General features: G+C 55.8%; 97 protein-coding genes and 1 tRNA gene (1 of these 98 running past the window's edge). 35 read left to right on the top strand and 63 right to left on the bottom strand.

What is annotated here, in order from left to right:
- From F0155_RS03965 to F0155_RS03945, 5 genes are all read right to left on the bottom strand, one after another.
- A protein-coding gene (locus F0155_RS03965) for an AsmA family protein (RefSeq protein WP_150523178.1) crosses the window boundary here: on the bottom strand, positions 1-2496 show its 5' portion. Its footprint begins 366 nt before the window's first position; 2496 of the gene's 2862 nt are visible here — the first part of the coding sequence; its start codon is at positions 2494-2496; the stop codon falls past the left edge of the window.
- Between the two features lie 147 nt (positions 2497-2643).
- The gene (locus tag F0155_RS03960) at positions 2644-3792 is read right to left on the bottom strand and encodes a DUF1513 domain-containing protein (RefSeq protein ID WP_150523177.1); all 1149 of its coding nucleotides are present in this window, start codon (positions 3790-3792) and stop codon (positions 2644-2646) included.
- Positions 3782-4861, bottom strand: a complete 1080-nt coding sequence (locus F0155_RS03955; RefSeq protein ID WP_150523176.1) for an imelysin family protein — start codon at positions 4859-4861, stop codon at positions 3782-3784. The genes F0155_RS03960 and F0155_RS03955 overlap by 11 nt, the downstream gene beginning before the upstream one ends.
- 1 nt (position 4862) lies before the next feature.
- Positions 4863-6356: a di-heme oxidoreductase family protein gene (locus F0155_RS03950; RefSeq protein WP_425299911.1), complete on the bottom strand. Its 1494-nt coding sequence runs from the start codon at positions 6354-6356 to the stop codon at positions 4863-4865.
- A 128-nt stretch (positions 6357-6484) separates the two neighbouring features.
- Complete coding sequence (locus F0155_RS03945) at positions 6485-7753, bottom strand: imelysin family protein (RefSeq protein WP_150523175.1); 1269 nt, start codon at positions 7751-7753, stop codon at positions 6485-6487.
- A 382-nt stretch (positions 7754-8135) separates the two neighbouring features.
- Between F0155_RS03945 and F0155_RS03940 the strand changes: the two genes are divergently transcribed.
- Both F0155_RS03940 and F0155_RS03935 read left to right on the top strand, forming a co-directional pair.
- Positions 8136-8603: a tellurite resistance TerB family protein gene (locus F0155_RS03940; protein WP_150523174.1), complete on the top strand. Its 468-nt coding sequence runs from the start codon at positions 8136-8138 to the stop codon at positions 8601-8603.
- Positions 8604-8678: 75 nt separating this feature from the next.
- Positions 8679-9419 carry a glutamine amidotransferase gene (locus tag F0155_RS03935; RefSeq protein WP_150523173.1) on the top strand — a complete coding sequence of 247 codons (741 nt, stop codon included), beginning with the start codon at positions 8679-8681 and terminating at the stop codon, positions 9417-9419.
- A 29-nt stretch (positions 9420-9448) separates the two neighbouring features.
- Here F0155_RS03935 and F0155_RS03930 read toward each other — a convergent pair whose 3' ends face one another.
- The 3 genes from F0155_RS03930 to F0155_RS03920 all read right to left on the bottom strand — a co-directional run bounded on the left by F0155_RS03930 (position 9449) and on the right by F0155_RS03920 (position 14537).
- Positions 9449-10042: a cytochrome P460 family protein gene (locus F0155_RS03930; RefSeq protein ID WP_150523172.1), complete on the bottom strand. Its 594-nt coding sequence runs from the start codon at positions 10040-10042 to the stop codon at positions 9449-9451.
- Positions 10043-10236: 194 nt separating this feature from the next.
- Positions 10237-13680, bottom strand: coding sequence for a pyruvate carboxylase (pyc, locus tag F0155_RS03925; RefSeq protein WP_150523171.1), 3444 nt, complete (start codon positions 13678-13680; stop codon positions 10237-10239).
- 134 nt (positions 13681-13814) lie between these two features.
- On the bottom strand, positions 13815-14537 hold the full coding sequence (locus F0155_RS03920; RefSeq protein WP_150523170.1) for a helix-turn-helix transcriptional regulator: 723 nt from the start codon (positions 14535-14537) through the stop codon (positions 13815-13817).
- 580 nt (positions 14538-15117) lie between these two features.
- Here F0155_RS03920 and F0155_RS03915 point away from each other — a divergent pair.
- The 5 genes from F0155_RS03915 (at position 15118) to F0155_RS03895 (ending at position 21180) form a co-directional block, all read left to right on the top strand.
- Entirely contained in the window at positions 15118-18126 is a 3009-nt protein-coding gene (locus F0155_RS03915; RefSeq protein WP_150523169.1) for a helicase-related protein, read from the top strand.
- A complete protein-coding gene (locus F0155_RS03910; protein ID WP_150523168.1) occupies positions 18123-18533 on the top strand; it encodes an RNA-binding S4 domain-containing protein in 411 nt (136 codons plus the stop codon). Before F0155_RS03915 ends, F0155_RS03910 begins: the two co-directional genes overlap by 4 nt.
- A 213-nt stretch (positions 18534-18746) precedes the next feature.
- Positions 18747-19079 (top strand): ferredoxin FdxA, encoded by a 333-nt coding sequence (gene fdxA, locus F0155_RS03905; protein ID WP_150523367.1) that lies wholly within the window; start codon positions 18747-18749, stop codon positions 19077-19079.
- A 435-nt stretch (positions 19080-19514) separates the two neighbouring features.
- Positions 19515-20102, top strand: a complete 588-nt coding sequence (locus tag F0155_RS03900) for a CarD family transcriptional regulator (protein ID WP_150523167.1) — start codon at positions 19515-19517, stop codon at positions 20100-20102.
- Between the two features lie 202 nt (positions 20103-20304).
- Positions 20305-21180 carry an RNA polymerase factor sigma-32 gene (locus F0155_RS03895; RefSeq protein ID WP_150523166.1) on the top strand — a complete coding sequence of 292 codons (876 nt, stop codon included), beginning with the start codon at positions 20305-20307 and terminating at the stop codon, positions 21178-21180.
- A gap of 183 nt (positions 21181-21363) precedes the next feature.
- Here the strand turns inward: F0155_RS03895 and F0155_RS03890 are convergent, their stop codons facing one another.
- Together F0155_RS03890 and F0155_RS03885 are read right to left on the bottom strand one after the other, a co-directional pair.
- Positions 21364-22851: a M48 family metalloprotease gene (locus F0155_RS03890; protein ID WP_208999118.1), complete on the bottom strand. Its 1488-nt coding sequence runs from the start codon at positions 22849-22851 to the stop codon at positions 21364-21366.
- Between the two features lie 17 nt (positions 22852-22868).
- Positions 22869-23594: a hypothetical protein gene (locus F0155_RS03885; protein ID WP_150523165.1), complete on the bottom strand. Its 726-nt coding sequence runs from the start codon at positions 23592-23594 to the stop codon at positions 22869-22871.
- 465 nt (positions 23595-24059) lie between these two features.
- On the opposite strand from F0155_RS03885, the gene F0155_RS03880 reads away from it, so the two are divergent.
- Positions 24060-24136, top strand: a tRNA-Arg gene (locus tag F0155_RS03880).
- Here F0155_RS03880 and F0155_RS03875 read toward each other — a convergent pair.
- From F0155_RS03875 to F0155_RS03860, 4 genes are all read right to left on the bottom strand, one after another.
- A complete protein-coding gene (locus F0155_RS03875) occupies positions 24137-25225 on the bottom strand; it encodes a tyrosine-type recombinase/integrase (protein ID WP_161599752.1) in 1089 nt (362 codons plus the stop codon).
- Positions 25209-25421, bottom strand: a complete 213-nt coding sequence (locus F0155_RS03870; RefSeq protein WP_150523163.1) for a transcription factor iiib subunit — start codon at positions 25419-25421, stop codon at positions 25209-25211. The genes F0155_RS03875 and F0155_RS03870 overlap by 17 nt, the downstream gene beginning before the upstream one ends.
- A gap of 35 nt (positions 25422-25456) precedes the next feature.
- The gene (locus F0155_RS03865) at positions 25457-26044 is read right to left on the bottom strand and encodes a MerR family transcriptional regulator (RefSeq protein WP_150523365.1); all 588 of its coding nucleotides are present in this window, start codon (positions 26042-26044) and stop codon (positions 25457-25459) included.
- Positions 26045-26135: 91 nt separating this feature from the next.
- The gene (locus F0155_RS03860; protein WP_150523162.1) at positions 26136-26612 is read right to left on the bottom strand and encodes a MarR family winged helix-turn-helix transcriptional regulator; all 477 of its coding nucleotides are present in this window, start codon (positions 26610-26612) and stop codon (positions 26136-26138) included.
- A gap of 83 nt (positions 26613-26695) precedes the next feature.
- Here F0155_RS03860 and F0155_RS03855 point away from each other — a divergent pair, with 83 nt between their 5' ends.
- The 3 genes from F0155_RS03855 to F0155_RS03845 are packed head-to-tail and all read left to right on the top strand — an operon-like array spanning position 26696 to position 31458.
- Positions 26696-28471 (top strand): N-acetylglutaminylglutamine amidotransferase, encoded by a 1776-nt coding sequence (locus tag F0155_RS03855; RefSeq protein ID WP_150523161.1) that lies wholly within the window; start codon positions 26696-26698, stop codon positions 28469-28471.
- Between the two features lie 3 nt (positions 28472-28474).
- Positions 28475-30250: an N-acetylglutaminylglutamine synthetase gene (ngg, locus tag F0155_RS03850; protein WP_150523160.1), complete on the top strand. Its 1776-nt coding sequence runs from the start codon at positions 28475-28477 to the stop codon at positions 30248-30250.
- A 5-nt stretch (positions 30251-30255) separates the two neighbouring features.
- Positions 30256-31458 (top strand): osmoprotectant NAGGN system M42 family peptidase, encoded by a 1203-nt coding sequence (locus F0155_RS03845; protein ID WP_150523159.1) that lies wholly within the window; start codon positions 30256-30258, stop codon positions 31456-31458.
- 12 nt (positions 31459-31470) lie between these two features.
- On the opposite strand, the gene F0155_RS03840 is transcribed toward F0155_RS03845, so the two are convergent.
- The 5 genes from F0155_RS03840 to F0155_RS03820 form a co-directional block, all read right to left on the bottom strand.
- On the bottom strand, positions 31471-32232 hold the full coding sequence (locus F0155_RS03840; protein WP_150523158.1) for a FadR/GntR family transcriptional regulator: 762 nt from the start codon (positions 32230-32232) through the stop codon (positions 31471-31473).
- A 32-nt stretch (positions 32233-32264) separates the two neighbouring features.
- The gene (locus F0155_RS03835; protein ID WP_150523157.1) at positions 32265-33269 is read right to left on the bottom strand and encodes an ABC transporter ATP-binding protein; all 1005 of its coding nucleotides are present in this window, start codon (positions 33267-33269) and stop codon (positions 32265-32267) included.
- On the bottom strand, positions 33253-35205 hold the full coding sequence (locus F0155_RS03830; protein ID WP_150523156.1) for a dipeptide/oligopeptide/nickel ABC transporter permease/ATP-binding protein: 1953 nt from the start codon (positions 35203-35205) through the stop codon (positions 33253-33255). Before F0155_RS03830 ends, F0155_RS03835 begins: the two co-directional genes overlap by 17 nt.
- Complete coding sequence (locus tag F0155_RS03825; RefSeq protein WP_150523155.1) at positions 35205-36149, bottom strand: ABC transporter permease; 945 nt, start codon at positions 36147-36149, stop codon at positions 35205-35207. Before F0155_RS03825 ends, F0155_RS03830 begins: the two co-directional genes overlap by 1 nt.
- Positions 36150-36224: 75 nt before the next feature.
- Complete coding sequence (locus F0155_RS03820; RefSeq protein WP_150523154.1) at positions 36225-37790, bottom strand: ABC transporter substrate-binding protein; 1566 nt, start codon at positions 37788-37790, stop codon at positions 36225-36227.
- A gap of 142 nt (positions 37791-37932) precedes the next feature.
- Here F0155_RS03820 and F0155_RS03815 point away from each other — a divergent pair, with 142 nt between their 5' ends.
- Positions 37933-39174, top strand: a complete 1242-nt coding sequence (locus F0155_RS03815) for a Zn-dependent hydrolase (RefSeq protein ID WP_150523153.1) — start codon at positions 37933-37935, stop codon at positions 39172-39174.
- Between the two features lie 27 nt (positions 39175-39201).
- Here F0155_RS03815 and F0155_RS03810 read toward each other — a convergent pair whose 3' ends face one another.
- The 9 genes from F0155_RS03810 to F0155_RS03770 all read right to left on the bottom strand — a co-directional run bounded on the left by F0155_RS03810 (position 39202) and on the right by F0155_RS03770 (position 49771).
- Entirely contained in the window at positions 39202-39969 is a 768-nt protein-coding gene (locus tag F0155_RS03810; RefSeq protein WP_150523152.1) for an SDR family NAD(P)-dependent oxidoreductase, read from the bottom strand.
- 13 nt (positions 39970-39982) lie between these two features.
- Positions 39983-40873, bottom strand: a complete 891-nt coding sequence (locus tag F0155_RS03805) for a 2-oxo acid dehydrogenase subunit E2 (protein WP_150523151.1) — start codon at positions 40871-40873, stop codon at positions 39983-39985.
- Between the two features lie 12 nt (positions 40874-40885).
- Positions 40886-42331, bottom strand: a complete 1446-nt coding sequence (locus tag F0155_RS03800; RefSeq protein WP_208999117.1) for an NAD-dependent succinate-semialdehyde dehydrogenase — start codon at positions 42329-42331, stop codon at positions 40886-40888.
- 18 nt (positions 42332-42349) lie between these two features.
- A complete protein-coding gene (locus tag F0155_RS03795; RefSeq protein ID WP_150523150.1) occupies positions 42350-43651 on the bottom strand; it encodes a biotin/lipoyl-containing protein in 1302 nt (433 codons plus the stop codon).
- Positions 43641-44639 (bottom strand): alpha-ketoacid dehydrogenase subunit beta, encoded by a 999-nt coding sequence (locus tag F0155_RS03790; protein ID WP_150523149.1) that lies wholly within the window; start codon positions 44637-44639, stop codon positions 43641-43643. Before F0155_RS03790 ends, F0155_RS03795 begins: the two co-directional genes overlap by 11 nt.
- Entirely contained in the window at positions 44636-45655 is a 1020-nt protein-coding gene (locus tag F0155_RS03785) for a thiamine pyrophosphate-dependent dehydrogenase E1 component subunit alpha (RefSeq protein WP_150523148.1), read from the bottom strand. The genes F0155_RS03790 and F0155_RS03785 overlap by 4 nt, the downstream gene beginning before the upstream one ends.
- 61 nt (positions 45656-45716) lie before the next feature.
- Positions 45717-47015 carry a M24 family metallopeptidase gene (locus tag F0155_RS03780; protein ID WP_150523147.1) on the bottom strand — a complete coding sequence of 433 codons (1299 nt, stop codon included), beginning with the start codon at positions 47013-47015 and terminating at the stop codon, positions 45717-45719.
- Between the two features lie 104 nt (positions 47016-47119).
- Positions 47120-47929 carry an SDR family NAD(P)-dependent oxidoreductase gene (locus tag F0155_RS03775; protein ID WP_150523146.1) on the bottom strand — a complete coding sequence of 270 codons (810 nt, stop codon included), beginning with the start codon at positions 47927-47929 and terminating at the stop codon, positions 47120-47122.
- A gap of 12 nt (positions 47930-47941) precedes the next feature.
- Positions 47942-49771 carry an ABC transporter substrate-binding protein gene (locus F0155_RS03770; RefSeq protein ID WP_150523145.1) on the bottom strand — a complete coding sequence of 610 codons (1830 nt, stop codon included), beginning with the start codon at positions 49769-49771 and terminating at the stop codon, positions 47942-47944.
- A 217-nt stretch (positions 49772-49988) separates the two neighbouring features.
- Here F0155_RS03770 and F0155_RS03765 point away from each other — a divergent pair, with 217 nt between their 5' ends.
- The 7 genes from F0155_RS03765 (at position 49989) to F0155_RS03735 (ending at position 57004) form a co-directional block, all read left to right on the top strand.
- A complete protein-coding gene (locus F0155_RS03765; protein ID WP_150523144.1) occupies positions 49989-50951 on the top strand; it encodes a sugar ABC transporter substrate-binding protein in 963 nt (320 codons plus the stop codon).
- A 66-nt stretch (positions 50952-51017) separates the two neighbouring features.
- Complete coding sequence (locus tag F0155_RS03760; protein WP_150523143.1) at positions 51018-51815, top strand: SDR family oxidoreductase; 798 nt, start codon at positions 51018-51020, stop codon at positions 51813-51815.
- A gap of 89 nt (positions 51816-51904) precedes the next feature.
- On the top strand, positions 51905-52879 hold the full coding sequence (locus F0155_RS03755; protein WP_150523142.1) for an ABC transporter permease: 975 nt from the start codon (positions 51905-51907) through the stop codon (positions 52877-52879).
- Positions 52880-52890: 11 nt separating this feature from the next.
- Positions 52891-53892: an ABC transporter permease gene (locus F0155_RS03750; RefSeq protein WP_150523141.1), complete on the top strand. Its 1002-nt coding sequence runs from the start codon at positions 52891-52893 to the stop codon at positions 53890-53892.
- The gene (locus F0155_RS03745) at positions 53889-55400 is read left to right on the top strand and encodes a sugar ABC transporter ATP-binding protein (protein WP_150523140.1); all 1512 of its coding nucleotides are present in this window, start codon (positions 53889-53891) and stop codon (positions 55398-55400) included. The genes F0155_RS03750 and F0155_RS03745 overlap by 4 nt, the downstream gene beginning before the upstream one ends.
- Positions 55401-56294 carry an NAD(P)-dependent oxidoreductase gene (locus tag F0155_RS03740; RefSeq protein WP_150523139.1) on the top strand — a complete coding sequence of 298 codons (894 nt, stop codon included), beginning with the start codon at positions 55401-55403 and terminating at the stop codon, positions 56292-56294. It abuts the gene before it with no gap.
- Positions 56291-57004, top strand: coding sequence for a ThuA domain-containing protein (locus F0155_RS03735; protein ID WP_150523138.1), 714 nt, complete (start codon positions 56291-56293; stop codon positions 57002-57004). The genes F0155_RS03740 and F0155_RS03735 overlap by 4 nt, the downstream gene beginning before the upstream one ends.
- A gap of 511 nt (positions 57005-57515) precedes the next feature.
- Here F0155_RS03735 and F0155_RS03730 read toward each other — a convergent pair.
- From F0155_RS03730 to F0155_RS03670, 13 genes are all read right to left on the bottom strand, one after another.
- Positions 57516-58316 (bottom strand): helix-turn-helix domain-containing protein, encoded by an 801-nt coding sequence (locus F0155_RS03730; protein ID WP_150523137.1) that lies wholly within the window; start codon positions 58314-58316, stop codon positions 57516-57518.
- Positions 58317-59022: 706 nt separating this feature from the next.
- Complete coding sequence (locus tag F0155_RS03725) at positions 59023-59280, bottom strand: hypothetical protein (RefSeq protein WP_150523136.1); 258 nt, start codon at positions 59278-59280, stop codon at positions 59023-59025.
- A 29-nt stretch (positions 59281-59309) separates the two neighbouring features.
- Positions 59310-60239 carry a DUF5655 domain-containing protein gene (locus F0155_RS03720; protein WP_150523135.1) on the bottom strand — a complete coding sequence of 310 codons (930 nt, stop codon included), beginning with the start codon at positions 60237-60239 and terminating at the stop codon, positions 59310-59312.
- A complete protein-coding gene (locus F0155_RS03715; protein WP_150523134.1) occupies positions 60236-63319 on the bottom strand; it encodes a type I restriction endonuclease subunit R in 3084 nt (1027 codons plus the stop codon). The genes F0155_RS03720 and F0155_RS03715 overlap by 4 nt, the downstream gene beginning before the upstream one ends.
- Before the next feature lie 124 nt (positions 63320-63443).
- Positions 63444-63992, bottom strand: coding sequence for a hypothetical protein (locus tag F0155_RS03710; RefSeq protein WP_204934386.1), 549 nt, complete (start codon positions 63990-63992; stop codon positions 63444-63446).
- A gap of 59 nt (positions 63993-64051) precedes the next feature.
- Positions 64052-65227 carry a restriction endonuclease subunit S gene (locus F0155_RS23355; RefSeq protein ID WP_161599751.1) on the bottom strand — a complete coding sequence of 392 codons (1176 nt, stop codon included), beginning with the start codon at positions 65225-65227 and terminating at the stop codon, positions 64052-64054.
- Positions 65224-67410 carry a type I restriction-modification system subunit M gene (locus F0155_RS23875; protein WP_150523132.1) on the bottom strand — a complete coding sequence of 729 codons (2187 nt, stop codon included), beginning with the start codon at positions 67408-67410 and terminating at the stop codon, positions 65224-65226. Before F0155_RS23875 ends, F0155_RS23355 begins: the two co-directional genes overlap by 4 nt.
- Before the next feature lie 146 nt (positions 67411-67556).
- Complete coding sequence (locus F0155_RS03695) at positions 67557-68567, bottom strand: hypothetical protein (protein ID WP_150523131.1); 1011 nt, start codon at positions 68565-68567, stop codon at positions 67557-67559.
- 87 nt (positions 68568-68654) lie between these two features.
- Complete coding sequence (locus F0155_RS23780) at positions 68655-70796, bottom strand: DUF6371 domain-containing protein (RefSeq protein WP_208999116.1); 2142 nt, start codon at positions 70794-70796, stop codon at positions 68655-68657.
- Complete coding sequence (locus tag F0155_RS03685; RefSeq protein WP_150523130.1) at positions 70786-71100, bottom strand: hypothetical protein; 315 nt, start codon at positions 71098-71100, stop codon at positions 70786-70788. Before F0155_RS03685 ends, F0155_RS23780 begins: the two co-directional genes overlap by 11 nt.
- A 216-nt stretch (positions 71101-71316) precedes the next feature.
- Positions 71317-71538, bottom strand: a complete 222-nt coding sequence (locus tag F0155_RS03680) for a helix-turn-helix transcriptional regulator (RefSeq protein ID WP_150523129.1) — start codon at positions 71536-71538, stop codon at positions 71317-71319.
- A 169-nt stretch (positions 71539-71707) separates the two neighbouring features.
- Positions 71708-72934 (bottom strand): hypothetical protein, encoded by a 1227-nt coding sequence (locus F0155_RS03675; protein ID WP_150523128.1) that lies wholly within the window; start codon positions 72932-72934, stop codon positions 71708-71710.
- Positions 72935-73049: 115 nt separating this feature from the next.
- Complete coding sequence (locus tag F0155_RS03670; RefSeq protein ID WP_150523127.1) at positions 73050-74363, bottom strand: tyrosine-type recombinase/integrase; 1314 nt, start codon at positions 74361-74363, stop codon at positions 73050-73052.
- Positions 74364-75012: 649 nt separating this feature from the next.
- Between F0155_RS03670 and F0155_RS03665 the strand changes: the two genes are divergently transcribed.
- The 4 genes from F0155_RS03665 to F0155_RS03650 are packed head-to-tail and all read left to right on the top strand — an operon-like array spanning position 75013 to position 79627.
- Positions 75013-75465: a c-type cytochrome gene (locus F0155_RS03665; protein ID WP_150523126.1), complete on the top strand. Its 453-nt coding sequence runs from the start codon at positions 75013-75015 to the stop codon at positions 75463-75465.
- Positions 75466-75490: 25 nt separating this feature from the next.
- Positions 75491-76861, top strand: coding sequence for a cbb3-type cytochrome c oxidase subunit I (locus tag F0155_RS03660; RefSeq protein ID WP_150523125.1), 1371 nt, complete (start codon positions 75491-75493; stop codon positions 76859-76861).
- Positions 76862-76866: 5 nt separating this feature from the next.
- Positions 76867-77676 carry a CbbQ/NirQ/NorQ/GpvN family protein gene (locus tag F0155_RS03655; RefSeq protein WP_150523124.1) on the top strand — a complete coding sequence of 270 codons (810 nt, stop codon included), beginning with the start codon at positions 76867-76869 and terminating at the stop codon, positions 77674-77676.
- A 10-nt stretch (positions 77677-77686) separates the two neighbouring features.
- Positions 77687-79627, top strand: coding sequence for a nitric oxide reductase activation protein NorD (locus F0155_RS03650; protein ID WP_150523123.1), 1941 nt, complete (start codon positions 77687-77689; stop codon positions 79625-79627).
- Between the two features lie 80 nt (positions 79628-79707).
- Here the strand turns inward: F0155_RS03650 and F0155_RS03645 are convergent, their stop codons facing one another.
- Both F0155_RS03645 and F0155_RS03640 read right to left on the bottom strand, forming a co-directional pair.
- Positions 79708-80265 carry a DUF4202 domain-containing protein gene (locus F0155_RS03645; RefSeq protein ID WP_150523122.1) on the bottom strand — a complete coding sequence of 186 codons (558 nt, stop codon included), beginning with the start codon at positions 80263-80265 and terminating at the stop codon, positions 79708-79710.
- Positions 80265-80972: a Crp/Fnr family transcriptional regulator gene (locus F0155_RS03640; protein ID WP_150523121.1), complete on the bottom strand. Its 708-nt coding sequence runs from the start codon at positions 80970-80972 to the stop codon at positions 80265-80267. Before F0155_RS03640 ends, F0155_RS03645 begins: the two co-directional genes overlap by 1 nt.
- Positions 80973-81154: 182 nt before the next feature.
- On the opposite strand from F0155_RS03640, the gene hemA reads away from it, so the two are divergent.
- From hemA to F0155_RS03590, 10 genes are all read left to right on the top strand, one after another.
- Positions 81155-82378, top strand: coding sequence for a 5-aminolevulinate synthase (hemA, locus tag F0155_RS03635; protein ID WP_150523120.1), 1224 nt, complete (start codon positions 81155-81157; stop codon positions 82376-82378).
- A 161-nt stretch (positions 82379-82539) separates the two neighbouring features.
- The gene (locus F0155_RS03630) at positions 82540-82923 is read left to right on the top strand and encodes a c-type cytochrome (RefSeq protein ID WP_150523119.1); all 384 of its coding nucleotides are present in this window, start codon (positions 82540-82542) and stop codon (positions 82921-82923) included.
- Positions 82924-83105: 182 nt separating this feature from the next.
- The gene (locus tag F0155_RS03625; protein ID WP_150523118.1) at positions 83106-84332 is read left to right on the top strand and encodes an NnrS family protein; all 1227 of its coding nucleotides are present in this window, start codon (positions 83106-83108) and stop codon (positions 84330-84332) included.
- Positions 84333-84462: 130 nt separating this feature from the next.
- Positions 84463-86679, top strand: a complete 2217-nt coding sequence (locus F0155_RS03620) for a NosR/NirI family protein (RefSeq protein ID WP_208999115.1) — start codon at positions 84463-84465, stop codon at positions 86677-86679.
- A gap of 27 nt (positions 86680-86706) precedes the next feature.
- Entirely contained in the window at positions 86707-88617 is a 1911-nt protein-coding gene (nosZ, locus tag F0155_RS03615) for a TAT-dependent nitrous-oxide reductase (RefSeq protein ID WP_150523117.1), read from the top strand.
- Between the two features lie 2 nt (positions 88618-88619).
- A complete protein-coding gene (locus F0155_RS03610) occupies positions 88620-89903 on the top strand; it encodes a nitrous oxide reductase family maturation protein NosD (protein ID WP_150523116.1) in 1284 nt (427 codons plus the stop codon).
- The gene (locus tag F0155_RS03605; RefSeq protein ID WP_150523115.1) at positions 89900-90805 is read left to right on the top strand and encodes an ATP-binding cassette domain-containing protein; all 906 of its coding nucleotides are present in this window, start codon (positions 89900-89902) and stop codon (positions 90803-90805) included. The genes F0155_RS03610 and F0155_RS03605 overlap by 4 nt, the downstream gene beginning before the upstream one ends.
- Positions 90806-90808: 3 nt before the next feature.
- Positions 90809-91639, top strand: coding sequence for an ABC transporter permease (locus tag F0155_RS03600; RefSeq protein WP_150523114.1), 831 nt, complete (start codon positions 90809-90811; stop codon positions 91637-91639).
- Positions 91636-92181, top strand: coding sequence for a nitrous oxide reductase accessory protein NosL (locus F0155_RS03595; RefSeq protein WP_150523113.1), 546 nt, complete (start codon positions 91636-91638; stop codon positions 92179-92181). Before F0155_RS03600 ends, F0155_RS03595 begins: the two co-directional genes overlap by 4 nt.
- A 92-nt stretch (positions 92182-92273) precedes the next feature.
- On the top strand, positions 92274-93194 hold the full coding sequence (locus F0155_RS03590; protein ID WP_161599750.1) for an FAD:protein FMN transferase: 921 nt from the start codon (positions 92274-92276) through the stop codon (positions 93192-93194).
- 6 nt (positions 93195-93200) lie between these two features.
- Here the strand turns inward: F0155_RS03590 and F0155_RS03585 are convergent, their stop codons facing one another.
- From F0155_RS03585 to F0155_RS03535, 11 genes are all read right to left on the bottom strand, one after another.
- Positions 93201-93452 (bottom strand): hypothetical protein, encoded by a 252-nt coding sequence (locus tag F0155_RS03585; protein WP_150523111.1) that lies wholly within the window; start codon positions 93450-93452, stop codon positions 93201-93203.
- Positions 93449-94192 (bottom strand): sirohydrochlorin chelatase, encoded by a 744-nt coding sequence (locus F0155_RS03580; RefSeq protein WP_161599749.1) that lies wholly within the window; start codon positions 94190-94192, stop codon positions 93449-93451. The genes F0155_RS03585 and F0155_RS03580 overlap by 4 nt, the downstream gene beginning before the upstream one ends.
- Positions 94149-95696, bottom strand: a complete 1548-nt coding sequence (locus F0155_RS03575) for a nitrite reductase (RefSeq protein ID WP_150523109.1) — start codon at positions 95694-95696, stop codon at positions 94149-94151. Before F0155_RS03575 ends, F0155_RS03580 begins: the two co-directional genes overlap by 44 nt.
- Positions 95671-96891: a heme d1 biosynthesis radical SAM protein NirJ gene (nirJ, locus tag F0155_RS03570; RefSeq protein ID WP_150523108.1), complete on the bottom strand. Its 1221-nt coding sequence runs from the start codon at positions 96889-96891 to the stop codon at positions 95671-95673. The genes F0155_RS03575 and nirJ overlap by 26 nt, the downstream gene beginning before the upstream one ends.
- A gap of 3 nt (positions 96892-96894) precedes the next feature.
- Positions 96895-97383: a siroheme decarboxylase subunit beta gene (gene ahbB, locus F0155_RS03565; protein WP_150523107.1), complete on the bottom strand. Its 489-nt coding sequence runs from the start codon at positions 97381-97383 to the stop codon at positions 96895-96897.
- The gene (locus F0155_RS03560; protein ID WP_150523106.1) at positions 97380-97835 is read right to left on the bottom strand and encodes an Lrp/AsnC family transcriptional regulator; all 456 of its coding nucleotides are present in this window, start codon (positions 97833-97835) and stop codon (positions 97380-97382) included. The genes ahbB (F0155_RS03565) and F0155_RS03560 overlap by 4 nt, the downstream gene beginning before the upstream one ends.
- On the bottom strand, positions 97832-98821 hold the full coding sequence (gene ahbB, locus F0155_RS03555) for a siroheme decarboxylase subunit beta (RefSeq protein WP_150523105.1): 990 nt from the start codon (positions 98819-98821) through the stop codon (positions 97832-97834). Before ahbB (F0155_RS03555) ends, F0155_RS03560 begins: the two co-directional genes overlap by 4 nt.
- A gap of 3 nt (positions 98822-98824) precedes the next feature.
- Complete coding sequence (locus F0155_RS03550; RefSeq protein ID WP_150523104.1) at positions 98825-99973, bottom strand: cytochrome D1 domain-containing protein; 1149 nt, start codon at positions 99971-99973, stop codon at positions 98825-98827.
- A complete protein-coding gene (locus F0155_RS03545; protein WP_150523103.1) occupies positions 99970-100287 on the bottom strand; it encodes a c-type cytochrome in 318 nt (105 codons plus the stop codon). The genes F0155_RS03550 and F0155_RS03545 overlap by 4 nt, the downstream gene beginning before the upstream one ends.
- On the bottom strand, positions 100280-101083 hold the full coding sequence (cobA, locus tag F0155_RS03540; RefSeq protein ID WP_150523102.1) for a uroporphyrinogen-III C-methyltransferase: 804 nt from the start codon (positions 101081-101083) through the stop codon (positions 100280-100282). The genes F0155_RS03545 and cobA overlap by 8 nt, the downstream gene beginning before the upstream one ends.
- Before the next feature lie 68 nt (positions 101084-101151).
- Positions 101152-102906 carry a cytochrome D1 domain-containing protein gene (locus F0155_RS03535; protein ID WP_280176992.1) on the bottom strand — a complete coding sequence of 585 codons (1755 nt, stop codon included), beginning with the start codon at positions 102904-102906 and terminating at the stop codon, positions 101152-101154.
- A gap of 92 nt (positions 102907-102998) precedes the next feature.
- Here F0155_RS03535 and F0155_RS23350 point away from each other — a divergent pair, with 92 nt between their 5' ends.
- Positions 102999-103148, top strand: coding sequence for a hypothetical protein (locus F0155_RS23350; protein ID WP_161599748.1), 150 nt, complete (start codon positions 102999-103001; stop codon positions 103146-103148).
- A gap of 59 nt (positions 103149-103207) precedes the next feature.
- Here F0155_RS23350 and F0155_RS03530 read toward each other — a convergent pair whose 3' ends face one another.
- The 6 genes from F0155_RS03530 to F0155_RS03505 all read right to left on the bottom strand — a co-directional run bounded on the left by F0155_RS03530 (position 103208) and on the right by F0155_RS03505 (position 110082).
- On the bottom strand, positions 103208-103555 hold the full coding sequence (locus F0155_RS03530) for a RidA family protein (RefSeq protein WP_150523101.1): 348 nt from the start codon (positions 103553-103555) through the stop codon (positions 103208-103210).
- 23 nt (positions 103556-103578) lie between these two features.
- Positions 103579-104292 (bottom strand): DUF3726 domain-containing protein, encoded by a 714-nt coding sequence (locus tag F0155_RS03525; RefSeq protein WP_150523100.1) that lies wholly within the window; start codon positions 104290-104292, stop codon positions 103579-103581.
- Positions 104270-105970: a hypothetical protein gene (locus F0155_RS03520; protein ID WP_208999114.1), complete on the bottom strand. Its 1701-nt coding sequence runs from the start codon at positions 105968-105970 to the stop codon at positions 104270-104272. Before F0155_RS03520 ends, F0155_RS03525 begins: the two co-directional genes overlap by 23 nt.
- A 72-nt stretch (positions 105971-106042) precedes the next feature.
- The gene (locus F0155_RS03515) at positions 106043-107590 is read right to left on the bottom strand and encodes a BCCT family transporter (RefSeq protein WP_150523099.1); all 1548 of its coding nucleotides are present in this window, start codon (positions 107588-107590) and stop codon (positions 106043-106045) included.
- 24 nt (positions 107591-107614) lie between these two features.
- Complete coding sequence (locus F0155_RS03510) at positions 107615-108634, bottom strand: membrane dipeptidase (protein ID WP_150523098.1); 1020 nt, start codon at positions 108632-108634, stop codon at positions 107615-107617.
- Positions 108631-110082: an aldehyde dehydrogenase family protein gene (locus F0155_RS03505; protein ID WP_150523097.1), complete on the bottom strand. Its 1452-nt coding sequence runs from the start codon at positions 110080-110082 to the stop codon at positions 108631-108633. Before F0155_RS03505 ends, F0155_RS03510 begins: the two co-directional genes overlap by 4 nt.
- A 90-nt stretch (positions 110083-110172) precedes the next feature.
- Between F0155_RS03505 and F0155_RS03500 the strand changes: the two genes are divergently transcribed.
- A complete protein-coding gene (locus F0155_RS03500) occupies positions 110173-111042 on the top strand; it encodes a LysR family transcriptional regulator (protein WP_150523096.1) in 870 nt (289 codons plus the stop codon).
- A gap of 184 nt (positions 111043-111226) precedes the next feature.
- On the opposite strand, the gene F0155_RS03495 is transcribed toward F0155_RS03500, so the two are convergent.
- The 3 genes from F0155_RS03495 to F0155_RS03485 form a co-directional block, all read right to left on the bottom strand.
- The gene (locus F0155_RS03495) at positions 111227-112780 is read right to left on the bottom strand and encodes a sensor histidine kinase (protein ID WP_150523095.1); all 1554 of its coding nucleotides are present in this window, start codon (positions 112778-112780) and stop codon (positions 111227-111229) included.
- Entirely contained in the window at positions 112780-113493 is a 714-nt protein-coding gene (locus tag F0155_RS03490; protein WP_192913754.1) for a response regulator transcription factor, read from the bottom strand. Before F0155_RS03490 ends, F0155_RS03495 begins: the two co-directional genes overlap by 1 nt.
- 36 nt (positions 113494-113529) lie before the next feature.
- The coding region (locus tag F0155_RS03485) for a VWA domain-containing protein (protein WP_150523093.1) at positions 113530-115343 on the bottom strand (1814 nt) is incomplete at its 5' end.

Raw genomic sequence — 115343 nt, 5'->3', positions numbered from 1 at the left:
AGCCGGGGCTTGACCGTCAAGGGTGGGAACAATCTGAGGCTCAATGCGCCAATCGAGGGTTTGCGCAGCCAGATTGGTCGTTCCGCCGCCGCTGACATTGATCAACGGCCCGGCAAGTTGCAGGTCCTGATTTGTGGCAAGGCCATTCTGAATCTGGAAACTCGCGCTTAAGGCACTGAAGTCTGTCTTTTCTGCCGGATTTTCCTGCCAGCCCAAGAGGGTCTCGACGGTCAGGCCACGTACCATGCGCGGAATGTTGATCCCGCGGATGGCGCCGTCGTGAAAGGCAAAACTGGCTGTGCCGTTCAATGCTTCGACGAGCGCTTTCTGGCTTTGCCCCCGCGTCGACACGTCGAGCGCGAGTGCGGTAGAGCCTTCCAGCCATTCAAAGTCCGCGGAATCCCGCAGGAACGGATAGGCACTTAGCCCCTTGAGTGAAAATTTGGCGGAGATTTCCGGAACGGAGGCCGCACCATTCAGTGTCACCGCTCCAGACCCGCTTCCATTATAGAGCTGCAGCTCGGCGAGCTGAGCATTGAGGACGCCACCCTTGATGGTGGCTGTCAGTCGGCTTTGGCCAATCTTGATTTTGTCCATGGTGATGGACTGGGTCGAGATATCGAAGTCGGCATCGACCGCGCGCAAGCCCGAAAAATCGATTGGGGCCGAACTCCAGTTCGAAGACGAGGCAGGAGCTGGTGCTCCCGATGGAGCAGGCGCGGTTCCTCCGCTGGCCTTGGGCGCAGCAGCAGCCTGTCCACCGCCTTGCATATACGGGTCAAGCGCCAGGTTGGAGAGGGCCAGACGCGCCTTGATCGACGGCCGGTCGCCCAGAAGCACCGTTCCGCTGCCGCGTCCCGAGGTGTCGTCAAGCATGAAGCTTGCTTCTTCGAACGAGACGGAGCGCTCGTTTACCGAGAACAGGCCGGACGCCATGAATTTCTGCAGGCCGTTTCCGGCCTCAACCGGTTGACCTATCCATGCGAGAAGGTTGCGGAGATTTGGCGTGTCAATTGTGACTGCGCCGTCAATAGCGCCGGAAGTGCTTGCCTGTCCATCGAAACCGAGGGCGACTTGCCGGTTCTTGATGTTGACTGCAACCGGAGCTGCAAGGCCTGCCAGAATTGGGGCAACGGACGCGTTACCGGTCACGGAGAAGCCTTCGTTTCTCCAGGAGAGGCCGCCCGTCAGGCGAATGGGGCTGTCGAGGCCGCTCACATCCACCCGCAGGGATAGGTCTCGGATCTCATCTGCAGCAGGATCATTGTTGAAGGAGGACGCAAGGCCAAGGCCCCCCACCCGTCCATCAGTGAGAGAGAGCGCGCCGTTGGCGTTTAGCGTCGACAGGATGGTTGGTGCATCAAGGCCCTGCATGCTGAAGGCGACATCTGCGCCAAGTAATCCGCTGGCAGGGCGTGTTTGACCGGCAAGGGCGAGAACCTCGGTGAGCGATGCGTTTTGAACAACAAGGCGTCCAGCCGTTTCCGGGATCTGGCTGCCGAGATTGACGTCAACCGATCCGTTGACTGCCATTTCGCCAAGGGCAATGACAAGATTGGTCAGGGAAACGGCAGCATCCGTGCCTTCAATGCGCCCCGAGAGGTCCAGTGCGCCGGGAATGGACGGCATCTGTGTGTCTGCTAGAGCGGCCAGTGCCTGCAAGCCGGGGGCCGATCCCTTCACAGCAAGGTCCACGCGCAGCGGCAAGATACCGGCATTGCCCTCAAGGCCTATCCTTGTTTCGTCGCTCGACAGATCGAGACGGATCGGGCGGATGTCCCCGGCAACCAGAGCAAGGGGGTTGTCGACATTTGCCTGAACCTCGAAGGGCTTGTCTTTGAAGCGGAACTTGCTGTCCAGTTCAACGAGGCCGTCGAGGTCGCTGGCTTTCAGAAGCAGGTTGAGGTTCGAAACGCGCACATCCGAGCCGGACCTGTGGTCACGATACTGCAGGGTGCCCTCGACGATTTCGACGCGGTCAATCCCGATGCGTTGCAGGATCGAGGTTGCGGCTGGTCCTTCACCGGCAGATGTTTCCGGCGTCGAAGATGGGGCATTTGCGGGCTCTGTCCGCGCCGTCTCCTGCGCTTCGACTTCCTGCATGAAGCCGCGGCGTGGCTCCCAGCTGGCAAGACCGCGTGGGCCGATATCCATCAGGATTGCCGGTTGGTCGAGGCGAATGCCCGTGACCTGAATCTCGCCGCCCAGAAGGCCGGCCCAGCCAAGTCCGATTTCGATGTCCCGAGCAGATGCGAATTCTATACCGTCTGCTCCGGCCTCTCCGGATATGCCAACGTCGCTTGCATGGAGGGAAAAGCCGGGAAACAGCGACAGGCTCACAGGTCCGTCGAGCCGCAATTGCCAGCCGAACCGGTTGTCGATTTCCGCAATCACCTGGTTCTTGATCACGTCCTTCGGCAGGAAGAACGGGATGATCAAGATGGCTGCGACAGCGAGGAAAAGGAGGCTCGCAAGCCCCAGCAAGATGCGCCGCATTTAGAACTCCCTCGTCCGAATCAGTGGACACTGGACTGCAATATTTGGCCGGACCGTAACGTCAAGGCACATTCATTGACAACCATGTCCTGAAACCGCGGCGAAATAAGGGAGACCCGTCAGTTTTTCGAATGACACCCCGTCCCGTCAGAGGGCCGTCATGTGATTGTCCCAGGATGTTCCAAGTGAGCGGGCCAGAACCAAAGGCGTGTCATCCGGCGCTTCGAGGAACGACATGCCGCCGAGACCGTCCGAAATCATGAAGCTTGAACGATCGATCGGGGCTACCCCGCAGGCATCGGGAATATTGGCAGAGCCGATGCACTGGCCATTGTCGGCATTCCAGAAGACCACCTTGCCAGCGCGGGGAGCGGACGTGGCAATGACGTCACCTGAAGAGTTTGCCGTAACCGAGCCGATATAGTTGGCCAACTGTCCGGTCAGGTTGTCAGGAAGTTCGCACAAGGTAATCGCTTGGTCCTGGGAGAAATGTGCGACCAGCGGAGGGGTGTCGGATTCCGCGCCTTCATGCTGGGCGCCGACCCAGCTTCGGCCCTTGGCGTCAATCGTCATGTGGCGAAGGGACAGTTGGTGGAGTGACGCTTCCAGCCGGTGTTGAATTGTCAGATCCCCGGTGGCGCAGTCGATGAAGGCAACAGAGGGCTGCATCGTATCGAGATTGAGTTTTTCGCGGGGCTGATCCGGATGGGTCAGGATGCCGCCATTAGCAACCACCAGCGATTTGCTATCGGGGCACAGCAGCACTTCATGGGGTCCGATCCCGCCGGTTTCGATTTCGCCGACGCGGCGCGCCGTGCGTCCTGAAACATCATAAACGCCCAGCAGTCCTCTGTTGCCGCCAAAATCATTCTCCACCGCATAGAGCAGTCGACCGTCCGCCGAAAACGTGCCGTGACCATAAAAATGCCGCCCGGCCTCCGAGGTAATAAGCTGGGGCTCGGCATTTTCAAACGGGCGAAGCACAAGCGCAAAGGTCCCCGGTCGTCTCGCGAAGGTTACCAGCGTCTGGCGGTCTGGCGAAACAGCGATGCCATGGCCACGATCTGGCAAGCCGACGCGGGCGTATTCTTGCCCGGCCTCGTCGAAAATGCCGACGGCATAGGACCCGCTGGCATCCATCAACGGGCTGGCGAAAAGGGGGATGTCGCTTGCTCCGCTGCCGAGAAGGACATTCGCGAAGCTCGCGGATGGACCTGCCAACCCGCCAAGCAGCGCTGCCCCGCCAAGTCCTGCAAGAAAGTTTCGGCGATCTACATGCAGGGGTTTAGTCGCCATCCAGCGCATTGAATCCAGCCGTAAGTTGGAGTGCTGCAGACAGTTCCTTGGTGAGCGTGGTGTTGATCGAGTCGATGGCAAGAACCAGCGCCGACAAGGTTTCAAATGCTCCCGATGTCTGGAATGTCTGACGAAGAGGTGGCGTGGTCTTGCTGACGAGGGCTACGGCATTTCGCAGTTCGAAATCGATCGATCCGGGAACCCAGCGATAATCGTCATCAAGCTCACCTTCAACCTGAAGAGATTTCAGTGCGCCCTGAACGCCGGAAAGGCTTGCAGCGATGTAGGTAAGGCCGTTGCCTGAACGCGAGAACGGCAGGCGGGAAGGTTTTGCTGCGTCCTTTCCCTTGCCGATCACGGGCAGGATATGCTGGTCCTTGAGAATGATGAGGGCTACCGGAAGGGCGTTGAACACCGTTTCCATCGCTTCCTGTCCGCTCTTGTGAACCGGGTTGGCATCGCCATGCTCCAGAAGGACCGATGAATACCCGGTCGGATCATCCCATGCGGTCTTGAGGTCGGCGGCGATCGCGGCAACGTTTCCGGCAATTGCCTTGGAATAAAGGCAGCGGATGTCCGCGTCCGGGGACGGCTGCCCAAGAGTGACGCCGGTATCCTGATCAAAGGCGATCAGTTCAAGAGCGGTCAGGCCTTGCAGGGCGACACTCTTGTCCTTGAGAGTTGCTGCCGTGATCGAACGGGCTTCATCGCTTGCAAGGAATTTGTTGATCTGGCGCTGGGCGATGCCGCGCGGGTCGGGAAGGAACGCGATGCGGTTCAGGCGATCTTCGTCAAGCATCGGCCCATAGCGCAGAAAGCTGACCTTGCCGAAAGCGGACGCAACCGCGCCCAAGGTTTCCGCAAACGCTGCCCTGTTTGCCTTTGAGGGATCATTGCAGACGTGGGAAACGGCATCGGGAAGGCGGTTTGCCTGCTGCTCAAAGGCCTTCATGGAGGGACGAATATAGTTGGAGATCAGTCCGTCCACATGCGGTGTGAAGTCGATCTGGGTCGCCCCGGCAGGAGAAAGGGCAAGACCGAGAAGGAATGCGGTCAGGAGCAGGCGCATGTCAGAGAGACTCCAGGAATGAAATCAGGGATTTGCGATCGTCAGGTTTCAGGTCGACCACCTTGTCCCGCGCGGACTGGGCTTCGCCGCCATGCCACAGCACGGCTTCAAGCAGATTGCGCGCGCGGCCATCATGCAGGAAACGGGTGTGGTTGTTAACGGTTTTCGTGAGGCCTATCCCCCATAGTGGTGGGGTGCGCCACTCCCGGCCATTTGCATCGCCGACAGGGCGGTCATCGGCCAGACCTTCACCCATGTCATGGAGGAGCAGGTCGGTATAGGGCCATATCAACTGGAAGCGGTGCGCCGGGTTGGGGGCTTGCCGACTGGTCACGAATTTTGGCTGATGGCAACTCGCACAGCCGATCTGGTGAAACAGGTCCTTGCCGCGTAAAACGGCAGGATCGTCGACGTTCCTACGCATCGGAACCGCAAGGTTCTCCGAGTAGAAGGTGACAAGGTCCATCACCGGATCGGGAGCCTCTGAGGGGCCAAGATTTGCCTGTTCGCCGTGCGGCATAGTGCGGCAAGAGGATTGTCGCTCGGTGCAATCGCCCCAGTTTTCTGGCTTGTCCGGCGTGCTGATGCCGATATCTCCTGAAAATGCTCCGGCGGTCTGTGCGCGAATAGACGGATTGGAGGCCTTCCAGCCGAAGCGACCGATTGCAATGTCGCCGGTTGCCGGATCGCGAACCAGGCTCAGTTTTCCCGAGATGCCGTCTCCATCCAGATCCTCAGGATCTGCAAGGGCCTCAAGGTCACCGGGATGAATGGCCTGCAGGAGCCCAAGACCGATCATCGGCGGAGCGACCCGAGGCGAGGTCATCGTATCGGGATGCATTGGTCCGAAACCGAGATCGCGGATGCGATAGACGGGTTTTTGCAAGACGGCAGTCTCACCGCCATTGAGAGGGATGACGATATTCTCCAGCTCAATGTCGAACTTCCCTTCCGCGAGAAGGCCTGTCACGGCAAAGGACTGAAACTGGCCGCCATAGGTGGGTTCGGGAATACGCAAAAGCGTGCGACTCGCGAGAGCCTTGCGGTCAGCTTCGTCTTGCGGAGGGATAGAGAGCCGCAAGAACAGGGAGACGGCGTCTTCTCCGGGCAAGGGTGGACGACCGCGCCCGTCTTTCAGGTGGCAACCCTGGCAGGACCGGGCGTTGAACAGCGGGCCCAGTCCGTCAGACGCCTTGGTTGAGGAAGGCGAAGAGGTCCAGAGCTTCTTGAACAGGCCGTTTCCGGCACGGAACTCCTGTTGTTCTTCAAAACTCAGGTTGGCGGTTGGATGGGAGAAGGCATCGCGATTGGCCCGCTTGCGGGACGTGCCAGCCCCTGCGGACATCGCCTCAAAGGCCTCGAGTTGGCTGAAATCGACAGCAGGCGACAGGATTTCGCCGACACGTTTGCGATCTTCAAGGGACAGGTCCGTGCGATGCGGCAGCGGCGCATCGGCGAAAACCGGCTGAATGAAAACACTTGCACAAAGGGCGATCAGCCCCAAGTGCGTTGCATGCAGGTTGGTGAGCACTTGTTTCGCATCCGGGCTTTAACGTGCCGCGTCCCTCCTTGCGGCCCGCAAGATGACGGTCGGCAGAGAGGTCTGCCGACCGGACTTGTGACTTACTGGAAAACCGAAGTCGGGTTGTCGAGGCTGTCGGAGCCTTCAAACGCGATGTCTTCCAGGCCGAGAACCTTCACGACACGTTCGATGGAGGTGGTCTGGTCGACAAGTGCATCGACGGCTGCCTGAATGACCGCATTGCCACTGTCATTGCCTTCGCCGATCAGCTGGTCATAAGCTTCGCCTGCCGCGACACGCGCGTTGATCGCCTCGAAGGCGGCAAGGGTTGCATCCAGCTTTGCCTTCATTTCCGCGGCAAGTGCCGGATTCTTGTCCTCGACCATGTGGGCGAGGGAGGCACCTTCGACGGAACGACCGAACTCGCTTTTGTAGGTGCCGAAATAGACGTTCCGGATGCCGACAACATCGTTGTAATGCGACATGTGCGTGTTGTCGGAGAAGCAGTCATGCTCTTCTTCAGGGTCATGCAGCATCAGGCCGAGCTTCATGCGTTCGCCAGCCAGTTCGCCATAGGACAGGGAGCCCATGCCGGTCAGGATGGTCGCAAGACCGCCGGCCTCGCCCTTGCCCGCCAGATCTTCGCGTGCTGCGCCGCCCGGAGCCCAGGCAACGACCATTTCCTCCAGATCGGACACCAGCAACTCTGTCGCGGCCTTCAGGTACTGGGCGCGGCGGTCGCAATTGCCGCCTGTGCAGTTCGCGGTGTCGAAATCAGTGGCCGGACGGTTCCCTGCGCCCGGCCCCGTGCCATTCAGATCCTGCCCCCAAAGCAGGAATTCAATGGCATGGTATCCGGTTGCCACATTTGCCTCGACCTCACCTGCTTCCTGCAGTGTGTCTTGCAGAAAGCTAGCGGTGATGACCGAGGCATCAATGGTTTCGCCACCCACTTTCAGAACCGGGTTGGCTATCACGTTGGCAATATAAAAATCGTTTTCCTCGGCTTCAGTGCCATAGGACGCGTCGACATAGTCGATCAGGCCTTCATCCAGCGGCCACGCATTAACCCGGCCTTCCCAATCGTCAACAATCGCGTTTCCAAAGCGGAATGCTTCTGTCTGCTGGTAGGGATTGCGGGCAGCCACCCATGCAGCGCGCGCAGCAGCCAAGGTGTCTGCGCTCGGGGTGGCGAGCAGGGCGTCGATGGATGCCTGAAGTTTCTTCGCGCTGTCCAGAGAATCTGAATAGGCCGCAAAGGCGATATCACCATAAGTTGAGAGCACGTCCTGAGGGCTGTCATGTGCGACGGCAGGGGAGACGAGCGTGGCGGCCGCGGTCGCCAGAAGGGCGATGCGAAGAGCTTTCATGAGGATGTTCCTTCAGGGTTTGCAAGGATCGAAAGAGAATGGTCCCGAGGACAAGAACCGGAAAAGGGGACCGTTAATCCGGCGGTTTCGCGGGATTCGGTTTCGTGCGGGCGGGAAACGGTATGGGATGTCATCGGGTAGGTGTAAACTTGAGTGAATGACGCAGGAATAAATTTCTGAGTTTATAAGTCAAGTTTTATTTTGATATAAATTCTGAACCGAATTATTGGCTCTGCAATTGGCACAAGTTGCAGCCTCGTTAGGCGAATGGGGAAAAATTGATGATTTAATTTATTTTGTCAGTATTTGTTCCAAGGGTACAATCGTGTGAAAGCTGGGGAAGGCTGCTCCAGCTGTAATCGATAACAAGCAGGGCGGGGGCATGCTTAAGGCTTTCAAGCACTTCATTCAGGAACTCACACTTGGCGAAAGTGATCGTATCGAATTCGCCGAAGATGACAAAAGGCTGGCCGCCGCTGCCTTGCTGTTTCACCTTGTCGATATTGATGGTGTTATCGAGGAGCGGGAAAGCAGAAAGCTTCGGGAAATTCTCAAGGACCACTTCCAGCTCAATGACGACGAAACAACCGAACTCATCAAGGCTGCCAAGCGCAAGGATGGCGAGGCGGTTGACCTTTACGGTTTCACATCGGTTCTCAAGCGCTCGACCGATGAACAGGAACGTCTCAACATTGTCGAGATGATGTGGGAAATCGTTTATGCAGATGGTCATGTCCACGAGTTTGAGGACAATACCATTTGGCGGGTAGCGGAATTGCTGGGTGTTTCGACCCGCGACCGCATGTTGTTGCGCCGAAAGGTTGCAAGCCACGCTCCCGAAGATGTCTGAACAGTTGAGACCGGCCCTTCTCTTGATTGGAGGGGGTCGATCTTTACAGAATTGTGACCCATATTCGACGCCATGATGTTTTCTCAGGCAAATGATCCGTCGCGCTCGCGTGTTCTCGTTGTTCTGCATCAGGAACATTCTTCTCCGGGACGTGTCGGCCAGGAGCTTGTCAGGCGCGGGTTTGCACTCGACATACGCAAGCCACGATTTGGTGATCGTTTGCCGGACACACTTCGCCATCATGCGGGTGCCGTGATTTTCGGCGGTCCGATGAGCGCAAATGACACGGATGCCTTCGTGAAGAAGGAGATCGACTGGATCAAGATTCCCCTTCGCGAGCAGAAACCGTTCTTCGGGATATGTCTCGGAGCACAGATGATGGTCAAGCAACTGGGGGGCACTGTTGCCGGACATCATGAAGGTCTCGTGGAGATCGGCTACTATCCGATCCATGCAACTCGATCCGGCCAGGGCATGATGGACTGGCCGGACAAGGTCTACCAATGGCACCGTGAGGGCTTCAGCCTGCCGAACGGCTGTGAACTTCTGGCCGAAGGCGGCGGGGCCTACCCCAATCAGGCTATCCGGTATGGTCCGTCAGCCTATGGAATCCAGTTTCACCCGGAACTGACCCACCAAATGATGGTGCGCTGGACAACGAAAGCGGCGGAGCGCATGACACTGCCAGGCGCCCAGCAGCGGCGCGATCATTTCGCGGGACGGTTCATTCACGATCGTTTCGTCCGCAGGTGGCTGGACGAATTCATGGACCTCTGGATTGGCACGGCGCCAAACCGAAAGACCATCACCGGTTAAACGCCGTCGAATAAGCTGTTTGCGCCCGACTATTGAATGCGAGCGTCTTCAGCCGGATATCCCAGTCCACCCTGTTGGCCATAGTTTTCTTGATGGCACTCGCTGCAAGCGGTGTAAACATTAACTGCTTGCGGTGCTCCATTGGCGGAGACCATTGTGTAATACCAGTCATCCGTCTTGGGAGATTTGCCCTTTTCGACCTTTTCCATAAGGAACAAAGGCCCTTTGGTTACTTTGCCTTTTCCATTAATGGAAAAGGATTCCTTGGCGATCTTGGTTCCCGCAGGAATATGGACGTCCTCATCCTTGTACTTCAAGTATTCCTCTGCTCCAATGTCGTTCACGTAAGTCACCAAGAAACGACCGCCGTGAAAACCTGGTGCAGCCGGGAACGCACTAGCGCGTGTCCAGGTGTTGTAATCCCTGACGAAAGCAGCATCGACCCAGCGCTTTTTGCCCTTTTGATAACCGGCATGCAAGCTGTCTTTCAGGCAGTCATAAACCGCCTGCGCTTCCGCCCCGGTCAACTCGTCCCCGGCTTTGGGCGCCGTGCAAGCAGCGTGAGCGGTACCGCTGGTTGCGGCAGCCAAGGCGACCCCGGCCAAGATGGTGGCAATTCTCATCAAACTCTCTCCCTTCGACGACTGAATCAGATCGACTATTCAAAAACCGGGAGAATTCCACAAATCACGAACTGCTTGACCAAACGTGATATTGCGCGATCAGATGGAATTTTTCTTTTCAAATGAAGCAGTTGTAAGCGTGTTCACGCATTCGTGTAGTATACTCAACTATCACTGATGCCCGCTCATACAGTCTAGCTTTCAAAAACCACCAGCAAGTCCTTTGCATCGATTTGGGAGCCTGGTGACACCAGAACTTCCTTGATCTTGCCGTCGCGATCCGCGTGGAGGGCAGTTTCCATCTTCATGGCCTCTATGGAGACGAGTACATCGCCGGACTTCACGTCCTGACCCGACTGAACGGCAACGGTGGAGATCACGCCCGGCATCGGGGCGCCGACATGTGCGGCATTGCCGTCTTCTGCCTTGCGCAGGGTTGCAGCTCCGGCTGCACCGTGAATGCGGTCTGGAACCTTGATGATACGCGGCTGACCGTTCAGCTCGAAGAACACCTTCTTCTCGCCCTTCTCGTCAGTCTCGCCCATGGCCTGACAGCGGATGACCAGTGTCTTTCCGGGCTCCAGATCAACCATGATCTCGTCTCCGACTTCCAGTCCGTAGAAATAGACCGGTGTCGGCAAAACCGAGGTCGGGCCGTATTTCTGCTGGGCCTTGTCAAAGTCGGTGAAGACCTTCGGGTACATCAGGTAGGCTGCGAGATCCGCGTCGTCGATTTCGCGATCGCAGGCGGTCTCGGCCTTCGTCCGTTCTTCATCCAGATCGGCGTCCTCAAGCAGTGAGCCGGGGCGAACAGTGATTGGCTCTGCGCCCTTGAGGACTTTGGCCTGCAGGGCTTTCGGCCATCCGCCCGGCGACTGGCCAAGGTCACCATGCAGCATTTTCACAACGCTGTCCGGGAAAGCGACATCCTTGTTCGGGTCTTCCACGTCGGCAACGGTGAGGTTCTGGCTGACCATCATCAACGCCATGTCGCCCACTACCTTGGAAGACGGGGTCACCTTGACGATATCGCCGAACATCATGTTGGCATCGGCATAGGCTTGAGCAACCTCGTGCCAGCGGGTTTCGAGCCCCAGCGAGCGTGCCTGTTCCTTGAGATTGGTGAACTGACCGCCCGGCATCTCGTGCAGGTAGACTTCAGACGCACCAAAACGAAGGTCGCTTTCAAACGCGCGGTACTTGGTGCGCACCGCTTCCCAGTAGAAGGAGATTTCGCGGATCGTCTTGCCGTCAAGCCCGGTGTCGCGCTCGCTGCCGCGCAGCGCTTCGACAATCGAGCCTAGGCAGGGCTGCGAGGTCAGGCCGGACAGGGCATCCATTGCCGCGTCGACTGCATCAACACCAGCGTCAACTGCCGCCAGAATGGTGGCCGCAGCAATACCGGAAGTATCGTGTGTGTGGAAGTGGATCGGCAGATCGGTTTCCTGCTTCAAGGTCTTGATCAGAACCCGTGCGGCTTCCGGCTTCAAGAGACCGGCCATGTCCTTCAAACCGAGTATATGGGCGCCGGCGGCTTCCAGTTCCTTTGCAAGGCCAATATAATATTTCAGGTCATATTTGGGGCGCGCACTGTCGAGGATGTCGCCAGTGTAGCACAGAACCCCTTCGCACAGCTTGCCGGATTCGTTCACCGCGTCCATGGAGACGCGCATGTTCTCCACCCAGTTAAGGCAGTCGAACACGCGGAAGAGGTCAACACCGTTTTCCGCAGCCTGTTTGACAAAGAACTTCACCACATTGTCGGGATAGTTGGTGTAGCCAACGCCGTTGGAGCCGCGCAGCAGCATCTGCAGGAGAATGTTCGGAGCCCGTTCGCGGATCTGGCGCAGGCGCTCCCACGGACATTCCGTCAGGAAGCGCATGGCGACGTCGAATGTGGCACCGCCCCAGCACTCCAGCGAAAAGAGCTCGGGCAGACCGCTTGCATAGGCGTCTGCGATGCGCACGATGTCGTGGCTGCGCATGCGGGTTGCCAGCAAGGACTGGTGGCCATCGCGCATGGTCGTGTCGGTTACGAGAACGCGCTTTTGTTCCTTCATCCAGCTGGCAAATCCGCGCGCACCGAGCTGATCCAGAAGCTGGCGGGTGCCGGTCGGCTTCTCGTCGCCAAAGAAGGGGATCTGCGGCTCGGGCGCGTCTGCGGGTGGGCGCACACGATCCCGGGTTTCCGGATGGCCGTTCACGGAGACATCGGCGATATAGGTCAAGAGCTTTGTGGCGCGATCCTGTCGCCGGGTCTGCGCAAACAGCGCAGGCGTCTCGTCGATGAAGCGTGTGGTGTAGTTATTGGCCCGGAAGTTCGGGTGATCGATGATGTTTTCCAAAAACACCAGATTGGTGGCAACGCCGCGGATGCGAAACTCGCGGAGCGCCCGGTCCATGCGGCGGCAAGCCTCCTCCGCGCTTGGCGCCCAGGCGGTCACCTTTTCCAGAAGCGGGTCATAGAAGCGGGTGATGACTGCGCCGGAATAGGCTGTGCCACCGTCAAGACGAATGCCGAAGCCGGTCGCGCCGCGATAGGCGGTGATGCGGCCATAATCGGGAATGAAGTTCTGCTCCGGGTCTTCGGTGGTGATGCGGCACTGCAGGGCATGACCGTTGAGGCGGATCCTTGCCTGTTCCGGTACGCCGCTTGCTTCGGTGCCGATCTTCTCGCCATTGGCGATCTGGATCTGTGCCTTGACGATGTCGATGCCTGTCACTTCCTCGGTGACGGTGTGCTCAACCTGAACACGTGGATTGACCTCGATGAAGTAGATTGCGCCGGTATCGGCGTCCATTAGGAACTCGATGGTTCCGGCGCCGCGGTAGTTGACCGCCTGACCGATCTTGAGGCCGTAGTTGCACAGCTCAACACGCTTGGCTTCATCCAGATAGGGGGCAGGAGCGCGTTCAACCACTTTCTGGTGCCGGCGCTGAATGGAGCAATCACGCTCATAAAGGTGAACCAGTCCGCCCTGTCCATCGCCAAGGATCTGCACTTCCACGTGGCGGGCGCGCTGAACCAGCTTCTCCAGATAGATTTCGTCCTTGCCGAAGGCAGCCTTTGCCTCACGCTTGGCCGCAATGACTTCCTTTTCAAGCGTTGCTTCATCAGGAAGGACGCGCATGCCGCGGCCACCGCCCCCCCAGGACGCCTTGAGCATCACCGGATAGCCGATCTGATTGGCTTGGCGCTTGATCTCCGTGATGTCGTCAGGAAGGGGATCAGTTGCAGGCATGACCGGAACGCCTGCCTGAATAGCAAGGTTTCGGGCAGCCACCTTGTTGCCAAGGCTGCGCATGGTTTCCGACTTCGGACCGATGAAGGTAATTCCGGCTGCCTCGCAGGCATCAACGAATTCCGGGCTTTCGGACAGGAGACCGTAGCCGGGGTGGATGGCGTCAGCGCCAGACAGCTTTGCGACGCGAATAATCTCGTCGATGGAGAGGTACGCCTCGATGGGGCCGAGACCCTTGCCGACCTGATAGGCCTCGTCCGCCTTGAACCGGTGCAGTGCCAGCTTGTCCTGTTCTGCGAAAATGGCGACTGTCTTCAGGCCCAGTTCGTTCGCGGCGCGAAACACCCGAATGGCGATTTCTGAACGGTTGGCGACAAGAATCTTGCGGATCGTCAAGTGAGTACTCCCCCGTTTGGCCAGGCTGAATTGCAGCTTGCGGGTGGAGTTCTACTTGGCAAATCGGCGGAAGGAAAGAGGTAGATCAGCAGAATCAGATAGTTACGGTTGTAACGGAATAGTCTTGAAACCTGTCATGCGATCAGACCCTTGCGGTAGGCGATCACGACCGCATGAGTCCGGTTCAGCGCATTGAGTTTTCTTGCGGCTTCTTTGAGGTACCAGTCTGCCGTGTGTCGCGAGATACCAAGGCGATCCGCAATTTCCGCGCTGGTCTTCCCCGCAGCCGTCCAGTGGAGGCACTCCAGCTCGCGGCAGGTCAGGTCCGATCTCTCTGACGGCTTTTCATCGGCGAGGTTTAAAAAGCGCTCGAATGCATAGATCCCTGCCAGATGTAGTGCCTTCATCTCCGATTGTTTGGTTTTGGCAACCCGGCCTCCAAGGGCCAGCGCCCCGGCAAGGCCCCGTCGTCCGAATATCGGGACAAATATCCCGTCAGGCATGTCGAAGGACCGTGCTTCGGCCAGTATCTGTTCGCCGCGCGGAGATATTCTGCCGTGCTTTCGAACTTCTCGCCAATGGAAGGGAGCCGTTGCCGTTCGAGCTCTTGCCACTACGGGGTCGTCAAGAATGTAGTTCTGCTGCTTGTAGCGCGTCTGCCATTCCCTTGCCCAGCTTGTCGCGAGCACGTTGGGGGCGAGGGTTGAATCGGCGTTCCTGAAACTGGCCAGAACGAAGGATGTGTAGCCGAAATCTTCGGTCAAACTTGCAAGCTCGCTTCCGGCGGCCTCGCGGCTGGTCTGTCTTGCAATCCGATTGGAAAATTCAAGCGCATGGACGGTGCGGTTGTTCATCATCAGGTAAATCGCATCTTTTTGAAAAGTCGCAGGCAACAACCAAGGCGTGTTTTTCTTGTCCCGAAATGGGGCGATTTCTTTACCTTGGCAACAATTTCAGGCTTTATAAAATAATCTGCAGGAACTGTATCTAGGCCGTTCGGCGTATGACAGAACCATATGTTGGAGGAACAGACGGGAAACCTGATTGAATCAGCGATTCGTGCGTTGTCTGTTCACCCTCCGTCCAGTTTCTTACTTTCTAAATTCGCTTCTGCAATCTCAGGTTTTGGGTATTTAAATGCTTGACTCGGAATCCGGCGCTCTGAGACCTCGATGGGGCAAGTGATTCAAAAGATTCAGGATTTCGTATGTGTGTTTGGGTCAGTCACAAAATGTCGTATGGAACGAAGCGTGAATCGGAAAGAGTCAGCGATTCGGTCGATGTTTGTTCCAGAGTCGTTCTTTTGCCTGACTTTTCATGCGATTTTGACGGGGCTCGCGCCAAATCAATCCACGACAGGCCCCATCTGGTGTGCTAGACACCCGCAGTCCATAACCAAAGCACTCAGGCACACTACAGTCTGGTCAATAACTGAGCATGTCCCTTCCACGCATAACGCAACTGCCCCCGGCTGCCAGGTCACGCACTGTCACAGCCGTCCTTGGGCCGACCAATACCGGCAAGACCCATTTGGCCATCGAGCGGATGCTTGGTCACAAGTCGGGTCTGATCGGTTTGCCGCTGCGCCTTCTGGCGCGCGAGGTCTACACCAAGGTTGCAGAGCGGGCCGGGGCTGATGCAGTTGCGCTGATTACGGGTGAGGAAAAGATCCTCCCCAAGGCACCGCGTTATTGGGTGTCGACCGTTGAAGCGATGCCGCTGGACCTTCAGACGGACTTTGTCGCCATCGACGAGGTGCAGCTCGCCGGAAATCTTGATCGCGGGCATATCTTTACCGACCGGGTCCTGAACCTGCGCGGGCAGTCGGAGACGCTCCTTCTTGGGGCCATGACGGTTCGCCCGCTTCTGGAAAAGCTGTTGCCGGGTCTGAATGTCATCACTCGGCCACGCATGTCTGTGCTCAGCTACGCCGGGTCAAAGAAAGTTTCGCGTCTGCCTGCCCGCTCGGCAATCGTGGCGTTCTCCTCGGACGAAGTTTACGGGATTGCCGAACTGATCCGCCGTCAGCGCGGCGGTGCGGCTGTGGTTCTCGGGTCGCTCAGTCCCCGCACGCGCAATGCGCAAGTGGAGCTCTTCCAAAATGGCGACGTCGAACATCTTGTTGCCACCGATGCCATCGGCATGGGGCTTAATCTGGATGTCGATCACATCGCCTTTGCCGGCGCTCGCAAATACGATGGTTACCAGTACCGCCAGCTGACCCCTTCTGAAATGGGACAGATTGCGGGGCGCGCCGGGCGGCATACCCGCGACGGCACTTTCGGGGTGACCGGGCGGGTGGATCCGCTGGACGACGAGCTGGTGGAACGGATCGAAAGCCATCAATTTGACGCATTGAAAGTGCTGCAATGGCGCAACAGTGCACTGGATTTCTCATCGATTTCCGCGTTGAAGCGGGCGCTTGACGTCGCTCCGAGGGAAGAAGGGCTTGCAAGAGCGCCCACAAGTGATGATGTAGCTGCGCTTGAACATTTGACCCGGGATCGGGACATTCAGGACATGGCAAAGGGTCGCCGCGAGGTCGAACTGCTTTGGGATGTCTGTCAGGTGCCGGACTACCGCAAGATTGCGCCCGCCAATCACGGCGAGCTTTTGAATTCGATTTTTGTCCATCTGATCCAGGATGGAAACATTGATGAGGACTGGTTTACCCGCCAATTGGCCTTCGCAGATCGTGTGGATGGTGATATCGACACTCTCGCAAACCGGATTGCGCATGTTCGTACCTGGACATTCGTTGCGAACCGGCAGGATTGGCTGGCTGATCCGGACCATTGGCAAGAGGTTACGCGGGGAATAGAAGACAGGTTGTCGGATGCCCTGCATGAACGACTGACCCAAAGGTTCGTCGACCGGCGAACCAGTGTATTGATGAGACGCTTGAGAGAGAACGCAATGCTGGAAGCGGAAATTACATCGGGCGGTGATGTGCTCGTTGAAGGTCAGCACATCGGAAACCTGCTTGGCTTCCGGTTTGCTCCAGACCCCGGGGCAGACGGTCCAGATGGCAAGGCTGTGCGGGCTGCTGCCCAAAAGGCGCTTGTGACGGAAATTGAAAACCGTGCGGACAGGTTGGCCCGGTCCGAAAACAGCGATTTCATCCTGACGTCGGACGGAAGCATCCGCTGGCGCGGCGAGGCGGTTGCCAAGCTGACGGCAAGCGATGACGTTCTCGTGCCCAATGTTCTTTTGCTGGCCGATGAGCAGTTGTCCGGTCCAACCCGCGAAAAAGTGCAGGAGCGCGTGGATCTCTGGGTGAAAGCCCAGGTCGAAACCCTCCTGAAGCCTCTGGCCGATCTGAAGTCCGGTGAGGGCCTCGATGGTCTCGCCCGTGGTGTGGCATTCCGGCTGGTGGAAAATCTCGGCATTCTGGAACGCCAGGAAGCTTCCGACGAGATTCGCCAGCTTGATCAGGACATGCGCGCTTCCCTGCGCAAGCACGGGGTGCGATTTGGCGCTTACACGATCTTTGTTCCAAGCCTGCTGAAACCGGCTCCGAGCCAGCTCATGGCTCAGCTCTGGGCTCTTAAGAACGACAATCTGGAAATGAACGGTCTGTCCGAGCTGCCACAGCTCAGTGCTTCTGGCCGGACCTCCATTCCGGTTGATACGACCATTTCGCCGTCGCTCTACAAGGTGGTCGGCTTCCGTGTATGCGGTGGCCGCGCTGTCCGCGTAGATATTCTGGAGCGCCTTGCTGATCTGATCCGGCCCCTGATTGCCTGGAAGCAGCTCGACAAGGACGTTGCTCCGCCGGAAGGCGCGATTGAGCAAGGTGGCGGGTTCACCGTAACTGTTGCCATGACATCGCTCCTGGGCTGTGCCGGCGACGATTTTGCCGAAGTCCTGAAGTCGCTTGGCTATCGGTTCGAAACCAAGGAAGTCCAGCGCCCGGTTGTCCGCAAGGATGATGAGGCTGCAGAAGCTTCTGCTCCGGCTGTGGAAGCGGCTCCCGCTGCTGAAACGTCTGGCGACAGTGCTGCTGGAGAAGAAATTGCGGCAGAGGCCGAAGTTTCCGAACCGCAGGTCGCTGTTGCCGAAGTTCCGGTTGCCGAGGCCCCCGTGGAGGCTGAGGCTGCAGCCGATCCGACTGGTGTGATCGAGGCAGCAGAAGGCGAAACCGAGACGGTTACGATCCAGATCTGGCGTCCGGGACGGCCAGATCGCCGTCCGCGCCCGCGTCAGGAAAACCGTCGGGGTGGCGACAATCGCAATGCCGGTGCTGGCCGTGGCGACAAGCGCGCTCATGGTGGCAAGGGACGTCCGGGCGGCAAGCCGCAGAAGGGGGGCAAGGGCGGCGGCGGATTTGGCGATGCGCCGCGCCGTGACCGCGCACCTGCCAAGGACAAGCCGATTGATCCGAATTCTCCGTTTGCTGCGCTGATGGCGCTCAAGGAGAACATGAACTCCAAGGATAAATCCTGAGCAGCCCGGCCGATCAGAAACAGCCCGCCGCCGATGGGGGGCTCCGAATAGACAAGTGGCTCTGGTACGCCAGAGTCACGAAATCCCGGTCGCTTGCACAAAAGCTTGCAATTGGCGGCCATGTTCGCCTCAACAAGGAAAAGATCTCTTCAGCCAGCAAGGTCGTGCGCATCGGCGATGTGCTGACCATCACGCTTGAACGCAAGATCCTTGTCTTGAAGGTGCAACAGCTCGGGACGCGCCGTGGTCCCTTCGTTGAGGCGCAGACCCTTTATGAGGACCTCTCACCAAAACCGGTTCCGCGGGAAGAGGGTGTAGAGGGTGTTGTGCCGCAGCGGGATTCAGGTGCGGGGCGGCCAACAAAGCGGGAAAGGCGACAAATGGACGCGTTCCGGAAGGTCGACTGAAACCGCTTTTCGCAAATCAGCTGTTTGATGGGTCTGTTTTTCTTGTTTCGCGGGCGCAACAGGCGGAGCAATGCTTGCGCCTTGCTGGCAAACGCGATACCTCAGTCGCCCTGAGATCAGGTGGTCGCAAAGGAACCGCCTGCAAGCATTCTGGACGAGCTTGTGCGTGGGGCTTTCTGCCCTGTCGAGCCGCTTGTAAACTTGAGGATCGAGATGACCTACGTCGTCACCGACAACTGCATCAAATGCAAGTACACGGATTGCGTGGAAGTGTGCCCGGTAGACTGTTTCTACGAAGGCGAAAACATGCTGGTCATCAATCCGGATGAGTGCATTGATTGTGGCGTATGCGAGCCGGAGTGCCCGGCCGAAGCCATCTTGCCGGATACAGAGCCGGGTCTGGAAAAGTGGATCGAGCTGAACGCCGAATATTCCGAGAAGTGGCCGAACATCACGGAGAAGAAGGACGAGCTTCCCGAGGCCAAGGAATTTGACGGCAAGAAGAACAAGCTAGAAAATTATTTCTCGCCGAATGGCCCGAAATAGGGTTCCTCAAGCTTCTGATAACGCAGCGTCAGGCGCCGGATTTGCAGGCGTCATGACGCGGTTGCATGGCTGTGCGGCTTTTTTCGCATGGCAACAATCGGTGTTGCAGCGAAGCAGCACGCTTTGAATATTGCCAAAGTTGTGTTATACACAGGGGATAGTCGCCCACAAACGAAATTTCCCCTGAGCGGAGGTTCTCAGCATCCTATGGCTGACCATACGGCAGAAAACTACTACCGTCTGAATCTCTTATGTCAATTTCAGGGTTTATAGTGGAACTCAACGGCTGACTACCCACTCGCGCCAGATTTCAACAGGCGTTCTCATTTTTGAGGATGCCCTGTTCGTTTCGCGCGTTGCAACAAGAACTTGGACCGGATGCGCCGGTCTGTTCCGGCAGCTCTAGCCGGTTACTGCGCAGGAGAAGACACGAGAATGGCAAGCACTACAAAAAAGACCGCGCAGCGTCAGGGGTTCAAGACGGGCGAGTTCATCGTCTATCCAGCTCACGGTGTTGGTCAGATCACTGCCATTGAAGAACAGAATGTCGCAGGACACACTCTGGAACTGCTCGTCATCGTCTTCGAGAAAGACAAGATGACGCTTCGTGTGCCGGTCGCAAAGATCGCGTCCGTTGGCATGCGCAAGCTTGGTGACCCAGATGCCGTCACCAAGGCGCTGGAGACCGTTCGCGGTCGTCCGCGCGTCAAGCGCACCATGTGGAGCCGTCGCGCGCAGGAATATGAGGCAAAGATCAATTCCGGCGATCTGATCGCGATTTCCGAGGTCGTGCGTGACCTGTATCGTTCGGACGCCCAGCCTGAGCAGTCCTATTCCGAGCGTCAGCTCTATGAAGCTGCCCTTGATCGCATGGCTCGTGAAATCGCAGCCGTGAACAAGTGCTCGGAAACCGAGGCAACCAAGCAGATCGAGCAGACCCTTGAAAAGTCTCCGAACCGTCCGAAGGCTCCGACCGCAGCTGATGCCGCCGGTGGTTCTGACGATCAGGAAGAAGCTGCCTGATCGTCTTCTGCTTCCATAAATTGAGAAGGGCCCGGATTTCCGGGCCCTTTTTCTTTGTGAGCTGGCTTTTCGCGTCAAACCTTGGGCAAAGTGCCATGGATGTTAAAGGGCTTGTTATCCTTGCGAAGGCAATAACTGGAGGCAAGTGATCCAGTTTCCCTGACTGTGCGTAGACTTCGCGATCAAACAGGGAGTATGGCCCATGTCTACTTCGAATATTGAACGCCGAGATCTCGTCAGGAAGGCCATGAAGGCCCCCTATCTGACCAGAGAGCAGGAACATGAGTTTGCCGTGCGCTGGCGTGATCAGCGTGATGAAAAGGCGCTGGAACAACTTTCCCTATCGCATACGCGTCTGGTTATTTCCGTTGCGTCCCGCTTCCGGAACTTCGGCTTGCCGCTAGGGGATCTGATCCAGGAGGGGCATGTCGGGCTTCTGGAAGCTGCTGCGCGATTTGAACCGGAACGCGAAGTCCGCTTCTCAACCTACGCGACCTGGTGGATCCGAGCATCCATTCAGGACTACATCCTGAGGAACTGGTCCATTGTCAGGGGGGGAACATCGTCCACTCAAAAGGCCCTGTTCTTCAATTTGCGTCGGTTGCGTGCGAAATTGTCCGGGAGCGGGCAGAACCTCGCCGACCATGAGGTCCACCGCAAGATTGCGGAGGCGATCGGTGTGAAGATTGACGACGTCGCGACCATGAATGCGCGTTTGTCAGGCCCGGATACCTCGCTCAACGCCCCGATGATTGATACGGACGGGTCCAGCGCGGATCGCCAGGATTTTCTCGTCTCCGATTCGCCGCTGCCGGATGAGATCGTTACGGAAAGCATCGACGGTGAACGCCGCCGGAAATGGCTGCGGTCGGCTCTTCGGGTTTTGAATGACCGGGAGTTGAAGATCGTAAAGGAACGCCGCCTGTCCGATGAAGGGGCGACACTGGAGTCTCTCGGGCAAACCCTCGGAATTTCCAAGGAACGTGTCCGCCAGATCGAGAACCGGGCCATGGAAAAGCTGAAGGCTGCTTTGATGGCTAATGGCGGTGCGTCGAGCATGGTCTCGGTTCATGCCTGACCGCTCGGCGGTTCAGCTGGTCAGTATCGCGGTTGATCGTGAGAAATTGAAAGGGTGGCTGTTGCCACCCTTTTTCCATCTAGACCACGGCGTGCATTCACCGAAACGTTCGACGCGCGCTAAATATTTGATTTGTCGCGTTTCCTGACGGCGAGCCGGGGTCAGCTTCTGTCTGGAAAAGCTCTAGTCGACAACCAGCTTTATCGCCGTCCCGGCCGGTATCGTTTGATTTCCGCTGAAGCCATTCAAGACGTTGAAGAAGTGGAGCCGACGCGACGAATCTACCCCGCGCATGCCGAGCGCCAGCTTTTGCGCCGTATCGCCTGCACGCGCTTCGACGATCTTGATCCGCAGCGGCTGGAGGCGAGCCCGCTCGGTAGGGCTCAGCTGCTGGAAGCTGGTGATGGTTTGCTGGAACTGGCTTTCAAAGGCGTTGTCAGGAGCACGGCTGGCAAAAATGAACCGGTATCCGGTTTGGCCAATCCGCAGGACCGCTATTCTGAACGACCAGCCTTGTGTGACTGCCGAACCAATGACGCCGGGAAGACCGTTAATGGTCGTCTCGCGGACGCTCTGTGGCAGCAAGCCATTGATCCAGCCAGAGTTCATATAGTCCTTGAGGTCTTCAAAATTGCTCAGATTTGCCCCGTCAAATCGCATGGCGGTTCCGGCGGCATTGCTGGCCAGCACGGCTTCCGGCGAGTTCTCCATGATGTAGCCGGACGGCACGGAGAAGCCGATCCCCAGCGATTTGTGCAGGAAGGTCCTGCCGCGGACAAAGCCTTCCGAAGGGTCATCTCCAAACAGCATGCCGTTCAAGGCAGAAAGATAGCGGCTCCGATCCCGTTCACCGATACCCGGCGAGCCAATCTCTCGTGCTGCCCGGGTTGCAATTGACAAGCGCTCGGGTGTCGAGGGATGGGAGGACAGGAAATCCGGTGCGCTTGGGGCATCCTCCTGAGCAGACTGATACTTTGCATAGGCGGCCATGGATTCCAGGAAGCGTGCGGCGGCATAGGGGTCAAACCCTGCCTTGGCCAGAGTTTTCACCCCGATTGCATCGGCTTCCAGTTCCTGAACCTGCGAAAAGCGCGCAAAGGACAATTGGGACGAGGCCATGGCGGCCTTGGCTTGTTCTGTATCGCGCACAACGTTGGTCAGGATTCTGTCGGCAAGTTCCCGCGCTTCTGCGCGCTGTTGCCGCTTGATCGCATGACTTGCGGTGACGTGCGCCATTTCGTGGGCAAGGACCGCAGCCAGTTCCGATGTGTCATTGGCAAGGGCGAGGAGGCCTCGGGTGACGTATAGATATCCGCCGGGCAGGGCAAAGGCGTTGATGGCTGGCGAATTGAGAATGGTGATGCGATAGCTTTGAGAGGGATCTTCAGAGGCTTCAACAAGTCGGCCAACGACACTTGCCACGGCTCGCTCAGCACCTGCTTCCTTGTAGACCCCGCCATAGGTTGCAACAACGCGCGGATGTTCACGCGCACCAATGTCAGCCGCCAGATTGGGACGCAGGGTGCCGGGAGCAACCGGACCGACATTCGGACCGTCGCCAAGAAGCTGGCAGCTGGTAAGAGCGCCCAGCAGTGCCACGGCAAGCAGGACGCGCAAGGACGTAAGCCCGCGTCGGGCCTGCCCAAAGTTGCCAGTTGCTGTTCCGCTCACCTTGTCGTCTTCCTTCCCTAAGGAATCCCCAATTGGGCCGGGTGCACAAGCTCGATCAGAGGTCCGTCATCCTCGATGACAAACCCGCGTATTTCGACCACGCGTCCTTCAAGGTCCTGCCAATCAAGACCCCGCCCCTTCAAATATTCGGAGAATGTGCCCTCACGTTTGGCTGAAATTGTGGCTGTGAGGTCCAGTTTCCAGAATGGGCCGAAATTCAGATAAATGGTTCGCGCAGTTTTTCCAAGGGAGAGAATGTGGCCGGTGGCAATTACATAGGAACCGGCTTTTTCCAGAATGGGAGTGGGATATGCCGTAGGGAAAGGTTTTAGGTCGCGCCAAACGCCCTTTTCAGCTGTTCGAGCCTCGAGCTCTGCCTCCAGAAGAAGCTGTGCGCAAGGCAGTGAGGCAAGGGTCGGCTTGAAGATCGCCTCGCCCTCCCGCAGCTGGCGAACCTGTTCCAGCTCCCCCTCTCCTCCGTGAGTGAGACCCCATGCGGGGATGATATCCCATCGATTGGCCGGACCTGCCGCAACGACGTCCAGATTGGCCTGTTGCGAAGTATCCTGACCGGAGGCAGCGAGAAGATCGGTCAATGCGTAGGTGGCTCCGTCTCCATCCTTATAGGCTAGACAGCAGGGGCTTGCGGCTTGCACGGCGCGCAAGGTTATCCGGTCTCCCAGGCATTTGTCCTGAGTACCGGCAAACACCCCTTGCGCAAAAAGGGGCACTGCCACCGTCATCAATGCGAGCCGCATTCGACGGGCAACGGCTGACTTTGATAAAATCGTGTGAAGCCGTAAAGCAATCTTGCTCAGAGAAGTTGCTGCATATTCCTCAAGCTTGGAAAGGGCTCGAAGGTACCAGCTCCGGACTTTTACGAAACCATCTCTTCCATCCAGCATTGCCCTCGCTATAAACGAATGTTCACAACAACGGGTTTCTTCCGCGAAGAGGAAGAAACTAATCTTTTGGGCGCGTAATCGGCGAAAAAAGCCTGCAATTTCAAACATCGCTACAAGATGTGACATGCGAAGCGTGTGAAAGCAAAAAATTCGGGAGGTATGGTTTCGTGCCGTGAAGACGTTCCCGCGAAACAAGGCAGCCTTCGCATCTTCGAGCGGGAGAAAACTGGCCGCATCCCAATACGTGAACATTCGCCCACCGGGGCTCGCACCATGCATCAAATCATGCTAATCGGTCGGAGGGGCCCCGTAGCTCAGCAGGATAGAGCATCAGATTCCTAATCTGAGGGTCACGCGTTCGAATCGCGTCGGGGTCACCACTACTTAGCATGGTTTTGCCTCTCCTGTTTTGCAGTTCGTTTTGCAGAATTTGTTTCTAGTACGTTCTCGAACTTGGCAATTGCTTTGTCCGCCATGGTTGATGTGCGGGCGAGATACTTGTCCAGAATGTCTTGAGCTCTCCGCAACGAGTGGCCAGTGATGGAAACGATCTCCCCAAGATTGCAACCCGCCTGAAACAGCATCGTCACCGTCGTGCCGCGAATGTCGTGGAAGTGGAGGTCTTCAATGCCTGCTTCCTTGCAGGTGTTTTCCCATTGGAGCGCGAAATAGCGCTTTTGAAATGCGCGACCTGTCTTGGTCGTGAGAATGAGCGTGGAGCGCTTCGGCAGGCTATCCAAGGTTTCTTTGAGGGCCTTGGTGCATTTGATGGTAACCAGCCGCCCCTTGAGCTTTCCGCGTCTCGTTTTGCCTTGATGAAGCGAGATGCGTTCGCCATCGTAGTTGTTCCAATTGAGCAGCAAGAGATCCCCGCGTCGTTGCCCGGTGTGCAGAGCGAGGACCATCGCCAGTTTCATCTCGGGGCTGGCAACGGCCATGAAAGCATCGACATGCTCTGGCAACCAGATCTTGTCGGAGCGGTCGCTTTGGTAGGCGCGCTCAAAACCATCCATGACATTGCGTTTGAGCGGACCATCCCGCGTTGCCCATGACAGGACGCGAGCAAGGACTGTGACTCGGTTGTCCGCCTCACGCGGTTTTTCTTCAGAAAACTGGTCATGCCATTTGATGACCGCCCGTCGAAATGCCTTGTCTTCCAAAGCGGGGTAGGGGCAAGTGCCGAACTGATCTTCCCAGAAGGTGAAGATGCGCTTGTATTCCGCCTTGGTGGACTCAGCCAGCCGCCGCCATTTGGCCGTTTGTTGAAACTCGCGGATCAGCCCGGCGAGTGTGCCTTTGTCCCTTTGGCGGGTCGGCGCTTCGGCTGCTGCTATTGAGGTCAGGAATTCGGGCGATCCAGGTAGACCTTGAAGGCGTTTGCCGGTGGCCCTGTGATAATAATAAGTCCGCACTTCGCCGGTGGCGAGTTTGCGCTTGATGGTATTGATACCCTTAAGATGTGTTCGCATGCTCCATCTCCCATTGTTCGAATGGTGATTTGGATGGCTGCTCATGGTCAGAGTTTTGAGGTCGGTCTTCGCCGATGATTTCAAGGCGGCCATCAGGGTGGGCAATCAGTCGTCCACACTTGAACCCGGAAGTCTTGATTGCCTTGAGATAGCTTGCGGTCTCGGAGGGGCGGATGGGTCGTTGTCGCTGTGCCATGTCTCGTTCCGTTCTATGGCAAGCAACACGATAAACTAAGGAAGCTTTGCCCTTTTTTTGTCTTTAAACAATTCGTCTCTCATAGCCCGAATTGCCTTTTCTTTTTCCGATTTCTGATCATCTGGCGTTCCATCAAACCGGATGTCATCAATTCCGTGCGCCACATAGGACGCAATGCGGGTCAGGGACACCTGAATGAAGGCTATCCGATCGCGTGCCCAATCATCCCCATAAGCGAACCGTTCATTGTCCTGCGGACTTGCGATGAGGCTTGCGAACAGCCCGTCTGCATCAAAAACAATTCTGCAGATGTATTCCTTGTTCAAGTTCTCAGCTGCCACCGTAAGCCAATCGCCAACCTTTGCTCCCGGCTTGTAGAACAACTGCGAAACGAGGTTTGGCGAGATGCCAAGCGCACTCATGTGCGCGATCATTGCTACCGCCATGATATCGAGCGCCGAATACAAACGCCGCCGCCCTTTGCCAACGCTGTCCTGACTGAGACGCAAGATCTCCCGGCTGGGGTCTGTCCAATTCTGGAGCGTTTTCGCGCTCACTCCCGTGATGCGAATTACGTCCGCCTGCGTGAATTCAGGCACCTCAATGTCAGAACTGTTACTCACAAGAAACAACCTCGCATGAGGTTCGGCTGCGGTCAATAGAAAAACTCACTTGAGGTTGTCATTTCCAGTGCATAAACGCCATATTCTTCTTTTACTCGGCAATGTTTGACGTTGTGAGAATGGCGGCTGCATCGAGTTTGTCGGCATTCAGCATTTCGGCGATTTGTTCGATGGACTGAAGCAGGGTCACGCGCTGCTCCACGGTGCATTCAGAGAACCTTTGTTCAAACTCTTCATGCAGCAATCCGGGCAGGTTGCTGACCATCTCGGCCCCTTTTCGGGTCAGGCGCGCATGCACGATCCTGCGGTCTGTTGTTGATCGATATCGCTCGATCAGCTGCTTTTCCTCAAGTTTGTCCAAAATGGTTACGACGGTGGCCGAACTGAGGTCTGCATTTTCCGAAAGCGCCTTTGTTGTGACCTCTCCAAGCTCTCTTATGCCTTGCAAAACAACGATTTGCGGAATGGTCAGGCCGGTTTTGCGGGAGACTTCCCGCGATCGCAGATCGATAGCACGCACGATGCGGCGGATGGCCTTGAAAACCTGCGGAGAGCTTGCGTCATTCATTATTTTAACTCTGATCATTTGAATTCTAATGATTAGATGCCTATACAAAGGCTCGTCAAGATCATTTTGGAGTTTATCATTACATGTGCGGCATTTGCGGCGAAGTCGTTTTCAATTCAGGCATGGCCAGCTCTTCCCGGGTCGATGCGATGGCACAGGCCATGGCAGCGCGCGGTCCCGACGCCATGGGCGTGACCATGCGCGGGCGTGTGGCTTTCGGTCATCGCCGCCTGAAAATCATCGACCTCAGCGACCGCGGTACGCAGCCCATGACGGACGTGGAAGCCGGTCTGAGCCTCGTTTTCAACGGATGCATTTATAACTATCAGGAAGTGCGGGCCGAGCTGATCCAGAAGGGGCATCGCTTCTTTTCGACAAGCGACACCGAGGTAATCTTGCGGGGATGGGCCGAGTGGGGCCGGGATTGCTTCTCCCGCTTCCATGGCATGTTCGCTGTTGCCATCCACGAGCATGACAGCGGACGGGTGCATCTTGCCCGCGACCGGTTCGGTATCAAGCCGCTTTATTTTAGCGAAGCAAACGGGAAATTGGCTTTCGCGTCCTCTCTGCCTGCTCTTTTGGCGGGAGGTGGAATTGATCGCGATATCGATCCGGTCGCATTGCATCACTATATGAGCTGGCACGCTGTGGTTCCTGCGCCGCGCACAATCCTGAAAGGCGTTCGCAAGCTGGCTGCAGCTACGGTGCGGACTATCGAGGTCGATGGTCGCCATAGCGACCATGTCTATTGGGCGCCGACCTTCGAAAAAGCTGCCGAAGATATGGCGCGCAGCGCCGATGATTGGCGCGACATGGTGCTGGATGGCTTGAGGACTGCAGTGCGCAGACGCATGGTTGCCGACGTTCCCGTTGGCGTTCTCTTGTCCGGCGGCGTTGATTCCAGCCTGATCGTCGGTCTTCTGGCCGAAGAGGGTCAAAAGGACCTTGCGACTTTCTCGATCGGTTTTGAGGAAGCGCATGGCGAGAAGGGAGATGAATTCCAGTATTCGGACCTGATTGCCGAACACTATGGAACCAACCACCACAAGATCTTCATTCCCCATTTTGAGCTGCAGGAGAACTTGCCAGGAGCCATTCGGGCGATGTCGGAACCGATGGTGTCCTATGACAATATCGGTTTCTACCTTTTGTCGCGGGAAGTCTCCAAACACATCAAGGTCGTGCAGTCGGGGCAGGGGGCCGACGAGGTGTTCGCCGGGTACCACTGGTATCCGGAGCTTGTTGGCTCAAATCAGCCGTCACTCGACTATCGCGCTGCGTTCTTTGATCGAACACAGGCCCAGATGGCGGAAGCGATCTCGCCAGATTATCTTTGCGAACGGGACGAAAGCCTCGCGTTTGTCGAAGGCCATTTTGCAGGGGCGCGGGCGCAAGACCCGGTCGACAAGGCGCTCAATCTCGACACCAATGTCATGCTGGTGGATGACCCGGTCAAAAGGGTCGACAATCATTCCATGGCCTGGGGACTGGAGGCCCGCGTTCCGTTTCTTGACCACGAACTCGTGGAGCTTGCAGGCCGCATTCCCGCACAGCACAAGCTTGCCCAGGGCGGCAAGGGTGTACTGAAGGAAGCGGCTCGTCTCGTGGTGCCCAGTGCCGTCATCGACAGGCCAAAGGGGTATTTCCCGGTTCCGGCTTTGAAATACATTCAGGGCAGTTATCTCGACATGGTCTGCGATACGTTGACGAATGAGGCAGCCCGTAGCCGTGGGCTCTTCAATCAGGCCTATCTCGACAAGCTGTTTGCCGATCCCACCCGCTACATCACCAAGCTGCGCGGATCAGAGCTCTGGCAAGTGGCGCTTCTGGAAATGTGGTTGCAGGCACAGGAGGTCTGATCCATGGCAGATCATGACCCACAACGCCCCAAACGCGCCTTTGACCATCGGCTCAAACGCATGCGTACCCATGGCATGAAGCCGCAGTATCGTGAAGATCGTGGGGAGTACAGACGCAATCAGGCGATCAACTGCGGTTGGGGGCGGCTCGTGTTCGCCAACACTTTCGACAAGGCTAAAGAGCTTGTTGAACTGTTGCGCGAGGAACGGCCGGATCAAAGGGACATTGCGTTCTATGTCCGCGATCCGCATGTTCTTGTGGGCTTGGCTCCGCAGGAGCTTTTTCTGGATCCCTCGCACACATATCGGCTGGACCTGTCGACCTATCGGGTGGCAAGGAGCAGACGAAAAGGCTTCACCATCCGCCGGCTGTCCTCCCGCAAGGATGCGGACGCGATCAACGAGCTTTATGCCAGCCGCGGCATGGTGCCGATTTCGCCAGACATCATGTGGTCCGAGCTGGACCCGCGCGAGATTTCGGTTCTTGTTGCGGAAGAAGACGAGACGGGCGCGATTGTCGGAACCGCCATGGGTGTCGACCACAATCGCGCGACGGACGGAACGGATGACGGGTCATCGCTCTGGTGCCTTGCCGTGTCCCCGCAGGCCCGGTTTCCGGGAATTGGCGAAGGGTTGGTCCGCCGCCTTGCCGAGATTTTCAAGGGGCGCGGTAATCCGTTCATGGACCTCTCGGTGCTGCATGACAATGATCTCGCCATACAGCTCTACGACAAGCTGGGCTTCAAGCGGGTGCCGTATTTTACCGTCAAGCGCAAGAACACCATCAACGAGGCGCTGTTTGCAGGGCCCGCGCTTGAGGAAAAGCTCAATCCTTACGCCACAATCATTGTCAACGAGGCACGGCGGCGCGGCATCTGGACGGAAATTCTTGATGCTGAGGGCGGTTTTTTCCGCCTGTCCTATGGCGGGCGCTCGGTTCGCTGCCGAGAGTCATTGAGCGAGTTCACCAGCGCGGTTGCCATGTCCATCTGCGATGACAAGGCCGCAACCCGTCGGGTAGTTCAACAGGCATCCATCAGTGTGCCCGACCAGATTGTCGCTGGAGATGCGCAAGAGGAGTTGGCCTTTCTCCAAAGACACGGATCAGTCGTCGTCAAGCCTGCCCGCGGCGAGCAGGGCAAGGGAATTGCCATTGGGCTGACAGATCCGGACAGTCTGTCGAGTGCTATTGAAATTGCTCGCGGTTTTTCAAACGACGTTCTGATTGAAGAATGTGTAGCCGGGTTCGACCTGAGACTGGTAGTGATCGACTTCAAGGTGGTGGCGACGGCAATTAGAAAACCGGCGGAGGTGATCGGGGATGGCACCAGCACCGTTGAAAGCCTGATCAAGTCTCAGTCTCGGCGCCGGGCCGCAGCAACGGGGGGCGAATCCACGATCGAGATCGATGATGAAGTTCACAGGTGCCTGGAAGGTGCCGGCCACGCTTTGACGAACGTTCTCGGCAAGGGAAAGACTTTGCAGGTTCGCCGAACAGCGAATTTGCATACGGGTGGAACCATCCACGATGTCACCGAGGAAACGCATCCAGCGCTTATCGAAGCTGCAATCCGCGCGGCGAGAGCGATCGATATTCCTGTGACCGGCATTGATCTGATGGTGGAGGATCACCGGAAATCTGACTACCACTTCATTGAAGCGAATGAGCGGCCGGGTTTGGCCAATCATGAACCGCAGCCGACTGCGGAACGCTTTGTCGACTTTCTGTTTCCCCTGTCGGTGCCGAAACCGGTCAGGGATATTGCCAACCGGATCTGAAAACCATGACACGTTTGACCATCGATCTCACTTACCTGTCACGCGTCCTGAAGGATCTGCTTCAAGTACCAAGCCCGACCGGTTTCACCGACGAGATCGTGCGGTGTGTGTCTTCAGAGCTTGAAGCGCTTGGCGTGTTTTACGAGATCACCCGACGCGGCGCGATCCGCGCACGGCTCGACGGCAAGTCGCCCAAACCGGCCCGCGCCTTTGTTTCCCATCTGGATACGTTGGGGGCGCAGGTGAAGGCGCTGAAGGACAATGGCCGTCTGGAACTCGTTCCGGTGGGCCACTGGTCTGCGCGATTTGCCGAAGGGGCTCGAACAACGATCTTTTCCGAAAGCGGAGCCTACACGGGCACAATCCTGCCCACCAAGGCCTCCGGGCATACCTATAACGATGGCATCGACACGCTGCCGGTCGGCTGGGACTATGTGGAACTGCGGGTCGATGCCTATTCGCGAGGAAAAGAAGACCTCAAGCGGCTTGGCATTGATGTGGGCGACATGGTTGCCATTGATCCGGCGCCGGAATTTCTGGAAAACGGCTTTATCGTCTCGCGTCATCTCGACAACAAGGCGGGTGTGGCGATCATGCTCGCCGCCCTGAAAGCCATGGTGGAAGAAGGGGTGAAGCCGGAGGTCGATATCTACTGGCTCTTCACGATTGCCGAAGAGACTGGCCATGGAGCGACCTCGGTGTTGACACCGGAGATCGCCTCTCTGGTCGCGATTGACAACGGGACCTCTGCGCCGGGGCAGAACTCCGAGGAGTTCGGTGTCACGATTGCAATGGCCGACCAGACAGGCCCATTCGACTATCACCTGACCCGCAAGATGGCCCAAATTTGCCGCGACAACGAGATTTCCTTCCAGAAAGATGTCTTTCGCTACTACCGCTCCGATGCTGCGGCAGCTGTGGAGGCGGGCGCGGATGTTCGAACGGCGCTGATCACGTTTGGCGTGGATGCCAGCCACGGCTATGAGCGCATTCACATGCATGCGCTTCGATCTGTGGCCGAACTGGTGACAGCCTACGCCCAAAGCGAGGTGACCATCAAGCGCGATGCCAGTGAGTATTCCAGCTTGAAGGGCTTCACGGTGCAGCCGATGGAAGATGCCGATCAGAAGCTCAATCCGGAAGTAGATGAACCAAGCGCCGAACCACTGCATGAGCCACTTGAGCATGACGCAACCGGCAAAGCCTGATTTGAACGCAGATTATTTTCCGGGCGTGCGCATCGCCGCGCGCTCAAGCATGTAGACCTCAGCCTGCTCCATATGTTCGCGCATGATTTTACGGCAGAGGTGTTTGTTTTCAGCCTTGATCGCGCGTAGCAGGCGAACTTGGTAGTGGAGGCCGGTTTCCCTCAAAGCCGGATTTGGTTCCTTGTAGATGGAACGGCACACCGTCATATCGCGCAAGAGGCTCAGGAGAAAATTGCAGGTAAACGCCAATAACGGGTTTGGGCAATGGCGCGCCAGCTCCTCATGGAATTCCAGTTCTGCCAGCCGTTGCCCATATTCTTCTTCTGCCGTTTTCGGTTCATCTTCGTACAGCCGGATACAGTTTTGCAGAGCGTGGAAGGCGTCTTCCGATAGAGACCCGGCAACAGAAGATGCCAGCTCGGGTTCAAGTTGCTTTCTAAGGGCGTAAATATCTGAGATCGTGGGTGTATTGAACAGGAAAAGATTATCCAGCAGACGGATCGCTTCTCCCGGTTGGACTGCCGAGACAAATATTCCACCGCCCGGACCGCTCTTGGTCGTGATCAGACCTTGAAACTCCAAGACCTTCAATGCTTCGCGAATAGTGCCACGGGAACCCTTGACAACCTCCGGCTGGATCCATTCGTTGGGCAAACGGTCTCCCGGCTGCAAATTGCCCTCTATAATTTTCTCGCGGATTTGTTGTGCGATCATGTCAGGTCGGCGGAGCCGTCTGGCCTGCTTTTGATCGCTTTCTGGCTGTGTTTGGGGCATGCCGCATATCCGAACCTGAACGCTTCAACTCGCTATGCACTTGCAAGCGGATGATAGCAAGCCGCAAAATGCGAAGCATTACAGCCAACGGTTTCGTTGGCTGACGGTCTGTTCGCGAGGCATTTTTCTGTTCTGTACGCGCAGCGAGCGGAAAATGCGCATCCAGGTGGCGGATTGTACGGGTCCGGCAGCTCTGCGCTGGCATCTTCTGCAAGAAGGTCATGACGTCCGGGGGCTGGTGCGGATCGCATGAGCAAATCAGTATAGGGATGCATTGGTTTTGCAAAGATATCCCGTGCCGGACCAAGTTCCGCAAGGCGGCCGAAATACATGACGGCAACGTGGTCGCTGACACTTTCGACAACGGACAAGTCATGACTGATGAAAATGTATGTTAGTCCGAACCGGTTTTTGAGATCATCCAGCAGATTGAGAACCTGAGCCTGCACTGACACATCCAGCGCCGAGACAGGTTCATCCAGAACAATAAGCTCCGGACCAGCGGCCAGGGCGCGGGCAATCCCGATGCGCTGCGCCTGGCCGCCGGAAAACTCATGCGGGTAACGTTCAAGAAACTCCGGAGCCAGATTGACGGCGCCAAGCAGTTCCTCAAGGCGCTTTTTTCGACCTTCCTTGTTTAGTTTGGTCAAGTGTTTCAGCGGAGCTTCCAGTATGGTCTGGATGGTCTTTCGTGGATTGAGCGAGGCTACCGGGTCCTGAAAGACATATTGAACCTTGCGAGCGAGGGTGCGCCGGTCGGTCTTCGCCAGTTCGCTCAAATCCTCGCCGTCAAAATGGATCGTGCCGCCGGTAGGCGAGTCGAGGCCTACAATCAGCCGGGCAAGAGTGGATTTACCGCAACCAGATTCTCCAACCACACCAAGGGTTTCACCCTTACGTACATCAAGTGAGATGTTTTGCACGGCATGAACTGCCGGTGTCTGGCCACCAAACAGTTTGCGTTCTCCTCCGAAAACGCGTTCCACGTCACTGATGGAGAGCAGGGTGCCGGATGCAGTTTCAGGATGTTTTGACATCACGTGGCTCCATGTTCATCGGGAAGAGGCAGCGCACACCACGGGTTTCATTCGCCATTTCAAGATCAATCTGACCGGTTCGACAGACAGCTTGAACGCGCGGGCAGCGATCAGCGAAGGCGCAACCATCGGGAAGGTTGTTCACAACGGGTGGGCGGCCTTCGATTGCATCTGTTCGACGTTCCGGTTGCCCAAGAACAGGCACGCAATCGATCAGTTTCGCAGTGTAGGGATGCTGCGGGTTTTCCATCAATTCGGCTGTTGTGCCGGTTTCAACGATCCGCCCCGCATACATGACTGCCACGCGATCACAAATCGCTGATACAACTCCAAAATCGTGTGTAATGAACAAGATGGCTGCATTCCGCTCCCGCCGCAGTCCGTTCATTAGGGTGAGGATCTGGGACTGAACGGTCACATCAAGGGCGGTTGTGGGTTCATCGGCAATTAGAACCTTCGCATCATTGGCAAGCGCCATCGCGATGCAAACCCGCTGGCGCATGCCGCCGGAAAGCTCATGGGGGTAAGCTGCCAAGCGCTCAGGTGCGTTTGGAATTCGAACCAGCGACAGAAGTTCGATTGCCTTTTCTTTTGCTTTGGGGCCCCGAAGTGGCTGATGGGCCTGAATGGCCTCAAGCAACTGGTCACCAACAGTAAACAGCGGATGCAGGGTGGAAAGTGGATCTTGAAACACATAGGCGACCGATCCACCGCGCAGGTCGCGAACTCGTTTGTCACTCGCGCCAAAAAGATCTTCGCCATTGAGGTAAGCCGCGCCGCCGACAATTCTGCCCGGAGGTGTTGGCACAAGTCCCATCACCGACATTGCTGTTACTGATTTTCCGGAACCGGATTCACCTATAATTCCAAGGCATTCGCCTTTCTTCAGATGAAGGTCAACGCCGCCGACCGCCTTGTAAACTGACCCGCCAATTTGAAACTCTGTCCGCATGTCACGAATGTCCAGAACGCCGGGTTCAATAGACGGCGGAGGGATGTCTTTTGGGTCTCGGATGACTTTGGTCCGGGCAACCGGACGGGAGAGTGATCCGGCGCGCAGGCGGGGATCGAGAATATCGCGGATGCCGTCGCCCAAAAGGTTGATGCTCATCACGAGTGCGAAAATCATCAATCCGGGAATGATGGAGACATGGGGTGCGGTGAAGAGGATCTTGCGGCCTTCGCCGAGCATGGAGCCAAGATCGGCCTGAGGTGGCTGTGCGCCGAGTCCAAGAAATGAAAGCCCCGCCGTTTCCAGCACCATCCAGCCAACTGTTGTCGACATGGTGATAACGATCACCGGCAGGACGTTCGGCAGAATCTCAATGAACAGGATTTGAGGTGGGGACTTTCCGGCCAATTTGGCTGCATCGACAAACTCGCGCCGGGAGAGGCCGAGTGTGATGCCGCGGATGTTTCGAGCGAAAAACGGAATGTTGACCAGCGCAATCGCGTAAAGCGCGTTTAAAAGGCCGGGCCCCAAAACTGCGACAATCGCGAGTGCCAGAAGGATGTAGGGAAAGGCCATGACCATGTCGATCCCGCGCATGATCAGGGTATCAACACGCCCGCCCGCATAGCCTGCGACAAGTCCGAGAAGCGATCCGAAGAACGCGGCAATCACTGTGGCGGACAGGCCAACGGCAAGCGAGACGCGTGTTCCCCATATCAGGCGAGAGAGTAGATCACGACCGAGATGGTCCGTGCCGAGCAGATGGTCGTCAGAGAACACAGGCATAAGCCGGTTCGCCGGAGCTGTCACATCGGGATCAGGCAGTGGCAGGAATGGGGCTGCCAAGGCCGTTAGACAGATGAGCGCCACAATGACGAGGCCGACGGTTGCCAAAGTGTTGTTGAACAAGAGAGCCACAGTGCTCGGTCGGCCAGCTGGTTTCTTTTTCGCCTGCGCTGGCGCGGTCATGGTTGCGTCAGTCATCAGCGAAGCCTCGGGTCAAGCATTGTCTGGACCACATCGGCGGCCAGATTGAAGAGCACATAGGCACTGGCAACGACGAGAACGCCGCCTTGCACCAATAACAGATCGCGGGTGGAGATAGCTTTCACCAGCATGGAGCCGATGCCCGGCCACTGAAACACCGTTTCGATATAGACCGCGCCGCCGATAACGAACCCTGCCTGAATGCCGATAACAGGCACGATGCTGACAAGGGCAGATTTGAAAGCGTGCTTGTAGATGACTTTGCGCTCAGATAACCCCTTTGCGCGGGCTGTGCGGATGTAATCCTGCCGCAAGACTTCAAGCATCGCTGTGCGGGTGAGGCGCGCAATGACGCCGGTTGCAACAACGGAAAGCGTGAATGCAGGCAAGGCGAGGTGTTGCAGAAGGTCTTTCAGGTCGCCGCCACCATAAATGGCATACATGCCGGAGGCGGGAAACAGGCGTAGATTGACTGCGAAGATCAGGATAAGAAGCAAACCCAGCCAGAAAGACGGCGTTGATATGCCGATGAGGACGAGTAGCGTGATGGCCTTGTCGGCAAGGCCGTATTGACGAACTGCCGATACAACACCGGCCAGAAGCCCGAGAATAGAGCAGAGGATGAGGGCTGTTCCAGCCAAAATCAGCGTAGCACTAAAGCGCTCAAGCACCTCATCCAGAACTGGCCGGTTCAAAGTATAGGATCGCCCCAGATCACCCTGAAACAGGTTGCCGATCCAGATGACGTATTGTTCAAACAATGTCTTGTCGAGGCCAAGGTCCTTGTTGAGCTTTGCCACGTTTTCCGGGGTGGCATAAGAACCCAAAATGGCAGTCGCCGGATCGCCGGGGATCAGGGCCATGATCAGGAATACAATGATGGTCAGTCCGAAGAGGACCGGGATCGCGGCAAGCAATCGCTTGGCTATGTAAGCCCCCACGCCATTTCTCCCTCAAACGACAAAAAGAAACCCTGGCGAAACGATAGCCCCGCCAGGGCATGGACCCAACTTGGATTATTGGGGCTTTTTCACATCCTGAAGCATCAGGAAGAAGGACGGTTGAAGCTTGAAATCTTCAACAGATGCCTTGGTGACTGCGTTCTGTTTCCAGTTCGCGACAAACACCCAGGGCGCATCTTCCTGAACGATCTCCTGCATTTCCTGATAGAGCTTTGCTCGCTCTACCTGATCTGTGACTTGGCGAGCCTTTTCAAGAAGTTCGTCGACCTTTGGATTTGAATAGTAGCCGGAGTTGAACCCGCCCTTGTCCGGGAAAGCGCCAGTGCGCAAGGCAAGGAATGGCAGCGTGTCCGGATCATTTGTCATCCATGCCATTTCAGCCATGGCCGCCTTGCCTTCCAGCCCCGGATTCACCTTGCCAAGGAAGGTGTTCCACTCATAGGTCTCGATCTTGACGTTCATGCCAACCGCCCGAAGGTCCGCCTGAATGGCTGTGCCCATGGCGATTGGGTCGAGCATCCCGGAACCGCCCTCGGTGACATAAAAAGTGAGTTCTTCGCCATTGTAGCCAGCTTCTTTCAACAGCTCCTTGGCTTTTTCCGGATCATACGGGTAGGGCTCAAGGCCTTCGTTGTATGCCCAGGCAAAGGCAGGCGGGGTGGGGCCCGCAGCGACATCAGCCGTGCCTTGCAGGATATTTTCAACCAGCGCGGTCTTGTTGATGGCGTAGTTGGCTGCCTGGCGGGCTGCTTTGTTGTTGAATGGTGCCTCCTTGGCGTTCAGGATCAGGAACCAGACGTGCGGGCCTGCTTGCTCGTGAACAGTGAAGGACGCATCGGACTTGAACTGCTGCAGACTGTCGGGTGGAACTTCAACCATGATGTCCAGACCGCCAGAGAACATTTCGGCAATCCGGGTGTTGGCATCAGTGATCGGACGGTAGATCACGGCTTCCAGGTCCGGCGCGCCATCCCAGTAAGCGTCGTTCTTGACGGCGACGACTTTGGCATTTGCTTCCCATTCGGCGAATTTGTATGCCCCGGTTCCAGACGGGTTCCGGCCAAAGTCCTTGCCGTGTTGCTTTACAGCTTCCGGCGAGACAATCAGGCCAGTCGGGTAAGCCAGATTGGACAGGAACGGCGCATATGGAGCATTCAACGTAAAGGTAACAGTATGTTCGTCGTCCGCTTTTACATCTGCAACAGATGAGAAGAAAAATGCGAGAGGAAACGGCCCCGTCTCGTGATAGGGGTGCTCTTCATCCAGCATGCGCTTGATATTGAAGACGACACTCTCGGCGTTGAATGGGGTCCCATCATGAAAGATAACCCCATCGCGCAGCTTGAACGTATAAGTCTTGCCGTCGTCCGAGATGGTCCAGCTTTCAGCTAGTGCCGGTTCCACTTCCAGAGTGCCGTCCTTGTAACGGACCAGTCCGTCATAGACATTCATGAGAATGCGGAAGTCGTTGACTGCTGTGACGGCATGCGGATCAAGTGACTTCGGCTCGGCGATCTGACCAATAATCAAGACATTTGGCGGCGTTTGTGCTTCGACCTCCAAAATGGGTGAGAAAGCGAGAAAGGCCGAGGCGAGCGCCGCAGCTAGATATCGTTTCATTGTGCGTTCCCCTGTTTTTTGATCTCTCTAATTAATCATGATTAATTGATATATCGCAATAATTATTTCATATTGATCGAGTCAAAGGTGCATGATGGCCGGTGACCGAAAAATAAGTAGTTGAAACATTGGAGGAAACGGCATGAAGCGGTCTGAGGTGAGAATTGATCTCGAACGTCTCAAGACATTGCTCGCCGGAGTGAATGCGTTTGGTTTCAACCTGGAAACGGGCGGATACAACCGCGTTGGGTTCTCCGATGCGCACATGGCCAGCATTGACTGGTTCGAAGCGCAAATGCGTCAGGATGGCCTCACCACAAGCCGGGACGGGGCTGCCAATCTCTTTGGCCGATATGGCGATGGCAACGGACCGTCGGTCATGATTGGCTCGCATCTTGATACGGTCATTGAAGGGGGAGCATTTGATGGCTCCCTTGGGGCCTGTGTCGCGCTGGAATGTGTTCGCACAATTAAGGATGCGGGTCTCTCACTCTCGTCACCGATCGAAGTTGTCGCAACCTCAGAAGAGGAAGGACGTTTTGGGGGGATGCTAGGTTCGCAGACCATTAGTGGGCAAGTGAGCGAAGAGTGGCTTGAGCAGGCCGCTGACGCCAATGGCATACGCTTGATCGACGCCATGAGCGCGCAGGGGCTGGATGCAGCAGAGATTATGTCGTCGTCACGTTCGCCAGAAAGCGTGAAAGCGTTTCTTGAGCTCCATATCGAGCAAGGGCCTTTGCTTGAAAAGGAACAACTTGATATAGGGGTCGCCGATAAAGTGTCCGGAATTTGCAATCTGGAATGCGTTTTGACGGGCGTTGCCAATCACTCTGGCACGACTCCCATGAATATGCGGGCAGATGCTTTTGCCGGACTTGCGGAAGTCGGTGTGTCTATCCCGCGACTGATTGCCCAATACGGGACAGAATTTAGTCGGATCACCATCGGCAAGGTGGAACTGACCCCAAACCACACACATACGGTTCCCGGACGCGCGGATTTCACTGTCATCCTGCGGGATGCAGATGAAAATGTGATGCGCCGATTGCGCAAAGAGCTGGAGACGATCATCACCGATGTCGCTGCAAAACATACTCTTGGTTTCAAGGTTCATGAGCGAAGCTGGTTGTCGCCCGTCAAATTGGACGAGACGCTGGCAGAACAGTCTCTCGCCAGCGCCAAAGCGCTTGGTTATTCGGTGAAGTGCATGTCATCAGGAGCTGGGCACGATGCCCAAACCATGCAGGCGTTGTGCCCGTCAACACTGGTGTTCATTCCGAGCAAGAACGGCATCAGTCATGCTCCGGAAGAGCACAGTGATTGGGCTGATATTGAGAAAGGTGCCAACGTCATGCTGCAGACTCTGATTGCGCTCGCTTCTTGACGATTACCTTGTTCAGAGCCTTTCGAGCTAGCGAGCGAGCCAGCCTCCGTCCACCGGCAGAACGGTTCCGTGAATGAAACTGGCCTGAGCGCTGGCCAAAAATGCGACGGGCCATGCGATCTCGCGAGGTTCACCCCAGCGGGCGACGGGAATGCGAGCCATCAAGCTGGCCGTTCTGTCAGCATCCCTTTGAAGGTCAGCGGTGTTGTCGGTGGCAATGTATCCCGGTGCTACCGCGTTCACATTGACGCCTTTGGAGGCCCATTCATTGGCAAGAGCTTTTGTCAGCTGGGCAATCGCTCCCTTGCTGGCCGCATAGCCCGGCACAAGAATACCGCCCTGAAACGACAAGACTGAAGCGATATTGATGATCTTGCCGTCACCACGCTCGATCATTTGTTTGCCAAAGGCCTGCGATAGCTGAAAAACAGCGTCCAGATTGATGGCGAGAACCCTGTCCCAGTCTTCAAGAGAGTGACTTTCTGCCGGGCTCCGCCTGATGATCCCGGCATTGTTGACCAGAATGTCCACTTCGACATGGTCACGCCGAACGCCCTCAAGAAGAGAGTTGATTTGTGCGCGGTCCGACAAATCAGCATCTATCGGGGTGAAAGCCGTGCCACACCTGACAGCATGATCTGTAAGGTCACCGTCTCGAGCCTTGATACTGGTGCCAATTCCCAGAACATCCGCCCCGCATTCCATCAGCACTTCACTAATGGCTCGGCCGATCCCCCGGCTGGCGCCGGTAACAAGGGCTGTCTTGCCGGTCAAATTGATGGTGTTTGATGTCATGGGGGCTCCGTGCTCAGACCAGCATGCGTCTTGGTTCCGATATGAGGCCAGCATAGTGGCTTAAAAAGCGCGCTGCGTCTGCGCCGTTGATGACACGGTGGTCATAGCTGAGATCCAGCGGAACCATCGGCACCGGTCGCCACTCATCGTTTTCCCACATCGGTATTGTTTCAGTGCGTGTAATGCCGAGAATGGCAAGCTCCGGCGGGTTTACAATCGGGGTAAAGGCTGACCCGCCGATTCCACCAAGATTGGATATCGACATGGAGGCTCCGCCCATTTCCTCCGGACGAATTTTGCGCGCCTGCGCCCGCCCTGCCAGATCGGAGATATCTGAAGCAATGTCCCAGAGGCCTTTTTTGTCTGCGTCCCGGATGACCGGAACCATCAATCCGGCCGGTGTATCCACTGCAATGCCAATATGAACGAACTGCTTCAGAAAGAGCCTTTGCCCATCCGCACTCAAGGACGCATTGAACCTTGGGAAGGTTTTCAGGGACAGGGCGAGCGCCTTGACGTGAAAGGCCAGTGCGGTCAGCTTGATGCCTCGTTGGACAGCCTCGTCCTTCAGGCCCTTTCTGAAGGCTTCAATGGCGTGAATATCTGCCCGATCATGGTGCGTTACCTGAGGAATTTGGGCATTGGCCGCCGACAGATTATCGGCTGCCACCTGCGCCAGCCGGCTCATCGGCTCTTCTGTCACCGGGCCGAAATCTGAATGGTTCACATCCCAGTAGCGGGAACTTCCAGCTTGTGCCTGTGCCGGGGAGCTTGCCCCGGCCAGATGACGGTCAATGTCTTCTTTGGCAAGCGTCCCGCGGCCCGATGCGCGTGCCACCTGATCAAGATCAACCCCTTTTTGACCGGCGTAGGAGCGTACAGAAGGAGAAGCGATGTAGTTCATGATCTCTCCTCCCTACCAGCTTGCCGAAATATACTGGGTCTCCATGAATTCCAGCATGCCTTCATGGCCGCCTTCGCGGCCAAGGCCCGATTGCTTGACGCCCCCAAAAGGTGCCGCCGGATCGGAGACCAGACCGCGGTTCAGACCAACCATGCCGTATTCCAGTCGCTCACAGACCTGAAGGCCGCGTTTCATGTCTTCGGTGAAGACATAGGCAACAAGACCGTATTCCGTGTCATTGGCTCGGCGGATAACCTCTTCGGTATCAGAAAAGGTTTGAAGCGCGGCTACGGGGCCAAAAATCTCGTCGCAGGTACAGTCTGCATTGTCTGGCACGTTGCGCATGACGGTCGGCGGATAATAAAAGCCCGGTCCGTCAGGAGCTTCGCCGCCCAGCAGAACCTCCGCGCCTTTTTCGACCGCATCACGAACAAAATGGGCAACTTTGTCGCGCGTTTCGGCATTGACCAGAGGGCCAACATCAACATCCGGATCCAGCCCGTTGCCAAGCTTCAGTTTGGCCATGGCTGCCGTGAATTTTTCGGCAAAGGCGTCAGCAACGCTTTCATGAATGTAGAACCGGTTCGCCGCCGTGCAGGCTTCGCCAAGGTTCCGCATCTTGGCGAGCATTGCCCCTTCAACAGCGACATCAAGGTCGGCATCCTCAAAGACAATCAACGGAGCATTGCCGCCAAGTTCCATGGCGGGTTTGAGAACCTGATCGGCTGCACCGTGCAACAACTTGCGGCCCACTTGCGTGGAGCCGGTGAAGGAGATGACGCGCACGCGCGGATCGTGAAGCAGATGGTCAACAATGGCGCCGCTCGATTTCGTCGGCAGAACATTGACCATGCCTTTTGGCACACCGGCTTCTTCCAACAGCGGCATCAAGGCCTGCATGGTCAGCGGCGTTTCTCTCGCAGGCTTGATGATGACAGGGCACCCTGCGGCAAGAGCGGGTGCTATCTTGCGCGTGCCCATGGCAGCCGGGTAGTTCCACGGCGTCACAAGAACAGCAATTCCTGCCGGTTTGTGCTGCACCATGATCCGCGCACCAGAGGCGGGCGCATGGGTCAAAAGGCCGTCAGTGCGGACCGCTTCTTCAGCAAACCAACGGAAGAACTCGGCGGCATAGGCCGCTTCGCCGCGTGCATCGTTGCCAGCCTTGCCGTTTTCCAGCGTAATCAACCGGGCAAAGTCTTCAAGCCGGGCAGACATCAGCTCCCAAGCCTTGCGCAGGATTTCCGAGCGCTCGCGTGGTTTCTTGGCATTCCAGGCCCCCATCGCGGCTTCGGCGGCATTCAGGGCGGCGTCTGCGTCCGCGATTTCAGCCGAGGCGACCGAGGCGATAACCTCTTCGGTTGCAGGGTTCAGAACATCAAACCGTTCACCGGAGGCCCCGTCTTTCCAGGCCCCGTCAATGTAGAGGTTCGTGTAAAACACGTCAGAATTCGACATGGTAAGAGCGTCCTTGAACTAGAGCAGGTGTCGGAGCGGATTTTGAACCCGCTCGGCGAACCCGGAAATAAGGGAAAGCGCTGCTTCGGCAGAAAGAGCGTCACCCGAGCTTTCAAGCGTGATTGTGATATGTGCGTCCTGACGAGCAATGGAGAGGACCGGCACGGTTTCCGCTCCCAATTGAACCTCTGTCACTGGACTCCTGGTGAGATCGCGGATCAAACAGGTGACATTTTCAATGTCCTCTCCAGGTGCAACGCCGGAAAGGCGGACAAGGTCCGGGTTTTGATAGTGCCGCCGGATGCCGAAGGCCTCGGTTGCAATGATCTGGTCACATTGTGGCATGTGCGGGCGCAGGCTGCCAGCAGCAAAAAGCGCGAAAACAGTCTCCGCTCGCACGGCTGCACCCGTTTCGGCCGCCAGCCACCCGAGAAAACCGTCGAAATTGTCTGCTGCCACCTTGGCTGTCACGCGGCGGCTTTGGGTCGTTGTCCCTTGCGCCGACGTCGGGCGCAAAGCCAGTTGTTTCAGGGTTTCCAGATCGCTGACATGGAAGGGTTGCGGCAGGCCCTCGCGGGTCAGTAGAGCAAGGTCCAGCCCCTGTTCCTGAGCCAAACGTTTCAGTTTGGGCGATGCAAGTATTTTTCCGCTTGATTGAACTGGTGTAGATGGTTTTGGGGGCGATGCCTTGCTGGTTGCCGATGAGGTCACCACAGGTTTCTCATGAGCAGCTTTTGTCGCCGACGTTTGTGACTTCGACGCCTTTGCAAGCGGTGACGACGGTTTTTCAGCGGTTATGAGTGCGATCATATCGCCGACCGGGACTTCCGTGCCAGCGTCTGCAAAGATGCCAGCCAAAAAGCCGGAAGCCCCAGCAGGCACTTCCATGGCGCTCTTGTCCGTTTCGACTTCCAAAAGAACGTCGTCTTCGCTGACTGCATCGCCCGGTTGCTTTGCCCAGGAGATGATAAGGCCGGTTTCCTGCGCCATACCAAGGGCGGGCATGATGACCTGATGACCGTCCAGCGGTTCTGCCGATGCCGGGTGAGTGCTTTCCTGTGGTGCTTGCGCGCTGTTTTCTGCGGTTTTGGAAATCCGCGCAATCAGTTCCCCCACGGGTACAGCTTCACCTGCAGCGGCCTGAACATCGACCAAGAACCCGTCAGCTTGCGCTTCCACTTCCATGGTCGCCTTGTCGGTTTCCACCTCGATCAGGGGGTCGCCGACCTTGACCGGATCGCCGACATTTTTCAGCCAGGAAACGATCAGGCCGGTCTCTTGCGCCATCCCCAATGCGGGCATGATGACATCATGCGGCATGAACCAGCTCCCCGCGGCAGATCTTGCGCGCGTTTTCAACGACCTTGGCTGCTGTTGGAACCGTCAGATCCTCAAGAGCCGGAGAAAACGGTACCGGAACATCCATCGCCCCCATGCGAATGACAGGAGCATCCAGATGGTAGAAGGCCTTCTCGCTGATGCGGGATGCGATCTCCGCCGTGACACCGTAGTTCTGGTGGCCTTCGTCAATAACGATGGCGCGGGAGGTCTTGCGGACAGAATTGAGGATCGTTTCCTCATCCAGCGGCACAATGGTGCGCGGGTCGATGACCTCTGCACTGATGCCATCAGCCTCGAGGATTTTCGCAGCCGCTTCAGCTACTTGAACCATGGAGGACGTGGCAACCAGCGTGATGTCCCGGCCTGCGCGCTTGATATTGGCCTTGCCGAAGGGGATCAGATATTCCTCCTCCGGGACCGGCGCCTTGTCGTTGTACATCAGCTTGTCTTCGAAGATGACGACCGGGTTGTCATCGCGAATGGCTGTCTTCAGGAGACCCTTGGCCTCATAGGCGGAAGACGGCATGGCCACCTTCAGGCCCGGAATATGAGCGACGATGGCCTGAAGGGATTGGCTGTGCTGCGCCGCGGAGCGCCGTGTTGCGCCCATATTGGTGCGCAAGACCAACGGTACCTTGAGTTTTCCGCCAGACATGTAGTGTGTCTTGGCGGCCTGATTGCACAGCTGGTCCATCACCAGATAGATGAAGTCGCCGAACATGAGGTCGACAATCGGGCGTGAACCTGTCATGGCCGCACCGACCGCCATGCCCATGAAGCCGGGTTCGGAAATCGGCGTGTCGATGACCCGGTCCGTGCCAAACTCTTCAACCAATCCGGACAACACCTTGAAGGGCGTTCCGGCTTCAGCCACATCCTCACCAATCAGGAAGATGGTCGGATCGCGCCGCATCTCTTCTGCAATGGCTTCGTTGACCGCCTTGGAAAGCGTAATTTCGCGGGTCATGCGCGTCCTCCTGCAAGATAGTCAAGGGCGTGCTCGACACCGGCAAAGACGTGCATGTCGACTTCTGCTGCGTTCGGGTAGGGGGCCTCCAGAGCATAATCGACGGCAGCCTTGGCTTCAGCCGCAACTTCAGAATCCACCGCACCAAGCTCTTCTTCTGTCAGGATTTTCTGCTCTGAGAGCCACTTGCCGAAGTTCTTGATCGGATCGCGGCTTTCCTTCCAGTCAGCCTCTTCGTCCTTGGAACGGTAATACTCGCGATTGATGTCACCAACATGGTGGCCGTGATAGCGGTAGGTCTGAAGCTCAAGAAAGAACGGGCCTTCGCCCTTGCGGCAGCGCTCCACCAGTTCTGTGGTGATCTTGTTGACGGCAAGAACGTCCTGACCATCCACCTTGAAGGCTTCGATGCCGAAAGATTCAGCGCGTGCAGTCAATGAACCCGCAGCAATCTCTGCGGTCTTGGTGTACTCGCTGTAACCGTTGTTTTCGCAAGCGTAGATGACCGGCAGCTTCCAGAGTGCCGCCATGTTCATCACTTCATACCAAAGGCCCTGCGCCGTTGCGCCATCGCCGAAAAAGCAAACCGTGACCTGACCATTGCCAAGGCGCTTGGCAGAAAGTGCCGAGCCGGTGGCAATGCCCATGGAACCGCCAACAATGGCGTTGGCACCCAAATTGCCGTTGCCTTGGTCGGCAATATGCATGGAGCCGCCCTTGCCGCGGCAATAGCCTTCTTCCTTGCCCAGAAGTTCGCAGAACATTTCCTTGAATTCGGCCCCCTTGGCGACACAGTGTCCGTGCCCCCGATGGGTGGATGTAATCTTGTCTTCGGCCGTTAAGGCCTCGCAGATTCCGACCGCGACTGCTTCCTGACCCGTATACATGTGGGTCAGACCGGGCATCTTGGCTGACAGGTAGAGCTGGTTTGCGTTGTCCTCAAAGGCGCGGATCCGCACCATTTGGCGGTACATGCGGATGTAGTCTTCCGCGTTGTGCTTTGGGTTGGCACTCATGGAAATTGTCCCTCGAAAAGGGCCCGGTCCCGTGAAAAGGGGCCGGGCAGTTGGGGAGGTATCAGTATCGGTTGGCGATCGGCAGTTCTTCAGCCGGGAAGAGGCTGATGACCTCGCAACCGGTGTCAGTCACGACCACTTCCTCTTCGATCCGGGCAGCGGAATACCCGTCTGCTGCAGGGCAGTAGGTCTCCAGCGCAAACACCATTCCGGTCTTGATCTCCATCGGATGGTCGAGAGAGATCGCGCGGCTGATGATCGGACGTTCATGGAGCGCAAGCCCCAGACCGTGTCCAAACTGAAGCCCGAAGGCGGCATCTTCGTTCGGGAAACCGAATTCCTCGGCCTTTGGCCAGACTTCAGCCACCTTGTCCGTGCTGACGCCGGGCTTGATCATGGAGATGGAGGCATCAATCCATTCGCGCGCCTTCACATAGGCATCGTTTTGCGCTGGTGTTGCCCGACCAATGTTGAAGGTTCGGTAGTAGCAGGTTCGATAGCCTTGATAAGACTGCAGGATATCGAAGAACGCCTGATCGCCCGGACGGAAGTATCGGTCCGTGAAATTGTGCGGATGCGGGTTGCAGCGTTCACCGGAAATGGCGTTGATCGCTTCCACGTCATCAGAGCCCATTTCGTAGAGCATCTTGTTGGACATTGCGACGATGTCGTTTTCCCGAATGCCCGGCTTCAGCTCCTCATAGATCATGTGATAGACGCCATCGACCATGGAGGCGGCTTGCGTGAGAAGCTGGATTTCATCCCAGTTCTTGATTTCGCGCGCGGCAAGCATGATCTGTTGGCCGTCAATGACATTCAGGCCTTCTTCCTTGAGCGCGTGGAACATGGCGGTTTCTGCATAGTCGAGGCCGACCGGCATGTCGGCCATGCCTGCGTCCTTGATCAGCCCGGCAATCTCGCGGGCATATTTGCGCATCAAGGCGAATTCCGGCGGAATGGTTCCGCGCATACCGACGACACCTGCACGGCAATGGTCCGGCTCCAGCCAATCCGAAAATTTCTTGTGGTGCATGGCTGCCGAACCGAAGTCCCAGACATACGGGGAATCGTCGCCGGTCAGCAGACAGAACCGGCACATCTTGTCGCGTTCCCACTCACCGATCTTGGTCGCGGACACGTAGCGGATGTTGTTGACGTCGAACAGCAGCAGCGTTCCCGCCGGTGAGGCCTTGAGCGCTTCACGTGTCCGTGCCAGCCGGTAGCGGCGAAGGCGGTCATGATCAATCCGTCGTTCGAAGTCGACGGACGTATGGCCCCAGGCCGGAATGCGGCCCTCCCATCTCCAGTTTGGTTCAAGGTCTTGTGGGGTCAGGATATTCGGGGTGAGAGCGCGGTTCATGGCAGGCTCCAGGGTGGCGCCGCGTCGGGCGCTTCGTTGTTTCGGGGAAACGGGGGGCGACCTGTCAGAGCAGGTCGCAGATTGCGGCCAGTCTTAGGGGGCGATCACTGCATGATCATTCCGCCGTCGATCATGATGAGCTGGCCGGTCATGTAATCGGACTCGTTCGAGCACAGGAATGCGGCTGTGCCCTTCACATCGTCCGGGGTGGACAGCTGCTTCATCAGGATCATGGTTTCGGCCAGATGGTCCATGGACTGGCCTTCCTTCTCGAACATGCCGATTTCAACGAGATCCTTGTCGAGCTGCTCCCAAAGCTCGGTTTTCACAACGCCAGGACCGTAACCGTTGACTGTGATCTTGTGCGGCCACAACGCCTTTGCACCACCAATGATCATGGCAAGGGCGCAGTATTTGGAGCAGCTATAGGGAACCACATCGAGAAAGGCGGTGCGGGAGACGATGCTTCCAACGTTGATGATCTTGTAAGGATGATCGTCCATGGGCCCCTGATCGATCATCTTCTTTGCAGCCTCTTGCATGCCGAACAGCATGCCCTTGGCATTGATGTTCATGATCATGTCCCAGTTGTCCTCATCGATATCGAGGAACATCTTCGGCTTGTTGATGCCGGCATTGTTGATCATGATGTTGATGGAGCCGAATTCCTCGGCGGTTGCGTTGACCGCAGCGGTGTGTTCAGCCCGCCTGGTGACATCCAGCTTCATGGCAATTGCCTTGCCATTGCCAGCGCCATTGATGCGTTTGGCAACGTCGTTGACCCCATCCGTGTTGATGTCACCCAATGCGACATTTGCGCCTTGCGCAGCAAAGTATTCCGCATTGGCCGCGCCCATGCCCTGGGCGGCGCCGGTGATCAGGATGTTCTTTCCCTTAAGACGATTGGGGTCCATTATTTCCTCCCATTAGAGCTTGCCGGCCTCCCTCAGGACCTGGTCGGCACGATTTTGCGCCGCTTGCAACGCGGCTTTCGGTGTTTGCACGCCACGCAACATGTCGTGGCATTCCTCGCCACAGATCTGGATGATCCGGCTGATTTCGGGGATTGGCGGTCGCGGCCAGAACTGCAGCTCGTCCCTCCAGGACATGCCGTCTACGGCCTCGAATATGGGCGACAGACGTCGGACTTCCGGATCGGCACCAACGGAATAGCGCGGGTTGGTGCGGCTGCCGTTTTCCACGTAGAGTTTTTGTGCTTCCGGCGAAGTGAAGGCGATCAACGCTTCAGCTGCTTCACGGCGGCGTTCCGGTGCAATATTCGCCGGAATGCCGAGAAGGTAGCCGCCGACGGGAGCAATCTGTGCTGCGCCGGGACCGGCAGGGTGGGGCAAGTAGCCGACCTTGCCATAGGCCGCACAGGCCGGGTTTTGCTCAAAATAGGGGGCGAGAAGCGTGTAGCCATAAGCCATTGCCACCTTGCCATTGGCGAAGGGGCGTACGCGCTCGTACCAGGACATGGAAAGAATGTCCGGCGGAGAATATTGCAGCAGCGCCATGAGGTATTCTGCAGCATCCAGACATTTCTCGTTGTCCAGTTGCAGGCGATAGGGTTCTGTCGCAAGCCTGCTTGCGTCGAACCCACCTGCCTGACGAGGCAAATCGAGGATCGGTTGTCCGAAGTCCGCGCAAGTCATGATGAACGTGTGGCCGAGTGCGGTTCCACGGGCTGCATTCCAGGCGATGCCATACTGGCCAAGTCCGGGTTTATGCAGGATCTTGGCCGCTTCAATCAGGGCGTCGGTCGTGTGCGGGGGCTCAAGACCGGCTTCTGCGAGCATATCCTTGCGGTAGAACAGAAGTTCGGGTGTGGTCTGTGAAGGAACGCCATAAGGACGTCCGCTCCAGTGTGCGGCCTGCCAACCGGCTGTGTGAAAGTCCGCCGGCGTCAACCTGTCGGTATCCAGTACCTCGTCCAGAGGCAGCAAGTAGCCGTTTTCGGCAAATTCGCCCAGCCACGGCAGGTCAAGTGCAATCAAGTCATAGCGGCTCGTCGCACGCTGCGCATTCTTGACCGCTTCCTCGTGTAGGCGATCGATCGAAAAGGCACGTTGGTGAATGGGGCAGCCGATAACTTGTTCGAACTGCCTTTTCAGGGCGTGCATCACCATGAAGGTGGGGTCGCCGTGGACAAGAACGCGTAAACCCCCGGTCAGTTTCAGCGGTTCCAGCAGAACTTTTGGCGGCTGGATCGTCTGGGCTGTGAGATAGGACCCGCCGAAGTAGTAATCCTGCGTTTCCGGACGCTGTTCGGCAGCACCAAAGCTTTGTGAAGCCAGACGCCGGACACGGCTGCTGAACTGCGTCCAGGATTCCAGAAGATTTGAACTGGGGTGCAATGAAAAGCTGCGACCTGTCGAGGTGCGCGGGCGTTGCTCAATCAACCCGACGTCCAGCATCTCCTTGATGCGCCGTGTTGCCGTGGCATAAGGGACTCCTGACGCGCCAATCAGCGACGTCGGGGTGACGGCTTTCGCTTCAAGATGTCTTTTGACGAGGTATGTCGACATTTTGAAGTATGGATTGGGTGCCGAGATTTCCAGCAGACCCTCAAGCTCATCTTCGAATTCTTCCAGAAACGAAAGGACCTGAAGAATTTCAGTCTTTGCTTGAGGTGTCAGGATTTCCGCGTCCCGCACCAGCTCTCCCTTGTGATGGTTCATCGCTTTGCCCCAGTCTGATGCAGCAGAGGAACCGCGCTTCGTTTTGTTCAAATTGGATCTTTTTTGGATCGCCATTGAATTCCTCCCGAAAATGAACGAGGTGACTTTTCTAAAAAATGCCTGAAAAATTCATTTTGAACATTAGGAAATTCAAAATGAATATTTTTGGGGGCGCGTTGTTACTTTTCGGAATGCAGGGTTTAGCAGCGTCAAACATGAGGGCGCCGCCGGAGGAGAGAGCCGGTGTTCGAGATTTTTGAGGCCGTTACGCGGTTTCCAAGGGAGGAAAGTTATGAAAACAAGCTTCAAGTCAGCTCTTGTCGCTACGACAGCTTTTGTCGGTTTGACCCTGAGCGGGGCAGCCATGGCTGAAACGATGAAGATCGGCATTACCCAGAACAATGTCGGCGTGGATAGCTACCAGACCACATATGAAAAGGCCTTTATCGCGGCGGCAGACGCCAACGACAAGGTTGAGACCGTTGTGCTCGATGCGGGTGGTGACGTCGCGCGCCAGATTGCTCAAATGGAAGATCTGATCCAACAGGAAGTCGACGCGATCATCATTTGGCCGACCAATGGTGAAGCGGTGATCCCGGCAGTTCGCAAGGCTCACAAGGCCGGCATACCGGTCATCGTGACCAACTCCAACATTGCCGAGCAGGGTTTTGAGTTCGTAAAGTCCTTCTCCGGTCCCGACAACATCACTCAGGGCAGGCGTTCCGCTGAAATCATGTGTGACAAGTTCAAGGCCATGGGCACAGAAAATGAAGCCAAGGTTGTGCACATCACCGGTCAGCCGGGCTACACAACGGCTATCGAACGCGCCAAGGGTTTCGATGACCGCCTTCCGGAAGTTTGCCCGAATGTGACCCAGATCGACAAGCAGCCGGGCGACTGGAACCGTGAGAAGTCCCAAAAGGTCATGGAAGCCTTCCTCGTCAAGTATGATGACATCGACGGTGTTTATTCCGGTGACGACAACATGGGCGTTGGGGCTCTGAACGCTGCAAAGGCAGCCGGGCGCGAGGGCATAATCTTCGTTGGCGCAACAAACTTTGCTGTTGGCTATGAGGCAATGGGCCGCGGCGAATACTGGGGGTCCATCTACCAGTCTCCAGTTGATGATGCGGAAGCTGCTCTGAAAACGGCAATTGATGTCCTCTCAGGAAAGGATATCCCGTTCCTGAACTACTTCGATACGCCGAAGATCACCCAAGACAACATGGCCGAGTTCGACAAGCCGGTCTTCTAAGCCTGAGACCGAACACCTGGAGACGCGGGCTTCCCTCGCGTCTCTCTTTTCGGGGCGGAGGAGAGAATGGGTCGTGTGTCCGGGCGGTCGTGTATTGTGACCGGAGCCGCGCGGGGAATAGGCCGCGCAATTGGCGAGGCGCTTTTGGATGAGGGGGCAGATGTTTGTTTTGCAGACATCAACGCCGATCAAGTCGAAGCCGTTGCCAAAGAAAATAAAAAGCGGGCCGCTGAGGCTGGCGGACGAGTTACCTTCACACAGGTTGATGTGACAGAGCGCGAGCAGGTTCGCGCGATGATCAGCAAAACGGTTTCCGTATTCGGCAAGCTGGACGTGAAGTTCAACAATGCCGGCGTCAACAAACCGATGAATTTCCTCGATGTGACCGAGGACAACTGGAACTTCATCATGAAGGTCAACGGACTTGGGTGTCTCATTGGCATGCAGGAAGCCGCGAACCAGATGATTTCCCAAGGGCATGGCGGAAAAATCATCAACACCGCCTCCATTGCAAGTCGTCAGGGCTTCGATAATGTAGCCTCCTACTGTGCATCCAAATGGGCGGTCGTGTCATTGACACAGTCAGGGGCACGCGATTTGGCCAAGCACAACATTACGGTGACGGGGTTTGCGCCTGGCGTTGTAGCGACCGAAATGTGGGAGCAGGTCGATCAGGATCTTCTCGAGATTGGCGCATCGAAGCGGCCCGGACAGGCCATGGAAGAGTTTTCCTCTGAAATCCTGAGAGGACGTGCCGCAAAACCGGATGATATCACGGGCACGACGACGTTTCTGGCTGCGCGCGACAGCGACTACATGACCGGTCAGATCGTCATGATCGATGGGGGCATGACCCTCGTTTAAACGAGAGAAATTCACCGTGCGCCCGATTTCGGAGGATTGGATGCACGAGCAGTAAGAACACGCCATCAATTGGCGTCAGGGAGGAGCTGTTGGACCGCTTCAGCAAGTTTGATTTGGGCGGATTTCTCGCACGTCAGGGTATACTGGTTGCATTCGCATTGTTTCTGGTGGGCTTCACCATTGCAAATGAGCGTTTTCTGGCACCAGACAATGTTATGGGAGTCATCCGCTCGTCCGCCATTCTGGGCGTTATGGCGCTTGGTGTCACCTTTGTGGTGATCAGTGGCAACCTTGATCTGTCCGTTGGATCCATGATGTCCTTCTCGACCATTGTCGTTTTGGACCTGCATGACAAGATCGGGCCAACGCTCGCCATCCCGTCCATGTATGCCATGGTTCTTTGCCTTGGGGCATTCATCGGATTTTTGGTCGGTTACCTGAAGCTCAACTCCCTGATTGTCACACTCGGCATGTTGTCGGCCATTCATGGGCTGACCCTGACGTATTCCGGCGGCAAGAACATGGACATTGCCGACAAGGAAGGCACCTGGTTCAGCTTTTTCGGCCAGTCGGATGTATTGGGCATCCCGGTCCCGATACTCATGTTTGCGCTGTTGGCGTCCCTTCTCGGGATCATTCTGGCGAAAACCCCGTTTGGCCGGAAGGTCTATGCCGTTGGCGGCAACGGTACGGCGGCAACGTTTTCCGGCATTCGCCGCGCCCGCGTCGTCTTCACCTGTTACATCCTGTCCGCTCTTTGTGTGGCAACGGCAGGATTGCTTCAGGCCAGCCGCTCACTTGGCAGTCAAAATACGGTCGGACAGGGGCTGGAACTCGAAGTTCTGGCTGCCGTCATCCTTGGAGGCGCCTCGCTTCTCGGTGGCTCGGGAACCATCTTCAAGACCGTGATCGGTGTTCTAATTCTCGGCTTCATCCAGAACGGCCTGTTGCTCGTCGGCCTGCAATTCTACGTCCAATACGTTGTCACCTGGATCATCATCATTCTTGCTGTGTGGCTGGATATTGCGGCCAAGCGCGGCAAGCTCTGGTCACCCATCGCGTAAGGGAGGGAGCTATGGCACCTGGAACACTCAGCACTTTCCTGAAACGCGGGGCCATTTGGGGGTTCATCGTTCTGGAACTGGTCTTCTTTTCCGTTGCGGGTGAATTCCTGTCCCTGAGCGACAAGGCGTTTATGGACCTCGACAACATGCTCTTGCTGTTCAAGCAATCGGCCCCAATCGGGATCATTGCGATCGGCATGACGATCATCATGATCAATGGCAACATTGATCTGAGCGTCGGGGCGACCTTTGCGCTGAGCGCCATTGTTCTTCTGGACAGCATGACGTGGCCAATGTTTGGCGGTCTCGGAGACGGGGTCATTCCGTTGGCGTGGGGACTGGCGTTGATGACCGGCGTGGTGCTCGGCGCGCTCAACGGTCTGATCGTCTGGAAGACGGGCGTGGACGCCTTCATCGTAACGCTTGGATCAATGCTCGGATATCGCGGTCTGGTGTTCATGTATAACGGCGAGCAGCCGACATCGCACCTGAACTGGACACTGGTCGACTTGGCCGAAAGCCAGTTCATGGGACTGCACACACCGACATGGTTTTTAATCGCCGTGACCGCCGTGATCTGGTTTGTCATGAACAAGACGGTTCATGGGCGAAATGCCTATGCTATCGGGGATAATCGCACTGCTGCAATCAACGCCGGAATTCGTGTTGGACCACACTTCGTGATCAATTTCATGATCATTGGCTTCCTCGCGTCTTTGTCCGCCGTCGTGTTTTACTCCGAGTCAGGATCAGTGAACCCGAATGACGGCGAGCTTTACGAGCTTTGGGTCATCACTGCGGTGGTTCTCGGCGGTACAAAGCTGACCGGCGGGGCGGGGTCTGTCCTGTCCACGCTTGGCGGTGTTCTGGCTATCCAGCTGCTTCGCAAAGGCCTCGGACACATTGGAGCGGACACGGAGACCGTTAATCTCGTGATTGGCCTGATCCTGATTGCCGTTCTGTTTCTCGATCGACAGCTCAACCTCAAGGGACGGGAGGCATTGAAGACATGACCGATCAAACACCGGCCCTGCGGCTTGAGGGCATCGTCAAGACTTTTCCCGGCGTTCGTGCCCTCGACAACGTGTCGTTCTCGGTGCTGCCGGGTGAGGTTCACGCACTCATGGGAGAAAATGGCGCCGGAAAGTCCACCTTGATGAAGGTTCTGGGTGGAATTTATCAGCCCGACGAGGGGCAGATCGTTGTCAGTGAACAGCCGACGGTGATGACCTCACCACTACAGGCCAAGTCAAAAGGCATTGTCTTCATCCATCAGGAACTCAGTCTTGCTGAAGAGCTGACAGTGGCGGAAAACATATACCTTGGCGAATTGCCGAAAAAGGCATTCGGTCTGGTGGATTGGCAAAAGCTCTATGCCCAGACCAATGTCATTTTGGAAAAGCTGAAGGTCGGGTTTGATGCCAAGACCCGTGTCGGAGATCTGTCCATAGCCAACCAGCAGATGGTTGAAATCGCTCGCGCACTGACTGTCGAGGCCAAGGCTGTGATCTTTGACGAGCCGACGGCCTCCCTGACAGATGCGGAAAAGGTTGTGCTGTTTGATGTGATCAGTGACCTTCAGGCCCATGGAGTGGGGATCATCTATATCTCCCACCGTATGGAAGAGATCTTCAAGATCACGGATCGGATAAGTGTGCTGCGGGATGGTCAGTATCGCGGCACCTTGAAAACCGCTGAAACGAACGAAGACGAAGTCACCCAACTGATGATCGGGCGCAAGCTCGACCTTTCGCGAAATGAAACACATCACGACTTGGGGGCTGTGGCATTGGAAGTGCGCGATCTGTCCTGCGGCAAGTTGTTTCGAAACATCAGCTTTGAAGTCCGCAAGGGCGAGGTGGTCGGCTTTTATGGTCTGGTCGGCGCAGGGCGCACCGAGATCGCAGAGACGCTGTTTGGCTTGAGAGAGCCAACCGGCGGTGACATTCTTTTGAATGGCGAGAAGGTTCATGTCAGTTCGCCTGCTGATGCTATTGAGAAGGGCATTTCCCTTGTGCCGGAAGACCGCAAGGGGCAGGGACTTGTGCTTGGCATGAACTGCCGGGACAACATGACCCTCCCGCAGGTCAGCGATTTGAAAGCAGGCCCCTTTGTTGCCGAAGGCGCGGAAATTGCGATCTTCGATCAGTATCGGGACCGTCTTGATATCCGGACGCCGGGCTGGAAACAGCTGGTTGGTAACCTGTCTGGCGGAAATCAGCAGAAAATTGTTATCGGCAAGTGGCTTTCCATGCACCCGGATGTGCTGATCGTTGATGAACCGACGCGCGGTATCGACGTTGGCAGCAAGTCGGAAATCCACAACCTGATCCGGGAACTCGCAAGCCAGGGATATGCAGTGATTGTGATCAGTTCGGAAATGCCGGAAGTGCTGCGCGTCAGCGACCGTATTGTTGCCATGTATAGCGGCGAGATCATTCGGACGTTCACTTCGCAAGAGGTGACGGAAGACAATCTCATTCAGGCCATTTCCGGGATCAATCCTGAAAAGGCGGCTTAGATGGCTGAAAAACCACGGATTGGTTTTGCCGGTCTCGGCCGGATGGGTGAGCGCATGGCCGCCAATCTGGTGAGGGCCAAATTTGATGTATGCGTCTGGAACCGGACGGTATCCAAGGCAAACGCTTTTGCCGAAGCTTACGGATGTCGATCTGCTGCAAACCCTGCGCAACTGGCCGAACAGTCTGACATCGTCCTTTCCATGCTGGCAGATGATGCGGCGGCGGAGGACGTATATTTTGGCTCGACCGGATTTCTCGCGGCCACGCACGGCGCAAAGGTCTTTGCCGAAATGGGAACGATCTCCGTTTCCAAGGTAAAGGCGATGGCGCATGCCATGGAAGAGGTCAGTCGCAGCTTTGTCGATGCCCCGGTTTCTGGTGCCACAAAGGCTGCAGAAGAGGCGCAGCTCCTGATCATGGCGGGTGAGGACGCAAGAACGCCGGCCGCCGCACAGCTGGAACCGGTTTTTGCCAGTCTTGGCAAACGGACCATCTGGCTGGGGACTGTTGGTGCAGGGGCAACGATGAAGCTCAGCGTTAACCTGTTGATTCACGGCATGAACCAGACCTTGTCTGAAGCTCTCGCCCTTACGGATGGTGCAGGCATTTCGACCGAACTGGCCTATGAGGTTATTGAAAACTCTGCCGTCGCAGCGCCGGTCTTTTCCTACCGCAAGGGGCTTTATCTGGATGAGGCTGCGCATGACGTCAGCTTCACCGTGGCTCTGGCGCGCAAGGATATTGGTTTGGCCCTTGATCTGGCGGATGACCTCGCCGTGAGGATGCCGCAGGCGGCCCTGAACTGGGATCTCCTGAAAGCTGCTGGAGACAGCGGATATGACGCACGGGACATGGCGTCACTCTATGACTTTGTCAAAAAGGGATTGGCATGAAAGCAGCACTTTTTGTCGGCGGATGGGAAGGACATACCCCGACCGCGTTCAGCGATTGGTATGAGGCCCTTCTCAAGGACAACGGCTTTGAGGTGGATGTCTATGATACGCTTCAACCGCTGGAGCGCCCGGAAGACCTGGCAGATCTTGATCTGATTACACCGATCTGGTCGTCCGCACGGTCCGGTCACAAGGAAGAATTCGGAAACATGACCAAACCGCAGGAGGATGGTCTTCTGCAGCTGATCGGCAATGGCTGCGGTCTTGCCGGGTGGCATGGGCATATGGGCGATGCCTTCCGCGATCGCCCCACCTACCACTTTCTGATTGGTGGCCAGTTTGTTGCCCATCCTCCAGGCTGGCCGGACAACTTGCAACCGGCAGAAGACTATATCAATTACGATGTCACGATTTGCCGACCGTCAGACCCGATTGTGGAAGGCATCAAAAGCTTTCGCCTGACGTCAGAGCAATATTACATGCTGGTCGACCCCTCAAACGAAGTGCTCGCCACCACCACCTTCTCCGGAGACCATCTGTGGTGGATTGAAGGAACCGTGATCCCGGTTGTCTGGAAACGCCGCTGGGACAAGGGACGGGTTTTCTATTGCTCCATCGGTCACGAACTCAACGACCTCAAAGTGCCGCAGGTTACCGAAATCATCCGCCGTGGCGCAATTTGGGCAGCTGAGGGAAGACAGCAGGTTTAATGGAACAAGCCCTTGCGTAAGTAAATATGCACAGTCTTACTCAAGGCTAAATCGTTGATATTGTGAGGACGCATAAGTCTGACCCAGACAAAGAAAACGGTATCAATTTGACTGCCGTATGTCTTTGCGTCTAGGGACGCAAAGACCCCTGTGAGGCAAATCGATCTCTCGAAAAGGACCCGCTCGCACTCTGTTGCTAACGGCTCAGAAACCTTGCGTAGTGAATTTGAGTTGTTTAGTGATCTTGGCGGGTTGGAACATAAACAAGAACATAAACATAACTGTTTGGACAACTCTGCGTAAGCGCACGCCCCGTCGCCGGGAACAATCCCGTAGAACACAGAATGCTCTGAAAGGACCCGTGATCGTCCGGGGCACAGCACTCAACCTGACAAGCTGCGCTTAAACATGACCCTGACAAAGAACCTGGCATCTACATGACCGCAGTGCGTCTTGATGATTTGGGGTCGCGAAAGTTCCCCTAGGCGGTTCTTTTTCTCACAAGGACCCATCACGAGGCATTGGCTACCGTGAGGCGCATTTCCTTGAGAATAAAATCCAACCCTCCGCCTTGTCTGGACAGCTCTGCTTCGGTCGCCTGATCCATTCTTTCGAGTGTCAGCCAAGCAATGATTGCTTCAGTCTGAACGTGTCGCCGACGCATAAGGTCGCCTTCCCATCGCTGTTGCGCTTTGGCTCTTGCGACTTCGGATCGTGATGGTGTCTTCGCATGTTGTGGTGAATGAAAGAAAGACACCTGTTCTTTCCGACCCTTTCCCTTCAATGACCAATCGGTCTTAATCGACTTGTTCGGTAAATTGTCAATTTGTGCCCTTGATGCCACGCTGTTCCTTTCGATGGGTTTATTCGAAGGGTTCTTTCTACGGGTTTGGGTCTCATTTTTGAGACCGGAATGGTCGCAGCTTTGAGACGTTGATGGTTTCAATTCTGAGACCTTTGGGAGGCCTTCTGATGGCCTATCGCCGGACTTCATTCCGTGGTCCCAATCTTCAACAACCGCGCGAAACATTTGCCAGTTTGGCAAATATGCTGTGCGATGAGACTTCCCGCCATGGCTTTGCTTCTGGATCAGGCCGAGCTCGTCGAGTTCCTTTGTTGCTCTGAGAACCGCAGCGCGACTGATACGAAGGAGTTTTGTCAATCTTCCGACGCTTGGATCACATTGCCCGGTCTTCTTATTGAAGTGATCGATGATGGCACCTGCTACCCTCCGCGATGCAGCGGATAGGTCGGGCATAATCGCCAATGCTTTGTAGGCGAAAAGCGCATCATTCTGCTGCAGGAGGGGCATTTACACCTCCTGGAAAGTCAGGATTGATTGGTTTGCAAACGCACTGCTAACGTATTGATATCGTTTGATCGCAAACGAGCCCGTTTTGCAAAAATATCCAGCTAGATCAATAAACTGGGCCCGCTTCCTAATCTGAGGGTCACGCGTTCGAATCGCGTCGGGGTCACCATATATTTCAATAACTTATAGCACATTCGAAGACCGGACACACCCCAAAATTCGTTCGGGTAAGCACCGGGTAAGCAGATTTCAGCCATTCAAAAACGCTGGTTCCAGATGTGACCCAAATCTTCTTCCTTCGATTCTTGAAATGAAAGTGGGTCGTCAAAGCCGTCACAGGTCGTTTTCGGTCAGGCAATCCAACGGCGATTTTAGGTGCCTTTGGCCGTCAGCAATTGTCTCGGTCCGTCAGTCAGTCGCGAAAGTGGCCCAACGAACATCATCCTAAACATCAAGATAAAGCGTTTCCCGAAACTATCGCGTGTTTTGGAAGCCAGCGGTCGGGAATGGTCCCGTAGAACAAAGAATGCTCTGAAAGGACCCGTGATCGTCCGGGTCTCAGCACTCAACCTGACAAGCCACACTTAAACATGACCCTGACAAAGAACCGGACACCTTGTCAGGTTTCGCGCGTCTTGATGACTTGGGGTCGCGAATGTCCTCGTAGGATGATGAAGTCAGCTGATAGGATCCGTTCGTGAATGGCTTAACAAAGGACAGGTCTAAAAATAGCTTCAGGTTTAATAAGGCTTGCTGCACGAATGCCCTTGTCGGGATTAGACATTCGGAGCCGGTACCCCTTTTCCAGCCACGGAAGAATATCGGCGGGGTCATTAATACGGATGTAATCTTCCTCAAACCGCGTCATCGACACTACATACGTGCCGTCATCATGTAAATGCGGGTACAGCAACTCGCCTAAATGCGCGCCTCTAGAAACGAATGCATGAAGCTTAACAGTCAATCAATTGGTTCCCGGTCAGTTATAAGCACCTATGCCACATCGTAGCTTTTTTCAAACAGTGGCTTTGCTTTTTCCAATGAGGCTGCGTCTGTAACAATAACTTCAAGATCACCAGTGCCGAAATGTCCAATGCTGCGTACATCACGGGTGAAATTCGCCTCTAAATCTACCGTGTCCGGATTAACCTTCAGATAAACCTTAAGATGCCGAATTTGCGGTTTGACTTCCACGCAAGCAAAATTCTTCAATCGACGGAACGCGATATAGTTATCCAACGTCTTGGTTTGGACATCATCGCCTAATGCAAGAAGAAAGGCTTTGGTGGCTTCATAAAGGTCCAACAAATCCTGATCGGCATCTGCCAGATATTGCGTGACGGTTTTTTGACGGGACCGAGCGCGACCTGCACCAGCGACATCCGATATGGGAACGGAAACTGATTTCTCGGAATTGGTGCGTTCGGACGTGGATGTAAGCAATTCGAAGAGAAGCAGCTCATCGCCGAACCGGCGGTAGCGCATAAGTTCAATATTGCGATTCATCTGATTAACTGCGTGAGCGTCGTATTTTGTGAAATCCCCAGCAATACAAATGAGCCGAGGCGATCCCCAGTCTACGGCCTTAGCCTGCTCCGCACCGAACCGTTCCAGCACAAGCCATTCAAAATCGCGCCGATGATCCATAAGCCAATCAAGATAAAACAAGCCCTGATTGATTACGTTTTCATTGCTGGCGCGTTTGTATTCGATGATGACTGGAGACCCATTTTCGTCAATGCCAAGCGAATCCATGCGTCCACCGTTGGTGGTGGCAAACTCTGAAGCGAGGAAGCGGACGCCCAGAAACGCTTCCATGTTTTTCTCGATCAAAGTTTGGAGGGACTTCTCCAAGGCCATTGCTGTTCCTTGAAGTTCCGCCACACTGTTTTCTCCAGTGTGAAAAAGCTTGATATCAGTCATGCGCCAAAGCCTTTGGGGTCCTTGTCTTCGCGAACCCTGCGAAAGATTTCGCGGGCAAGGTGATCATGTGCTGCTGATCGGAAATCCTTGTCGGTCATCACACGAGAAAAGATCTCGTCGTTGCCTTCCATTCTCGCAATGAACAACTCGTCTAACATCCGGTCCAGATAAGATGAGAAATTATCAAGGTTGTTGGCGCGGGCGGCTTCAACGATTTTTTCATCTGCTTCGGCGCTGGCTCGGATTTGGTCAAAGAAAAGCTGATCGGCTTCAGTGAAATCCGTTCCAAAGCGTTCGTTCAGTTTGTGGACGAGTGACGAGAGGGTGACGCCGTCTTCCGAAAAGCCGCCGGTTCCTACATCAGTTGGGCCTTTCAGCGGGTCAGCGTCGCCATAGGCAAGATCAATCGAGCCATCACTCATCTGTTGAAGCCGGAAGAATTGTAGCGCCACTTCATCATCAAGAACAAAAGCTGTTCCGTCGTTTGGCGGAGGCAGTTTTTGAATGAGGTTTCGAACGAACGAATAGAGTTTTTCCAGTTCGCTATCCTGATAGGGGATGATCTGGGACAAAAAGGCATAGAGGCTGCGATAGGCCGTCAACTGTCCTCTGAATTCTGCTTGCTCTTCCTCGCTGCGCTGTGAAAATCGCTCCACAACAACATCGAGAACAGCATTCATCTCCCGGTGCTCAGAGGCGGAATGATCACGCTTGCATCGATACCAGATGTTGGCAAAGGCGCTGACGTCCAGAGGCGTGAAGATAGCCCATTCCAACAACTTGTGTTGCAGCTCAGAAAGCCGGTGCGGGTCAGCGTTTTCACCGAGCGGTGTCGCTTCGTAATAGGGTTTGAACGCCTTGTAGATGTCCTCTTCTTCATTCACAAAGTCCAGAACAAAGGTTCGTGTCTTGCCGGGGGCCATGCGGTTCAGACGGGACAGGGTCTGTACGGCCTGAACACCTGCAAGCCGTTTCACCACATACATTGTCTGCAACAGAGGTTGATCGAAACCTGTCTGGTACTTGTCCGCGACCAGAAGAACCCGATAATCATCGCCTTCGAAGGTTTCGGGCAGTTCGCTTTCCGGCAAACCATCGTTCATGGCAACTTCCGTGTAGGCGGAACCCGGATCATCCGGGTCTTCCACGGTGCCGGAAAAGGCAACGAGCGATTTGATGCCTTGATAGCCGTTGTCGCGAATATAGGCATCGAACGCGAGCTTGTATTTGACAGCCGATAACCGCGAGCCTGTTACAACCATGGCCTTGGCCCGCCCGCCAAGTTCGTGCATCACGTATTTTCGGAAATGGTCAACGATAACGCTAACCACTTGGTCGATGTTGTAAGGGTGGAGTTCGACAAACCGGGCGAGCGCCTTCGCTGCCTTTTTTTGAGGAACTTCCGGATCATCCTCAACCTGTTTGATCAGGCCGTAGAAGCGTTTGTATGTGGTGTAGGTCTTGAGCACATCCATGATGAAGCCTTCTTCGATGGCTTGCCGCATGGTGTATTCATGAAAGGGCGATGTGCCGGAAGGCCCCGGCTCATCAAAAAGGGTCTTAGTTTTGAACTTTGGCGTTGCCGTGAAGGCAAAGAAGCTGAGATTTGGCTGACGCGCGCGCTTCAATGAATTTCTGAGGATGGCAGCCTTGGCCTCTTCGGACAGGTCATCATCTTCTTCATCTGATATCTGTGCAGCGATGGCAGCTTCAATGCCGTCCTTGTTCAAAAGGCCTTTCAGTTCGGTTGCCGTTTCGCCGCTTTGGGAGGAATGGGCCTCGTCGACAATCACGGCAAAACGCTTGTTGGCCGTGTCGATCTTTACACCGTCCCCTTTCTTTTCCAGTGTTGCCAAGGCTTGGGAAATGAAGGGAAACTTCTGAATGGTGGTGATGATGATCGGCGTCCCCTGAGACAGGGCACGGGCAAGTTGCTGGGTGTTTTCATCGATTTTTTCGACAACACCTGTCTTGTGTTCAAACTGATAGATGGTGTTCTGCAATTGTTGATCCAGAACCCGGCGATCAGTCACCACGACGACCGAATGAAACACCTTTTCATCAGCGGCATCATGCAGGGTGGATAGCCGGTGCGCGAGCCAGGCTATCGAATTGGACTTTCCGGAGCCTGCCGAGTGCTGAACCAGATAATTTCGGCCCGATCCGTGATCACGGGCATGGCCGACAAGTTTGCGCACGGCGTCCAGCTGATGATATCTCGGAAAGATCATCGTTTCTTTCCGGATGGTGCGAACGCCCTTGTCGGTCTTGACCTGCTTTTCCTTGATTTCCAGGTGCATGAAGCGTTGCAGGATGTCGAGAAGACTATCAGCCTTCAGCACCTCATCCCAAAGGTAATGGGTTTTCCAGTTGCCTTCGATGGGCGGGTTGCCTGCTCCGAAATTGTGCCCCTTGTTGAAGGGCAGGAAAAAGGTCTCTTTTCCCTTCAGCTTCGTGGTCATCCAGGCTTCGTCTGGATCAACGGCGAAATGAACAAGGGCACGTTTTTTGAACGCGAAAAGCAGATCGCGCCCGTCACGGTCATTTTCATATTGTTTGATGGCATCAGCAGCACGTTGGCCGGTCAGCGGGTTTTTCAGCTCCACTGTTACCACCGGCAAGCCGTTGACGCTCAGAACAACATCAATGATGCAGCGGCGTTGGCCCCCTCCGGGTTTTTTCAATACGGATGTAAAGGCAACCTGACGGGTCACCGTCAGGCGGTTCTTTGAATAGAGCGCAGCAGCATCCGGGTTCATTCCCGAGTTTGGCTGGAAATAGGCCAGCCTAAAACTCTTGCCATAGCTCTTGAACCCATGGCGCAGCACATGCAGAGACCCCTTGAGGTTCAATTCCTTGACGAGATCGGCAAGAACGGTTGCCTCCGTTCGAGGGCCCAGAAGGCTTTCCAGTGACGCCCATTTTGCTGACTGGCTGTCTTTCAGAAAGGCGAAGATTTCGCTTGGAAAAAGCGCGGTTTCCTCATCAAAAAGATCTGGCTGACCTTTTGTGTATCCGCCGGATTTGACCAGTCCGGCTTCAATTGCTTTTTCAAAATGGGTTTCTGTATGGCCGGGCATGAGGTGTCCAGTTTTCAGGTATACTCAGGTGAAAATCGTCTTCGGGTTAAAAATACCGATATATGCTAGCTGAACATGTTCGGCTGTGACCACCGGTTTCTTGGCTGATGAAAACGTGTCGCGGCTAAACCTCCACCACCGAAGAATTTTGGAGACTGGCCAAGGGTTGGCCGTTCACTTCGTCAAAATGATAGTAGCGAACGGAGGGATCAGCATTGAGTTGCCGGTTGGCATCAAGATAGGCGTTAGGGTTTTCGTTTTCGCCAAACACAAATTTACGCAATTTGAAACGGCGCTTATCGCCGGTGTAATGCTCAATGGTGCGCTTTAGCGTCCCGACCCAGCAGGCCCCGGCCTTCAACTGCGGAACAATTTTATCAGCGTTCAGGCTTTTGGATTTGAACTCGATGCAATCGGCGTGAAAGGCCCGACCATTTACATAAAACACCACAAAGTCACAGCGCTTGGACCAGGGTTTCGCGTTGTCATCGAGAAAATGAAAGAGCGCCGGTTTTAGTTTCCGGTTGGAAGTTTCGAATTCATCGTGGTCCAGCTTGAAGGCCATGCCGGAACCCGGAAGAAGAAGTTCGATTTTTCTCGTCTGCGGTTTGGTGTCTTCCGGTCTGAAATATTTCTCGGAGAGGATAACCTTATTGTCTGACCCGTCATGCATAACGTAGTCGCTGTTAACATAGGCCTTCAGGTGCTCGAAATAGGTCGCAGCCGTAAGCGTCATTGCAGACCTTCGATTTGCCCAGTCACAGCGGCAGTGATGAGGGCTGAACGGTATTCTTCAAGAAATCTTGCGGATTTACTGATTTTATTTTCGATAATATGATATTTATCAAGTTCACGATCTAAAAAAATGGATATTTTTTCTTGTTCAGAAATATTAGGCCATACGGTTTTCATTGGGTGTACGCGATTTCTGTTTACTGTAGGATTTGCAGACCCCGAATCGAAGCTCTCTAAGTCGAGAGTGTGTAATAAATACCAAACAAAACGTGGTTGGTTACCTCGAAATTCCTTTACGTATAACGTAGTGTCATGTGGCCAATAGTTAGTTTCTGTATAGTGCAGCTTGCCCGCTGAGCCCTTTCTACCCACAAGCACCCCCGGTCCAGTGCAGAGAGCAGTTTCGTTATAATAATCAATACCGCCGGAAGAAATTACCGGATACGGTCCATTTACTCGATCATTCTTTGTAATATCGACTCCTCTTTGCAGTTTAATTTGTTGCCCTAAGCTGCATAGCGTCCAATGCGCCGGGATGTCGCCGAGCCAGTCGATGCCGGAGGGTTTCATGGGGGCGTCGGGGTTGAGGCCTTTGGTGACAGCACGAGTGATGAGGGCCTGACGCTTTTCAGCCAACCGTTCCAACAACGCACGCTTCTTCTCAATCAACCCGTCAATCTTCGCCGTTTTCTCATCCAGAAACCGTGCGATTTTTTGTTGGGTTTCGAGCGGGGGAAATTCCACCCACACGGCAGCAAGTTCATCACGCGAAAGCTCGACAAAAGTTGTGCCATTGGCCATCGCGTTGAGTTCTGGAGCGCGAGACTTGAGCAAATAGTAGAGGAATGGGCCATGGGCACGACTTCCGGGAATGATCCCCCTGCAACCTTGATTGAAGGCCATTGGTTCCTCGGTAATCGCCATATGACCAATGGGCGCTCTTGTCGAAATAAGCACTGAGCCAACAGGAAGAACCGACAGGTTGTTTTCTTCAACAGCCTTCTCGGTGACCATTCTCTTTGTCGTGGAAATTCTGTCCGAGTTAAGTTTGCCCAGGTCCTCAGGGGTCGCCCATTTAACGTTGCCACCCCAATATTCAGCTTCGCCACTCGCGGGTGTGCTTCCGTTTCTTATGCGCCCGAAATAGCGCAGTGCGCCAGTGTAGGCGTTCATGCCACCAGCCCCTTTAGCAACTCGGCAATCTCACCTTCCAGCGCAGTGATGTCCTGTTCAATCTCATCCAGCGGACGGGGCGGCTTGTAGACATAAAAATGCCGGTTGATCGGGATTTCGTAACCCACCTTGGTCTTGAAATAATCCACCCAGGCATCGGAAACATGGGGCAGAACCTCGGTTGCCATGTAGGCATCAATCGTGCCGCGAAACTGTTCCACAAGGTCGGTGTTCGGCTTGTCGGGGCCAAACTTCATCGGCAATGGCAACTTCGTTCCCGGAGGCAATGGGATGTTTTCCGAGTCGCGCAATTCCTTGTCGGGCTCCGGGTTGCCTTTGGTGTCTCGGCAAATTTCGGCCTCCGGATCCCGTTCGCCCAATGCCGAAAGGATTGCTTTTCTGACCTTTGCGTCCAGCTTCAGTCCGGCCTTTTTGGTTGCTGCAGTCAGGTCCTTTGCGAAGACGACCCGGTCCATATAAAGACCCTTGTCTGCCAACGTGGCGAGCATGGCCTTGATTGCTGCTTGGTGCCTTTGGCCCCGCTCTTCTTCCAGTTTGGCTGCTTCCTTGTCCTTTCGCTTCTTGGAAACAGCCAGTTCAGCAAAAGCCTTTTCCCCATCCAGCTTGGCAATTCGCTCGGGTGTTGCCTCAAAGTTCAGCCGCAGCGGGCGCTCGACGGTGATTTTCAAAAAGCCGAATTCCCGGTTTTCAAAAATACGCGAGACGACGCGGACTTCCTTTTCCTTGCTCTTGTGATCAAGCGTGACTTCGGCTGTTTCGCCGTTCTTGTAGTTCCCATAAAGCTGGGTCAGATGATTGATCTGGTCATCGGTGATTTCATTGCGCTTGTTGTTGAGGCTCTTTTTCATCCGCTCGCAAAAGCGGGTGCCGTCAATCAGTTGCACCTTGCCGCGCCGTTCCTTCGGCTTCTTGTTGGTCACAATCCAGACATAGGTAAAGATGCCGGTATTGTAGAACAGCTGATCCGGTAGCGCGACAATGGCATCCAGCCAGTCATTTTCGATGATCCAGCGCCGAATGTTTGAAGGGCCGGACCCGGCATCACCGGAAAAGAGCGGCGATCCGTTGAAGACAATCGCAATCTTGGAGCCGGTCTCGTCTTCATCGCCCTCCTTGAATGGATGCATCTTTGCCATCATGTGCTGCAGGAACAGCAGGGAGCCATCGTTGATCGCCGGGAGGCCCGCGCCAAACCGCGCCGTGAACCCCAACTGTTTGTGCTCGTCCTCGACGGTCTTTTTCTGGTCTTTCCATTCAACCCCAAAGGGAGGATTTGCCAGCATGTAGTGAAATTTTTGGCCTTCAAACCCGTCATGTGTTTTGCCATCGCCCAACGTGTCACCGAGAACAATGTTCTTGGTGTCTTCGTCCTTGATCAGCATGTCGGAACAGCAAATCGCCCAGGATTCGTCGTTGTATTCCTGACCATGCAGGGCAAGGTTGGCGTGTTCGTTCTGGTTGAGGATGTGCTTTTCGGATTCCGACAACATGCCGCCGGTGCCGCAAGTTGGATCGTAGATGGTCCGAAAGATGCCGGGTTTATAGACGTCCTTTTCGCCGGTGTAGATCAGGTTCGCCATCAAACGAATGACCTCGCGCGGGGTGAAGTGGTCCCCGGCCTCTTCATTGGCCTGTTCGTTGAACCGCATCACCAGATGTTCGAACACGTAGCCCATCTGCAGATTGTCGATCTTGTCCGGGTGCAGGTCGACATCTGCCATTTCCTTAACGATGGTGAAAAGGCGGTTGCTGGCGTCCAGTTTTTCGATTTGATCCGCGAACTTGAACTTGTCGAATATGTTCCGAACGTTTGGCGAAAAGCCATTAATATGGGCGACGAGGTTCGGAGCAATATTTTCGGAGTCACCCAACAGCTTTGCAAATGTGTATTTGCTGGTGTTGTAGAGTGGGTGACTGCGCTTCGGGTCTGCGGCTTTGCCAAGCAGCTTGATCATCGCCTTTTCGGGCACTTCTTGCGCAGTCAGCTTCTCATATTGCTTCAGAACGGCGTCTTTTGTTGGTTCCAGAACGCAATCAAGGCGACGAAGCACCACCATCGGCAACATGACAAGGCGGTATTGCGGGGGTCGATAGGGGCCGCGCAACCGATTGGCGATTTCCCAGATGGTACTTTTAAGGTCTTCGTGTGCTTGAACGTTCATGCGGGGCGCTGCTCGAAATATTAGTTCAATGGAAAAGGGCGGTCTTTAATTCAATGGCTCAATCAAAAAGGTCAAGCGTGATTGCGGCTCCAATCTAATGAATTCGGGGGGCAAAATGGAAGTAAAACCGCATGACGCAAGGTCGGTCACTCCCTGCTTGGGTCGGAAGCTGGAACGCGTATCGGTTCGCCACCGGGCAGAGGAGTTTTCTCGGTTACCAGCGTGGTGAATTGCAACTCTTCCCGGATTTTTCCTTTGATCAGAGCGATGTTCCTGTTTTCTGCGATGATGTCGCGAAGGATGCCGGTGTACTTTTTCGATCCAAATGGTGATGTGCTGCGCGAAATTGATAGGCCTGACAAGGCGGCTGCCAAATAGTCTGGCGGGCGAACCGCAACATCGAACCAATTTTCCTTACCGGCTTCGGGTACCAGAAACGGCAGGTGTTCAGCATCCAGTGTCTTCCCTGCCCATGTTGCGTTTCTGCAGGCATTTAACATCGCATAGGTTCGATAGATGCCGTCTTTCCATTCAGTCATATTGTCTCGGTCAGATGCCCAAAATATTTGCTCTGTTTTGGGTGCCTCTTCGTGAATGAGCCGCACAAAAAATGCGTGAGCTGCAATTAGGAACATCATGTTATTAAATGTTGTTACGGAGAAATTCTTCCTTTTGCTCTCGTTCTGAAGTTGAGTAATGCTCTCGATGGCCCATGTCGGCGCATTTGAGCCTTTCAGGAACGACAAGGTTTCATTGATCGACTGCCGAGCGACGTCCAATTCAGATTGTCGCGGCCTCCAGAACATTTTCACCTTTTCCGGGAATACCCAGCAAATGCTGAAAGACGTCCTCTGCCGTTTGAAAAAGCCTTTCACCTTTGGGTGAACTCGCGACAGATTTTTGAAGTCAGCATGAAACACCTCGCCAAGTGAGTTCAGCAGATCTTGAAGTTCGCCGCGAATTGGGAATAGCGTAAAGGCAAATACATCTGTCGGTCGATCGCGGTCGCCCAGATTGTAATCGGACGAGATCAGCCAGTTTTTAACGCCTTGATTTTTTCGTAAGAAGCGCCGGAAACCGTGAATGGCATGCTGATCAAAGGCGATCCGCGAATGCTCGGAAATATATTGTAGTAAGGGTTTCTGGTCGGGCTGCATGAGGTGCGAATCTCGTTTTTAATACTCCTCCTAGCGTCGCCAGTTGGGCGCTCTCAAGCAAAAGGCCTTGAGGGATGTCCCCGCAATTCATGCCACTGACAGGATAATCAACCGCTGCGCTCCTGTTGATCGCTTTGTCATATGAATTCCCCTGTGCCTCAAGAGTGGCGCTGCGCGGTCAATAGCATTTCCGAGCGCGTTTGGTTTGGCTGGCCAGAAGCGGGAACGGCGGATGTCTTCAGAAACAATCCGGTTCAGGTGCCCCAGAAGTTCGGTTGCGGTTCCTTCCCATCCGTTGGTCGGGTGCTCGTCCTGAATGAATTTCTGGATTGCGACGGCGACCGGATCAGATTCAAAAACGGCTTCGGTGGTTGCCTGCCTGTTGGCGGTATAAGCCGCCATGAATTCCCCCGTTTCCCACCCAAGGCCGGGCTCTGCAGCTGTCATCATATGGGCGAAGTCTGCCATTCGCGGTTTTTCCTTCAACTCCACGGTTTCCCAGTGTCGTAACGCTGCCGAAACGGCATCAAGAAGTGCGCCAAGGATACCCGGCTTTGCCAGTTCCCATGCCTTCCAGAATTCGTCTTCCGATTGCCGCGACGTTTCGTCGATTTTCAAAAGACGAACGGTTAGGGAACGTTCGGCGAGGTCCGCCCGTTCTGTCAGACTGGGTATGCCGTTCAAGAGAACGGGTCGTGACCCTTGGAACCAGAATGGATCGCCATCGGAATGAAGCTTGCGGGTGATGAACCCGGCCCCGGTCGCGAGACGGCAAATCGCATCCGAGAACCAATTTTCGACCTTTGAGACGTTGTCAAAGGAAAGCACATGGCTGCTTATCGCCATCACGATAAGGTCCCTCTCGTCTTTTGGCGTTGACAGGTTTGAAACGTGGCAGGGATCAGTCAGGCTGCGAAGCAATCGGGCCATGGTGGATTTGCCGCTGCCTTGCTCTCCGCCGAGTGCCAGAACAGGATAATTTCTTGCTCGTCCGAAAAGACACGCAACAAGCCAGGCAACAATCAGTTTGTAGTCGTCATCGCTGGCGTTCACAAAGGGCCGAAGCTCTTCGATCAGCTCGGCCTTTATCGGGTCTGGAAATTGCTCCATTGTTTCGGTGCGAAGGAACTTCACTGGCGGATTTTCCATGACTTCCCAGCCATGCCGAGTGATGCGAACAGCACGCCAGGCATCGTCGGCAAGGTCCAGCCAGCATGCCTCGCCATCCCAGCCGGTTCTGATGAAAGGCTGTAAACAACGGCCTTCTTCAAACGCCCTGACTTCAAGAATGCGCAAGGCATCTGCGATTGATTGCCCAGAAGGAACGTGAACGAATTGTTCGTGAATTCTTGCCGAAAACCAGCGCTTGAAGTTCTTGCTCTCCAGCGGCCAGTGTTCTGAATGCCCGTTGACCGGCACTGTGGCAAAGACCTGTTTTTGAGGCGAATACCAAAATTCCGCGCCTTTTGCGGCATCCAGGATTGACCCGCGTTTCTTGGGCTTGGGTCGTGGAGTTTTTCCAGCTGAGCTGTTGGCTTGTTTCCGCTTATGGGTTTGTATTTCTTCCCCTTGGCGAACAAAGTCAGCGGCCTGTTCTGTGGTCCAGCCAGCCTCCAAAGCATCTGCGGCATCCCAACCATTGGGAACGTCAGAGGGGAGAGCAACAACAGAAACGGCCTTTGCTCCAACTTCTTCCAAACATGTTCGGGCAGCGTCCGCGTATTTCTGGCCTGCTTCATCCGCATCCGGCCAGATGATCACGGTGCGCCCCTTCAGAGGGGAGAAGTCAACTTTGGTGGTTCCGTTCGAGCCGCCGGGCGACGTTATGCAGACATGGCCGGGAAGCAGAGCTTGCGCGGCATCCGTCGCCTTCTCGCCTTCTGTCATTACAATCGGCGCGTTGGGATTTTTCGCTAAACGATCCAGACCGTAAAGCGGCCTTTGATCCGTCCAGGACTGCCAGCGCCAGCACAGCATACCGGGTTCTTCAAACAGGCAAAGAGGACGAAAGCTCTTCTCGCCATTGGGAAGATCAAACCGGAAGACGTAACCAAGGAGTTGCCCGCATCCATCCAAATAGGTCCAAGTCTTGGAAGGCGCTCCGAGTTTCGGATGGGTAGTCGGTGCCTTTGGGGCGTTTTGGGGAACCGGCACAATGCAGCGCCGGTTCGCTTTTTTGGTGTCGGTTGGTGCAGGGTTGGCGACAGGGGCAAAAGGATCAATCGTCATAAGCGTTGATCCTCAGCATGTCAGCAATTCGAAGCGCGGCTTCCTTTTGCGACAAGTCAAACAGGTAGGCTGCAAGGGCGACAAGATCGCCGCCCCTGTCGCCCGTTGCAAAGTCCCCCCAACGTCCTGTTGAGAGGTTCACCTTGAAACTACCCGCACTGTGATCGGCCCGGCGTGGGTTGCGTGCCACCCACTCCCTGCCTTCTTGGTGGCCGTCGGGAAGCCAGCGGCGGCACAGACTGTCGGAATGCAGCTGTGCTGTCTTGGCAACCCGGCCAAAGTTGATTGAAGGACCTACCGGCATGGGCGAGCTTCCTTCAGTTCGAAGTTCAGGATGACTACCGAATCCAATCCCGGCTCGGGGTTGATCGGAAGCAAACTGACATCGACGGATTTACTCTCTGCCAGCATCGCGAGGGCCGTCGAAGCGGATGGGGGCTTCCTTCCACTTAGAATTGTTGCGATCTGAATGAGTCGAATGAGTGCGTCTTTTTCGCTTTCCAGTATTTGAGGCATATTCTCATGCCTCGCCTTGACTGGTGGAGTTGCGCATATTGGCCTCTAACCAGTCGTCCAAATCGCAAATACGATATCGGACTGCGCGACCAAGCTTCAGGAATGCTGGGCCCTTTCCTTGAACCCGCCATGCCTGCAGAGTTCTTGGTGAAATGCCGATGTATGGGCCCGCAAGTTTTTCACATAGGCTTCTTTTACGATCCAGTTCTCTAAAGATGACTTCCATAACCATCGCTCCCTTTCATATGCGACGGTCAGAGGTTGATTCGAGGAAGCCGAAATAAATAGGTGCAACGAATTATTGGTGAGGTGATTTGAATTAAGTCTATGAATAATAATGAAAAATTTTATTCGCTACAGTATGAGTCAGCCAGAGGTAGAGGAATGGGTGCCTTCTATTTCTTCCTTGGCCCCGGCTTGCTTCGGTTTGGGTACTTTTTGACGAGGTAATCCCACACTCTTACAATCCGACGTTTCCCTGCTCGTGTTTGATCGTTAATTTCGTCAACAATATCGGCCTTCTTACGCCATTCATTTTCGAACTGTACTGTCAACAGTCGCTCAATTTCAGCGTCGGAGGCTTTCATTGCTGTTGGCCGTTCATCGGGAACGCAATCAATTGATGACTTAAGTGCCCCGTCGTCTACGTTAAGCACCACATCAGTAAATCGAACTTGGAATTCTGTGCGTGCACCATCATTGTCAGTATCATTTTGCCAACCAATTGAATGGTTTGACGCATGAAGAAAGAGCTCAGAACAGGTCCAGAAAGTGGGGGGGATAGGTATCAACTGATCACTATTGTTTAGGCCCGTTGCAACGACTTCCCCATTTTCCAGAGGCGCCAAGAATACGTTCAGAAGGTCCGACAACAGAAAGTCAAATTTTTCTGATTTGCTGCTTTTGTGGTTTGGAAGCGGACCGGTACCGTATCTCAACCACATTGGCCACCATAGTAGCGATCCGCCATTGATCTCCCAAAAAACACCGGGTTTGTAAGCTCGCGTGGAATATTCAGGTTCATGATTAGTAACTCCTTCGAGTTCAGCCAGTGAACGGTCGAACAACACGAAGTTCCTGAAAACGTCCGATAATGATTTTTTGTGGTATGATCCTAGATCGAATCTTCTTCTACTTACTGATATATTTTCAAATTTTGCTTTTTTATAAGAGTATTCTTCAAAAATGTGCCCATCTTTTAATTCAACGTGGATTTTTCCTGAGGCCCAAAAACTTGGCGTGAACAACTTTATTTTGCCAGCATCGTGATCGAACCTGTTTGCAATCAGATACCCGCCGCGAAATAGTTCAATCAGGTCGTTGTATCGGCTGAAAATCTCCAAAAGTGCCGCTCGCGCAACCTCAGAATTGGACGCAATTTGGAGTTTGGGGTTCTCAATAAATGCGGTTTCCAAGTTAATCGGGGCGGGCCAAATTCCGCCCGGAAACAACCCGCTAATACCCTCGAAGTCGAGATCCACTGTTGGGAGGCTGTGCTTGGCTTCTCGCCATTTGGGCCAAACCTCAGGGTGGTCGAGAACGAGAAACTCAAAAGTCTTTTGGAATGCCCACCCTTGAACCTTATCGAGGTCGGTCGCACAAAATCTGGATGTCGTTAACAAGGCTGCACACGCCGAATAAAACTCACGAAACACCAACCTGAGGTAGTGTCAAAATTATTTCAAGGAGCATACCTCTTGTTTCTACCAAATTTGGTGATCGCAATGAAACCGGGTGTCATCGGTTTGGTTGAGGTGCCGCACTGTGTTCGATTTGCTGTATTTCGGTCTGACCGCTGATCCCCTGATATTTCCCCATCCCCTCCAATATCCGCTGTCCGATTGACTCGGACAAAAGTCGGATCGGGTCAAAGTCCGCCGATACGTAGCGGTTGGTGATGGCAACGTTGCTGTGTCTCAAAAGATGGCTGATCAAAAACGCGTTGCCGCCTGCTTGTGCGGCATAGGTGCCGACTGTGTGTCGTAGGTCATGAATTCGAACGTCTGGAATTTCCGCATGGTGGCGCACTCGTTGCCAGACGGATTCCATGACTTCGCGGGTAATATGGCGATCCGGGTCGCTGTCGCGCGGCAATACATAAAGGCTGCAACGCGTCGTGTTCAATTTGGCAAGTATGTCCATTACCGCCGAACTAACGGGGTGGGCTTTTCTTCCGTCCCCCTTTCGACCGGGAAGCGCAATCGTTCCCATATGAAAATCAACATGCCGCCATTCGAGGCTCAGGATTTCGTTGAGCCGAGCCCCGGTCATCAATAGAAGGCGTAGTGCCTTGATGGCCATCTGATTGACAGGGGAGCGGCGATCTTCTGCATTCTTGGCAAGGTGACGGGCGTTCTTGCCTTTGACCTTTATGATCCATGGCAGTCCGATTGTTTCCGCTTCGTCCAGAACACGACCCAACCGGGTCAATTCCTCATTGCTCAGATATCGGTCGCGTTCGTTTTCCTTGTAGCGCTTGACCAGACGAACCGGGTTGGTTTGCTCTTCACGCCATTCCCAGATTTCTGCAAGATTGAAGGCCTTTGAAAGATAGGCGAGTGTCTGGTTTGCCTTGCTTGGGGTGGAGGCCAGCTTGGTATGAAGTCGGATAATGTCCTTGCGCTTGACGCTGGCAACCTTCAGGTGTCCAAGCTTGGGCCGAATGACCTTTTCAAAGATCCATTTTATGTGTCGTTGCGTTGTTGGCCGGTTATGCAGTTCAACATATTCGGCAATATAGCGCTCCATCATGTCATTGATGGTTGGGGCTTGGCGCGTCGCCTGTCGGTCCGCCATCGGATCAAGCCCCTGCTTGACCTGCGACAGGGCTTTTGTTGCCAGCGTCTTGGCTTCGTCCGGGGTCAGCGCTCCATATGCGCCAAGTGACAAGCGACGCGAGCGGCCTTCGAGCGTGCGATATTGCACGATGAAGTTCTTCTTCCCGGTTGGCTGGATAACCAGTCCGAACCCTTTCAAGGTATCATCCCAAAGGAACTGGCGTTTGGTGCCGGGTTTGGCGGCATCAATTCTGCGTTTTGACAGTCTCGGCATGTTCCAGGCTCCTGACGGCTGGATACAGCTTTCCTGTTCGGTGACAGTTGATTGTTCAGCTGGCCACCGGCGAAAGACTTGTGATTTTGACAGTCTGACGACTTCTGACGAACGATCAGGGTTTCACCCGATTGGGTCACACTGGGTGACCCGATCCGGGCTGCTTACCCGAAAATTCTGGTAAGCACTGGGTAAGCAGATGTAATCGAAAAGGCGAGAAAAGGTCAATAGTTTGTCGTAAAGAAAAATTTCTAAGATATTGAATTATCGTAATTAATCGTAAAGTAGCGCAATTGGTATTGTTGAGAAAACTTCATTCCTAATCTGAGGGTCACGCGTTCGAATCGCGTCGGGGTCACCAATCTCTTCCGTGATCCTGGTTACCTGTTTCCAAAACACTTTTACATGTGACGGCAGCTTTGCCGCCAACCGTTGCTCGGTAAACGCGGTACTTTTTAGGGCACCATGTCCTCTTCTTTGCGAGTGGTCGGCCGGTGAGCGAGATGGTCAAAGGTGCAGCCGGTCCGAAGCACCAGGTCATGGAAGCTCCGTAAATTTATCCAGAATCAGTCCGGCTTGACTTTGGTTAAGGATTTGAATTTCCGTCGAGGCAACCTTCCTCAAGATCAACTCGGGGAAGGAGCGCGGGATGCGCGAAGTCATGACCAAAAGCATGGCCCGTAATATCTTTTACGGCGGGTCACTGTTTTTCATTCTTATTTTCTTGGGCTTGTCCATCCACAGCCATCTCTACATCGTGAATGTCTCGACCGACAAAGAGACGCTTACCGAAAGCGTTGCTGCGGGAAAGAGAGTCTGGGAAGAAAAGGCTTGCATCAATTGCCACACATTGCTGGGGGAGGGCGCCTATTTTGCGCCTGAGCTTGCCAATGTGATGACCCGCTGGGGCGTGCTGGACGACCCGGAAGAAGCCTTCGTCACCTTGAAGGCATGGATGGATGCTCAACCGACCGGCGTCGAGGGGCGACGACAAATGCCGCAGTTCCATCTGACAGATGAGCAAGTCCGCGATTTGGCAAATTTCCTGATCTGGACCGACAAGATCGACGCCCAGAACTGGCCGCCGAATGACGCTGGTTGATCGTAATTCTTAAAGGTGCTCGAACATGAAATACCAATCTCAAAAGATCGCCATCGCCTATTTCTCCGTAGCGCTGGCCTTGTTTGCAGTTCAGGTACTCGGCGGGCTATTGGCCGGTTGGGTCTATGTCTCGCCGAACTTCCTGTCCGAACTGCTTCCCTTCAACATTATCCGAATGCTCCACACCAATAGCCTGATCGTCTGGCTGCTGCTGGGGTTCTTTGGCGCAGCCTATTTTCTCATTCCGGAAGAAGCCGAACGGGAAATACACTCAACCAAGATTGCCTATCTGCAGCTCCTGATCCTTGTGGTCGGCACGCTTGGTGTGGTGGTGACCTATGTTTTCAACCTCTTTGAGGGCAACTGGTTTCTTGGCAAAGAGGGACGTGAGTTCATCGAACAGCCCAAATGGGTCAAAGTCGGCATCGTCGTGGCCGCACTTCTGTTTCTTTACAACGTCACCATGACGGTGCTCAAAGGCAAGAAGACGGCAATCACGAACATCTTGCTGCTTGGTCTCTGGGGCCTAGCGCTTCTCTTCCTCTTCAGCTTCTACAACCCGGAAAACATCGCTCTCGACAAGCAGTACTGGTGGTACATCGTCCATCTGTGGGTGGAAGGCGTCTGGGAACTGATCATGGCATCAATTCTCGCCTATCTGATGCTGAAATTGACAGGCGTGGACCGCGAAGTCGTCGAGAAATGGCTCTATGTGATCGTGGCTGCAGCCCTGTTCTCAGGCATTCTTGGCACCGGCCACCACTATTACTGGATCGGCACACCGGGGTACTGGCAGTGGATCGGCTCGATCTTCTCATCCCTGGAAGTCATTCCGTTCTTTGCCATGATGGCCTTCGCCTTTGTCATGGTCTGGAAGGGGCGTCGGGATCATCCGAACAAGGCAGCTCTCCTGTGGTCCCTCGGGTGTGCAACCCTTGCCTTCTTTGGTGCCGGTGTCTGGGGTTTCCTGCACACGTTACACGGGGTCAACTATTACACCCATGGCACGCAGATCACGGCAGCTCATGGTCACCTTGCCTTCTTCGGGGCCTATGTATCCCTGAACCTTGCCATCATCAGTTATGCCATGCCCGTGTTGCGGGGTCGGGATCCCTATAATCAGGTGCTCAACATGGTCTCTTTCTGGCTGATGGCCGGTGGCATGACGTTCATGACATTCGTCCTGACATTTGCCGGAACCATCCAGACGCACCTGCAGCGTGTGCTTGGCGAGTATTTCATGGACGTTCAGGATCAGCTGGCTGTTTTCTACTGGATGCGTTTCGGATCCGGCGTCGCGGTCGTGCTTGGCGCCCTGATCTTCATCTATGCCATAGCGATCCCGCGCCGCGAGATCATTGAGCGTGGATCAACTGCTGAAGTTCCGGCGGAGTAAGAGATATGGAAGGTAGTATCTCCATGGGAAAAGGGGCGAAAGCCGCCCCTTTTTACCTCCCTCAATCAGATGAGTGCAGCATATTTGAAAGTGCATATCACAATGGCTTGCCATTGCTTCTGAAAGGGCCGACCGGATGCGGCAAGACCCGCTTTGTTGCCCATATGGCAGCCAGACTTGAACGAAAGCTCTACACTGTTGCTTGTCATGACGATTTGTCAGCTGCCGACCTCATCGGTCGATATCTGCTCAAGGGGGGCGAAACGGTCTGGGTGGACGGACCTCTGACAAGGGCTGTCCGCGAGGGAGCCATTTGTTATCTCGATGAGGTGGTGGAGGCGCGTAAGGATGTCACAGTCGTGCTTCACCCGCTTACCGATGATCGGCGAACCCTGCCAATCGATCGCACAAGCGAGGAGCTGGTTGCGGCAAACGGCTTCATGCTGGTGGCATCTTACAACCCCGGATACCAGAACATCCTGAAAACGTTGAAACCGTCGACACGGCAGAGGTTTGTTTCGCTCGAGTTCGACTTCCCCACGCCAGAGTTGGAAGTCAAGATTGTTGAGAGTGAAAGCGGGTTGGACAGTTCCCGTGTGACTTCGCTTGTTCGCCTTGCCAACAAGCTCAGAGCGTTGAAGGGGCAGGACCTCGAAGAGGGTGTGTCGACCCGGTTGGTTGTCTATGCCGCGACCATGATTGTTCAGGGCATGTCCGTTGAGCGGGCGATACGAGCAACAATGATTGAACCGCTTACAGATGATGAGGATGTGAAACGCGGGCTCCTTGATCTTGTCACGGCCGTGTTTGGGTGAGGCCAGACCGATGGGCAAGGTCAACTTCGAGCCATGGGAACCTGAAGAAACTGTCGGGAAACTGTGGCACGCGTTTGCAAGCCGCCTGGATGCACCTCAGGTGTATCATGGAGCCGCGGTCGATCTTTCCGAGATCGGCGGGCGGCTTGCTGTTTTTTATCGGGGGATGGGGGGGAACCACAGCGTCGAATTGCGGGCTGTCTCCCCGGAGGTCTCCCGGCACCGGCTGAGTTTCATGCGGCGGCTTGGAACTGAGGCGGAAACTGTGGCACGGGCCAGCTTCGATGGCGAGATCCTGCGCATGCCGGCCAGTTTGGACATCTTCCCGTTCCGGGAAGCCAATGCCGCGCTGTACATCTGGTTGACTGCTGCGGCGGCAAACGCACAGGCGTGTCGCAAAGAAGTTGATCCGCTTCGGGCGGACCTGCAAGCGCTGAGGCAGGCTTTCGAAACGGTAACTGCCACGCTCGAGGCAGCTCCCGGTCTTCGGGCGCTCTATTCTGAACTCTGTATTGGTGTTCTTCGCCAAAGACCTTCGCCGAACCTGCGTGGTATCGAAGGGCAGTTGGAACGGGTGATCCGGGCCATGCTGGGAGAGGCAGAACAGCTGGAGGAAAGGGATAAACCCCTCCTTCGAGCAATACAAACCGGCGATCTGTCGGCGTTTTTGGCACCGCGCGGCTATCTGCCTTTCCGGCCTGTTCCGCTCTGGCTGGATATGCGGGATCTGGTTTTCTCGGAGAGTGATGCTGTCGAAAATCGTGAAACCGATGGTACGCCAGAAGAAACCTCCGATGACAAGTCTGTTCGCGCGAGACGTCGAAAGGCAGATCAGGCTGAACGCAACGACAGCTTCATCCTGCACAAGTTCGAGGCAATCCTGAGTTGGGCGGAATTCCTCAACCTCAATCGTCGGGTGGACGATGATGAGAATGATGATGCCAAAAAGGCTGCGGATGATCAGGAAGAAATCGGACTGGGGCAGATATCCAAGGCACCGGCGACGCGCCTGAAGCTGCATCTTGATCTTGCTCCGGAAGATGTGGACCGGGAAAGGGCCGCCGGAAAACAGCTTTTCCCGGAATGGGATGTGCGCAGCAATGCCTATCTTCAGGATCATGTATGTGTTCTGACGAGTGTTGCCGAGGTTGATCCCGCCGTCTTGTCAGCGGACGGGGATGCTCGGTCCGCCCGTCGCATTCGCAAGGTGAAAAAACAGTTTGAAGCCTTGCGACCAGGCCGCGTGGTGACACATGGTCATTTGGAAGGTGAAGAACTCGACATGAATGCCGCCGTGCGTTCGGAAGTCGAACGTCTGGCAACTGGATCGACTGATGAACGGATTTGGTGCCAGTCCCGTCCCGAAGCGCGTGACCTTGCTGTTTCCATTCTTCTGGACGTTTCCCGATCTACCGAAAGTGCCGTTACAGGGCGGGCGGTGATCGATATCGAAAAGGAAGCTTTGACAGCCCTTGCGTGGGGGCTGAATGCCTGTGGTGATGATTTTGCAATCAATGCGTTCTCGTCGTTGAAACGTCATCGCGTTTATCTGCAATCCTGCAAGTCCTTTTCCGATCCCATGGGGCACCTCGTCGAACAACGGATTGCCGGCCTGCGTCCCGGGTTCTACACCCGTCTGGGCGCAGCTATTCGCTATGCATCGTCGGAACTTGCAGACCAATCGCGAAAGCGGAAGCTCCTTCTGGTGATTACGGACGGCAAACCAAATGATCTGGACCACTATGAGGGACGGCACGGGATCGAGGATACGCGGATGGCTGTTCGCGAAGCGCGGCGGTCGGGTCAATCCGTGTTTGGGGTCACAATCGACCGTACCGGCAAATCATGGTTTCCGCGTTTGTTTGGGCAAGGTGGATTCGCTGTGATCCCCCATCCGGACAAGCTGACCCAGGCGCTGCCGCTGATTTACCGGCAACTCGTCGGGGTTTGATCGACGAGCTTGCCGGGACCGAGTTGACGCTTGTTGAGGTGAGGCTGCTCCCGAAAAACCGAGAGTTTGGCGTTCAGGTGTCAGATCCTGAACGCGCTGGCGAGGTCTTCTGGAAGATCAAATTCAGTCAGGACCCGTTCGCGCGCTTCACCAGACATCTTGCGCGCAGTCTTTTGGACAATGTCCAGCACCTTGTCCGGTGCATGCTTGGCGGCGAAGGGAGTAAAGTACCATTTCAGGAAAACAAAGCAGATGACGTCTTCAAGTGCCTGAACCCCCGTATCCCGCTTGATCCCTTCCTTGCGCAACATTCTCGCGGCTTCTTCAGCCTCGTCGTCGGTATATCCCGCGGACATCATGATGGCGCTCACGCGATCGGCGTGATGGCGGGCGAGGTCCCTCCGCCAGGCATGATATCCCGCCTTCCCGTCCGGATATGTATTGCGGGGTTTGATCCATCGCTCGATATGCTGTCCCCGAGCGGCAATCTGTAGCGGTTCGCCGGCGTTCGGAAACAACCGAGCGAGTTCCTCACTCATACGATGACCATAGAGAAGGGCGGCGGGTGTTCCGTCTTCTTGTCCCGGGTCCGAAGCGTTGACTTCGTCTATCGCGGCAAGGGCGGTTTCAAGTCTCATCAACACCCCTTGTGCCAGGCTTCTACCGGGTCCGTTTCGGAGAAGGCGCGCAACCTGTCGATGTTTTCAATTTCCGCGTGGTTTCGATTGATCTTCACCCCGGCAGATTTCAGTCTGGCAAAGGAGCGGGAGAGGCTTTCCGGCTTCATGCCCAGTTTTCCGGCAATGAGGAACTTGTCATAAGGCAGTGTGACTTCACACTCGCCGGTTTCATTCTCACAAAGATCCAGCAGAAACTCTGCCACACGCTGCGGCCCGGTTTGTGCTTTCAGCTGTTCAAGTTGGGAGACCAGAGAGTGCAGATGTGCAAATGTTGATGCCAGAACCGAAATGCTGATCTCCGGGTCCTTGCGCATGCCCTCCAAAATGGCCGTGCTGGGAATCCGCATGACCTCGCAAGCTGTCACAGCCTCTGCGGATACCGGATATGCCTGTCCCCGAAACGCCACAGCTTCTCCAAAGCTTTCGCCTTTGGTGAAGACGCTCACGACGGCTTCGCCCCCATTTGGCGCTATACGGTAAAGCTTGATCCAGCCATCCATGACAATGTGGATGGCATGAGCCTTTTCCCCCTGGAGGAAAAGAGTTTCGCCACGTTCATAGGTCCGCCAGCTGGATGCTTGCAGCACCATCTGCTGCATCTCGGGTGAAAAGCTCTTCAGCAAGAGAGAATTTTCAGCAATCTTTTTATGACGTTCACTTGGCATGTCGTTACCGTGTTTTTGCTGCGCGTAAAAAATAAACCATGGACGCAAAGTCACTTTAGCCATTGTCAATGTTTCGCAAAAGGCGGGCAAATACGGACCCGCGTGGCAAGCTTGACTATTGTCATGGAGCGGGTCGGGCCCGGCTCATAGCTTTCGTTTCAAGACACGAAAGCGGGGATGGCATGGACTATCAGGCTCATTTCAGATCACGGCTCGCAGCCCTCAAGGATGAGGGCAACTATCGGGTGTTCATGGATCTGCAGCGGAAACGCGGGCATTTCCCGCAAGCTCTCTGGACCCATGAGAATGGAGCTGGCGACGTCACGATCTGGTGCTCCAATGACTATCTCGGCATGGGGCAGCACCCAAAGGTGCTGGCTGCCATGCACGAAGCCATCGACCGGTATGGAGCAGGTGCCGGAGGGACCCGAAACATTTCCGGGACCACTCATGAACATGTTGTTCTGGAATCGGAGCTGGCCGACCTACATGGCAAGGAAGCTGCTCTGGTTTTCACGTCGGGATATGTATCGAACTGGGCTGCCCTTGGAACACTGGCGTCGCAGATCCCGGATATGATCGTGTTCTCTGACAGTCTCAATCACGCGTCCATGATTGAGGGGATTCGTCATTCACGGGCCGATAAGGTGGTCTGGAAACACAATGACCTGAACGATCTGGAGCGCAAATTGCGAAGCGTTGATCCGGGTAGGCCGAAACTGATTGCTTTCGAAAGCGTCTATTCCATGGATGGGGATATCGCCCCGATTGCTGAAATCTGCGATCTGGCCGATCGGTATTCGGCAATGACCTATCTGGACGAAGTACACGCTGTCGGGCTTTACGGTCCGCGTGGCGGTGGTATTGCCGAACGGGAGGGCTTGATGGACAGGCTGACCGTTATCGAGGGGACGCTGGGAAAGGCCTATGGAGTGGTTGGCGGATATATTGCGGCCTCAAGGGAGCTCTGCGATTTCGTGCGCAGTTTTGCAAGCGGCTTCATTTTCACCACGGCGCTGCCGCCTGCGATTGCGGCAGCTGCAACCGCCTCCATCAGACACTTGAAGGAGAGCGATCGGGAAAGACAGGCTCATAAGGCCATCGTCGCTGAAGTTCGATCGCGGTTCGATGAGCTTGGCATTCCACACGTCAAAAATCCGAGCCATATCATTCCGGTGATGGTTGGAAATCCGGGCAAATGCAAGTTTCTGTCCGATACCCTTTTGACCGAGTTCGGTATTTACATCCAGCCGATCAACTACCCGACCGTTCCAAAAGGAACGGAACGGCTCCGAATTACACCATCTCCCGTACATGCGCGCGGTGACATTGACCGTCTGGTTGCTGGACTTCATTCGCTTTGGAGCGACTGCCAACTCGCAAGAAGACCGCTTGCTGCGGAATAGGCGCTCTTGATTGAAGTCAAGGAAAATGCGGAAGCGAACCGGCTTTCTGGTCTGGCGAAAACTATGAATTTGGGCAGAGCGCTGCTTGCGTGGTTGCGGCCATGCGATAATGCCGATTGCGTTCAGTTCACCCGAACAAGGACTTCGGAAAGGTTGAGGTCATGAACAAACTGTTTGCCTGTCTTGCAACGATTGCGGGGCTTTTTATTGTCACACCTTCTCTTGCAGACGGAGATGCTGCAGCAGGTGAAAAGGTATTTGCCAAATGCAAGGCCTGTCATGCGGTCGGGCCGGACGCCAAGAACAAGGTTGGCCCGTTGCTGAATGGCATCGTGGGCGCACCTGCGGGCAAGGTCGAGGGCTTCAAGTATTCTGCAAGCCTGACTGAACTGGGAGAAGGTGGTCTTGTTTGGGATGAAGAAACTCTCGGGGCCTTTCTGCGCAAGCCAAAGGATGTGGTTCCAAAGACAAAAATGTCCTTTGCCGGGATTCGCAAGGATGATGATGTTGCAAATGTCATTTCCTACCTGAAGACATTTCAGTAGGTCAGAGAGTTGAACGGGCGTGCTGCAAAGTGCGCCCTTTGTTTTCAGAACATTATTACCCTTTCAAGATCTGCGAAAATCCAGATCTGACTCCCGCTCAGGTGATTGATGCAGCCCATGCCCGATGCGTGTGGCGACTAATGATCCTTTAGGTGCGACGGTGTCTGGAAGAAGGTGTCGATATGGCAAAGGTGACCGGATCCCCTAGCCCCGGCTTGACCGTGCAAATCCCGACAGTTCTGACAGCCGGGTTTCGATTTTTCTTTTTGTCGGCAGGGCTGTTTTCCGTTTTCGCCATGTTCGCGTGGACGCTCTGGCTGGCGGTGCATGCTGCGGGCGGAACCTTTGTTTCGCTGCCAATGTCCATGGCTCCGCACCTCTGGCACGCTCATGAAATGGTGTTCGGCTATACGGTTGCGGTAATTGCCGGCTTCTTTGTAACCGCGGTCCCAAACTGGACCGGAACCAGGGAAATTGGTGCCGCCTTCGTCATCCTGAGCGGGGTGATCTGGGTAGCGGGGCGAATTGCGGTCTGGTTCTCCGCCGCTCTCGATCCGGTCATCGTTGCTGCTATCGATCTTGCCTTCGTGCCTGTCCTGTCGCTAGCGGTTTTAACACGCCTTGCAAGGAAAACTCAGGCCCGGAATTTTGTGTTTCTCGGGCTGCTGACAGCGCTGTTTTCCGGCAACCTTTTGATGCATCTTGAGTGGATCGGTTGGACAGAGGAAAGCGCCGGCCTTGGCGTGCGTCTTGGCGTATTTACCGCGGCTGCCATGATCGCGATCATTGGAGGCAGGGTCGTACCTGCCTTCACTCGAAATGCCTTGTTGCGCAATGGATATGACGGTGCCTTGCCTGTTTCCCGTCCTTGGCTGGATCGTCTCGGTATTCTCCTCTCTGTTTGTGCCGCCCTGGTATGCTTGCCCTTATTCCCGGAACCTTTTGGCGGTGTTGTCATTCTGCTGGCGGGATGCGTGATGATAGCCCGTCTTGCGGGCTGGAGGGGTTGGGCAACACGTTATGATCCCATCCTCTGGATACTCCATGTCGCCTATCTGCTGCTCGGTGGAGGATATGTCTTCTATGGCGTTACTGTGCTTTGGGGAACTTTATCCGAAACAGCTGCCCTTCATCTTCTTTCCGCCGGTGCGGTTGGAAGCATGACCCTGGCAATGATGACACGGGCTTCCCTTGGTCATGCTGGAAAGCCATTGAAGGTTTCTCCGCCAATTGTGCTGGCTTATGGGCTGGTGATAGCTGCCGCGCTGATACGGAGCTTTGCCGTGCCGTTCGCGGGATATTTCGAAACCATGCTGGTATCCGGCTCCCTTTGGGTGGTGGCCTTTGTTCTTTTTGTGATTGTTTATGCGCCCATCCTGTCAAAACCAAGACATTCAACCAGGACATAGTCCACCTTCCGGATCGCCCGACGGTGGTTGTTCCGATTTTTTTTCAACCCCTTGACTATCGTCAAGAACTTCAGGACCTGAAAGACCGACACCAGTCCAGAACGAAGTTCAGAGTTCTGGAGCGTGTCGCGTGAAACGCAGACAGCAAAATATCGGCACTTTTCTGCTTTGCCTGTTGGCACTGCTCCTGTGCATTCAGGAGTTCCCGGCACAGGCAGAGGAGAAGCTGCTTCTGCGTTTTCTGGATAAAGTGGCGGTTGAAAGCCTGGCGCCGGGTGCAGAGACCTATGGCTCAATGCGGCCTGATGTTGCAGCAGTTCCTGCCCTCAGGGGGGGCGAGGTCGTTGGTTGGATCTATCTGACTTCCGATTTTGTTTCCACCACCGGATATTCGGGAAAACCTATCCATACACTTGTTGGCGTGAACAAGGATGCAGTGGTTACAGGCGTCCGGTTGGTCAAGCATTCGGAACCAATAGTCCTGATCGGTATCCCCGATGCCAAGATACAAGCTGTCACCGAAGGGTACGCAGGTCTTGATCTGAAAGCTGAAGCGATATCCGGCGGGTCCGCTCATGATCTCGACATCATCTCCGGTGCAACCGTGACGATCATGGTGATTGATGACTCCATCGTCCGGTCCGGTCTCAAGGTGGCTCGTGCTCTGGGACTCGGTGGGCTGGTTGTAGAGCAGATCGATACCGGCCCGAAACGGCTGATCGACGAAGCCAAGCGGGAGACTGCCGACTGGCAGACACTAACGGGCAATGGCGCAGTTCGGCGCATGTCCATTGATGTTGCGCAGATAAATCGGGCTTTCCTGGAACAGGGTGATCAGCGGGCGGCGTCAAGACCTGAAGATGGACCGGACACGGATACTTTCATCGACATGTATCTGGCCCTTGTCGACGTCCCGAGTATTGGTCTTTCGCTGCTTGGTGAGGCTGAGTATGCAAACCTGAAGAACCGCATGAAGGACGGGGACCATGCCATTCTTGTTACCGCCCGCGGCCGGTACTCTTTCAAGGGATCGGGCTATGTCCGCGGTGGCATTTTCGATCGCATTCAGCTAATTCAGGACGATATTTCCGTACGGTTTCATGATCGCCAGCATGCCAGGCTCGGCAGGGTCCTTGCGGAAGGCGCGCCTGCCTTTTCGGAAGCAGATCTCTTCATCATTCCGGCAAATTCGGGCTTTGATCCTTCGCGGGACTTCCGTCTTCAGCTTCTCATTCAGCGCCCTGTCGGGCCGATCGATAAAGTGTTTCTGACGTCCGATCTCGGATACAGGCTTCCCGATCACTATCTGAAAGTAGAGACGCAAATCATCTCTCTCGATGAGACCAGCCAGCCTGAAAACGGCGTGCTTTCAGACGGCGGTTCTGTGGAAATCGAGAAGCTGTGGATGCGGATCTGGAAGGACCGGCAGGCGGATATTCTCATCCTTGGCCTTGCGGTTTCGGTTCTGACACTTGTGTTCTTCTTCCAGATGCAAGTCACCCGCAATGAGCGTTTTACCTTCTGGTTCCGGATCGGCTTTCTGACGTTCACCCTGATCTGGCTCGGGTGGGTCCAGAATGCGCAATTGTCCGTGGTCAATGTTCTGGCGTTTTTCGCGGCTCTGACCAGCGACTTCAGCTGGGATGCGTTCCTGATGGATCCGTTGGTGTTCCTGCTGTGGTTCTCCGTTGCCGCTGCGCTGCTTTTCTGGGGACGCGGGGCCTATTGCGGTTGGCTCTGCCCGTTTGGGGCATTGCAGGAGCTGACGAACCGATTGGCAAAACTCTGCCGTATTCCGCAGATCGAGGTTCCCTGGGGACTTCATGAACGCCTTTGGCCGGTCAAATACATGCTCTTCCTCGGGCTGTTCGGGCTGTCTCTCTATTCTTTGGATGTTGCCGAGCACTATGCCGAGGTTGAGCCCTTCAAGACGGCGATAATCCTGAAGTTTCAACGCACATGGCCGTTCGTGCTCTTTGCTGTCGGGCTTCTGATCGCCGGACTTTTCATCGAACGGTTTTACTGCCGGTACCTTTGCCCTCTCGGGGCCGGTCTGGCGATCCCGGCGCGCCTGAGGATGTTCGATTGGCTGAAGCGTTACCGCGATTGTGGAAACCCGTGCCAGCGCTGCGCCAAGGAATGCATGGTTCAAGCCATTCATCCCGAAGGTCACATCAATCCAAACGAGTGCCTGAACTGCCTGCATTGTCAGGTTCTGTATCAGCACGACCAGAAATGCCCTGTCTGCATCAAGAAACTGGCCAAGCGGCGAAAGTTCGCGGAGCAGACCGGGATGACCGAAACGGGGTCAAGGACGGAAGCACCCATCGTGCGACCTGCCCGATAACCCTGAACCACCAAGATGGAGACTGTCATGTCACAGAGTTTCAAGGAAACAGCACTATCCCGAAGGGCACTCTTGGGAGGTACAGCCAAGACCGCGGTTGTTGCCGGAATGGGTGCTGCCGCGTTTGGCGGCGTTGTTCAGGCAACGGCTGCCGAAGGTGGGCAAAAGTGGGAAATGGCTCCCGGTGAACTGGATGAATATTACGGCTTCTGGTCGTCCGGACAGACCGGCGAAATCCGCATCCTTGGTGTTCCGTCGATGCGCGAACTGATGCGTATTCCTGTGTTCAACCGTTGTTCGGCCACTGGTTGGGGTCAGACAAATGAATCACTGAAGATCCTGACCGAAGGTCTGTTGCCTGAAACCAAGGCCTTCCTGAAGGCGCAAGGCAAGGTCACCTATGACAATGGCGATCTGCATCACCCGCATATGTCCTTCACCGACGGCACGTACGACGGTCGCTATCTGTTTGCCAATGACAAGGCGAATACGCGTGTTGCCAGGGTCAATTTGACCACGATGAAGTGTGACAAGATCATCGAGATCCCGAATGCCCACGACATCCACGGCATGCGTCCGCAAAAATATCCAAGGACCAACTATGTCTTTGCCAACGGGGAACACGAAGCTCCGCTCGTCAATGACGGCAGTATCCTGGATGAGCCGGACAAGTACACCTGCATTTTCTCGGCCATCAATGCCGACGAGATGAAGGTCGCCTGGCAGGTCATCGTCTCCGGCAACCTCGACAACTGTGATTCCGACTATCAGGGCAAATATGCCTTCTCGACGAGCTATAACTCCGAAATGGGGACAAATCTCGCCGAGATGACCGAAAGCGAGACCGACCATGCAGTCGTCTTCAATATCAAGGCCATCGAGGAAGCTGTCGCTGCCGGAAACTATCAGGAATTGAACGGGGTACCGGTCGTTGATGGCCGCAAGGAAGCGAACTCGCAGTTCACCCGCTACATTCCGATTCCGAACAGCCCGCATGGCTGCAATGCGGCTCCCGACAAGAAACACATCGTCATCAACGGCAAGCTGTCACCAACCGTTTCGGTCATTGATGTGACCAAGGTGGATGCACTCTTTGCGGAAAATGCTGATCCACGGTCTGCCATTGTTGCCGAGCCGCAACTGGGTCTCGGCCCGCTCCACACGGCGTTCGACAATAGCGGTAACTGCTACACGACTTTGTTCCTCGACAGCCAGGTCGTGAAATGGAACATGGATGCAGCAATCCGTGCCTATGCCGGTGAGGAAGTGGATCCGATCCTCGACAAGGTTGATGTTCATTACCAACCGGGCCACAATTCGACGTCCATGGGTGAAACGGCAGAAGCCGATGGCAAATGGCTCGTGTCGATGAACAAGTTCTCCAAGGACCGGTTCCTCAATGTTGGTCCGTTGAAGCCTGAAAACGAGCAGCTGATCGACATTTCCGGCGACAAGATGAAGGTGGTTCATGACGGGCCGACCTTTGCCGAGCCACATGACAGCATCATTGTTCATCGCTCCAAGGTGAACCCGGCGATTGTCTGGGAGCGTACCGACCCCATGTTTGCTGACGCGGTCGCCCAGGCAAAGGCTGACGGAGTGGACCTGGAAGATGCTGCCGATGTCATTCGGGACGGCAACAAGGTGCGCGTCTACATGTCGTCCGTCGCGCCAAACTTCAGTCTGGAGAAATTCACGGTCAAACAGGGTGATGAGGTAACCGTCTACATCACGAATGTTGACGATATCGACGATCTGACCCACGGTTTCTGCATGGCGAATTATGGTGTTGCCATGGAAGTCGGTCCACTGGCGACCGCTTCGGTGACGTTCATCGCCGAGCGCCCAGGGGTGCACTGGTTCTATTGCCAGTGGTTCTGTCATGCGCTTCACATGGAAATGCGTGGTCGAATGTTCGTCGAACCGAGCGGCGCATAACCATGTCGGGCGCCCTCAAGTTCCTGTCGGGGATCTTTGCTGTGGTCGCCATGCTTGTGGCGGCAGGCGGACCCCTGTCGGCAAGGGTCTGGGAAGTTCCGGCAACAGAGGGCGCTCTCTCCAACATCCTGAAACAAGCGCAGGCCGGAGATGTTCTCCGGCTTGCTGAAGGTGACCATGACGGCCCAATCGTCATGGACCTTCCACTCACGCTGAGCGGTAACGGCAAGGCAAGGGTTCTGGGAAACGGGACTGGCAGCGTGATTACGGTCAACGCGGCAGATGTGGTTATCGAAGGTCTGGAGTTAACAGGTTCAGGCCTGTCTCATGAAACACTTGATGCGGGGGTCAAGCTTCACAAGACGGCTCACCGCACCATCATCCGCAACAATCGCATACTCAATAATCTGACGGGCGTTGATGTTCACGGCGCCCACGATGCAGTTGTTTCCAACAACCTGATCGAAGGCCGAAAGGACCTGCGCATTAACGAACGCGGCAATGGCATCTATGTCTGGAACTCGCCGAACCTTCTCGCCGAATTCAATACCGTCCGGTTCGGGCGAGACGGCATCTTCGTCAACACCAGTCATCACGATACGTTCCGGAACAACCGGATCGAGAATGTTCGATTTGCCATTCACTACATGCATGGAAACCACGGTGTCATTGAAGGCAATGTTTCCAGCGGCAATGACATCGGCTATGCCCTGATGTTTTCGGACCGCCTCGAAATACGAGACAACGTTTCCATCGATGACCGCAACCACGGTCTGATGCTGAACTATGCCAACCGTGCGAGGATTTCAGGCAATTCTGTAAATGGCGGCGGCGAGAAATGCCTCTTCATGTACAACGCGAACAAAAACGCGATTTCCGAAAACCGTTTTGAAGCCTGCCCGATCGGGGTTCATTTCACCGCCGGGTCTGCCGGAAACAGATTTCAGGGCAACGCGTTCATAGGTAACCGCACACAAGTCAAATATGTCGGCAGCCGTGTTCTCGACTGGAGCACCGAAGGGCGGGGCAATTATTGGAGCGATCATGCGGCCTTCGACATGAATGGCGACGGGCTGGCCGATACATCCTACCGACCAAATGACATGGTCGATCAGGTCTTGTGGACACAGCCATCTGCAAAGCTCCTTGTGGGAAGTCCTGCGGTCCAGTTGCTCCGTTGGACCCAGTCCCAGTTTCCGGCCTTGCTGCCGGGAGGCATCGTTGACAATGCGCCCCTGATGCAGCCGCCGAAAGTGAAAATACCGAATTCGGGAGTACAGGGATGATGCGCACGAGCCTCACCGTTCGCAATGTCACCAAGCAATTCTCCGGGCAAACTGCCGTGAATGATGTTTCGTTCTCGCTGGAGCCCGGCGAGCGGGTTGCTCTTCTCGGCCACAATGGCGCCGGCAAGACGACGTTGTTCAAGATGATCCTAGGATTTCTCAAACGTGATCGGGGGGAGATCGAGGTTCTGGGTGATTTGCCCGGCAGCGACGGTGCACGCAAACACATGGCTTACCTGCCTGAGTCTGTTGCGTTTTCCAACGTTTTAAGAGGTCGGGAAGTGCTTGCCTTCTATGCAAGGCTCAAGGGTGTTGCCCAAGCGGAGGTCGGTCCGCTGCTGGAACGTGTAGGTCTGGCAGAAGCAGCAAATCGCCGGGTTGCGACCTATTCAAAGGGTATGCGCCAGCGTCTGGGTTTGGCTCAAGCTCTTATAGGTCAGCCAAAACTGGTGCTGCTTGATGAACCAACCAGCGGACTGGATCCTATCTCCCGACAAAATGTATATGACCTGATCGCTGAAATCGCCGGACAGGGGACATCCGTCCTGATGTCGTCCCACGCTCTGACCGAGTTGGCACCGCGAACAGACAGGATCCTGATCCTCTCCAAAGGAACACTGGTTGCCGACGACAGTCTGACAGGACTTCGGGCGAAAGCCGGGCTGCCGATCAAACTCAAGGTCTGGACCAGACCGGGAGCAGCTCCGGAAGTTGCCGCAACACTTGGCAGCAAGCAAATGAATGGGCGGTCGGTAGATATCGATTGTCGGCTGGACGAAAAAATTCCTCTTTTGTCCGCGATCGGAGCTCTCGGTCCGCTCGTTGAGGACGTGGAGGTCCACGCGCCCGGCCTTGACGATATTTACCGCCACTTCTCCGAAACCGTTCACAAGGGGGCCTGATCCATGTTGTCTCGCATCCTCGCCATTGCAATGCAGGAGCTGCGTATCGGAATTCGCAACAGGTGGATTGTGCTGGCAACGGCGATCCTGGCGGTTTTCTCACTTGCCCTTGCATTGCTCGGGTCTGCACCTGCCGGAACATTGGGAGTGGATCGTTTGACGATCACTGTTGCGTCGCTCTCAAGTCTTTCGGTTTATCTCGTGCCGCTGATCGCCCTGATCCTCGCCTTTGACGCCGTTTGTGGTGAGATTGAGCGTGGAACACTGCTCATGACCTTCTCATGCCCGCTCTCACGATCAGAGTTCCTGTTTGGCAAGGCGCTGGGCCACAGTCTCGTGCTCCTGATTGCCCTTGGGGTAGGATATGGCGTGACTGCGGGTTTCATGATCTTGAGCGGTGCCGGTTCCATCGCTGGATTGGTTGACTTTCTGCGCCTGATCGCAACCTCGGTGCTCCTCGGCCAGTGCTTCATCGCCGTTGGATACATGTTGTCCTGTCTGACGCGGCAATCCGTTACAGCAGCTGCAGCGGCCATTGCCACATGGCTTGTTCTGGTGGTCCTTTATGATCTCGCATTGCTCGGTGCCCTCGTTGCCAATCCCGAAGGCGTATTTGCCTCGAGCATATTTCCCTATGCCTTGCTCTTGAATCCCGCCGATTCCTTTCGGCTTTTCAATCTCGCAGCACTTGGAGCGAGCGATCTGGTCGGTGGAATGGCAGGTGTTGCGGAAACCCTGCCATTCTCGCCAACCAGTGCATTGGTTTCCCTTGCCATGTTTGCCGGGTTTGCCATGTCCGGCAGCCTTCTTCTCATCCGGAGAATTGCGCCATGAACCGCCTTGTCATCTGTTTGCTTGCCACAAGTTTGCTGGCCGCGTGCCAGGAGGAGGTTCAGCTTGCAAAGCCCTCACCTGTTGCATTGACGCCGGAGTCGGCAGGGCATTATTGCCAGATGACTGTTCTGGAGCACACCGGGCCAAAGGCACAGATACACCTTGTCGGCAACCCGAACCCTCTCTGGTTCACACAGGTTCGCGATGCGGTGGCATTCGCCTTGTCGCCGGAAGAAGCCGGGGACATCGCTGTCATCTATGTCAATGACATGAATGTGGCGGAGAGCTGGGATTACCCCGGCACTGATAACTGGATCGATGCTGATGCCTCCTGGTTTGTCATCGGCAGCAGGCAGGCCGGAGGCATGGGCGCGCCAGAGGCCATTCCATTTGGAAATGAAGCTGGCGCACTGGAATTTGCCAGCAAGAATGGCGGAAACAGTGTCCGGTTTGCGGACATTCCTGCGGGTTATGTATTGGGTTCGGTCGAACTTTCTTCCTCCGGCTTGACTGAAGAAAAAAGTTCCGAGGTGCTGCGATGACACCGGTAACTGACAAAAGCAAAGAGCCGATCGCCTCAGCGGGGCGAAGACGATTCCTGAGAATTTGCGCGGCTTCAGTGGCCGGGCTTGCCATGCCTTTGACAGCGTGGCCGGCCAAAGCAGCCGTGAAACTGCATAGCTGGAAGGGCATTGCACTTGGTGCAAAGGCCGAGATTCATCTCCTGCATGAAAATGAGAAGGAGGCACTGGGTCTCCTTGATGCGGTCGAGGCGGAAGTCCGTCGGCTGGAGACAATTTTCAGCCTGTATCTCCAAGACAGCGAACTCGTGCGGCTCAACCGCGATGGGAGACTGAAGGCCCCGTCGATGGAAATGGTGGAGCTTCTGGGGCTTTGCCAGCGGCTCCACACGGCAACCAGCGGAGCATTTGACCCGACCATCCAGCCGCTATGGCAATATCATGCCCAAAACACGATAGGGGATGCGGACGCAGCATTTGCCGATGTTTTGGCAAGAACCGGGTTTGACAACGTGGCCTTTGATGCAACCGAAATCCGATTTGCGCTGCAGGGAATGGCCATGACCTTGAACGGCATAGCTCAGGGGTTCATCACCGACAGGGTCGCGCGCCTGCTGGAAGATCGCGGCTGCCGGGATGTCCTTGTTGATCTCGGGGAGATTTCCGCAATAGGTACGCCTTTGCCCGACGATGACGGCGAGTTTGGATGGCCGGTTCGACTGCGTCCTGACTCCAACCACCCTACCGAAGCTCGCATCCGCTTGGTCGGTTCCGCGGTCGCCAGTTCTGCCAGATCGGGAACCACATTCGATCAGGCTGGCCGCCTGTCTCATATCATCGATCCGCGCACCGGCCGGCCTCTCAGTCAAGGTCTGTCCGGAGCAAGCGTCGTTGCGCCGACTGCAGCGCTTGCGGATGGACTCTCCACGGCGGCCTTGATTTGTGATGAGGCCGTGTTTGCATCAATACTCAACGAGTTTGCACAGACCCGCGCCTTCGTGGTGCGGGACAATGGCTCAAGTGGCTGGCTTTAAAACGGCTCAGGTGGATGGCGGCTTGCGTCCGTCGGCCTCGTCCATGAGATGACGGACCCACTTTGCCGCCAGCCATGTTGTGGGGAGTCCGAGCGGGATGCTGAGCCACAAGCTGGTCAATGGTGAGAGCGCGGGAAATCCGATTGCCTGCCACATGAGGCTGAGCATGAAAAGGTTGATGGCAACGGCTCCTGCCGCGAAGGGATACAGGACGGTTGCCAGTTTCCGGACAGGCCAACCGGTTTCGATGTTCGTCATGCGGCCAGTGTCCTTTCATTTGCCGATTTGAGGGTTTGGGCAATTAACTCCGGGAGGAATGGAGCATCGCCCAGAGGGGCGAGACACGTTCCCGCGAAATGGCCCTTTTCCAGCGCCTTTGGAACGTCGTCCGTCACGTGGAACCCGTTTCCGGCAAAGAACGGCAGGCACACTGCCTGTTGACTGCACATATTCGCTACATCCGCCAGGAACGGGGACTGTTCCAGGAACCCGACACGAATTTTGGAACCTGGCAGTTTCCTTGCGAGTTTTTCGGCAAACTGCAAGGTACAATCCCCTGCGGCAGGACCGCTGGCGGATCCATGTGCAGCAAGAAGGATTTCGGTTTCTGCTGCGTCTCGACCCGACGCGGTCAAGGCTGTCAGAATCAGACGACTGGTCAAAGTAGGCAGTTCCGGATGGCACCCGAATGCCGGAAGTTGATGAAGGTTGCGCCCTTCGAGGCGGCCTGCCAGAGCGGTTTGGGTAAACCAGCCTTCCGTCATGAACAAGGGATAGACAAACGCTCCTGCAGGCAAGTCGGCCACAGCCGCATCCAACGCAGCAGGGGCTGCCATGGTGGCTGACTTGATGATCCAGTCGGGCACGAGCCTTGCTACGCGTCGCGCAAGGTCATTCAGATAGGCTTCGCCGTCTTCAAAACGGGAGGGTTGGCCATGTGAGACAAGGATCGCCTCAGTGGCTGGTTCCTTCCGAAAAGGTGATCTTGTTCCAAACATTGTATTTCCCCGAGGGCTTGCGCATGGGCAGACGTCTGACCTCTTCAAGGGTTTTGGCGTCATAGATGATCACGGCTCCATCGTCCTCCCAGACCGAGACCAACGCGTATCGGCCGTCTTTGGTGAATTCGACATGAGCGACTGTTGCGCCGACAACCGGCTTCAGTGTCCTGACAATTTCAAGGCTCTGCTTGTCGATGACGTGGATCTCGTCCTTGTTTGGTCCGAAGAAGACATCCGCCCAGAAGTAAGGGGTCTGTTCATGGCTGCGGAGGAAGAAGCCCGGACCGTTGGTCTTGATTGTCGTAATTCTTTCCCAGGTCTCGGTGTCGATGACAGACAGTTTGCCTTCCTTGAGATGGGGTGTCGCCATGACCCGGTGGCCATCGCGCTCCCAACTGATGCCGGAGCCAAGATGAGGCATGCCGTCCAGTGGGAGTTCCGCAATTTCCCGGCCTACATTGAGATTGACGACAATGCCCCTTGCGCCGTCCCGTGAGGCCCCGATGAGATGGCGGTAGTCGTCGTCAAAGAAGAAGTCATCAAGAGGCTCGGCAGTAACTATGCGCCTGCGGGAAAAAAGGCCTGCAGATGAAGCGATGGCCTCGACCATGCCCTTCTCGCGGCTGTGTATGAACCCTTCATAGACAGGTTCAGCGTCTGGATCCGTCGCAACTTCCCAGATCTCCGGCGCATCCTTCAGGGCCAGAATGAAGCTCTTGCGATGTGGGGCCTGATAAACGGCTGACACCCGGCTGGCTGTGCCGTCCTTGGCAACGACGTCCATCACGGTCGCGACGCTCAGATCCTCGGTTGAAAGGATGGTCAATGTCATTGGCAGATAATTTGCAACAGCAAGCCATTTGCCATCGTGGCTTATGGCGATGTTTCGGCTATTCAGGCCTGCCCTGACCCGGCCGACTTCCTGCAAGGCATATAGATCATACTTCTGCACCCATCCGTCCCGTGACATGATGAAAACATATCGCCCGTCGGGAGAGAATTTTGGGCCACCGTGCACGGCAAAGGGGGTGGCAAAGCGGTCGAGTGTCTCGAAAGTGTCGCCGTCCAGAACGCTGACATGATGATCCCCCGTTTCAACCACGAGGGTGATGTTCATTGGATCGGACGACCAGACTGGATTGTCTTTCGGTTGGTATGCAGCATTGAGAACGAGGCTGGCGTCGATGTCCGTCTTCTCCCAGCTCGGCTTGATTTTAAGCGGCTCCTGGAGGTAGGTGATCAGACCGTCAATCTGCTGGTCGTTCAAAGTGCTCTCAAATCCAGGCATCTGGGTTGCCGGACGGCCTGAACGTATAACCGTGGCAAGATCCGGACCGCGCATCCTGTTCAGTGTTTGCGGGATGAGTGCAGGTCCAAGACCTCCCAGTCGGGCCTCCCCGTGGCAGGCAGCGCAATTGTCCGCATAGTCCAGAGCGGGGTCCGCGAGGGAAATGCCGGTCAGGAGCAGCAGCGTACTAAGTGAAGCGATGAACCGGATCATGGCTCTTTCCCCGGAAAGGCGTAACGGTCAGGCGCTCGGAGTTTGTTTCGTGAACCCCGATTTCTCCGTCACTCAGATAACAGGCTGGATCTTCTGCCCATGGGTCCCCGGTCAGCTGTAGTGCACGGATACGGGTATTCCCACCGCAGACATCCTTGTGAATGCAGGCACCGCACCGCCCCTTGAGAGGGCGTGGGCGTGTGCGCAATTGAGCAAGCATCGGATCGGCGCTCGTCCAAAGTTCGGAGAACGGTGTGTGTTTCACGCTGCCGACCGTATAGTCGGACCAGTAGGTGTCTGGGTGGACATTTCCCTGGGTGTCGATATTGGCTACACCCAACCCGGAAGAGTTGCCGCCCCAGGCCTTGAGATGCGCCCGTATGTGCTCGGCCTTGTCCTTTCCGAACTCGCGTTGCACCCAGTTCAGGAAATAGACCGCATCGGCGTCGTTGTTACCGGTGACGATATCCAGTGGTCGTCCGCCGTTAACGCCATCCCATGCCCTTTCGATCAACAGGTCCATAGCCTTGCGAGAGCGGACATGTTCGGCGTCTTCGCTGCGATTTTTGTCTCCACGACCGGCATAAACGAGGTGGGAGAGGTAAAACTTGTCGACGCCTTCGTCATCACAGAGTTGCAAAAGGCCGGGAAGGTGCGTGTGATTGCTTTCGGTTATGGTAAAGCGCAGGCCCACCTTGATGCCTCGGGCCTTGCATTCCCGCACGCCGCGAACAGCATCGGAAAATGCGCCTTCTACGCCTCGGAACCAATCGTTGGTGGCACCTATTCCGTCGATGGAAATCCCGACATAATCAAAGCCGATCTCGGCCACCCTGTCGGCGGCTTCGCTATGGAGCTTCGTGCCGTTTGTGGAAAGGGCCAGCATCCGGACAAGTCCTCGAGCGCGCTCGGCAATCTCGAAAAGATCCTTGCGGTCCAGTGGCTCACCGCCGGACAAAATCAGGGCCGGAATCCGGAATTGGCCCAGATCCTCCAGCGTTGCCATTGCCTGCTCATGGGTCAGTTCACCGGGAAAGTCCACGTCAGCGGACACCGTGTAGCAATGACGGCAGCGCAAGTTGCAGCGCCGGGTAAGGTTCCAGATGACAACCGGTTTTATCACCCGGTTTTCGGGTCTGGTGCGGACAGCGGATGGCGTCCTGATCTGGTGCATGTATTCGGAAAGGCGAAACATCGGTCAGGCGTCCTTCCGGCGCAAACGCATTCCGGTTTTTTTCAGGATGCGCGTTGAAAACAGGATGTCGTTTGCCGCACAGGTCTCGCCAAGCAGGTTTGCTATTTCCTGTCGCTTTGCCATGACTTCATCACGGTCCTGGCCGTGCACCATCGCGAAGAGATTGAAGCGCCACTCCGGCAAGGCACGGGGGCGTCGATAACAGTGGGTGACAAAGGGGAGGGCCCCGATCTGTTCCCCAATGTGGTCCACGATCGTGTCATCGACATCCCAGACCGTCATTCCATTTGCGGTCATGCCGAGACGATAGTGGTTGGGAGCCGCTCCTACACGCCGGATGATCCCTTTTTTCTTCAATTGGGCAAGGCGATCAATTACCTCGTCTTCGGAAAGCTCAAGGGTTTGTGCCAAGACGACAAACGGACGTGGTACCAGCGGCAGCCCGGCTTGTGTCGCCTCGATTATGGTGCGGTCCTTTGCGTCCATGGTCATGCAGTCACCCGAAAACCAATGAAAAACTCTCGCTCCTTTGGGAACAGGAGCACTTTCAGGCCGGTGGATTTTTCGATTGCCAGTGCTGTCGCCGAGATGCCAGTCGGTCTCTCGGTTGCCAGTACGAACCACATGTTCAGCCTGTGATCCCGCTCATAGTTATGCGCGACCTCGGGGAATGCATTGACTTTGGTTAAGACTTCCTCGAAGCGCTGAGGCGGTACCTCCATGGCGCATAGGCAAAATGCCCCGCCAAGGGCTTCCGCATCAAAGAACGGGCCAAAGCGTGTCAAGACGCCGGTATCGCGGAGCGCCTTGATCCGATCCACCAGCTCGTCCTGACTGATGCCGAACTCGCGGGAAAGATCCGCGAAGGGTTCGGGAACCAGAGGTAGGTCATCCTGCAGTCGATTGATCAGTTTGCGATCCAGTTCAGTGAGATCGTGCGTCATGCAGCTACTCCCGCCTTCGATATCATGGCACCTGTCTGTTTGAAGCAGCGGCTGGAAAACAATGTTTCATGAGGCACCCCGGACAGCTGGGGAAGCTGTTTGGCTTTGCCGAGAACGTCCAGAGCGTCCTTTCTCGTCTGCGCGTGGATCATGCAATAGAGCCGGTAGGGCCATATGCCTTCCACCGGGCGACGCTCGTAACACAGGGTAATGCCGGGATGCGCCGCAAGCGCTTCACCTGCCGCATCAATCCGGTTTGGCTCGATATTCCAGACCACCATCGCATTGGACCGCCAGCCAAGGGCCCGGTGGCGGACAATAACCCCAAGACGGGAGATGATCCCTGCCTGCGATAATGCAGTAATGCGGCCCAGGACGTGCTCCTCAGAGAGATCGAGGCGCTGGGCGATCTGAGCGTACGGGGTTTCGGTCAAGTGCATTCCGGTTGTGAGTGCTTGCAGAATGTCCTGGTCTCCATCCTGCAGGCACTCCAACCGGACCGGCCGGGGCGCTGGTGGCCGGGTAATCGGACCTGTCATCTTGAAACCAAGGTCCACGTTAAAGGGTCTGACAAGCCGTAAATCGAGCACCGTCAAACCGGTCTTGATGTGAATGTTCTTGAGAACTCTGTCGACATGGGCGCGATCAGGCCCCGTCGCAACAAACCATAAATTCCAGGTGTTCTCGCGTAGATAGGAATGATTGACACCTGGCTGTTGCCCGACGATTTCTGCGATTTCTTCGATTAATCCTGCGGGTGCCGACAGCGCTGCCAATGTGCTGGCTGAAACGGTATTGGGTGCGCATGTCGCACCAACACGGGAGATCCGGCCAGCTGTCTTCAGGTTTCGAAGGCGCTTCAGAACGTCTGTTTCAGATAGCCCGCAATCGAAGGCCATTCGAGCAAATGGGCGTGGTTCGACCGGAAAGTCGCGCTGCCAATTGTCCAGCAGCTGAATGTCGATGGGATCGAGTATGCGCTCCATGGTTCAAAGTCCCAGTTTATGAGCGCGGGCGGTGAAGAAGATCCCGGATGGGCTTTCCGCATCGATTTCACCGGTTTTCTCAAAGGTGTGTGTGTCGTAGATCATTACCTTTCCAGCATCACGAACGGAGACCCAGACCTCGTTGCCGCGTGGGGAGAACTCCATGTGCAGGACTGCCGGTCCGGGTTTGAACTCGTGCACGACCTCCTTTGTCACCGTGTCGAGCACCTGAATGGTATCGTTGAGAGGGTGCGCGAAATTCACCCAGACCTGCCGACCATCCGGCCGGGCCATGGCAAAAACAGGTTGGCCATGCGTTGGTGTGCGTCCTGTTTCGGCAAGGCTCTCCCCATCAATCCAGAGCACCTCGTGATGGCCGACTGCTGGCAGAACAAACTCACGTCCCGCGCGGGCCCAGCCTTCAAGATGTGGCATCTTGTAGACGGGTAAATCCTGCTGTCCCCGGCCGTACTCCGGCAAAACCCTGATTGGTTTCGGGTCGGGCTCCCAAAGGTCCAGCGCCGTCAGTCCGTCTTCGCCAAATAGCCCGGTAATGTAGAGACGACCATCGCCGGTGATCAGCGCGTCATAGGGGTTTTGCCCCATATCCTTGATCTTCGAGACAACCGGATCCTTTCCGGAGAGATCCGCAATCCATGTTTCACCAGCGTCCCAGAGAGTGAAGACAAATCTTCGACCTGGCGCGTCAACCAAACCAATGGTTTTTGAGCCGGTTGGAATGTCGAGAACCAATTCGAGAGACGTTGCGTCAAATATCCGAACGCCGCCGGGCTCGTAGTTGGACACAGCGACAAGACGACCGTCATCGGAAATCGCGCCACCGATGGAATTGCCAGCTTGCAGGATGCGTTTCTCGATCTCCTTTTTCACGATGTCGACCTTGGTCAGCCCACCGTCGCGTCCAAAAACATAGGCGTAACGCTGATCGGGAGAGTAGACGAGACTTGCATGGGAGAGGTCACCCAATCCGCCGATCCGCGCAATGGCCCCGCGTTCCGACTGATCCACAAGGAGAAGGGAGCCGCTTGCCCTTTCAACCACCAGCCCCAGATCTCCGGTGGCTACGATGATTTCTGAACTTGCGGGAGTGGTGACCAACAATGCGGCAACGGCCAAGCCAAGCCATTTCATTTGATCTCGCCTTTCAAAAGATATTCGGCAATTCGCTTCGCATCGGCCTCGCTGATGAGCGGGCGCCACGGCGGCATCGCTGTTCCGGGAATGCCGTCGAGTACGATTGCCGAGAGCGTTTCGACATCAAAGTGAGCGAGGATTTGGGGGCGAATATCCGGCCCCAGTCCCCCCTTGAGAGACATGCCGTGGCAGGAGCCGCAATCCTGATGAACGAGCTTGAGCAGTTCGGACGGCGCGAGAAGCTCTGCCCCGGTTGCCGATCCAGCAGTTATCATCAGGCACAGAGCTGCGGCAAAGAATGGCCTAGCCATGGGCCAACTTTCCGCATGTATCGACCCTGGCCGCAGAAAGGATTTCTTCGACGGTATTCGTCTGCCAATCCTCGCCCATCATGACGACCTTGCCGATCACGAACAGTACCGGCGCCTTGAGGCCCGCGTCGTGAATGTCCGCTGCGATACGGCCGAGGCGCGAATAGACCCTCTTTTCACGAGGTGTGGTCGCGCTTGCAACAGCCAGTACCGGCGTGTCTTCGCTCAATCCTTCTGCCTGCAAGCGCATGGAAATTTGTGCGATGTTCGCAACGCCCATATAGATGACGAGCGTAGTGTCCGTGCAGGCGAGGCTCTTCCAGTCGAGATCCAACGATCCGTTGGCCTGTCGGTGGCCTGTCACATACCGCACGCCCGTAGCCAGTCCACGATGGGTCAGAGGTACGCCGGTGGACGCCGCCATTCCCTGAGCTGCGGTGATGCCGGGGACATATTCCACGGTAACATCGTTTGCCCTCAGGTATTCAGCTTCCTCCGATCCGCGCCCGAAAATCAAAGGGTCTCCGCCTTTCAGCCGGGCAACAACCATGCCCTTCTGCGCAAGATCCTTCAGAATTTCATTGATACGTTCCTGCGGAACCGGATGGTTGTCCGCGGATTTTCCGACCGGCACCTGCAAGGCAGTTTCGCAAATCAGAGACAGGATTTCGGGAGACACCAGTCGATCGAAAACAACGGCGTCTGCCTCTTGTATCACCCTGGCGGCTTTGACTGTCAGCAACTCGGGATGCCCGGGCCCTGCACCGATCAGATACACTTTGCCCTTTTGTTTCATCTGGAACTCCGCTCGCCTTGATAAGGAAAGACGGGAGCAGTGGTGGCCCACCGCTCCCGAGGTGGACGTCAGTAGACGTCGGAGCGTGTGTTGAAGACGTTGAACTTGCCTGTCGGCGTGATCAGGCGCGGGTCCTTGATCACGTGTTTGAGTTCAAGGGTCTTGTCGTCCACGATAACAATGGCGCTTTCCTTGTCCTTGGCATTCCAGACCGAGAACCAGATTTCGGTTCCGCTCTGATCAAACTCGCCCTGAACAACGCGTGGCTGACCATCTGCAATGTCTGCCCACTGGACAATCGGCAGCGTTTTGTATTCCGGCTCTTCCTGTGTCAGGTCATCGACATTGAACACGGCGATTGAACCGGAAATCTCTGCATCCGGGTTGAGCGGCGCATCGACATAAAGGTGCTTGGAGTTCGGGTGGGATTTCACGAACAGAGATCCACCACCAAGACCATAAAGCGTCTGGACAACCTTCCAGGCGTTGTCCGGATGTCCTTCCGGATCAGTGCCGATCAGGGCGACGGTTTCGTCGCCAAGGTGTGAAGTTGCCCAAACCGGCCCATAGGTCGGATGCGTGAGGTTCGCGCCGCGGCCCGGGTGGGGCGTCTGCCCGCCGGTTTCCAGAATATCCGTCAGCTTGCCTTCCTTGGTATCGATAACGACCACCTTGCCGCGAGCATTTGCGGCGGTCAGGAAGTAACGCTTCGAGCTGTCAAAGCCGCCGTCATGCAGGAACCGCTCCGCTTCGATTTCCGTGACTTTCAGGTTCTTGATGTCTGAATAGTCCACCAGAAGGATCTTGCCGGTTTCCTTGACGTTGACGATGAATTCGGGGTTGTAGTGCGATGCCACGATCGCCGCCACACGGGGCTCTGGATGATAGCTTTGATCATCGTAGACCATTCCGCGTGTGGACTTGATCTTGAGCGGCTCCAGAGTGTCGCCATCCATGATCACGTATTGCGGCGGCCAGTAGGAGCCGGCAATCGCATACTTGTCTTCCCAACCTTTCATCTTCGACGTTTCAATGGACCGGGCTTCCGAACCAACCTTGATCTGTGCAACCGTTGCAGGTGTTTCCATCCACAGGTCGATCATGTTGACCAGAGCATCGCGGCCGATGACGAACAGATAGCGGCCTGACGCAGAAATTCGCGAGATATGAACGGCGTAGCCGGTGTCTATGACCGCCTTGATGTCATAGGATTTTCCGTCAATCAGGGCGATCTGGCCACTGTCGCGCAACGTCACCGAAAAGAGATTGTCGATATCGATATCGTTCATCTTTTTCGCTGGACGGTCTTCAGGCGCGACGACAACTTTCCAGGTCTTGCGCATTTCCGCCATTCCGAATTCAGGCGGAGAAGCTGGCTCCAAAAGAATATAGCGAGCCATCATGTCGACCTGTTCTTCGGTCAACTCTCCGGATGTGCCCCAGTTTGGCATACCGGCGGGTGAGCCGTAGGTGATGAAGTCACGCAGATATTCGTATCCGTTTGCCCGCGTTACATCTGTCGTCAACGGCTTGCCCGTTGCGCCCTTGCGCAAGACGCCATGACACCCTGCGCAGCGTTCGAAATAGATCTGGTTTGCTTGCAGGTACTCTTCTGGTGACATAACCGGATCGCCTTCCTTGCGTCCCGGAATTTCGACCTGCAGCTGACCAAGCGTTGAGAGGCTGGGTGTATAGGCGGCAGCTGGCCCACTCCCGTGGTCTGCCGACTTGTCTTCTGCCGAAACGCCAAATGCTGACAAGCCGAGTGTAACAGCGACACTCATCAGCAAGGCATTCCTGCGTATGACTCTTGTCGAGATCATGATTTATCTCCGTTCGACTGGTGAGGCAGTCTAACGTTACGCAGCGAAAATGCCCCGTTCCTTGATTTTGGTTAAACTTGGATAATTTTACGATGGCCTTTGACGAGCCTGATCAAGAAGAAGATTTGAGTGATCGTAAGGTTTGTCTCGAAATGAATGTATCGCCGATGCTCTCTGCGAAAGCCTTCACCGGCGATTTAGCGTTGGTGGTTCGGGACAGTTTGGGCGAGGAAAGCCGATAGACCTTGCCTCGCCCATCTATCACGAAAAAAGGGAGCTGCACCCGGGGTTTGTGTGGTGCTTAAAGATGGGCTGTTGCGATCATCTCGACACGCATGCCGGGGCGGGCCAGGGCGACGCCGCAGGTGGCGCGGGCAGGTGGATTTTCCTTGTCGACCCAGGCATCCCAAACAGCATTCATGCCCTGAAAGTCGCTCATGTCCGACAGCCAGACCTGCACGGACACCACATTGGACTTGCTGCCGCCCAGTTCTGCCATCACGTTGTCGATGGCGTCTAACACTTCGCGGGTCTGGGCGGTGATATCGCCGTCGAGATCTTCGGGGATCTGGCCTGCAAGAAAGACAATGTCGCCGACGCGAACAGCTTCGCTCATGCGCGGACCAGGTTGGTGGCGATAGACGGTCATGTATGTTCCTTTATCTTTGAGGGTCAGTCGTTGTCGCTCGTGCCCGCACCTGCGCCGGCACGGGAAATGTCCGAAGGCGGAACTGTGGTTCGCAGGGCAAAGCGGTTCAGTATATCAACCGTGTCTTGCTTCAGGGGGGCCATGGTGCCCTGAACCGGCTTGCCATTCGCAGTCATGGTTTCGTGAATGACAAACTCTTCCGCTGTGATCCCTACCAGCTGCAATGCGTTGCCCGTGATCCCTCCTGATCCGGTCAAAACGACCTCACCGGCGGTCCAAACAAGACGAATTGAGGATTTCAGGGTCACTGCAGCAGTGGAGAGGAAGGGAAGGACAAGAAGCGGATGGCTGATGGGTCCGCTGCAAATGCCGTCGCCGGAGAGCGGTCTTTCAGGAAGCGGAGCATAGTCGCAAACAGTGGTGCCGAATGCGATCGGACACATTGCTTGCCCGGAAGCGGAGCGCCATTTGTCGAGGGAAACCTGGGGGCACACGTCCTGCCAGGGCAACCCTTCGGCAAATCCCAAATGAGCAGCGAGTTCCTGTGCCCCAGGCAACCCGCGTGCCGACAACCAGGCAGCTGCTTGTCCAGCTTCTTCGGCCAGTCCCCAGCTCATGCCTGCACCGCGCGCAGCCTTGAAGCACAAGGATGCTATTTCATTTCTGGACAGGACGATTGCAAGGGCCCCGTCCGGCGGAAACGACTGCAGTCCGTCAGCAAGATCTTGCGGTTTCATGTCCAGCCTCCCGGTTCAGAGCCTGGTCCAGCGGGTAGGGTTCTCCCTGAAAAAGGCAAATACGGACCCATTTGTCCGATCGTGGATCAAAGTGCGTCGCGCCGAAAAACGCCAGCTTGCAACGCATCAGATCGATAGGCAGCATGTCGCTGGCAATCAGGTTGTCCTGAATTTCGGCATAGGGATATTTCGGAGCAGCCTGCACCCGGCGCACGATATAGCGATGTTCGGGATGGCGAAGGAGAAAGGCAGCCACACTGTCGTCTTCTGCAAAAGCACAAAGATCCGCATGGAGTTCGCAGGCCAATCGGGCAATGCAAAGCGGCTGCTCCCGCTCGGCGCCCTCATCGACACCGCGGTCTCCAAGGCGTGGCTCGAGCTTTTCCTCCGAGACATACCAGAAGCGCACCCCATTCTCTGTTCTTGTGAAGTCGATGTTCAGGGCCCAGTCGTAGTTGTCCTTCAACAAGGCACGAAGGTTTTGAACCCTCATGGCCCCATCAATCCTGAAGGACACGGCCTCATCGGCGCTCATGCAGGCAGACAGGCCGTCGATCAGCTCCCCATGTGGTTCAAGCAGAAGGGAGAGCAAGGCTTCCTGACCCTCCAGGGACAATGCCTGTTCACCCCAGTGCCAGAGTGCATCCCACGGCCTTCGGGCATCGGACGGAAACGCGAGCAGTTTATGCTCGATCAGTTGGAAATCCGTCCTCAGGTCGTTCAGCTTTTCTACCTGCAAAGGGTGTGCCGACGTCCATTGAGCCAGATTGACCTGGGCCTTGCGAAAGGCTTGGTGAAGAGCGGCTTTTGCCTGGTCGGTAACCTCAGGCAGGCTGCGAACGCGAGCCAGGGCTTCTTCTCGCACCATCATCCAGTTGTTCAGCAGAACCGGATGGCGAACAATGAACGGGGCCATTCCAAGACCGGTCGAATTTCCAACACCCAGACGGGCCTTGATGTCGCCGGCAAGCCGGACGGCTTTTTCATTTCCCTTGCAGACAGCCAGGTGTTCGGCAATGTCGACGGTAAATTGCCTTGTCAGCCAAACCGAGAGCATTTCCGCCTGAAACGGTGTTGCCATTTCCGGGCGGTCTCGAATGTCCTCATGGTCAGCTGCGCCGAATTTTCCGGCGCCATAGACCGCGGTTGTCCGCATGAGGTAACCAACCGCCTCGATCTCCAAAAGGTCCGGCTGCAGCCCTTTGGAGAGACGGTCAACCACGTGGTTGAATAGCCGAACGGACCTGTTTGCGCGGCTCAGCGACAGCTCTCGCGATGAAATTCTTCCAGCTTCCTGCAGGGGAACATTCTGCTCAAGTCGCGCCAGATCTTTCTCATCCGGTATCCCGTCAAACAGGGTGAAAGTCGCGTCCCATGCCGTCGCAATCACGCGATCAGACCGCATGTCCTCGGGCAGATCATGAGCAAAGGCCACCAGACTGTAGGTGCGTTCGGGTCCCTTTGCGCAATAGACGGCGCGACCGACCCCTCTGTCATCAACCTCCCAGATCGGGCGGGTGAAGTGCCAACCTTCGTCTTCAACGCGCCGCAAGAGCACACGCAGGAAAGACAGTCGTGTTGGGTGAGCCGAGCCCATACGCGCCAGCCGCATCACCTCAGACGGAGCCCTCCTATTTGTGTCCTGCATTGTCATGATGTTCGGTTCCTGCAACGGCATTTCAACAATACTCCCAATCCGACGCATTGGCTGCCTCCGGGAAGAGCAGGCTCTCCCCGCAGGCGGAGCTGTCTATCTGCGCCCCAAGGCGAGCGTGATACGAAGGGCGTCCCATAGGGACGGGAGCAGGACGAGGGATACGGGCACGGCCGTTACCACGATGAAACTCTGCAGCTTTCCAATTCCCCCTGAACCGGTCGAGATCAGGATGATCGCCATCACGCCCATCGCAAGACCCCAAAATGCGCGGAGCATCGCGGAGGGAGCGTCGCTGGACATCGATGTCGCGATGACGAAGCTCATGGAGTCGCTGGTGGTCGCCACGAAGATCATGGTCAGAACCAGGAAAAGCAGGGACAGCAGAAACCCGAGCGGCATGGCCTGGGTGATGGCGAGCAAGCCTGCAGGAAGATTGAAGCCCTCAAACGGACCGGAAATCACGCCCGGTGTAAGTTGCTCCAAGGCGATGCCCGAGCCGCCGATGATCGTGAACCAGAAGTTCGTCACGATGGGTGCAATGATCGACAGCATGATGATGATGGAACGAATGGACCGGCCACGGCTGACTTGTGCAATGAAGATTGCCATCAAGGGCCCGTATCCGAGGAACCAGCCCCAGAAGAAGACGGTCCACCATCCCAGCCAACCCGGTGAGCCAAACAGACCGGATTCGCCCCGGTACATGGCCATCGAGAAAAAGTTGGAAAGGTAGGTGCCAAACCCGCCGAAGAAACCTTCGAAGATGGACAGCGTCGGCCCGGCCAACAGCATGAAGGCCAGCAGTGTGAAGGCCAGGATGACATTCAGCTTGGAGAGCAGCTGGATGCCTTTGGAAAGACCGGTGATCGCGGACACTGTGTAGACGCTTGCCAGAGCAAGAATGACGACAACTTGCGTCCCGAACGTATCCGGAATCCCGAACAGTGCATTGAGCCCGTAAGACATCTGGAGCCCGAGGAACCCGATTGGGCCGACTGTTCCGGCAACCACTGCGATGATGCAGCTGGCGTCGGCAATCAGGCCGATCGGGCCATTGATTGCCCGATCCCCAAATACCGGATAGAGCAGGGTTCTTGGGGCAAGCGGCAGACCCTTGTCATAGTGATAGTGCATCAGCATGACTGTGGTCAGTGATCCGAGAATCGCCCAGGCCAGAAAGCCCCAGTGCAGAAAAGATTGGGCAAGCGCGGCTTCTGCCTTGGCTTGAGGATCTGCGGAAAGATCCCCGAAAAGAGGTGGAGTGGACAGATAGTGCGCGATCGGTTCGCCCGCGGCCCAGAAGACGCCTCCGCCGGCCAACAGGGTGCACATGATCATTGCCGCCCATTGGAATGTCGTGAATTCAGGCTTGGCCGCCTTGCCCATGATTGTCCGGCTGCCCGGCAAGAAGCAGATTGCTATGCCGATGAGGAATGTGGCCAGCAAAAGTACCTGCCAATACAGGCCGAAATACTGTGCCGAAACGCCGAAGCCCCAGTCGACAGCGGCGGACAACCCCTCGATGTCCATGAGTGCGTAGGCGCAGAAAAGCAGAATGAACCCGCCCGTTATTGCAAAGAGCGGCTTGTCAACGCGACCGAACCCGGAATTTGTCCGGTCGGCACCAGCTAGGTCTGTCATGTATTCCTCCCAAGATAGTCTGTTCTATTCAGCCGCGTGCGACACCTTCGCCGGCGTGGCTGCAGAAGCGCCGAAGCTTGTTTCAAAGAAGCGCTGCCAGTTTCCTCCCATGACCGCGCTTACTTCGTTCGGGCTCATTCCGACGGATCTCAAACCCGTGGCAATCTGATCAAAATGCCGGTTATCCGAGAACCATTCGGGCATCTTCGGAAAGCCGGGGGATTTGGCGGAGCCTTCGCCATAGTCGATTGACTTGGTCCATCTGCCGACCCGCATCCATTCCACCACACTGTCGGGCTGGTCCTGACAAAGGTCCGTTCCGATACCGATATGCTGGATGCCCATCAGGTCGGCGGTGCGAGCGATCATTTCGCAAAAGTCCTGCAGCTGGCAGGCGCTGCCATTCTTCAGGTGATGCGGATAGACGGAAAACCCAAGCATGCCGCCACTTTGTCCAAGTGCACGCAAGAGCATGTCGGATTTGTTCCGCAGGGCAGGGTGCCAGTTTGCAGGGTTGGCGTGGGTGATAGCGATCGGTCGTGAGGAGAGTTCAATCGCCTCCAGCGTCGACTTTTCGCCCGAATGGCTCATGTCGATTACCAACCCGACGCGGTTCATCTCCTGGATGACTTCGCGGCCCATCCGGGTAATGCCGGTGTCTTCATCCTCGTAGCACCCCGAAGCGAGCAGCGACTGGTTGTTGTAGGTCAGCTGCATGAACCGCAAACCCAGAGTGTGCAGGATTTCGATCAGGCCGATATCGTCTTCCATGCATGACGGGTTTTGCGAACCAAAGAAGATTGCCGTGCGGCCGGTCTTTCGGGCCAGTTCCACATCGGCACCGGTCCGGCCCTGAAAGATCAGGTCCGGGAAGGTCTCGAACCATCGGTTCCACTGTTCGATATTGTGTACGGTTTCGCGGAAGTTCTCGTGATAGGTGATGGTCACGTGCACCGCATCGACGCCGCCCGCTCGCATCTGCCGGAAGACCTTTTCCGACCATCGTGCATACTGCAGTCCGTCAATAAGCGGGGCATCGGTCATGACGGTTCTCCCGAGAAGACATATGCAGTCTTCACCGAGGTGTAGAACTCGGCAGCGTATTTGCCCTGTTCGCGGGGGCCGAAGGACGAAGAGCCGCGTCCACCAAAGGGAACATGGTAGTCCGTACCTGCGGTCGGCAGGTTCACCATGACGCAGCCTGCGCGCATGTTGCAGCGGAAGTGGGAGGCACGAGCAAGCGAGCTGGTCATGATGCCGGCGGTCAGGCCAAATTCGCTGTCATTGGCGATCGCGAGAGCCTCATCGTAGCTGGCAGCCTTGATGACGCTGGTTATCGGGGCAAACATCTCTTCACGATTGATCCGCATGTCGTTGCGGGTGTTTGCAAAGACAGCTGGAGCCATGAAGTAGCCTTCCGTCGGCCGCTCAAGCCGGTGTCCGCCACACAGGAGTTCCGCCCCTTCCTTTTGACCGATTTCGACATGCTCCAGATTGGCCTGAAGCTGACTTTCGCTGACAACCGGGCCGATCTGTGTGTCGCCATCCAGTGCATGTCCGACACGAAGGGCCGTGGTGGCCTTGACGAGCCTGTCGACAAAGGCGTCATGAATCCTTTCGTGAACAATCAGACGGCTTGCCGCTGTACACTTCTGGCCGGTTCCGCCGAAGGCCGCGTTGGCGGCATGCGCAACGGCCAGGTCCAGATCCGCATCGTCCATGATCAGCATGGGGTTCTTTGAACCCATTTCCATCTGGACCTTGGTCATCCGGGTGACAGCTGCAGACGCGATGGACCGCCCGACGGCAACTGACCCGGTAAAGCTGATTGCGTCCACTTCCGCGCTTTCGATGAGCCTTTGGCCGACATCGCGGCCTGAACCGCTAACCAGATTGAAAAGGCCGGCGGGGATGTCCTGCCTTACTATGATTTCCGTTAGCGCGATCGCACTGGCCGGGGTCATGTTTGCCGGCTTCCACACAACGGCGTTTCCGAAAGCAAGTGCAGGGGCAATTTTCCAGGCTGGAGTTGCTACGGGGAAATTCCAGGGACTGACGATAGCGACAACCCCGACAGGCTCCCTCCGAACATCGATTTCGATACCCGGACGCACGCTTTCCGCCAGATCGCCATGGAGGCGCAGCGCTTCGGCGGCAAAATATGTAAAGAACTGACCGGCTCGATAGACTTCACCCTTGCCTTCGGCCAGCGGTTTGCCTTCCTCGCGGGACAGGAGCTCTCCGATTTCCGCAGAACGAGCCATCAACTCATTGCCAATGGCCATGAGAACGTCATGACGCTTTTGAATTCCGGCGCGCCACCAGATCTTCTGTGCGGTTCTCGCGGCTGCTAGCGCTTCATTCAGCTGCTCCGGTCCTGCCTGACCAAAGTGCCCGATTACATCAGACAGGTCGGACGGGTTCCGGTTCTCGATCGCTGACACTCCCTTTTCCCAGCGGCCTGCGATGAAGATCCCGTTGTTTGTAGTCATGTCGCCTCACAATTTTTCTCAAATCATGTAGACGTGCATTTTTGTTTCAGGCAATCTTGAAGTTCTGAAGTTTTTTTCAGGAAAATTGAATTGGCTATCAAGCTGGAAATGCTGCGCGTTTTTCGTGCCGTTGCTGAACAGGGAACCCTGGCCGCGGCCGCAAGTTCCCTTGGGCGAACTCCTTCTGCCCTTTCCATGATGCTCGCTCAACTCGAAGAGGAACTTGGAGCTCCCCTGTTCGAAACGGATCGCAAAAACCGTCTCTCGCCCCTTGGGGAACTGGTGCTGGAAGAAGCGGTCCGAGCGACAGACACTTTCGAACGCAGCCGGGAAGCAATCCGCCGACATGTGGCGTCCAAGGCGGGAACGGTGCGCATCGTAACCGTCCCTTCTGCGACAGTGACCCTGCTGCCGGACAGGATCTCGACCTTTTCCCGACTGCACCCGGATGTCCGTCTGGAAATCAGCGATGCAGACAGCTTGTCAGTTCGCCGCAGCATTCGCCTCGAAGAAGCGGATATCGGCATCGTCACCACCACACCTGACGCTCCCGACGAAGGCACCGTTGTGCTTCAGGACGACCTCGGCATTGTCTTTCGCAACGGCGGAGAGATCTGGAAGAGGATAAATGCCGGGCAACAGCCCAGCTGGTCGCTGACGCACCTTGAGCCCTTTATCGGAAACGCGCTGTGTTCATTGGTGGACAGCCAGGATGTTCGGGAGGTCATGTCCACCTGCACACTGGAAGCCAGAAACACGACCGCCCTTCTGTCTTTTGTGCGCGAAGGGTTGGGGGCAACAATTCTGCCGGAGGGAGCAGTCAGCCGCCAACCTGAGGAAATCGGGTTCATTCGTCCAGAAGACCCACACGCACAAAGGCAGTTGAGAATGATCCGAAATCCGGATCGACGCCTCAGCCCGGTTGCGCAGGAGTTCTGGAACTGTTGTCAGGATTCCTGACGATAGTGGGGCGCAAGCAAGATCCGAGGTCAAAGTCAGCTTCAGTCCCGGCCCGCGATGCGGAACATCACCGTGACAAAGAGGTCCGTTCTCTGCTGTCTTGGACTGCGTTCCGAATGCCTTCATATGCTTTGTTGGCGCACGCCAAATGAGGTCGGATGCTGATGGAAGAGCATCCAGCAGTTCAGCGAGAGGGTGTCGGTAGCGTGACTAGAAAATGCGCGCCGTCGGTCGACGGGACAACGCAGATCGTGCCGCCATGGGTCTTGATCAGGGAGGACACGATCGACAGTCCAAGGCCTGTGCCGCCAGCGTCTCTGCGTGTCGTATAAAACATGTCGAACACATGCACAGCGCTGCCTTGGGAGATACCTGATCCATTGTCGGTGATGTGGATGTGGACTTCGTCTTCAGTGTCTTCCGTCCAGACGTTCAAACGGGTTGCACCGTGATTGCGGGCATTTTCGAAGAGATTGTCGAAAATCATGGCCGCGCTTTCGGGCGTCATCGGCAATGTTGCCGTGCCTGAAAGCTCCAGGGTCAGACCTTCAAACCGGATGAGGGTCTTGTTCAAGGCGCTTTCCAGATCGGCATGGCCGCTGGGCACGGCGTTGTCGGCCCGAGCCAGTTCGCGCAGACGGTCGACGAGGATTGTCAGGCGGTCGGTGTCGCGTTCGATATTGGACAGGAAATGCGTGCGTTCTTCAGGCGTCATGTCACTGTCCCTGACCAGCTCAACGGCACCGCGAATGGAGGTCAACGGGCTTTTCAGCTCGTGGCTCACATGGGTCGCGAACGCATTGATGTAGTCTGCCCGGTCATAGAGGCGCCGGGACATGGACATGAGCTCACCGGACAGGATTTCCACCTCTCTGCTGCCATATCTTTTCAGCGGGCCGATCGCCTTCCGGTCACCATGTCCGATCTGTTCGGCACGGCTTGCCAGAGTTTGTATGGGGCCTGAAATAGCTCTTGAGAAAATGAAAATCATACCGGACGCAGCCGCGATGATGACAATGGCCATGCCGATCAGGCGCTTGCGCTCAAAGTAAAGTTCCTTGACGACGTTGCTCGGTGTTCGCGAGGCGTAAACGACGGCAACCACATGCCCGTCATGAATGACCGGCATGGCTGCAAAGATGCGAACCCGGGTTCCGCGGCTGATGGAATAGATCGGCTGGGAATTGTCCACGGGCCGTTCTCTCAAAGTGCTGGCGTAAACCCCTTGCAGGGCTCGGCCCACCTCATCGACATGGGCCAGCGACAGGCCCACTTCCGAGCGCCCGGCAATCACGGTTCCGTTGAAATCGAGGATCCGAAAGCCGGCGAGGGTTGTCTGTTGAACATCCACGATCATTGGAGCAACGAAGTCTGCGAGCCTCTGATAGGCGAAATCCACCGGCTCCAGGGCGGGTCGGGCATCCGGCCTTTTGGACTGGATGGGCGTGGTGCTGATATCCAGTTGGGGAAGCGTGGGTGACCACTTTTCACCTTTCGCCAGTTTGGGAGGAGCGACAGGTTGTCCGCGCGGAAAATCGCCAAGGGCGACATTGGAAAGATATTGAATAATGGCTGCCCGAAGTCCGGCCGACTGGGCAATCAGCTCTGCCTCGGTGCTGCGAACCAGCTGGTTTTCGTAAAGGCGAAAGAAGAAGATGCCGGTCAGGGGCAGAAGCAAGGCGACCGCGACCATTGCACTTGCAATCATTGATAATGACGGGCGCCATTTTGTTCGCATCAGGCCCGATCCCCAGCGTGACGGCAAGCCCCGATACGAAAGCCTACGCCATGCACGGTCTCTATGACGTCTTCGCAGCCAGCCTTTGCGAATTTGGCCCTGAGGTTGCGGATATGGCTGTCGATGGTTCGGTCCGACACATGAATGTTGTCGGGATAGGCAAGGTCCAGGATCCGGGATCGCTCGAACACCATGGTCGGTCGTTTCACGAGGATGTGGAGGATCGAGAATTCCAGTTTTGTGAGGCCGAGTGTTGTCTGGCTCATCCGCGCTGTGAAAGCCTCGGGTTTCAAGACCAGATCACCATGGTGCAGGCAGTTGTCCTCTTCCTCTTCAGTTGACGATCCGAGCTTTCCGCGGCGGAGAATGGCACTGACCCTGGCCACCAGTTCGCGCGGGCTAAACGGTTTGGTGACATAGTCATCGCCGCCGATTTCCAGCCCGAGTATTCTGTCAATCTCGTCATCACGCGCAGACAGGAAAAGGATGGGCACTTCTGACAGGCGCCGGATCTGGCGGCAGACTTCAAGCCCGTCCAGTTCCGGCAATCCCACGTCCAGAACGATGAAGTCGAACGACGAACCCTTGAAAGTGGTTACCGCAGCCAGTCCGTCTGGCGCGACGACCGTGCGGTAACCTGCCTTTTCCAGGGCGAAGCAAATCACGTCTGAGATGTTGCGGTCATCTTCAACCACAAGGATCGATTTCACGATTTGCCGGTCCTTCTATCGTTGGGGCGTTTCCAGCCACTAGCCATCTTTAGCAACCCGGTCGGGAACATTAAATGGCCGGGTTGTTTTTCCGTCTTCCGTAGCGGAGCACTGGCGCTTTATCCACCTTTGCAGCCGTGTCCTGTAGCGCGCCATCAGCATCAACACTGCGCCAAGGAGTGCAGCCAAACCTTCAGGCTCCGGGGTGGACGATCCGGAAAGGTTCAGGTTTGGATAAGCGGCATTCGAGATGCCCGAAACCTTTGGCAGCGGCACAGACGTCTTTGCATTGGCGGACGGATCAGGATTTTGGACCTTCTGAGAAACCGCAACGAAGGACGTGAACGCGCTTTGCAGCGAGTATTCCAGGCCCAGCCGGATGATCTCCGCCTTTGCTTTCGCATCGGTTCCGCCCGATAGCGTCAGGGCCCGCTCTTTTTCGAAAATCTGCTCACGAGCCCAGATGAGCGGCAGGGGACTGTCTGCTTTCTGCTCACTTTCGGATTTGGCAGCATTGAGAGTGAGTGAGACCGGAATTTCGGCCCGCCTTCCGTTCACGAACCCCTTGACGGTAATCTGGTGTGCGCCTTCGCCCTTGTAGCGCGCCATGACATCAAGCGCGTTGCCCGCAAAAAGGTCGGGTAGACGAGCGGGGGTTTGATCCGAAACATCCAGACCGTTCCAGTCGATTTCGATATCGGTCAGCAGTGGTGCATCAATGCTGGAGGCAAGGGCAGCTGCTGCTTCCTGTCCGGTTTCCCCCGGTTCAATGTAGCGAACCCGACCGCGCCCTTCCCGTGCCAGTCCTTCAAGCAGATATCGGTTGATTGCCTTTCCAACGCCAAAGGCGTGGATGCGAGCGTTGCCAATCCTGTAGGAGACCGTCTGAATGACCTCCCGGTCACCACCAATATATCCATCGGTCAGGAACACAACGATCCTCATCGTTCCGGGGACTGGCGGCAAATCGAATGCAGCGTTGATGGCGTTGTTCATTTCTGTCCCGCCGCCTGCCGACAATCCGGTCACAAAATTCTTGCCCGCCTCTATGTTTGCCTTTGTTGCATGCACGGCCGACTGGGCGAATGCAGATGTGTTGCTTGCAAAGCGCAGGATGCGAAACTGATCACTCTCACGCAGGCCGTCGAGGGCCGCATGCATGAAGGATTTGCTGGCCTCCATCGGCAGGCCGCCCATGGAACCTGATGTATCCAGGACAAAAACAAGTTCGCGGGGGGTGACAAGATCATCCGGAGCCAACTTTGGCGGCTCAACATGCAATGACAGAAAGCCGCCGCGTGTCTCGTCAAAATGGGTCAATGCGCCCGTTGCCATGCGCTCTTCTTCGGCCATGGAATACCGCAGAACGAAGTCGCGATTGTCGATCTCCCGTGCCTTTGCGAAGTGGAAACTCGTTACGCCATCATCGGTTTTTGTTTCGATTTCATGGGTGGAGGAGGCAAGCGACAGAAACCCGGTTGCGGATCTCAGGGCAGCGTTCAGTTCGACCCGCCGGGGATCGATCTTGTCCGGTGCCGTCAAGCCGATGACCGGCGGATACTCGGGCAGGCGCTCGACCAGCCATCCGCTTCCATCTTGAACCGGGGCGGTTTTCTCGCGCTGGTGGTCCACGGGCATATAGTCATCATCCGCATCCAACGCCATCGCCATCGCAATCGTCTTTGGAAGGACGCCTTCATAGCGCGGACCGACCACCATCGGCACGACCAGTTCGTAGGCGTTGTCAATGCGAGGAACCTTCTGAACGTAATTCAGTGTTATGAGGACCTGCTCACCGTGATCAGCCCCACCTAAGCGGTCCAGTTTGAATGTTAGTGCATGATTAGCCTGGG

It is taken from the genome of Roseibium sediminis, from assembly GCF_008711325.1.
Classification (GTDB): Bacteria; Pseudomonadota; Alphaproteobacteria; order Rhizobiales; family Stappiaceae; genus Roseibium; species Roseibium sediminis.
This window is presented reverse-complemented; position numbering and strand designations above follow the sequence as displayed.

Coding starts and splice junctions, on each gene's coding strand:
- F0155_RS03945 (WP_150523175.1), bottom strand. CDS start 7,753: ATGAAAGCTCTTCGCATCGCCCTTCTGGCGACCGCGGCCGCCACGCTC.
- F0155_RS03795 (WP_150523150.1), bottom strand. CDS start 43,651: ATGCCGCATGATGTCATCATGCCCGCATTGGGGATGGCGCAAGAGACC.
- F0155_RS03595 (WP_150523113.1), top strand. CDS start 91,636: ATGAACCGCCTTGTCATCTGTTTGCTTGCCACAAGTTTGCTGGCCGCG.
- F0155_RS03730 (WP_150523137.1), bottom strand. CDS start 58,316: ATGCCCCTCCTGCAGCAGAATGATGCGCTTTTCGCCTACAAAGCATTG.
- F0155_RS03835 (WP_150523157.1), bottom strand. CDS start 33,269: ATGTCAAAACATCCTGAAACTGCATCCGGCACCCTGCTCTCCATCAGT.
- hemA (WP_150523120.1), top strand. CDS start 81,155: ATGGACTATCAGGCTCATTTCAGATCACGGCTCGCAGCCCTCAAGGAT.
- F0155_RS03695 (WP_150523131.1), bottom strand. CDS start 68,567: ATGCAGCCCGACCAGAAACCCTTACTACAATATATTTCCGAGCATTCG.
- F0155_RS03830 (WP_150523156.1), bottom strand. CDS start 35,205: ATGACTGACGCAACCATGACCGCGCCAGCGCAGGCGAAAAAGAAACCA.
- F0155_RS03885 (WP_150523165.1), bottom strand. CDS start 23,594: ATGACGGTGGCAGTGCCCCTTTTTGCGCAAGGGGTGTTTGCCGGTACT.
- F0155_RS03915 (WP_150523169.1), top strand. CDS start 15,118: ATGTCCCTTCCACGCATAACGCAACTGCCCCCGGCTGCCAGGTCACGC.
- F0155_RS03860 (WP_150523162.1), bottom strand. CDS start 26,612: ATGAATGACGCAAGCTCTCCGCAGGTTTTCAAGGCCATCCGCCGCATC.
- F0155_RS23350 (WP_161599748.1), top strand. CDS start 102,999: ATGGCCTTTGACGAGCCTGATCAAGAAGAAGATTTGAGTGATCGTAAG.
- cobA (WP_150523102.1), bottom strand. CDS start 101,083: ATGAAACAAAAGGGCAAAGTGTATCTGATCGGTGCAGGGCCCGGGCAT.
- F0155_RS03550 (WP_150523104.1), bottom strand. CDS start 99,973: ATGAAATGGCTTGGCTTGGCCGTTGCCGCATTGTTGGTCACCACTCCC.
- F0155_RS03735 (WP_150523138.1), top strand. CDS start 56,291: ATGAAAGCAGCACTTTTTGTCGGCGGATGGGAAGGACATACCCCGACC.
- F0155_RS03640 (WP_150523121.1), bottom strand. CDS start 80,972: ATGCCAAGTGAACGTCATAAAAAGATTGCTGAAAATTCTCTCTTGCTG.
- F0155_RS03855 (WP_150523161.1), top strand. CDS start 26,696: ATGTGCGGCATTTGCGGCGAAGTCGTTTTCAATTCAGGCATGGCCAGC.
- F0155_RS03870 (WP_150523163.1), bottom strand. CDS start 25,421: ATGGCACAGCGACAACGACCCATCCGCCCCTCCGAGACCGCAAGCTAT.
- F0155_RS03920 (WP_150523170.1), bottom strand. CDS start 14,537: ATGATGAACAACCGCACCGTCCATGCGCTTGAATTTTCCAATCGGATT.
- F0155_RS03790 (WP_150523149.1), bottom strand. CDS start 44,639: ATGACCCGCGAAATTACGCTTTCCAAGGCGGTCAACGAAGCCATTGCA.
- F0155_RS03515 (WP_150523099.1), bottom strand. CDS start 107,590: ATGACAGACCTAGCTGGTGCCGACCGGACAAATTCCGGGTTCGGTCGC.
- F0155_RS03780 (WP_150523147.1), bottom strand. CDS start 47,015: ATGAACCGCGCTCTCACCCCGAATATCCTGACCCCACAAGACCTTGAA.
- F0155_RS03745 (WP_150523140.1), top strand. CDS start 53,889: ATGACCGATCAAACACCGGCCCTGCGGCTTGAGGGCATCGTCAAGACT.
- F0155_RS03545 (WP_150523103.1), bottom strand. CDS start 100,287: ATGGCTAGGCCATTCTTTGCCGCAGCTCTGTGCCTGATGATAACTGCT.
- F0155_RS23780 (WP_208999116.1), bottom strand. CDS start 70,796: ATGACGATTGATCCTTTTGCCCCTGTCGCCAACCCTGCACCAACCGAC.
- F0155_RS03895 (WP_150523166.1), top strand. CDS start 20,305: ATGTCTACTTCGAATATTGAACGCCGAGATCTCGTCAGGAAGGCCATG.
- F0155_RS03665 (WP_150523126.1), top strand. CDS start 75,013: ATGCGCGAAGTCATGACCAAAAGCATGGCCCGTAATATCTTTTACGGC.
- F0155_RS03590 (WP_161599750.1), top strand. CDS start 92,274: ATGCCTTTGACAGCGTGGCCGGCCAAAGCAGCCGTGAAACTGCATAGC.
- F0155_RS03765 (WP_150523144.1), top strand. CDS start 49,989: ATGAAAACAAGCTTCAAGTCAGCTCTTGTCGCTACGACAGCTTTTGTC.
- F0155_RS03535 (WP_280176992.1), bottom strand. CDS start 102,906: ATGATCTCGACAAGAGTCATACGCAGGAATGCCTTGCTGATGAGTGTC.
- F0155_RS03600 (WP_150523114.1), top strand. CDS start 90,809: ATGTTGTCTCGCATCCTCGCCATTGCAATGCAGGAGCTGCGTATCGGA.
- F0155_RS03875 (WP_161599752.1), bottom strand. CDS start 25,225: ATGCGAACACATCTTAAGGGTATCAATACCATCAAGCGCAAACTCGCC.
- nirJ (WP_150523108.1), bottom strand. CDS start 96,891: ATGTTTCGCCTTTCCGAATACATGCACCAGATCAGGACGCCATCCGCT.
- F0155_RS03775 (WP_150523146.1), bottom strand. CDS start 47,929: ATGGACCCCAATCGTCTTAAGGGAAAGAACATCCTGATCACCGGCGCC.
- F0155_RS03810 (WP_150523152.1), bottom strand. CDS start 39,969: ATGACATCAAACACCATCAATTTGACCGGCAAGACAGCCCTTGTTACC.
- F0155_RS03785 (WP_150523148.1), bottom strand. CDS start 45,655: ATGAGTGCCAACCCAAAGCACAACGCGGAAGACTACATCCGCATGTAC.
- ahbB (WP_150523105.1), bottom strand. CDS start 98,821: ATGGAGCGCATACTCGATCCCATCGACATTCAGCTGCTGGACAATTGG.
- F0155_RS03815 (WP_150523153.1), top strand. CDS start 37,933: ATGAAGCGGTCTGAGGTGAGAATTGATCTCGAACGTCTCAAGACATTG.
- fdxA (WP_150523367.1), top strand. CDS start 18,747: ATGACCTACGTCGTCACCGACAACTGCATCAAATGCAAGTACACGGAT.
- F0155_RS03930 (WP_150523172.1), bottom strand. CDS start 10,042: ATGAGAATTGCCACCATCTTGGCCGGGGTCGCCTTGGCTGCCGCAACC.
- F0155_RS03525 (WP_150523100.1), bottom strand. CDS start 104,292: ATGAAACCGCAAGATCTTGCTGACGGACTGCAGTCGTTTCCGCCGGAC.
- F0155_RS03580 (WP_161599749.1), bottom strand. CDS start 94,192: ATGTTTGGAACAAGATCACCTTTTCGGAAGGAACCAGCCACTGAGGCG.
- F0155_RS03655 (WP_150523124.1), top strand. CDS start 76,867: ATGGAAGGTAGTATCTCCATGGGAAAAGGGGCGAAAGCCGCCCCTTTT.
- F0155_RS03710 (WP_204934386.1), bottom strand. CDS start 63,992: ATGCATGACGGGTCAGACAATAAGGTTATCCTCTCCGAGAAATATTTC.
- F0155_RS03630 (WP_150523119.1), top strand. CDS start 82,540: ATGAACAAACTGTTTGCCTGTCTTGCAACGATTGCGGGGCTTTTTATT.
- F0155_RS03820 (WP_150523154.1), bottom strand. CDS start 37,790: ATGAAACGATATCTAGCTGCGGCGCTCGCCTCGGCCTTTCTCGCTTTC.
- F0155_RS03770 (WP_150523145.1), bottom strand. CDS start 49,771: ATGGCGATCCAAAAAAGATCCAATTTGAACAAAACGAAGCGCGGTTCC.
- F0155_RS03660 (WP_150523125.1), top strand. CDS start 75,491: ATGAAATACCAATCTCAAAAGATCGCCATCGCCTATTTCTCCGTAGCG.
- F0155_RS03495 (WP_150523095.1), bottom strand. CDS start 112,780: ATGCGAACAAAATGGCGCCCGTCATTATCAATGATTGCAAGTGCAATG.
- F0155_RS23875 (WP_150523132.1), bottom strand. CDS start 67,410: ATGAACGTTCAAGCACACGAAGACCTTAAAAGTACCATCTGGGAAATC.
- F0155_RS03750 (WP_150523141.1), top strand. CDS start 52,891: ATGGCACCTGGAACACTCAGCACTTTCCTGAAACGCGGGGCCATTTGG.
- F0155_RS03650 (WP_150523123.1), top strand. CDS start 77,687: ATGGGCAAGGTCAACTTCGAGCCATGGGAACCTGAAGAAACTGTCGGG.
- F0155_RS03845 (WP_150523159.1), top strand. CDS start 30,256: ATGACACGTTTGACCATCGATCTCACTTACCTGTCACGCGTCCTGAAG.
- nosZ (WP_150523117.1), top strand. CDS start 86,707: ATGTCACAGAGTTTCAAGGAAACAGCACTATCCCGAAGGGCACTCTTG.
- F0155_RS03805 (WP_150523151.1), bottom strand. CDS start 40,873: ATGAACTACATCGCTTCTCCTTCTGTACGCTCCTACGCCGGTCAAAAA.
- F0155_RS03585 (WP_150523111.1), bottom strand. CDS start 93,452: ATGACGAACATCGAAACCGGTTGGCCTGTCCGGAAACTGGCAACCGTC.
- F0155_RS03530 (WP_150523101.1), bottom strand. CDS start 103,555: ATGACCGTCTATCGCCACCAACCTGGTCCGCGCATGAGCGAAGCTGTT.
- F0155_RS03605 (WP_150523115.1), top strand. CDS start 89,900: ATGATGCGCACGAGCCTCACCGTTCGCAATGTCACCAAGCAATTCTCC.
- F0155_RS03510 (WP_150523098.1), bottom strand. CDS start 108,634: ATGACCGATGCCCCGCTTATTGACGGACTGCAGTATGCACGATGGTCG.
- F0155_RS03575 (WP_150523109.1), bottom strand. CDS start 95,696: ATGATCCGGTTCATCGCTTCACTTAGTACGCTGCTGCTCCTGACCGGC.
- F0155_RS03800 (WP_208999117.1), bottom strand. CDS start 42,331: ATGTCGAATTCTGACGTGTTTTACACGAACCTCTACATTGACGGGGCC.
- F0155_RS03720 (WP_150523135.1), bottom strand. CDS start 60,239: ATGACTGATATCAAGCTTTTTCACACTGGAGAAAACAGTGTGGCGGAA.
- F0155_RS03625 (WP_150523118.1), top strand. CDS start 83,106: ATGGCAAAGGTGACCGGATCCCCTAGCCCCGGCTTGACCGTGCAAATC.
- F0155_RS03610 (WP_150523116.1), top strand. CDS start 88,620: ATGTCGGGCGCCCTCAAGTTCCTGTCGGGGATCTTTGCTGTGGTCGCC.
- F0155_RS03685 (WP_150523130.1), bottom strand. CDS start 71,100: ATGCCGGTAGGTCCTTCAATCAACTTTGGCCGGGTTGCCAAGACAGCA.
- F0155_RS03940 (WP_150523174.1), top strand. CDS start 8,136: ATGCTTAAGGCTTTCAAGCACTTCATTCAGGAACTCACACTTGGCGAA.
- F0155_RS23355 (WP_161599751.1), bottom strand. CDS start 65,227: ATGAACGCCTACACTGGCGCACTGCGCTATTTCGGGCGCATAAGAAAC.
- F0155_RS03840 (WP_150523158.1), bottom strand. CDS start 32,232: ATGCCCCAAACACAGCCAGAAAGCGATCAAAAGCAGGCCAGACGGCTC.
- F0155_RS03955 (WP_150523176.1), bottom strand. CDS start 4,861: ATGCGCCTGCTCCTGACCGCATTCCTTCTCGGTCTTGCCCTTTCTCCT.
- F0155_RS03960 (WP_150523177.1), bottom strand. CDS start 3,792: ATGGCGACTAAACCCCTGCATGTAGATCGCCGAAACTTTCTTGCAGGA.
- F0155_RS03935 (WP_150523173.1), top strand. CDS start 8,679: ATGTTTTCTCAGGCAAATGATCCGTCGCGCTCGCGTGTTCTCGTTGTT.
- F0155_RS03520 (WP_208999114.1), bottom strand. CDS start 105,970: ATGCCGTTGCAGGAACCGAACATCATGACAATGCAGGACACAAATAGG.
- ngg (WP_150523160.1), top strand. CDS start 28,475: ATGGCAGATCATGACCCACAACGCCCCAAACGCGCCTTTGACCATCGG.
- F0155_RS03505 (WP_150523097.1), bottom strand. CDS start 110,082: ATGACTACAAACAACGGGATCTTCATCGCAGGCCGCTGGGAAAAGGGA.
- F0155_RS03670 (WP_150523127.1), bottom strand. CDS start 74,363: ATGCCGAGACTGTCAAAACGCAGAATTGATGCCGCCAAACCCGGCACC.
- F0155_RS03560 (WP_150523106.1), bottom strand. CDS start 97,835: ATGACGCACGATCTCACTGAACTGGATCGCAAACTGATCAATCGACTG.
- F0155_RS03740 (WP_150523139.1), top strand. CDS start 55,401: ATGGCTGAAAAACCACGGATTGGTTTTGCCGGTCTCGGCCGGATGGGT.
- F0155_RS03900 (WP_150523167.1), top strand. CDS start 19,515: ATGGCAAGCACTACAAAAAAGACCGCGCAGCGTCAGGGGTTCAAGACG.
- ahbB (WP_150523107.1), bottom strand. CDS start 97,383: ATGACCATGGACGCAAAGGACCGCACCATAATCGAGGCGACACAAGCC.
- F0155_RS03760 (WP_150523143.1), top strand. CDS start 51,018: ATGGGTCGTGTGTCCGGGCGGTCGTGTATTGTGACCGGAGCCGCGCGG.
- F0155_RS03680 (WP_150523129.1), bottom strand. CDS start 71,538: ATGGAAGTCATCTTTAGAGAACTGGATCGTAAAAGAAGCCTATGTGAA.
- F0155_RS03715 (WP_150523134.1), bottom strand. CDS start 63,319: ATGCCCGGCCATACAGAAACCCATTTTGAAAAAGCAATTGAAGCCGGA.
- F0155_RS03645 (WP_150523122.1), bottom strand. CDS start 80,265: ATGAGACTTGAAACCGCCCTTGCCGCGATAGACGAAGTCAACGCTTCG.